This window comes from Pedobacter miscanthi (assembly GCF_003315595.1).
Classification (GTDB): domain Bacteria; phylum Bacteroidota; class Bacteroidia; order Sphingobacteriales; family Sphingobacteriaceae; genus Pedobacter; species Pedobacter miscanthi.
Map to the genome: position 1 here is coordinate 1 of NZ_QNQU01000018.1, position 115,343 is coordinate 115,343.

A 115,343-nucleotide genomic window follows, 5' to 3' on the forward strand; every position below is an offset into this window, starting at 1 on the left:
ATGGATAATGGGCGAATTGCAGGTTACATTATCCATCATACATTTTCCGTATTACATATTCTCCATATTACATCGCAAGTACCTCTTTAACCTTCTCATAACTAATCTGCTCATCGGGTTCGATCAGAATTCCCTTTACTCCTGCCCCGTTTGCGGCTTCAACATCACGTGGTTTATCGCCGATCATTACCGATTGCGCCGGGTCGATTTCGTACATGTCGATGGCATCGAGGATCATGCCAGAGGCTGGTTTTCTGCATTTGCATTCGCCGCCAACAGTTGGGTGGTGCGGACAGTAGTAGAAACCGGCAATATCTGCTCCTTTGGTAACAAAAGCATTCCGTAACATCTGGTGCATGATCGCGAGTTCCTGTTCGGTATAACGTTTTAACGCAATGCCACCCTGATTGGTAATCACAATTAATAGATAGCCTTCGTCAAAGAACTTTTTTAATACGGGAATCTGGTAATCTAATATTTTAAAATCTTCTACACGGCAGATGTAATCGTAAATTTCGTGGTTAAGCACACCGTCGCGATCGAGAAAAATAGCTTTGTTCATGGTTGGGTTTTAGTATCGAGATTTGAGGATTGAGTATCAAGAGTTGAGATGTTAGTATCAAGAGTTGAGATATAAGTATCAAGACTTGGGTATTGCAATCGAACCTCTTTTTATAATTTGGGCAAAATAACTGAAAATTAAAGACAAAAGAAAACCCGATCTGATTATAGACCGGGATTAATCATAAAAAATCTATCTGGTTTAGGTTATTTTAAATTCAATCCGGCTTTATGTCCTTTAATTGCAAAAAACAGGATGTATAAATAACATGGCATAATGGTAGAAAAATAAGCCAGCTGGAAGTTTAAATGTAAACTGTCTTTCAAAAATGCATATACAAATGGCATTAAAGCACCTCCGGCAATACCCATTACCATAATGGCCGATCCGATTTTAGTGAATTTGCCGAGGTGACTAATCCCCAACGGGAAAATGGCAGGCCACATTAATGAGTTTGCAAGGCCCAATAACGCTACAAAAATCACTGCAAACCAATTGGAAATGGCTAAGGCCAGAATGGTAAAAATGATACCCAAAATGGCACAGATCCTTAATGCTTTCTGTTGCGAAATGTATTTCGGGATGGCAATAATACCAATGATGTAACCGATGAGCATACTAAACAAGGTAAGTGAAGTTAATTTACCACTGATTTCGGTACTGATACCGAGTTCGCGCGCATAAACCCCAATAATATCGCCAGCCATTACCTCTGCCCCAACATATACGAAAATACATAATGCCCCTAAAAACAGATGCGGAAACTGGAAAATGCTTTTATGTTTTACCACCACGCCTTTTGTTTCGTCAACCACATCTTCTTCCACTTCAATTTCGGGCAGATTGGTGAATTTGATAAAAAGTGCGAATAACGTAAATACAATGGCCAGTACAATATATGGCATATTTACCCTACCCAAAACATCGTTCAGTAACTGCTCGTGTACAGCACCTGTAGCGGCTTTGATTTTTGTTTCTACTTCAGAAGCGTTAGCCAGAAAAAGTGCACCCATAATTTGAGGAACAATCATCCCGGCAAATTTATTACAAATACCGGCGATACTGATCCTTTTGGCAGCACTCTCAATCGGGCCAATAATGGTTAAGTATGGGTTTGAAGCCGTCTGAAGCAAAGCCAATGCTGCTCCCTGGACAAAAATACCGGTCAAAAAGAGTCCGAATGTACGTGTAGAGGCTGCAGGTATAAAGATTAGGGATCCCAATCCTAAAATCACAAGTCCGAGAACAATTCCGTTTTTAAACCCTACTTTTTTAAGAATCCACGATGATGGAAGTGCCAGAAAAAAGTAAGCCATATAAGAGGCAAAGGTTACAAAAAAGGCCTGAAAATCTGTTAAGCCAAATGATAGTTTAAAGAAAGGGATGAGTGTTCCGTTTGCCCAGGTTACAAAGCCAAAAATAAAGAATAAGGCACAGATAATAATGAGTGGCTTAGGCCCCTGCTGCTGGCCCAATTTGGTTGTTTGTTGCATAAAGTTTGGTTCGGTTTAATTGTCGCGACCAAACTAAACAATAAAATCTGATAAACTATTGGGCAAACGTTTGCGTGATTTTTAATTAATTTCAATTGGAACTTACGCACCTGAAACCAGTATGCTCCAGTCCGGTATCTACAGAAGTTTTCATTCGCGAAGTTACACGGTAACCCTTACAGTAAGATGCATTACACATAAAAGAGCCTCCCCTAACCACTTTTTTGGGGATGGTAGGCTCCATGGGGTCATAACTGTCTGACGGGCCTGCTGGGTTATTGCTTACGCCTGAAAGTGTGGCATAATAATCCGGCCGGTACCAATCGCTGCACCATTCCCAAACATTACCCGCCATATCGTACAGGCCATAACCATTCGGTTTAAACTGTTTTACAGCAGCTAAACCATTATAGCCATCCCAATCGGTGTTTTTAATCGGAAAGCTGCCCTGCCAGGTATTGGCTTTGACCTTCCCTTTTTCGATATCTTCGTTTCCCCATGGGTATTTCTGATCTTTCAATGCACCCCTTGCGGCATACTCCCATTCCGCTTCGGTGGGTAAACGTTTGCCAGTCCATTTACAATAAGCCATGGCATCATCCCACGAGATATGAACAACTGGATAGTTCTCTTTTCCTTTGATACTGCTTTTAGGGCCATGCGGATGTTTCCAGTCGGCCCCTTTAACCCAGCGCCACCATTGCGAGGCATCGTTTAAGCTGGTTATACTTTTTGGCTGATAAAAAACCAAAGAGGCGGCTACGAAAACACTGTCTGGTGGTTTTGGTGTGCCTGCAGGAAGTTGTTTTTTCATTTCTTCCCAATCGGGTTTGCGTTCGGCAGTGGTTTGGTAACCCGTAGCATCAACAAATTTTTTAAACTGCGCATTGGTTACTTCGGTAACATCGATCCAAAAGGAAGCCAGTTTAACCTGATGCTGAGGATACTCATCTTCCCTGCCCTCTTTATCTGATGCGCCCATGGCAAATTCGCCTGCCGGAACTAAAACCATTCCATCATGACTCACTTTATTGGTAGCAAAACTCGAAGAATCTTTTACGGCACCAAATCTACTGGGCATGTTTTTTTCGCAGGAAGCAAGGGAATCCATGCGGTGTTTTGCTTTTTCTTCTTCGGTGGCACGCTTCGATTTGCATGAAAGGATCAATAATAAGGGCAAAAAGAGCGTAACGAAAAGAAATCTGTACATGGCAGGGGTTAAATGTGTGCGATAAAAATATCAATTCTATTTAAAAAACAGAAGGTAAATAATTAATTTGCCTATAAATCAATACAGTAAGGGATTTGATGATTTTTTATTTGCAGGAAATACATCATAACCCTATATTTGCACCACTTTAAAGGAAACACACAACGTTTTTAACAAAGTAGATTCCGTAGCTCAGCTGGTAGAGCATTACACTTTTAATGTAGTGGTCCTGGGTTCGAATCCCAGCGGGATCACAAAAAGCCACTTCTGAGTGGCTTTTTTTATTTAACACCGTTCCCGGCCCAACGATTTATAAAAAGTTAATAAGATCGCTCATTTTCTGTCTTTTCCCCACTTTTGGTAAATACGAACATCGATAGCTATATTTACAGCAATGCGCAAGAAAACTAACCACATTCCTGTTAACAAACTGCCTGAAGGAATTTGTAGAGGTATTATGCTGATGCGTGAATGCTTTGACGGTTCGCCCAATTCGGAACATGTTGAACGTGCCCACCGTGATGCGGGCTATACCTTTATCATCCAGGAGAGCGGCGTAACCCATATCGAAATCGATTTCCAGAAGTACGCCATAACAGCCCCTGCCATTATCTTCATACATCCGCACCAGGTACACAGGGTTATCGCTTTTGAGCACGCCATGGTTAGTACATGGATCATCACCGAAGAAAACCTCAGGCCCGAATATTTAAGCCTGCTGGAGGAGCTTGCACCGGTACATCCACTATGTGTTAAACCCGAAACGCTCACGGTACTCCAGGAAATGGTTTCCCTCAGTATGAAGCTATCCGGAGAGATAACAGAGCTGCTTCATCATGCAATTTTAAAAGAGAGTGTTACCACCCTGGTTGCATTGATCGTATCGCAATACCTGGCTTCAGCCAAACCTGCAGAAAATCAGACCCGGTACGATATCATTACCAAAGAATTTAAAAACCTGCTGGAAAAGCACTTTAAAACAGTTAAAACCCCGGCTGATTATAGTGTTCAGCTTCATATTTCTACCTCCTATCTTAATGAATGTGTAAAAGCCACAACCGGGAAATCTGTATCATCCCATATTCAGCAACGGGTAATGCTCGAAGCCAAACGCCTGCTTTACCATTCTGCAAAGTCTGTAAAAGAAATTGCAGGCGGATTGGGCTATGATGATTATTCCTATTTCACCCGGCTGTTTACAAAGGTGGTGGGCATAAGCCCTATTGCTTTCCGGGATATGAACCGCGAATAGTCCTATACTTACAACTTCCTGTCATTGTTCCGCCTCAATTTATACTGTTTCTTTGTGTTACTAAAAGAAAGAAAAATGTTACAACATAAAAATATAGCAATTGTGGGTGGTGGCCCGGGCGGACTAACGCTGGCGAGACTTTTACAATTAAAAGGTGCGCAGGTTAAGGTTTATGAACGCGACCACAGTCAAGCAGCACGTGTACAAGGGGCAATCGTTGATCTGCATTTCGATTCGGGACTTAAAGTGATGGAAGCTGCCGGATTAATGGATGCCTTTAAGGCTAGTTACATGCCCGGAGCTGATAAATTCCGCCTGCTTGATCCGAAAGGAAATGTATTGATGGATGATGGAAACCAGGCCGGTAAGGCCACATTTGGTGATCCACATTTCAGGCCGGAGATCGACCGGGGAGCCTTACGTGACCTGCTAATCGATGGACTGCTGCCCGATACAGTAGTTTGGGACAGCCAGCTCCTCAGCCTAAACCAAACAGACAATCAATGGGAATTACAGTTTAAGAATGGAAAAAGCGCCATTGCAGACCTGGTTATCGGAGCAGATGGCTACCGATCGCCGGTACGTAAGTACGTTACCGATGTAAATGCACTTTATTCGGGTGCAACAATTATTCAGGGGGAGATCGATCATCCGGAAATTGCTTGTCCTGAATTTTTTGCTTTGGTTAATCAGGCTAACTTAATGGCCATGGGTGCCGGAGCAACTATTGCCGCACAACCCCGCGGAGATGGCGGCCTTACCTTTTATGCCGCGTTTTTACATCCTGAAAACTGGGTAAAAACCAGTGGCATTGATTTTAATCAACCAGAAGAAGTCAGGACTTTCCTGAATGAACATTACCAGCAATGGGACGGTATATTTCACAGTTTATTTGCGGCATGTACACAATTTGTTCCGCGGCCACTTAATTATTTCCCTTTAGAGAACCGTTGGGTTACTAAAAACAATATTACTCTTATTGGCGATGCTGCTCATTTGATGCCACCTAATGGCGAAGGTGTTAACCTGGCCATGCAGGATGCCCTCGATCTGTCTGAATGTCTTAGCAATGGCAGTTTTACTAATCTACATGACGCAATAGCTGCTTACGAGACGATGATGTTCGAACGGGCGGTACCGCTATGTAAAGAATCAGTTGAAGGGATCAGTGATTTTGCTGCACCGGATGATGAATCTGTAAAAGAACTGATTAAAATGCTGAGTTAACCGATCAAGCAGAATCATAAAAAGCCTCACATCCACGTGAGGCTTTTTATTCGTGTATATCGTGATTAACGAGGTTAACAGCCAATTATATCTTTTTATTAAAATCTGCGGCCTTTTCTGCGCAATCGCCGTTATCTGCGGGAAACAAGATATGTATTATCCAGGTGATTAAATTTAAACCGCACAGTTTCTTTTTATAACCACCTAAGCCACCTCAGTCACCTGAGTTTTACAGTCTGCATTATTACAAGATAATCGTTATTCTTTCAAATCTGCGCGATCAGCGTTATCTGCGGGAACCCGAACATATTATCATTCCCCTCCAAACTTGGCCACCGCTTCTTTGCTAACGGGTGTAAATAAGTTTACCAGGTTCCCATCAGGATCCCTTAACAATAAAGATTTATTTCCCCAGGGCATTACTGTAGGCTCCTGCACGGTACATTCTTTTAACAGCGGAGCCAACACTTCAAATCGCTGCTGCACATCATCAACCATAAATTCGATAATCACACTGCGGTTTTGCGCAGGCTGCGCCACCGTATCGCCACCAAAAAACTGTAAAGTATTGGTGCTTCCTATGGCCAGTGTTGCCGTTTTAGTTTTGATCTCTGCAAAATCTGGTGTAAACCTAACCGCTATTGCACCTGTTACCTGTTCGTAAAAATGGATGAGCTCCTCTATTTTAGAGGTAATGATCCGGATGGATATTAAATTCATTGCTTTTAATTTTAATTGTGCAACGAAGGTATAGCGGGCTTATGACAACTGTTTGTCAGTGGTTATAAAGTTTTTTTCTTTTTCCTGTAAATATTCCTGAAGATTGAGCTGATGAGGTGTAAACTTCATATCAGTTAGTTCAACGACTCCCATCCTATCCAGGCGGAACATCCTGAAATCATTCCGTAACCTGCAAAAAGCAATAAGTGTCCAGTGTTGTTGTGCACTGTAATAAAAGGCAAATGGCTCTATCAACCTTTCCGAACTTTCTGTTTTACCTTCTGCCGTATAGCTGATGCGCAACACGGCAAAGCTGGTTAATGCATTTTGAATGGCAGTTAAAGAGTTACTTGTGGCTTGCTTTATACTTGCAGGGCTTACCGCCACGCGTTCGGTTAGCAGTTCGGCCTTATCTTTTGCCGCATAGTTAAGTACGGCTTTCACTTTATCTACCGCTTCGGTATAGGCGCTGATCAATGAGCTGTCTTTATTAAGGTGAAGCAACTGCCCTGCGGTAACTAAGGCATTCGCTTCCTGTTCCGTAAACATTACCGGGGGTATTTTATAACCTTCTGCCAGCGAATAACCTTTACCATCTAAACTGGCGACAGGCACACCAATCTGTTCCAACACCCTGATATCGCGGTAAATGGTGCGCACGCTTACGCCGAACTTTTCTGCAAGATTATTTGCACTCAGCATTCGTTTGGTTTGGAGTTGCAGTAAAATGGCGCTAAGGCGGCTAAGCCTCCTCATGTCGGTGTTGGTGCTCATTGGGTCCGTGTAGGGATCAAATATACGAAAGTGCTGAGTTTAGCTTAAAAAACTATTGATTAGTGCTTTTAACACCAATGGAAAATAAAGAACTGCTAATTTTTTTTTATATAAACCTCTGGTAATAAAAGAATTATTCCGTATTATTACTTAAGCTTTATCCGAGGCGAAATAACCATCCCGAGTTAATTTATTGTTTACCTAATTAGAAAAGCTTATGTCAAGCTCGGAAGGCGGCTACGCAAAAATTGCGGCCAATTTAAAGGATTTAATTATCCGTTTAGAAACGTTGGGAACCGATTACAAACCACCCCAACCTGCTTATGAAATTAAAGCATTAACACAATTATCTAAAGATGCAGAAGAGGCATCGCGTGTGGTAAGTAAGGTTTTACCCATTTATGCCAAAGCAGTGGATGAACAGGAACTTATTTTTAAGCCCCTTAACAACCTGATTACCAAAAGTATTAATTACTTAAAAGCAGCTACTACCAATGCTGCAACCCTGCAAACAGCTAAAACTATTGCTGATAAGTTAAGGGGATTTGCCCGTGGCACAAAGACAAATGAAGATGGGACCATAAAATCTAATCATTCATCCAGATCTTATGATAACAGAGTGGAGAATTTTAAACAATATATTGATGTACTGATTACCATCGACTGTTATAATCCTGCAGAAAAAGAAATCAGCGTAGAAACTTTCCAGAAATTACTGGTTAGTATGGAAGATAACATTACTGCTGTGGCAATTGCCAAAACACCTCTTGATGATGCAAGGAAAAAACGTTTCGAGGTTTTTTATGGTCAGCCAAATGGTTTAATCAATGTGGTAACGGGTGTTAAAAATTATATTAAAGCGGCCTTAAATAAAAGCCATCCACAGTATAAACACATTATTGGCCTGCGTTTTTCAAATACAAATGCCAAAATATAAGTATCTGCATTCTTTATTATTTTTAAAGTTGAGCCTGTATCGTTAATGATCAGGCTCTTTTTGTTACAAATGCATTTATACAATCACAAACTGTATGTGTATTCTTCGCAATCATATATATTATTTTCGCACAGGCATATAAAACTTTCACAATCGCATATATAATTTTCACAAAGGCGTATAAAATTTTCGCAATTGTATATATTATTTTCACACATATATATAAAATTTTCGCAATCGCGTATTAAATTTTCAAAAGCGCTTGTGTATTTTTTGCAATGATGTGTTTTATAACACCATTCGCTTATTATACAGTTTTAACTCTTATCCTATATTCATTTTTTAAATGTTTTGGAAATGTACGTCAGCATTTCTTGGGCTACTGCAGTCCCGCTATCGCTGCTAGTCCTCCCCCGATGAAAAATCGTGGTCCGGGCTATCCGCTTTATCGGGTTTATTTTACAACGGTAGCTGTTTCATAGCAAAAACCCCTGTGTTTAGCCCCGATTGAATGGATGCCCCCGATTCTTCATCGGAGCAGGAAGGAAAGCGGGACTGCCGGTACCGACCAGCACAAGCACTGCGCTTCAAAATAATATTAATAAGCATAGCATATTCGCCTTTTATATGCATTTATTCCAGTATTATCTTTAATTTTTAATGTTTTGGAAATCTACGTCAGCATTTCTTGGGCTACTGCAGTCCCGCTATCGCTGCTAGTCCTCCCCCGATGAAAAATCGTGGTCCGGGCTATCCGCTTTATCGGGTTTATTTTACAACGGTAGCTATTTCATAGCACCCTCCCCTGTGCTTAGCCCCGATTGGATGGATGCCCCCGATTTTTCATCGGGGCAGGAAGGAAAGCGGGACTAACCCAAACCTACAAGCACTGCAATTGCGTTCCAAAATAATAGTAATAAACTTAGCATACTCGCCTTTTATGTGCGTTTATGCACTCTTATTTCAAATTTTTTAATGTTTTGAAAATGTACGTCAGCATTTATTGGGCTACTGCAGTCCCGCTATCGCTGCTAGTCCTCCCCCGATGAAAAATCGTGGTCCGGGCTATCCGCTTTATCGGGTTTATTTTACAACGGTAGCTGTTTCATAGCAAAAACCCCAGTGTTTAGCCCCGATTGGATGGATGCACCCGATTTTTCATCGGGGCAGGAAGGAAAGCGGGACTGCCGGTACCGACCAGCACAAGCACTGCGCTCCAAAATGATATTAATAAGTTTAGCATACTCGCCTTTTATATGCATTTATTCCAGTTTTATCTTTAATTTTTAATGTTTTGGAAATCTACGTCAGCATTTCTTGGGCTACTGCAATCCCGCTATCTCTGCTAGTCCTACCCCGATGAAAAATCGGGGTCCGGGCTATTCGATTTATCGGGTTTATTTTACAAGAGTTCGTTTTTAGTAAAAAAAGAACCTATCCGAACCGATTAGCGCAACACCTGCGCTCCTAGATAAGCAAACAAATTAAATTTTATAAAATCACCGGCAAATTTAACTTAAGTGAAAAACGGTTAAGCGTTTTAACATGAACTTTGATTTAAACATTAAAAGAATATAATCATGACATCAACAAATCAATCGGCTTTAAGCCTTTCCGGCGACGCTGTACAAACAGCCCGGTCGTTACAGAAACTATATTTTACACGTGCTGGTTTTTCTATTATCTGGGTAATACTGGTAACTGCCCTGGCTAAAGATAATACGGCCATTGCAACTGTTTTATTTATCGTTTACCCCGCATGGGATGCACTTGCCACCTATTTCGATATTCAGGCCAACCCTCCTGCTGCTAATAAAATGCCGCAATATGTTAATATCGTTATCAGCATTGCCACCACACTGGGGGTAACATTGGCTTTGCAGAAAGGAATACCACAAGCCCTGATCGTATTTGGTGCATGGGCAATCCTAACAGGCTTAATTCAGCTTATTTTAGGTTTACGTCGCCGTAAACAATTGGGCGGACAATGGCCAATGATCATCAGCGGGGCACAATCGATGCTTGCCGGCGGAGCTTTTATTGCCATGGCACATCAACCAAATCAGGGTATTACCACTTTAGCAGGTTATGCAGCTTTCGGTGCGTTTTACTTTTTAATTACAGCTTTCAGGTTATCGAAAACGATTAAAGTGGCAACAGCTAACGTTTAAGTTTTAACAGCTATAATCTCAATTAAGCATAATAAATTTTACGATGAAAAATTGGGATGATGTTTCGTTCATTACATTTTATATTGCATGCCTGGCAAAGTCCAGGTAAACTTAGATTACTCAGGTGGTAATAAAATAAAGATTTTAATTATTTGACTTACATCCTAAGCCACCTGAAAACATCTAAGTTCTTAATAAACACTCTTTAATTGTGCATTCTATTTGCAATGCCATCTTAAATGTATGATGTGAAAAAATTACTGTTAGAAAACAGTTGGCACATTAAAAAGGCCGTCATTAAAATGACGGCCTTTTTCGGCTTTTTTATCGCGCTCAATTACAAAACCAAATCATTTTACTACTGATAACTAACCGTCAGTTCGATCTCGATACCCGCCAGTGCTTTAGAAATAACACAGTTTTCTTTGGCTAAAAAAGCCTGCTTTTCAAACTCTTCTGCCGATATACCTGCTATTGCTGATGCCTGAAGCTCAAGATCAATCCGTGTAATGCCTCCCTTTGCCATATCTAAAGTTACTGCTGCATTAGTGCTTAGCTCACCTGCTGTATAACCCTGTTGCGATAAAGCATAGGTAATGGCCATGGTAAAACAACCGGCGTGTGCTGCTGCCAGCAGTTCTTCAGGATTGGATCCGATGCCATCAGCAAAACGGGTATTAAAAGAATATTGTGTTTCGTTAAGTACACCACTTTGGGTACTGAGGTGGCCAGAGCCCGACTTAAGGTCGCCCTGCCAAAAAGCTTTCGCTGTTCTTTTCATCATGTTGAATTTTATAATCCAAAATTCTGCTTAAAGAACCGGTGTTTTTTTCACCTAAGTTAAAACCAGGGAAATAAAAGTAAATTTTTTATCTTTTAATCCGCTTTCGGATACGGCTTAATGATGGATTGGTGATACCCAGGAATGAAGAGATATGATAAGCCGGAATACGTTCAATAATATTAGGATGCTCTTCCAGTAACCTGAGAAATCTTTGCTCATGCGAGAAGAAAATAAACTCTTCGGTACGCGATTGTGCATAGGCAAAAAAGGTTTCGGCCAGTAACCTGCCAAACTTACCCCAGTTCAGGTTTCTTTCGTACAAAGCATTAAGATCACGGTACGAAATAAAGATAATTTCTGAATCTTCCATGGCTTCGATAAAATACCAGCAGGGGTTTCGTGATATGAAACTCCTGAACGAAACTACAAACTGGTTCTCTGAAAAAAAGAACAGGTTTTTTTCCTCCCCGCCTTCCGGATCGCGGTAAAAAATCCGGAATATTCCTTTCACCACCAAACCCAGGTCGTTACAAACCATGCTTTGCATATTAAAATAATCGCCTTTTGCTATTTTCCGGGGTTTCCATAAAGGCAGGCTTTCTGTAATATCCTGATCGGTTAAGGACGCGAAGTTTTTCAGGTGGCTGGTTAATATTTCGTTTTTGTTGTCCATAATGGGATACCGGTAATCATCAAAATTTATATTGCATCGTTCAGAAACGATAAAACAGGTTAAAATTCGGGATTGCTTAATCTTTAAATTTTCACTTAAGTTAAAATTACGTTACAAGTTAGCATAAAAACAAAAAAGATGACCGGATTAAATTATCAGATCATCTTTTAAGAATATGCAAAGGAGCAAATTATTGACTTAGAGTTCGTGTGTTAATGTTACCTCGCGGTTCTTTAACAGCGGAACAATTTGAGCAACAACAATATCCTGGTAATGCGAACTATTGCGGTGTGCATTTAACGCCTCTTGATCTGCATAAGCTTCATTAAGCATTATTATGTTTGGGTCGGTATTATCCTGATAAGCTTTATAATATAAATTGCCTGCTTCGGCCCTGCTTTTTTCAGCAAGTTCGGGTAAACAGTCTAATACTGTATCAATTTCGCCTGCTGTTACCTGCCATTTGGCGAATACATGTATGTTTTGCTTGTTCATATTTTTTTTTAATGAATGAATGATTGACTGAATTATTGAATTAAGGAATGATATATTTCAATAATTAAGCTTTTACATTTTCTAACAAGGCTACAATTTTTTCGCCTACACCTTTGGCCGATGCGGGGTTTTGTCCGGTAACGATATTACCATCAACAATACTATTAGCCGACCATGGGGAAGCAGCATGGAAGATAGCTCCCTGTGCAGTTAACGCAGTTTGCAAGTCGAAAGGAACATCTGCCCTGGCATAATTATCTTCCTCTTCCGTAGTAAAGGAAACAATGTTTTTACCATTTACCAGATAAGAACCATCACTTAATTTTACATTGAGCAATGAAACCGGACCATGACAAACGGCACCAACGATGGCATTGCGTTCGTAAGTTTCGGCAATTACCTGTTTTAATAAAGGAGCCTCGGGCATATCAACCATTGGAGCCAATCCACCCGGTATAAATATGGCATCGTACGTGTTTACATTAATGGTTTCCAGTTTAACAGCCTTTTGCATATCTGCCCAGCCTTTACCTGTTAAAAATTTAAGATTATCGGGATCATCGGCCAGGTTCAGCGCATCCAGGTATGGGGTATCGCCTGATAAACTGGCAAAATCAATCTGATAACCTGCTTTTTCAAATTCGGCATAAGGATGCGCTACTTCGGGTAAAAAGGTACCTGTTCTTCTGTTGTGTGTACCAATAACATTTGCATTGGAAACGATAATTAAAACTTGCTTTTTCATAACCTTATTTTTTGTGATGTTTAAAATCTGTTGATTGTTGTTATTTACATCACAAAATTGCATCATAAGGCTATATCAAAAGGAGGAGCCAACGCACAAAAAAAGTGTGACCGGAATCACACTTTTAATCCGTTTAACCTGAATAAAGGCGGCTTAACGTTTCTCTGCTTACACCGAGATACTCTGCTATATATTTCTTAGGGATTTTTTGCATCAGGTGGGGATACAACTGACCAAACTCTTCGTAGCGCTGCTGTGGCGTACCAGATAACAGTGAAATAATTCTGCGTTGCTGTGCAACATAACCATTGGTGAGTTTAACGCGGAAAAAATGTTCCATTTTATGCAATTCGGCCGATAAAGTTTCCCTGCCTTCCAATGTAGTGCATAACACTTCGGCATCTGCCATGCAAAGGATGTGCAGAGTGGTGTTTTTTTGATTAAAGTAGGCCTGGTAATCGGTCATCCACCAGTTTGGTCCGGCAAATTGTATAATGTACTCCTTCCCTTCTTCGTTGAGGAAAAACATCCTGAAAATACCCGATAGTACCAGAAACTCATACTTCGCATGGTCTCCTTCCTGCAACAGGTACTGGTTTTTCTTTACCCTGCGCAGGGTGAAAAAACTTTTAATGCGTTCGTATTCTGTATCGGTAAGTTCAATAATTTCTTCAAGGTGTTTCCGTAGTCTGTCCATCGCCAATAAACTTACTAAAAATCTGTTTGATGGAGATCAATCGCCGATTATTTTAAGCTAATGCTGCTGTTGGATTGTAGCCGAACTGCTTTTTAAAAGCAAAAGAAAAATGCGAAAGGTTTTCGAAACCCACATCAAAATAAACGTCTGATGGTTTTTGCTTCTTCTCCGATATCAGGTAATGTGCCAGTTGCAGGCGTTTATGGGTAAGCCACTTTTCGGGTGTGCTGTTAAAGGCTTTTTTAAAGTCGCGTTTAAACGTGGTGAGGCTTCTGCCGGTAAGATAGCCGAACCTTGCTGCGGGCAGGTTAAACATAAAGTTCTTTTCCATAAAATCCATCAGGTCTATTTTTCCGGGTTCTTCAAGCTGGCCTAATAACTGGTCGGCATTTTTATCAATGGCGCGCAACACCCTTATTGCTTCTTCTATTTTAAAGGTAGCCAGATCGGCTGGTAAAGCATCGGCCAGTTTAAAATACGGCGTTAGGGAATTAAAAAGGCTTTCGAGCAGCGGATGGTCTTCAAATTCCATTAAACCAATTGCCGGGTACACGGGCTGTTCAACTGGGTTCGCGGTATAAAACTGTCGCAATATCTCCTTTCTGAATACTATGGAAACCGCAATGCAGGGTTCGCCGTCAAGGGGTAACTTACTCATTCTGCCCAGCTGGTTACGCGGGAAAAGAATGGTATCGCCTGCATAAAAACTATAATTTTGATCAGCAGCAGCAATCCTTACCTCGCCCGAAATTACCCTTACCAGGGCAGGGTTTGGGAGAATCAGTTCGCGACTGTAATGTGCTTCTTTTTTACAGGATATAAATATTTCCGGTACGCTGGTAACGGTTAATGCTTCCATATTGTTAAAATTAATGAAATTTCTCCTGATAATGGCGGATGTCGGTATTGTTCAGCAATTGTTTTTCGGTGCCGTTTTTAGCCACACCAATCAGGCAGCTGGCCAGAGTAGCTACGTCTATACTGAATTTATCTGAAAACAGATCGAGCACATTGGTGATGTACCTCGCAATGGTTGGTATAAGTGCTCGTTTATGATGAGGGTCAGATGGTTTAATAAATGCCGGCCTGAACAGATAAACCGTATTGCCCAACAAAGCCAGCGCCTTTTCGGTACGTCCCTTAATCCTGCCCTGCAAAGAAATCCCCTTTTCTTCCTGACTGGCCGACACACCGCTCACAAAACAGAAACGCAGTTGCAGATTAAGGGCTAATAGTTCCTTTGCGGCGTAGGTGGCATAATCATAAGTAATTTTAATATATTCTGCCTTACTTACTGCCGATTGTGGCACACCCAGGCACCAGATACAGGCATCGGCTTTAAGGTGCCGGGCAATATCACGATAGTTTAAAAAATCTTTAATCACCAGTTCTTTTAACTTCGAATGATTAAAACCTGAACTTCTGCGCACCAGTGATACCACTTCTGTAACTGTTATATCGGCCAATAGCTGTTTTAAAACCTCCTGACCTAAAAAACCGGTTGTGCCTGTAAGGATAACTTTCATAATGGGTTGCTTAAATATTTGCCCTTTAAAATGCCAGAATTATGGTTAACTGATCTGAATTTAACAAAATTACTTCACAATTTTTAAACGGATCAGACTCTCGGCAGTAGCCACTATGGCCTCTTCAGCAGAACGTGGCTTCCACCCTAATAAACGTACTGCTTTTTCATTGGTGGTGTTCATCATGTAGCCCAGAAATGGAATAATGGCTTTTGCTGTCGGATTAGTTAAAGCAGCAACCCTTACCAATGTATTTGGCAACTCTTTGGTGCTGATCTTCTCTCCCAGCGCCCCCACATGCTTTTTAAGTATTTTAGCCACTTCTACCATCCAGATACTTTCGCCTGCAGTGGCTATAAAACGTTGTCCGTTTGCTGCCGGATTGGTCATCGCCCTTAAATGAAGGTCGGCAACATCGCGTACATCAACATAAGAAGAGTTTACTTTCGGACTTCCGGCCATTTTACCTTCCAGTATATTCTGAAGAAAATGAATGGAGTGCGAATAATCGGCACTTAACACCGGACCCAAAACACCAACCGGATTAATAACTGAAAGTTCGAGACCTGCGCCTTCTTTTTCGATAAAATCCCAGGCTGCACGTTCTGCCAGTGTTTTCGATTTTTGATAAGCAGGCACTTTACCGCTGGTATCAGTCCAGTCGTTTTCGGTAAAGGGCTCGGTTTGTGGTTTATGTCCGTAAACAATTGCACCAACTGCTGAGGTGAGCACCACACGTTTAACCCCTGCCTCGCGAGCTGCACGTAATACACGGAGAACCCCTTCTCGGGCAGGGATAATCATTTCATCCTCATGTTTATAAACATTTATCGGGGTTGGCGAAGCCACATGTAAAACATAAGTACAACCACTTACGGCTTCGCTCCAATTGGTATCAGAGCCCAGTTCTGCTGTGATGAACGATAAGCGGTCGCCGGCTTCCACACCACCTTCGCGCAACATGGCCCTTACTTCGGCTTCACGGCTGAGCGACCTGAGCGTAGTTCTTACCCTATAGCCTGCATTTAATAATTGTAATATACAATGTACTGCGATAAACCCAGAGCCTCCGGTTACCAGTACAAATTTTTCGTTATTCGAATTTGTTGTCATCTGATTAATGATTTGATACAACAAATATCTACTGAATATTTTTCCGCAACTTTGTTTAAAAGTCCGATTTTCCTTTGTTTAAAGGTCGCGGTTTATGAAGTTTTTAAGGTTTACATTTAACCTTCTATCAGTAACATCTTATCCTGAAGGTCAAAAGTGATCCTTTTCCCAAGCCAGTTAATCCAAATAATGCCGTCGTAAATTAAGCCCTCTACAAACCAGATGGGATTATTTTGGGGTGGATGATATACTATAAAGCTACAATAATATGGGCTTTTCTGGTTTAAAACTGATTCTACTTTGATATTCATCCGACTGGTTTAAGTAGCATATAAGTTTTTTAAAGATCATCATAACTTGCCACAACGCACATTTTAACCTCTAAATAGACGATTTTACCCCCTGTTCGTATGCGGATACAAGCTTAATTTTGGTATTAAGAATTTCCTAAAATTGTGTGACTTATGCGTTTCCTTGTTTTTAGCCTGCTTATGGGGTTAATGTTTTTAAACGTTAAATCCGTTTATGCATCTGATGATTATCCAACAGGATGTATCATTAAATATAATGGCCAGGCCCGTGTATATACTGATTTTAAGTTTACGGATTCGAGCTCTTGCAGGCACTACTCCTTAGCGGTTGATTATGTTATCGGAGAGCTGCCACAGGAAGTATCTATATCCTATACGTCGCCTTACAGGGGCACCTGTACCGTTGATGGCGCTACCAAAGGTACCAATGTAATTATCAGTTCGATTGAGAAACCGGAAGCGAAGGATAACGTTGCCACTACCAGCCTTATTGCTATCATCGTTTTAAGTATGGTACTGGGATCTTTTACATTAAGGTTTTACTTTCTTGGGTAAACATTTTAACAGTATACTCACCAATACCAAACAGGCAATATCGGCGGTTAAACCATAATGAAAAGCAAGTTGTGTACTCTTTGTATGGTCAATCACATAATAAAATAAGCCACCGATAATACAGATGCCCAAAGCCGATGCGGTTTGTTGTATAGTGGAGTAAATACCTGCTGCAGCGCCTGCAAATTCAGAAGGCATTCTCCTCAGGGTAACATTAAGTAATGACGGCAAAACCAAACCATTCCCCAATCCGTAAAGTGCCTGAAGTATAAACAAGGTAATTGCGCCAACACCTGTTTTAAAGTAGAAAATCTGCAGGCCAAAGGTTAATACAATAATAACTATCCCAACCTGCATTACCGGTGTACCATATTTTGGCAATAATCTGGCCGCCACAATTGAAGTGAACGTAAACAATAATCCCGGTGCCACAAAATATAAACCAGAAACTAATGGGCTTAAACCAAGTCCGTTCTGCAGAAAAACAGCACTCATCAGCAGGTAACAGGTATGCATCATAAAATGAAAAAGTACTGCTAACAAACCGATATTAAAATCGCGGAAACCAAACAATGCTTCATCAATCAATGGACTTTTACCTGCAGCTTTCTTTTTACGCTGGTTAATGAAAAAGAAAACAAATATCAACCCTGATAATACCAGCAAAGCAAAACTCCACCATGGCCAGCCTGATTCGCGCCCCTGGATAAGTGGATAAATCAGGCTGAACAATGCCAGTGTTAATATACCCACACCAGAAATATCCATTTTAGTTTTTTGATGCCTGACCGTTTCAGGAAGATACCGGTGCGCTGCCCATAATGAAGCCAGGCCAATGGGTAAATTAACCAGAAAGATCAACCTCCAGCCCGCTACAAAAAAATGTCCACCCGAAAAGTAACCGCCTAAAACCTGTCCGATGATGGAAGCCAGCCCCAATGATATGCCAAACCAGCCAATCGCTTTCGACCTTTCCGAAGGATCGGTAAATAAAACCTGTATAAAAGCAATTGCTTGCGGAACCATAAAAGCAGCGCTAACGCCCTGTAAAAAACGCACCATATTTAACTGGGTAGCGGTTTGCGAAATACCACATAAACAGGAAAATATGGTAAATCCCACCATTCCCCAAAAGAAAATACGTTTTCTTCCGTAGTGGTCTCCCATCCTGCCGCCGGTAATTAAAAAGGAAGCATAACCCAACAGGTAACCTGCAATTACCAGTTGTATCTGCGCATCACTGGCATGTACGCCAGTTTTTATCGAAGGAATGGCAACGTTGATAATAAATACATCGATAACCGATAATAATGGTGCGGTTAACACAATGAAGAGCGCCAGCCACGGAGAAACTGTTTTGTTCATATTAATTGACTGATAAGGGTACCTGCTTTTTCCAGATCGCTGGTATTGTGAAAGATTGCCGTACCAACCAATGCTCCATCGCTTAATAATACCACCATATCGGTTAAAGCTTCGTTAGTAAGGATCTGCCTGTGACCCGATGCTGCCACAACTTTGGCAATATAATCGTGCATTTTCTGTTTGAGTACCCTGATGTGTTTGCGCAGCTCATCATCGCCTGCTTCAAGTCCTGCATTTGCTTTTAACAATGCGCAACCACTTAACCCGTTCTTTTTTTGATTGGCGATCCGGTAATCGATCAATCCGGTAATGCGTGCTTTGGGATCGCTGATTTTAGCCAGATAAACATCCGCACCAACAAACCACTCGTTTACAAAACGATCAAGGTAAGCGGCCAGCAGCTCAGCTTTAGAACTGAAATGATAGTAAAATGAGCCTCGCGCTATGGCTGCTTCCTCAATAATCTGGTTGATGCCAGTTTGTTTGTAACCCTGTTCGTAAAATAAGCGTCCAGCCGTATCCAATAGCCGTTGCCTGAGGTTGTTTTCTTTCACGTAACGAAAGTATATATTTAGACAGACTAGTCTAAATATATTTTAAAATATTAGAATACTTCAACAAAACCATGTATTACATTGAGTCTCCCGCTGAAAAATCGGGACAAGTTGTCGAAAGACCTTACACAGTATTATGGAAGATCCTCCGACAACTTAGGATGGATAATTTTATGTCTGCAATGCAATCCTTTCATAGAAAGCGATTATAATCGGCTTTATTTCGGCAGCGTTGCCAAAAATTTTAAGATTTCCTCTCCTATTTCCTTTACATGGGTTTCTAATGCAAAGTGGCCGGTATTATAAAATTTAACCGTTGCATCCGGAATGTCTCTTTTATAAGCTTCGGCACCTGGTGGCAGAAAGAAAGGATCTTTATTTCCCCACACGGCTAAAAATTTTGGTTTACGGTTTCTGAAATACTCCTGAAATTTAGGGTATAATGCTACGTTGGTTTTATAATCTTTTAAAAGATCTAATTGTATCTCGGTAGATTCCGGACGATCGAGAAAATGTTGATCCAGTGTATAGGATTCGGGCGCAATTAATGTTGTATCGCTAACACCAGTAAAATATTGAAATTTTGTTCCTTCAGGCGTAAGAAATGACTTCAATGCCTCCCTGTTTTCCTGTGTATCATGCTCCCAGTATTTCTGGATGGGGTTCCAGCCCGAACTTAAACCTGCTACATAAGCATTACCATTTTGTGAGATGATACCGGTAATTTTCTCCGGATTGGCAAGCGCTAAACGGAAACCGGTTGGAGCGCCATAATCGAATACGTAAATGGCAAATCTTTTAAGACCCAGGCCATCTACAAAGGACTGCATGGTTTTGGCCAGGTTATCAAAGGTATAGGCAAATTTGGTTCTGTCGGGAGCATCCGAATAGCCAAAGCCTGGCAGATCAGGGGCAATAACGTGGTATTTTTCCATCAAAATCGGGATTAGTTCGCGGAACATGTGCGATGAGGTTGGATAACCATGCAAAAGTAATATAGTTGGTGCTCCCGCCGGACCAGCTTCACGGTAAAAAATGCTTTGACCGTTGGCATTTATCCTTCGGTAATGAATAGACCGTGCATTATCTGCCTGGTTGTTAGTGTTAATACTTGACTGTGCCATGATGTTTGAATTTGTTAATAAACCGCTCACTAGCAGTAAAGCGGCAAATGTTAATTTTTTCATTTTCCTTTTTTTTATCAAAAGTAGACGCTACATTTGATCATTCAAAATGATTTATATAGATTATATATATCATTAAATATGATTTATGAACACCAACGATCTTAATTTATTTGAGGCTGTGGCCCATCACGGTAGTTTTACCAGGGCTGCCGAAGCCATGTTTACTGTACAATCTAATGTTACGGCGAGGATTAAAAACCTGGAAGAAGAATTTGGTGTACCATTATTTACCCGGAGCAACCGTAAAGTAGAACTTACTGCTGCCGGCGAAACCCTGATTCGTTACAGCAAGCAGTTAAATCACCTGATAGATGAGGCGAAACGTGCTATCGGCAAAAGCGAAGTGATAAAAGGGCAGATTAAAATAGGTGCGTTGGAAACGATGATGACGATTAAAGGCCCTGAACTGATTAATGAACTGGCGCACAAATTCCCTTATGTAGACCTGGAATTTAAATCGGCGATGCGTTCGGCATTGATCAGTGATGTTATGAATTACAGACTTGATGCCGCTTTTGTACCTGCTCCTCTGGATATTCCAGAATTAGTGCAGTTAAGGGTAAAGGATGAGGAAATTGTGGCCGTAGCACCTGCAGATTGTAAAAACCTGGATGATTTGCTGAAACGAAATCCATTAAAGGCAATTGTTTTTGATCAGGGCTGTGTTTTTAGGGCCAGGCTCGAATCGTGGCTGGTGAGTAAAGGTGTTTCGCAATACCATAAAACAGTAATGAATTCGATTGAAGGGGTTGTAAATTTTATCGAATCGGGCATTGGATTTAGTTTTTTGCCACACGAAATCATAACCTCATTTTATGGTAGCCGAAAAATTAAAACTTTTGCTATCCCAAAGGAACTGGCTATGATGAGAACGCTTTTGGTTTACAGAAAAGATGTACCGCCATCCCCTGCTTTAAAAGCGTTTATCAGTCTTTATGAAGATACCGGGAACCCGTTATCTCGGTCGTAGCGGAGAGATTTATGAGGGGAAAGTATCAGCTTTTTATCCTGCAGATTACGCGGATATTGCAGATTGAGTTGTATAATGTTAAATTAGCCACGGAGGCACAGATTTACACGGAATTATATAGCACCCGTCTTCTCGGTAATAGTGGAAAACTCTGTGAGGGAAATGTTTCAGCTATTTTTCTCCCGCAGATTATGCGGATATTGCAGATTGAATTGTATGATGTTAATTTAGCCACGGAAGCACGGATTTACACGGAATTATATAGCACCCGACTTCTCGGTAATAGTGGAAAACCCTGTGAGGGAAAAGTATTAGCTATTTTCTCCCGCAGATTACGCGGATGTAGCAGATTGAGTTGTATGATGTTAAATTAGCCACGGAAGCACGGATTTACATGGAACTTTATATAGCAGCAGTCATCTCTATAGTAACAGAGAGAGTTGTGAGGTAAAAGTATCAGTTATTTTTCTCCCGCAGATTACACGGATATTGCAGATTTGAATTACATTAATTTTTTGCCTTCATCGTAAATTTTGTGATTAATCTTTCTTTAGTGAAGAGTTTAATTCATACTCCTGAATTCTACCGGCGTTTTTCCGGTTTTCTGTTTAAAGAGTTTGTTAAAATACTGGGGATATTCAAAACCCAATCGGTATGCGATTTCTGCAACAGAACCATCGCTGTTTAACAGCATGTTTTTGGCTTCTTCGATTAAATAAAGATGGATATGGTCTTGCGTATTTCTACCTGTTTCCTTTTTAAGCAGATCGCTCAGATAGCCTGGCGATAAATGCACCTGTTCGGCCAGGAATTTTACCGAAGGTAGCCCTTGTTCTTTGAGCTGGTTATTTTTAAAATAGCCACTTAATATTTTTTCTATCTGTGCCACTACCGAGTTATTGGAGTTTTTCCTGGTAATGAATTGCCTGCCATAAAAACGTGAGCAATAATTTAAAAGCAACTCGATGGTGGAAACAATAATTGCCTGACTGTGCGCATCAATGTTCTCCTGAAGTTCGATGTCAATTTTTGTTACGGTTTCGTACAGGATCTGCTTTTCCTTTTCTGATAGGTGGAGCGATTCAGACATTTGGTAAGAAAAGAAGCTGTAATCCTTCATTTTATCATTTAAAGAAGTTGCCCTGATCAGATCAGGATGGAAAAATAACCCCCAACCCATCATTTCAGGCGATTCTTCCACATCATTATCTAGCTCAAGGATTTGTCCGGGAGCCATGCAGATTAAACTGCCATCCTGAAAATCGATAAGTTTACGGCCATACTTAATGTTGTTCCTATTGTAGTTTTTGAAAATCAGCGTATAGAAATCTGCCGAAATCCTTGTTTCACCGTTTATCTGTTCATTTACCCTGCTAAAATCAACAACGGCAATGAGTGGATGATGGATTTTTTGATCCAGTTGAAAAAACTTAAACACATCCGAAACAGTTTGCAAATGGATAAATACGCTCATTATGATTAATTGTTAGGGTAAATATGATAATTTTAGGGGAAATAACGGAGAATAACATGATTTGGATGCCATTCTCCGTTATAGAAATTAAAGTCCAAACTGTGCTTTCATAGTGCCAATAAACGATTGATCGTCGGCCTGCTGACGGTTTGAGATGATTACTCTGGCATCCTCTCCTGCTGTATACCTTAATTGGTCGCTACCATCAGTAGCCGCTTCGTAAATTACATCAGCAACCACACCCGCAGGCGATGCATTTTCGAATAATGCTGGTAAGGCCGTCATTACCTTGCCTACCATAGCTTGGTACTCCGTATGGCTTTCGTCATTACTGAAATCGAACGAACGGCCCGCAAAATCAGTAGCAATGGCTCCTGGCTCTATGATTTTTACCTTTCCACCAAACTGTGCTACTTCGTAACTAAGCGATTCTGAAATACCTTCTACAGCGAATTTGGTTCCGTGATACAAACTGCCCAATGGGAAAGTCATTTTACCTCCGATAGATGAAATATTAATAATGATGCCGTTTTTATTTGAGCGGAAATGAGGTAAGAGTGCTTTTGTTACATCTAAAAGCCCGATTACATTGGTACTAAACTGGCGGATAATGTTTTCTCTTGGATAAGATTCTAAAGTCCCATAAGCACCATAGCCGGCATTGTTCAGCAATACATCTATTTTGCCAAATTTCTGGATGCCTTCATTTACTGCATTTTCTATCGAAGCCAGATCCAGTACATCGAGTTTGGTTACCCATACATTGTTTAGTGAAGCCAGCTCTGTTGCACTCTCAGGGTTTCTCATGGTAGCGATAACATTCCAGCCTTTTGATTGAAATAATTTAGCAGTTGCAGCACCAATACCTGAGCTTGCTCCTGTAATTAAAATTGTTTTGTCCATCTTTTTAAATTTTAAATGATGGTGTAAAGGTCTGTAGCAAAGGCTATCCGTAAATAATACTAATTCAGGTAACTTGTATGCTTTTTACGGATTTGCATAAACAACAATATCAATCTTATGCCCATGACGTTGAGAAATTTATTGATTTTGATTAGAGAATTGTTAATTTTCGCCAAAACATCCATTTTAATGAAACAACGAAAATTTACAGATAAAAGAGTCTTTTTAGTTACACTTCTTGCTTTTTGCCAGGTATTTGCCTTTGCACAAAAAGAAACGGTGAAAGAAAAGTCCTTTGTACTTGGTGTGATAAATGAAATACAATCAAAAGAATTGGGTGAAAAAAGAACATTGAATATATACTTGCCCGAAGGTTATAATCAGAATGACACTACAAAATACCCGGTAATTTACCTGCTCGACGGATCTGCTGATGAGGATTTTATTCATGTAGTGGGCCTTGTGCAGTTTAACAGTTTTGAATGGGTAAATCAGGTGCCGAAATCGATTGTAGTTGGCATTGCAACTGTTGATCGCAGAAGAGATTTTACTTTCGCAACGACTATTGAAGCGGATAAAAAGAAATTTCCTACTACAGGTCATTCCGATCGGTTTATGGCTTTTATAGGTAATGAGTTGCAGCCCTATATCGAAAAGAAATATAAGACCAACTATAATAAAACCATCATCGGACAATCGTTAGGCGGCTTATTAATTACCGAAATGTTATTTAAAAAACCATCACTATTTAATAATTATGTTATTGTTAGTCCCAGTTTATGGTGGAACAATGGGTCTTTATTAAATGAAAAAACAAAAATTGCAGAAAGCAATTTTAATCAGCCCACGCAGGTTTATATTGCCGTGGGTAAAGAAGGACTTACGCCAACAGCAATACCCAGGGTGATGGAAGTTGATGCCAATCTTTTGGCAGAGAAGATTAAAGAAACGAAGAATAAAAATATAAAAGTTTATTTCGATTATTTGCCACAGGAGAATCATGCTACTATTCTGCACCAGGCAGTTTCCAACTCGTTTAGGTTTTTGTATCCTGTAAACACAAAAGAACAATGATCAATCCACTTTCAGTTCCAAATGGATATCTTCAGGTTCTATAACAAATAATTCCTGATCCAAATCCATTACCGGCACTGCTCCCCTTTTTAAATAAAAATTGATGGTATTTTTGGTAGGTGTAGCCGAAATATACAATTTATCTGCCCCAAATTTTTTTGCTGCCTGTTTAGATGCCTCTACCATTTGGCTGGCAATCCCTTTACCCTGGTAAAGTTTGCTCACATAAAGAATATCCATTTTACAATAGTTTTGCAGCAAACCTCTTTTTTTATTTTCTACTGAAGCAACTCCGATCAATTTTTGATTATCAAAAGCTCCGAATACCTTTCCTCCGGTTTCTAAGAGCTTACGCTGACGACTAATAATTGCTTTGAGTTCGCCTTCCTCAAAGCCCGAAACGCTTTCACGGTGTGGTATAAGTCTTAACCGATTCTCCTGAAACTGGTAGACCTCAAAAATCTCTTCCGAACGATCGATTTCATTAATGCAGGATAGCTCCGCTATTTCCAGTGTTCTAATGGCTATCATATTTGGTTAATATATTTGCTTAGCATTTTTGGGAAGCTGTTTAACATGCTGCAAATATTCGGTAATGTATTGATGTTCTGTTAATGGATAAGGTATGCCAAGCTGTTCAGCAACATGATGCGCCACTTTTTGAAAAAGCTTAATGGTTAAGAATAAAGCATTCCATAATTCAGGAAGTTCGGCACTGCGGTAGGTTTGGATAAGCTCGTGGTATAGATCTGGTTCAAGGTATTTTTTATAAAACTTTCCATATTTGCCCGGATTTACCGAAAAATGATAACGGAATCCGATGTGCCAATCAATCATCTGAATCAGGGCATCATGGATAACATGATGAAAGAGTTGCTTTGTATAGGTGATCTGACCGCGCCAGATGCTTTTCGCTAATCCTGCACTGGTATACCAAAATTCGTTGCAGCAATCATGAAATGCCCTTACTGAAGGTTTATTTACCAGGTAACTATTTTCACTAGCCGGTGCCAACGCTCTTAAACTGATCATATCATCTTTATCCAGCAATAATTTACACAAACTGTCGTCAACAAAACGACTCAAATTTTCCAATGGAACAAGGATCAGGTCAATCCGGTTTCCATCCATAAATTGCATCAGATAAGAAAATGCTCCTTCCAGTTCAGGCGATGGAGGATAAAGCTCCATATCTTCCGGCATTTGAAGGATCATCCGGTCGCCGAAAACATCAATCCAGCTGTGATTATTTAAAAAATTGCTTAAGTTGTTTACCACATAAATGATATCGTAATCCTGAAAAATATCTTGTTCTACATTTGGATTTGCCCTCGAACCATTGAGTAAAACCGCCCTTATTGCCGGATTTTGATTGGCCACGTCCATAATTAACTGCATCATTTGCTGTTCACTTCTGGTTTTAATCATATCGTTTTCTTTGTGTTCTAATTTACTTTTTTTTGATGAATTTAGATTTTAAAGTGTTTTTGAGAAGTTGCATGTGCTTAGTTCATAGTGCTTTGTGTGTCTGTATGAAATCCTATTCCAGCTAAAAAATCACTAAAATTTTTTATTTCAAATAAATAAACGTTAATTAGACGATTATTTATTGTTATGAGCACAGCAAACTATGTAATCGGTGTAGATTACGGGACGGATTCTGTCCGCTCCGTTCTGGTTGATACCGCTAACGGAAAAGAAATTTCTTCTTCTGTTTTCTTTTATCCGCGATGGCAGAAAGGCCTGTATTGCAAACCTGCAATTAACCAGTTCAGGCAGCATCCATTAGATTATATTGAAGGTTTAACCCATACCATAAAAGATTGCCTGGCAAAAGCTGGCGGAGCTGAAATTGCCCATCAGGTGAAAGGGATTTCAGTTGATACCACAGGTTCTAGTCCGGTAGCTGTTGATGCAAGTGGAACACCATTAGCTTTAACGCCTGGTTTCGAAGAGAATCCAAACGCCATGTTTGTGCTTTGGAAAGATCATACCGCCGTTAAAGAAGCGGCAGAAATTAATGAACATGCCAAAAAGTTTCCGGTTAATTACCTTAAATATGTAGGCGGAATTTATTCATCAGAATGGTTCTGGTCTAAATTATTGCGCATTTTAAGGATCGATGCTGTTGTTAAAAACAGCACAGCATCGTGGGTAGAGCATTGCGACTGGATCCCATTTTTACTTTGCGGTGGAAACGATATTAAAGACATGAAACGGAGTCGTTGCGCCGCCGGGCATAAAGCCCTTTGGGCAGAAGAGTTTAACGGCTTACCTCCTGAAAATTTCTTTAGCAGCCTAGATCCTTTATTAGCCGGCTTTAGGGATAAACTTTTTGTTGACACCTATACTTCAGATATTTCAGCAGGAACATTAAGCGAAGAATGGGCAACGAAATTAGGTTTAAATACCAGTGTAGTTGTTGGCGTTGGCGCATTTGATGCACACATGGGGGCTGTTGGCGGACAGATTGAGCCTTATTACCTCAGTAAAGTAATGGGTACCAGTACCTGCGATATTTTAATTGCTCCTAACGCAGATCTGCACGGAAAATTAATTAACGGCATCTGCGGACAGGTAAACGGATCAGTAATTCCGGGTATGGCAGGTTTAGAAGCAGGACAATCTGCTTTTGGCGATGTGTATGCCTGGTTTAAAAATCTAATCAGCTGGCCCTTAAACCATTTACTAACTGAATCTAACTTAATTGATGAGGCTACAGCAATAGCTTTGAAAGAAGAATTAGAAGGTAAAATTATTGCAAACCTGAGTAAACAGGCCGAAGCTTTGGAAGATACTGATTATGCAGAACTGGCCATCGATTGGTTAAACGGCAGAAGAACACCAGATGCCAACCAGGAATTAAAAGGTGCCATTACCGGTTTAGGTTTGGGTACCGATGCCCCAAGATTTTTCCGCGCTTTAGCGGCAGCAACCTGTTTTGGTGCAAAGGCCATTGTAGATCGTTTTAAAGAACAGGGCGTACCTGTAAAAGGGATTATTGGTATAGGTGGCGTAGCAAAAAAATCATCATACATTATGCAGATGATGGCTGATGTATTGGAAATGCCGATCAGGATCCATCGTTTTGAGCATACCTGTGCTTTAGGTGCAGCCATGTTTGCTGCGGTTGCGGCAGGCATCTATCCTACCATCGAAGCGGCTATGGCTGCCATGGGAACGGGTTTCGAAAAGGAATACAAGCCTGATATCAAAAAGAAAAAGCTGTACCGCCAGCATTATCAGCAGTACCTCGGATTAGGCCGTTACCTCGAAAAATACAATAAAAAAGATGTTAAACCTTATCTATCATGAGCAATTATCAGGATATAAAAGAACAGGCATATCGGGCCAATATGCAATTGCCCAAGTTGGGTTTGGTATTATTTACTTTTGGTAATGTAAGTGCTGCAGACCGCGCTAAAGGTGTTTTTGCAATTAAGCCGAGTGGTGTTCCTTACGAAGATTTATCTCCAAATGATATGGTGATCGTAGATTTTGATTGCAACACCGTTGAAGGCAACTTACGTCCATCGTCTGATACTAAAACCCATGCGGTTTTATACAAACATTGGGAAGATATCGCAGGCATCGTGCATACTCACTCTACTTACGGCACAGCTTGGGCGCAGTCACAAAGGGCTATTCCGATTTTCGGCACGACACATGCCGACCATTTAACGGTCGATATTCCATGTGCACCACCTATGGCCGATGAGATGATTAAAGGAAATTATGAATATGAAACCGGTTTTCAGATTATGAATCATTTTAAAAGCCTGGGTTTAAGTCATAAAGAAGTCGAAATGATTTTAGTAGGAAACCACGCTCCTTTTACCTGGGGCAAAACAGCTGATAAAGCGGTATATAACAGTGCCGTTTTAGAAACCGTAGCACAGATGGCTTTATTAACCGAACAGATTAATCCGCAGGCACCGAAATTGAAAGATTCGTTAATAGATAAACATTATCAAAGAAAGCACGGTGACGGCGCTTATTACGGGCAGAAATGAGTTAGGAATTATTAGTTAGAAGTTTTGACGCTCAATGACATAAAAAATTTAGAGAATTAGAAAAGCAGTTGCAATGGTTCTTTATGAAAGATAGTCCCGCCATTCGCTGTAGTCCCGATGAAGGATCGGGAGCTGCCGCTGCTGTCGGGTTTAACATTGTAAGGTTAACCTAAGTAAAATAAACCTGATTGGAGTGAGCATCCCGATGTAAAATTGGGATAAAATGGAAAGCAGGACTACCCTAACCGATGAAACACGGACCTGGCTTTTCAATAAAAAGCATATGTATAGCGATCTGTGAAGACACAGACCACGGAAGTTTGAACGGAGAAAGAAATAAATTAAAAACAACATCATAATGATTGATTTAAAAAAATTAGAGGTTTGGTTCATCACCGGTACACAACATTTGTACGGAGAAGAAACCTTAAAACAAGTGGCAGAACATGCACAACAAGTGGCAGATTCGCTAAACCAGAATGGACATATTTCCGTTTCGGTAGTATATAAACCCATTGTGAAAACCACTGAAGAGATTTTCGAAACTTTACAACAGGCCAATATCGATAAAAATTGCATCGGGGTAATTACCTGGATGCATACCTTTTCTCCGGCCAAAATGTGGATCAGGGGTTTAAATGTATTACAGAAACCCTTATTGCACCTGCACACGCAGTTTAATCGCGATATTCCATGGAATAGCATAGATATGGACTTTATGAACCTGAACCAAAGTGCCCATGGCGACCGTGAATTTGGTTTTATGGTTACCCGTATGCGTAAAGACCGTAAAGTAGTGGTTGGCCACTGGCAGGATGAAGAAGTGGCAAAACAGATTGATACCTGGTGCAGGGCTGCTGCCGGATGGAACGATTGGCAAGGTGCAAAATTTGTTCGTTTTGGCGATAATATGCGTTTTGTAGCCGTAACTGATGGTGATAAAGTGGAAGCTGAAATGAAGTTTGGCTTTTCGGTAAATACTTATGGTATAGGTGATTTAGTAGCAGTAATTAATGGAATTAATGAGAATGCCATTCAAGCTTTATTAAAAGAATACGAAGAAACTTATGAAATGGCTGCTGACTTAAAAGTTGGTGGTGCCAGTCATTCATCAGTGTATGAGGCGGCTAAAATTGAGCTAGGTTTAAGAAAATTTTTAGAAGATGGCGGTTTTAAAGGTTTCTCTGATACCTTTGAAGACCTCCATGGCATGATTCAATTGCCAGGTATTGCAGCACAGCGCTTAATGGCCGATGGTTATGGTTTTGCCGGTGAAGGTGACTGGAAAACAGCTGCTTTGGTGCGTGCCTGCAAGGTAATGGGTGCTGGTTTACCTGGTGGAAATGCTTTTATGGAAGATTATACTTATCATTTCGATCCTGCCAATTCAATGGTGCTGGGATCGCATATGCTTGAAGTTGATGCTTCTTTAGCTAATGGTAAAGCCAATCTGGAAGTTCATCCTTTGGGTATAGGCGGCAAAGCGGATCCCGCACGTTTGGTTTTTAATGTGTCCGGTGGCAATGCTCTAAATGCATCTTTAATTGATATGGGTAATCGTTTCCGCCTGTTAGTGAACGAAGTAAAAGCTGTAGAAGCGGAATATGATTTACCAAATTTACCTGTAGCACGCGTACTTTGGAAACCATTGCCGGATATGAAAACAGGTTGTGCAGCCTGGATTTATGCCGGCGGTGCACACCATACCGCTTACAGTCAGAATTTAACAACAGCGCATTTACTGGATTTTGCAAATATTGCTGGTCTGGAATATGTAAATATCGGCGCAGATACGAAAATTAACCAGTTCAGAAATGAACTGCACTGGAATGAGGTGTTTTATAAATAGTTTTAGTGATTTAATGCCACATCCCGAAGCCGATAGTTTTTAAATTATCGGCTTTTTTATGCGATCGTCATCTCGACCGAAGCAGCGCGAAGTGGAGAGATCTGATAGGTGAAGTAATTCAAAAATAGATTTCTCGGCTTCGCTTCACTCCGCTCGAAATGACGATCTTTCGTAGCTTATCGTTACACTGAAATAACTACATCCTCACCATAGCCTTAATCACCCCATTTTTAGGGTCCAGCCAACTTTCAAATTCATCTTTTACTTCTTCAAAATTAACCTGATGAGTGATGTAATTTGTTGGATTTACCAAACCGGCTTTCATCGATTTAATAACATGTTCAAAATCTTCGGTTGTGGCATTTCTGCTGCTCATCAGGGTAGATTCCCTTTTATGGAATTCAGGATGATTAAAGATTAAATCGCCTTTTTGCAGACCAATTAACACAAACCTTGCGCCGTGGGCCATATAATTAATGGCATTGTTAATGGCTTTTTGATTACCTGTAGCGTCGATTACAACCGTTGGCATATCGCCATTGGTAATCTCGCTCAGTTGTTGAGTTACATCATTAGAAAGCGCATTAACCGCGTGTGCAACATTTAATTTCTCTTTACAGAATGCTAAACGGTCTTCATTAATATCCAGTGCAATCACGTTTGCGCCAGCTATCCTTGCAAATTCCATGGTGCCTAAACCAATCGGTCCAGCTCCTATAACAAGCACAAATTCGCCTGGCTGAACATCTGCCCTGCGCACGCCATGCGCACCGATGGCTAAGGGTTCAACTAATGCCAGTTCATCAAAACTTAGTCCTTCTCCATGTAACAGCGTTTTTGATGGCACCTGCAAATATTCACGCATGCCACCATCAACATGAACACCGCAAACCTGCATTTTTACACAACAATTGGGTTTATTCATGCGGCACGCAATACATTCGCCACAGTTAAAATATGGAATGAAGGTAACAGCCTCTCCTATTTTAAAATCATCAGCTCCATCGGCCTCTACTAGTTCACCTGATAATTCGTGACCTAAAATGCGTGGATAGTTAAAAAATGGCTGTGTACCTTCGAAAGCATGTAAATCTGTTCCGCAGATACCTATCCTCTTGATTTTTATGATGGAGTGATCCTTTCTTAATTCAGGTTTTTCAGTTTTCGAGTATTCAAAAGTGCCCGGAGTTGTACAGGTAAGGGTTTTCATTTTTATTAATTTTTTAATTTTGAATGATAGACTGAGTGAATGTTAATTAGACATAAATTAAATAGCAAAATTTAAATTATTAATTTAGGTTTGCATTCAATCATTCAAAACGCTGTCATTCAGTCATTTTTCATTTTATGCGTTTGCTAAAGCCCTATCCAGATGTACATAACCGCCATCAACATGGATAATTTGTCCGGTGGTATGGCTCGATTTGTTCGACATTAAAAAAGCAGTCATATTTGCAATTTCTTCTGCAGTGGTCATCCGGTTTTCCAATGGGATTTTAGAGGTAATTTCTTTTAATTTTTCTTCTGCATGATCAAGGGTTTCTATCCAGGTTTCGTAGGCTGGTGTCCAGCATTCGGCAACAACTACTGCGTTTACGCGAATGCCATATTTTAGAAGCTCAACGGCCCACTCGCGGGTTAAGGCATTTCTACCACCATTTGCTGCCGCATAGGCCGAGGTATTTCCCTGTCCGGTTTCTGCCGTTTTCGAAGTGATGTTTACAATGGCGCCTTTACTTTTAATCAGTTCGGGCAAGGCATGATGCGCCATTAAATAATAATGAACCACGTTTTTATGTAACGAAGCCATAAAATCCTTATAGTTTCCACTTTCTAAACCAACACCATCATTCACGCCTGCATTGTTCACCAAACCATCTATCCGGCCAAATTTTGCAATAATATCTTTAACAACTTTTTCGCAATCATCCGGATTGGAAAGCTCAGCTACAAATTGTTCTGCTTTTTTGCCTTGTGCGGTAGTTTCATCAACTACTATTTGGTTATCTTCTGCTTTTCTGCCAACAATTACTGCAATTGCATCTTCTTTGGCAAATACCTCTGCAATGCTACGGCCAATGCCTTTTGCTGCACCTGTGATGATGATCACTTTTTCTTTTAATTGTAAATCCATATTTTTTTTAATTAGTGAATGAGTGATGGATCAAATGATTGAATGTACATTTTCACTTCATCATTCAAAACCGACTCGTTCTATCATTTTTTTTAATTAGTGAATGATTGAGTTTTGAATGAATGAATGTTTAAGCGCTAAGCAAGTTCTCTCATTAAGCCATTCAATCATCCAATCATTTTATTGATCACGTCCTTTTTCCTCGATTCGGGGATAACTTTTAAATCTATTAATTTTCCATTCTTCAATTGTCCTTCTACAGTGGTTTGATAAGGTGCGTAAAGTTTGAAATGCACATCCCAATCTTTAGGCCAGGCCGGGAACAGATTGATTTTTTTGCCATCTGCCTGCATCAGCATTTCCTGTAAACCAATCATGCCTGAACCTCCCCAGTTATGGTCTGGTGTCCAATCGAAACCTGGTCCCCAGAAAGCTGGAAATCTTCTTCCTGAATCTTTTAGTTTTGCAGTGGTTAATTTGGCTGCTTCATCGGTTAAACCTAACCTTGCTGCGAAAATATTATCCTGTTTCCAGCCTATATAACTGCGGAATTTAAGCACATCGGTATCGTATTTATAAGTATTGATGGCGGTGTCTAAACCAGGTTTTCCGATGCCGTAAATTCCCCATGGATAAACAGGATATAACTGCGGACTTTCTGTATTATTGATCCTTTCCCAAAGTTTTGCCGGAGCAATGGTGGTATGTCCATTGAACGACCTGAAATTAATGGGTGGAATGGTTGTTAACATCGCGCTCCATTCTGTTTTTTGTTTTTCAGATAAATTGGGAAGCTCCAGAAGCCTTTCCAAAACGGTTTTTAAAGCAGCAATAGTGGATGTTGAATTATATGCCATTTTATAGGTTTCTGCGCCGGAACCTGGAAATAAAACCAAATGACCGTTAGCATCTAAAGCTTTTGCGCCCCTTTGTTTGGCTAAATAAGTGTAATGCTCTTTAAAAAAAGTTAAGGAACTTTCAATCAGTGGCAGATATTTTTCAATGTTTGCACCATTATACCTTTCGGTGTCCAAAATCATCATGCAGAATTCTAAAACGGTATCCCATTCATATTCTAACCAGGCATTATATTCCATACCTTTATTGAAATCTGCAGGACGTTTCCAGCCATATTCAGCGGGATTGGGTAATCCAAAATTTTCTAATTGTTCGGTAAAACTTGCACCATTGTGCCCCCAAGCAGATTGTGTTCTGATTTCCGCATTCTTTAATAAATTGAGGTAGAAATCGAATTGAGGCTTCATCATTTCAAAATCGCCGCTTTTTAGCATTGGCCAATAAACCAAACGCTGGTTTTGTGCCGTATGTGTACCTCCGCCCCAATTCCTGAAATCAGGGGTATATTTTAATGTGGTATCTGTTAGTTGCGGATCGAAAGTGAATAAACCACCATTAAACTTTGTAGGATATTTTCCAAAAGCATTGCAGCCCAGCATGTACCTGAACAACTGATAATTTTTTGACGATTGATTGGCCAGTTCATCCTTCGAATTAATGAAAATGAAACTTCTTTTCCAGTAATCATTCCACCAATTTATGCTTGTTTTTTGGCTGTTTTTGTTGTTTATGGCTTTTAAATTAGTTTCCCAGTCCTGTATTGATCCGGTTGTTGCCGTATTCAAAGTAATGGTGAGTTTTGTAGAGCTGGAAGGTTTTTTACTTTTTAAAGTCCAGGCTTTAAAGGGCGTACTTAAATAGATTCCATTATAATTTCCTGCCGGAATCATGTTGTTGCCCTGTATTGAACCGCCAAAAACCAGGTTTTTTAAAGGATTGAATAATTTATATTTTTCAGCCTCTAAACCCTGCTGTTTTACGGTTACATCGAATACGGTTTCAGATTTATTCTGATGGTAAAATTGAACGCTGTTGTTTTTAAAAGCAATTTCATCTTTTAAAGTTTTTACAATCCCTTGTGGCGCCCATTTATAAGAATTTTGGTTATTTTCTTTGCCTTTGGTGATCCGGTCTTCAAAACGCCAGCTTTCGTAGGCGGCTTCTGTGGTGATTTTTTGGTTTGAATTTACCTCCAAATGTATAACAGGGTTAAAAACATCTACCCAGACCTTAATTCTAGTATTTAACTTACCATCCGAGCTTGAAATTTGAGCATAACCGTCTTTTAAGATCAGCTCTTGTTTAAAAGTTTTTCCTTCGAAAGGGTTTGGGTATAATTTGAGTTTTAAACGGCCTAGTTTTAGCAAGGTATTGTTCTCATCGAAGGTGCCGCTTTTGGATAGGTAAAGATAGATATTGCCGTTTTCTGCCCAGAGGTTTAGGCCAATATCGCCACCGCCTACAGGCATTGATTCTGAAGAGTTAAGACTTTGGCTGTTCCAAACTACGTTATTTAGAGCTTTTTCTTGCGAAAAAGCATTTTGTGTGATGAAGCACAAAGACACAAAGAACACAAAGAAAAGGTTTAATGCTTTTAAGTATTTGTTTTTTGACCATATAAGACATATAAGAACATTTAAGCTCGTGGTGCCCATAATTAGTATCCTTTGTGCCTTAATGGCTAATTCAGTTTGCGTAATGTTTAACCACCTAAGATACCTGAACACACCTGAGGCATAGCTCAAAATAATTGACCATATAAGACATATAAGAACATTTAAGCTCGTGGTGCCCATAATTAGTTTCCTTTGTGCCTTAATGGTTAATTCAGTTTGCGTAACATCTAACCGCCTAAGATACCTGAGCACACCTGAGGCATGGCTCAAAAAAATTGACCATATAAGACATATAAGAACATTTAAGCTCGTGGTGCCCATAATTAGTATCCTTTGTGTCTTAATGGTTAATTTTTCATTTTGCGTAATGTTTAACCACCTGAGAAACCTGAGCACACCTGAGGGATGGCTCACAAAAATTGACCATATCAGGCATATAAGAACATTTAAGTTCCTGAATAAAATACTTCGTGTGCTTAGTGCCTTTTTGGTTAAAATCATATTATTAATTCTCCCAATCATCAGTACGAAAAGAAGAAACCGGTAGTCCATCATTTCCAAATAAATCGCCGGTTACAAAATCCTTAAATGCATAACGCACAGCCACAGGAACTTTTACCTGATCTGCTGAAACGGTAATACTGCTTCCGGTTATGGTTGCTTTTGCCGGATAAAATTTATGATCTGCCCCCGCTACCTCGAATAAACTCAGTTCTTTCCCGAATGAAGTTAAGCCATTTGCCACATTTTGAAATTTTATAACTGCTTTATTTTTATCTACCGTGAAGGAATCATAAGTTGGACTTAAGGCACCAAAACCTTTTATACCATACGTTTGAGCCAAAGCAAGATAAGCTAAACGGGTTCCGCCCTGTTTTTTATTTGCCGGATGGATCGATTTTTCTTCGCCGATATCCATTAAAACCGCCATACCCGAATTTGGGATTTTACTTAAAGATTTACGTTGCGCATCCCTTAAAAATGCCGAATTATATTTTCCGCCAATGTGATAAGGTGGCAATTGTGCATAATTATAAGGTGCGATTTGTGCGTAATAGAATGGGAAATCGCCATTACCCCAGTTTTTTCTCCATGAGGCCACCATTGCCGGAAATAAATCTTCGTAACGGTCCGGACGTTCGTAATTAGATTCGCCCTGGTACCAGATGGCTCCTTTAATGCCATAACCGATCACGGGATAAAGCATGCCATTGTATAAAGTAGTTGGCGTTCTGCTTACTTCTTTTATGGTGTCGGTTTTTGAAGGGATTTTAATTTCAGGAAATGTTTTTAAATCCTCCGGCGACATCCAGGCTTCTATTGTAGATCCGCCATAACTGTCGTTGATGATCCCGATGGGTACGTTTAACATTTCGCTCAATAATGAACCAAAATAATAGGCAGTAGCACTAAAACCGGAAACAGTTTCAGGCGCTGCTAATTTCCATGGAGAAGGTTTGCTGTTTTCTTGTCGCTCAGTAATCGAAGAACGCGGAACGGTATAAAGCCTGATGTTTTGATTGGTTGATTTCAGAATTACCTCATTGGAACCAATTACAGGCTGACTTTTAAAACCTTTCATGGGCATTTCCATGTTCGATTGTCCGCCACAAAACCACACTTCTCCGATTAATATATCAGTTAAAACGAGTTTTTCTCCATCATTTAGTTCAATTTCATACGGTCCGCCGGCGGTTGGCGTAGAAACTTTTACTTTCCATTTTCCGTTTTGGTCGGAAGTAACGGTATAATTCTGCTTATTCCAGGAGGTATTGATTTTTACTTTAGTGGATGGTTTGGCCCAACCCCAGATGGCCACATTGCTTTGTTGTTGTAAAACCATGTGATCGGTAAAAATGGAGGCAGGTTTCACGGTTGCTGAAGCGATGAGGCAACAGGTTAGGTTCAGGAATATGATGAGTTTTAGTTTCATTTTTTTTGTTCTTATAGTAATCGTCATCTCGACTGAAACGTAGTGAAATGGAGAGATCTAACTCGAGACAGATTTCTCGACTGCGCTGCACTTCGCTCGAAATGACGGGTATTTAAGTTACCTACTCACAGGCAACCAAACCGACATTTCTGAATGGCCACGGTTTCCCCAAGCAAAATATGGGACCAGTTTTATTTCCGTTTCTGTGTTTTTGTTGTCAATTGGCCTGTAGAGTACATTTTTCCAGTTATTCGGCTCCACTATTTTTGCATTTCCAACTAAACTCATCATTTCGGCTCCATCAATATTAATCGGTTTGGCTTCAAATTTGGTTGAAGTGGGTATAAAGGCATTAAAAATACTTTTATTAGGTAAATCGGTCGATTCTAAACAATACACAATGGGGCCGCGTTTTACCGCAATCTGATTTCTGTTTTCTTCTACTAAAGGGTTAGCTTCAATCAATGTAGCCTCCATGGGAAGGTTTAATTCTATCACATCACCCTTCTTCCAAATGCGGTTAATTTCTGCATAAGTGCCGGAAATGGTATTAACATTTTCAATTTTTCCATTGATGCTGATCTGTGCATCTTGTGTCCATGAAGGGATTCTTAAGAATAAGGAATAAGCTTTATTTCCCGTATCCTTAATGCTGATTTTAATTTTTCCATCCCAGGGATAATTCGTTTCCTGTGTTAATGAAATTTTCCCTTCATCAGTTAATGTAGTACTTAAGTTATTTCCACCATATAAATTAAAATACAGACCTTTATCAGAAAAACTATAAGCATAATCACTTACTTCGGCGATGGTTCTTACCACATTTGGCGGACAGCAATTTGATAATGCAATGTAAGGAACACGATCTTTCGACCAGCGCTGTTTAAAAGGTAAATCATCTGATTGCGCCAGTGGATTGGTGTATAAAAAGTTCTTTCCATCCAGGCTGATTCCAGATAGAACGCTATTGTGTAAAGCCAGTTCCATTACATCGGCATATTTGGCATCGCCCGTAATCTGTAACATCCGCCAGTTCCAGAGAACGTTACCGATATTGGCGCAGGTTTCGTTATGGGCTGTGAAATTTGGCAACTGAAAATCGCGACCAAAAGCCTGGTGGATTTTTTGTACATCAGCTGGATTATAAGAGGTTCCATCCGGCGAAGTGCCGTCATAAAGTGAACCACAGCCTCCGGTAATGTACATTTTATGCTGATTAACGTCATCCCACATTATATTCAGGGTTTTTAAGAGTGAATCTTTGCCCGTTTCGGCGTAAAGATCGGCTACCCCGGCATACAGGTAATTTGCACGCACGGCATGCCCCATTGCCTTGGTTTGTTGTAAAAAAGGAATCCGATCCTGATTATCATCGGTACCATCATCAATTTTTCCCTTGATGGCGATTAAATGTTGCGCCAGTTCTAAATAACGTGGATCTTTTGTAGTACGGTACATTTCTACCACCCCCATATAATGCGAAGGACAAATGGCGTTTCTTGCCAATGTTGGCGAAGCCGATTTATAGAAATTATACAGGTAATCGGTTGCTTTTTTGGCGATGTTGAGCAGTGTTGTTTTTCCGGTTGCACGGTAATGGATACAGCCAGCCGTCATTAAATGGCCAATATTGTATGATTCGAAGCTCAACCGGTCCTGAAATTGATTTTTAGAACCTGTTTTACGTTGTTCAATCATCGCTTTAGTATAAATATAGCCGTCTTCGCGCTGCGATTTACCAATTACGGTAATGGCTTTATCCATCATTTCGTTCAGCTTCGGGTTTTTGGTTGAGGCATATAAAACCGCCACGGCTTCCAAAGTTTTATAATAATCGCCGTCATGAAACGAAGGCCCTGCGTGAGAACCTGTATCCAAACCTGCCGCAATTCTAAAATTCTCAAACGCATGACTGATTTTTGGATCGTTATAAATGGCCCACATATTCGGCACCATGGTTTCGGTTGCTACTTTAAAACGATCGGCCCAAAAGCCCTTTGTCCAGGTTACATCCGTCATGTTGATGCTGTACAGTTTAGCGTAGGGTGAATTTGAATTATTAACCAAAGCTTTATCCTGCGCTTTTGAGTTTAGGCTTATAAAAAGTATAATGCCGATAATCATCCGGATTCTTAAACTCTGAAACGCAAAAAAATCGGTCATCTGAAGTAGTTTTATCATTATTTGTTCGTTTTACCTGAAATGTTACCAATATAATTGATCACCAAAAGTGCTTAAATTCTGAAGCGTGGGTAAGGGTCTTATCATTATTTTCTTTGTTTTTTTCCTGGCAACTTTTACAGGATCCAGTGATTCTAATGTTTCTGTTCTCGTGCCTGCCACAAGATCAAATACGGTTTCGGTTGTTGCGTTTTGCCCATCATACACTACGCTGGAGATTTTAACCAATTGGAAAATTCCATTTTTATAAACGAATTTGTGTTCGTACCGAATATCATTTTTTTCAGCGCTCATTAATAAAAATCCTTTCTCAATAAAAAAATAAGGGATGCTATTTTTAGTATGTACACCGTTTACATATTGCGGTTCAATTACATCCGTTGAAGAGAAAACCAGTTTGTATTTCTTATTGGGCTGTAAAAAGAATATTTGGAGCCTTAGGGGGACGGATGCTGAAATCGTATCCATCGTAATTACCGTTTTATCAATTAAACCATCTTTATTCAAATCGCCCTTTTCTAGTCGGATCTGGACATTAAAATTATCCTTTACTTTCTTTTGTTGAGCGTAAGCAACAGTTTGAACCATACACAGAAATAGTACAATTATTTTTTTCATTTAGTAAATATTAAATGCTCAATATTCTTCGGTTTGTATTACCACAGGACCTAATAATCCAGCAGGATTTAAAGCTTTACCTTCCAATCGGAAAGGTGCTGTGGTTTTCGTTAACCTTTTATCTTCAGGTAATTTGCTATCACCAATTAGTCGGTTTGCCCAGGTATTGGTGATTTCGATTTCGATTTGGTTATTACCTTGTTTTAATGCTTTTGTGATTTCCAAACGGTGCGGAGCAGTCCATAAAGTACCGCAGTTGAGACCATTGATTTTTACTTCAGCAATGCTGGAGAATTCGCCTAAATCAATCCACATTTTATCTTTTTTGTTTCCTGTGAATTTGAAATTTTTAGTGTAAACAGCAGTTCCGGAATAATATTTAACCAAACTATCAGGATTTTTTGTCCAATCGGTTAAATCATTAAAAATGATTGGTTTTGAAGGCCCTGCATAAGTGGTATCGAATTTTGCCTGCCAGGTTTTTGAAATATCCTGAACGGTTTTGAAGTTTGGCCAGTTGTTGCTGTTTTTAAATTGTGATTTAGATATCCGTTTTTCAAAAATGACAAATAATGATTCATTAGGAGCAATTTGTAAATTAATCATGGTATTGGTTTTATACATGGACCAATTTTTTAATTCAATAGTTTGGCCGGTTACAGCGTTATAAATAACAGGTTGCTTTCCGGAAACCCGAAACCAAATCCTTAAGTCTCTGGTGCTCCCTAGCTGATTTGATATAAAATAAATATCCTTTTCGGCAGATTTTCTATGAGTATATGTGAGTTTAGTCGCGTATTTTGCCTTTTGCTCAATGGCATAAAAATCACGTTGCACACTCATTTTTTCAAAACTATCACCATAATACGGTGCTTTAAAGATCACCCCTTTCCCTAAATCTTTGGTTTCAATAGGATTTATGTCATTATAAATCTCACTAAAACTCCCGCCCCAAATTTCTTCTACAACTTTTTTAAATTCAGTCTCACTAACCTGCTTAATACCATTTTGATACAGTGGCTTATCTCCAATAATAACTTTAGCACCTGCGTTAACCAATTCTGAAAGTTTTTTAACGGTTTCATAGCTCATGTACTGGTAATTCGGGTTCATTTTCATGTTGCCAGGGAAAACCAATATTTTATATGTCGCGCCGCTTTCGAACACCACATTTCCGTTTTTAACTGTTGCTGTGTTTAATACATCGGGATTAAAGCTATCATAAGCATAACCACGCAAAGGATTTACCCAGTTTTCGGGATCGGCCATGTTTGCCGAATGGGTAACACCGGCAGGAATTTGACGCAATGGCTCGCCCACATTTGCCAAACGTTTCTTTTCCGCTTCTACTACCCCCTCACCAAAAATACCTGGCAGGGTTTCGACCAGGCGATCGGGCAAAACGGAACGCCTTGGTAGTTCCTCTCCGGTAAAAACGGCTATATCTACAACGGGTTTTCCCTGTTGAAGTAGATTTTGAGTACGTTCTGCATATTCTATCCATGCTTTTCCGGCTTTCCACCATGTTTGGTCGCGCTGGAAATATAAACCCACACCGTCCAAAGTCATTCCGGGTTTTCTATCTGTCCATGGATTGTGTGTAAATACATGATAAACCAATTTATTGATGCCCAGCGCATAATTACGGTCTTGCAGGGTTTTCATATTGGCCGGGCTTTCGTTCCAATCCATCCTTACGGTGGTAAAAGCCTCAGCCTGGATGATATTTTTGCCATAAATATGTGCTCCCGAAATCGCATCAAGCATGTCGTTCGGTTTATCATGTGTAGGGCTGTTTAACCAGAACTCGCCCATGGACACATCAACGGTTTTGTAATGCAGTAAACCATCGCTCATCATGGTTGGCGCTATACTTTCGGCGGTAAAAGTAACCCCTTGCTCCTTTGCCAGTTTTGCCAGGGTTTTATAAAACTGATCGACAACCAGTTCTGAAATGGTTTTTCTAACATCGTAGAGGAAATTTTCAGAAACCAAGGGGCTTTCTACAGGCAAACCCGTCATTATCGGCAAATAAGGTGTTAAGTCATAACCACGGCGCTCTAAAAACTCAGCTTTAAATACCGGCGACCAATTCTGACTGCCGCATTCCCAGCTATCTACATGAAAAATACTTAAAACCTTCTTAGCGATTTGCGGTCCGCCATGTTTTAAAGCTTCTCCATACCAATTGTTGAACTGTAATTTGACGGCTTCAGGATTAAATTTATCGCATTCTAAGCCCATTCCACCGCCACCAGTTGCATTGGTATGTCCGGTTGAGGTGTGCCCAACTCTTAAAATTGTCCAGTTGCCTTTTGGTGCTTTCCAGTTTAAGGTGCCATCAGGATTTAATTTATCCGTTAAGTTGAGGATATTATTCAATGGTACGCAAAGGTTTTTAGCAATTTCAGCTTCTGTACTTCTTTTGCTTATCCGCCATACCGAACCATTTTTTCCTTCGAACTGGTTAATTTGTGCTTCGGAAGATAGTTCGAGATTGACCAGTTTTAAAGAAGGTTTCCATTTTGCGGCGTCTAAATCCTCTGATCCCGGTTCTGAACCTTTTTTATCGAAAATAAACCTGAAAAATTTTGCGGTGGTAGGCACAATGGAATGGGTAACATCTTCATCAGTATCCTGCCAGCCATGTCGCGGGGCTTCCAGTCTGCCAATCGAACGGAAAACCTTGCCATCATCGCTTACCTCAATAGCTAAACGCTGCGCCTGATAGTTATTTCCAGTTACTTTGATGGTTATAGTTCTGCAGGTAAAAGGTTTTTCAAATTCGTATTGGATGTAACAGGGCTCATTTGAACCAAAGTTTTTCTTATTTCCCGGTTGCACCAAGCCAGTGGCATCAGCACCATTACTGGCTGTAATTTTTGGAATTACGGTTCGTGTTGAAACGCCTTCACCAACAGGTGAGGGATAAGCGTAAACTGCAATATCTTTATAATAATTCTGTTTAGATTCTGGTTGAGGTAAAGAGATCTTATTGATTGTATTACTGATATTTATTTTAGACCATACGACTTTTTGCATCGATAGTTCAGGTGTAATCCACGGACCACCGGCCAGGGCAAAACCATCACTTACATGCATGCCCAGTTTCAGGTTTAAGCGTTTGGCCTCGCTCATGGCAAACTCAACCATCTGCCACCATTCTGGTGTAAGCTGAACGGCAGGAGGTGAATAAACTGGTGTTTTATCAGGTCCCTGAATGGTCATTAGATAAGCTCCTGCAATTCCGTTGGCCTTCATGGCTTCCAGATCGGCAGTTATACCGGCTTTAGAAACTGCTCCTTTTACCCAATACCAAAATACCCAGGGTTTTGCATTTTCGTTTTCCTGCGCAGAAAGGCTTACTGAACAGTGAAGACTCAACAATAAAACAATCAATATTTTATTCAACCTATATTTCATTTTTTACTTTTTCTCTATTGGATTGCTTTATTGTGCCTCCCCGCAATGACGTTAAATTTTATTTGTGTTCGATTTTATAACCCCGTAAACCGAAATAAAGGATAACCAGGAAACATACCAGCGGAATGCTATAGCCAATCTGTATATTATCTCCATACATATCGATCAAACTGCCCATTGCAAACGGTAAAATTGCACCACCTACGATGGACATAATTAACCATGATGAGCCTGGTTTCGTATCGTCACCAATACCATCAATTCCCAGCGCAAAAATGGTTGGAAACATGATTGACATAAAAAATCCGATAGCGCCCAAGGCATAAACCACATAAGAACCTTTACCTAAAATGGCTACCAGGCATAAAATGATTGATATCATAGCATACACCGCAAGGAGTTTATTTGATGATATAAACTGTAACAGCGCTGTGCCTGCGAAACGTCCTGCAGTGAATAAAAATCCATAAACAACCAGATAAGAGGCTGCCGTTTTCTCATCAAAACCTCCGCCCTGTTGCGCCATTCTGATAAAAAAACTCGTTACACAAACTTGTGCGCCTACGTAAAAAAACTGGGCCACCACTGCCCATTTCAAATGTTTGTGGCGTAATGCTCCAAAGAAACTTCCTTTTGCTTCACCATCAATGCTTTGGGTTTTAATTTCAGGAAGATGGATAAAGAAAAAGATTACTGCAATAACCAATAAAACTACGCCTAAAGTGATGTATGGCAGCTTAACTGATGCTGCTTCTTCCAAAAAATATGTATTTCTTGCGGTATCGGTCATAGCGGCCAGTGCTTCTTTACTGTGCGATTTTCCTGAAAGGATAAATAGTCCGCCGATCATGGGAGCTACCATGGCAGCCAGGCCATTAAAAGACGCGGCCAAATTTAGTCTGCTGGTTGCTTTTGCCGGATCGCCCAGCACTGCTGCATACGGGTTTGCCGATGTTTCGAGCATGGTTAAACCGCAACCTATAATGAAAAGTGCAATCAAAAATGTAATATATGATAACGTATTGGCGGCAGGAACAAATAAAAACGCACCAAATGCAAAGGCTAACAAACCCGAAATCATAGTCGCTTTATAACCCCACTTTTTCAAAATCATTCCGGCAGGTATAGCCATTAAAAAATAGGCAAAGAAAACAGAGGTATCGATTAGCGTTGATTGCCGGTTATTCAGGTTGCAGGCCTTCTTCAAATGTGGAATCAGGATGGAATCGAGGTTATGTGCCATTCCCCACAGAAAAAATAAGCTTATTACGAGTATAAACGGTAATAAATATCGTTTTCCTGATGAGGGATCGTCCTCAGTGATAATTTCTGGTTGTGTGTTGTGGTTCATTATATTTGGTTTTTTTCTTTGTCTTAAATGGCAAAAAAGATTGCCGCGTCGTTCCTCCTCGCAATGACGGATTTGTTTTATTTTTTCTTTACAACCAGCAGGTGGTCGCAGACCAATACCACTTCTCCATGTTGATTGATGATTTCTACGTGTTCGGTTATGGTGCCATATTCAGGTCTTTTGCTCTCCCCTTTTTCAGAAATGGTGATTTCGGAGTGGATGGTATCACCGATAAAAACCGGTTTTACAAAACGTAATTTATCGTAACCTTTACTCATGGCCTCGGGATTGATTTCAGAGGCGGTTAAGCCGATACCAATGCTAAAAATCATGGTGCCATGGGCAATACGTTGTTTAAATGGCTGTGTAGCACACCATTCGGCATCCATGTGGTGCGGGAAAAAATCGCCGGTGTGACCTGCGTGCACTACAAAATCAGTTTCTGTTATGGTTCGGCCCAGGGTTATGCGTTTATCCTGTAACTGGTAATCTTCAAAAAATGTTGATTTGAAATACATAGTTTTAATATTTTTTACGAAACCTCGCAGGTTTTGAAAACCTGCGAGGTTTAAAATCTTTTAGTTTTTTAAATTTCCTTAACCTTCACTCCTCCAATATCGCTCGATTGGTAAGCACTCTCTACCACAGCCATGGTTTGGATTACATCTTCTACACTGGTGTGCAGCACATCGGTAGAACCTTCATTATAGCGCATTAAATTGGCCATGGTACCAATAAATGCCTCGGGGAACCATGATCCGTCGAGTTGAACGCGTTGCCACTCTGGTGTTTTTCCATCTTCTACGATGCAATATTCAAACACATCGGGCACACCATGGGGATAATCCATCAGTAAACCGATTTTTGCTACAATTGCGCCTTTGGTTCCTTCCCATTTAATATAACTTTCCTGATGGTTGGGACCAAAATCGTGATCGTGGTTGGTGTTGATTACCGCATGCATTGTATCCCCATAATCGAATAAAATGGTAGATCGGGAGGATGACAGGCTTTTGGCCGGATGTTTTAAGGTTTTAGCCAGAATACTTTCAGGATTTCCCAAAAAAGATCGGATCAGGTCGACATAATGAATGCTATGGTACTGAATTTCCAGGCGGGGATGGATAATTACGTGCGGAAAAATTTCCCAGGGTGTTTTTATGGTAACCCGAACTTCCATATCATATAATTCGCCTATTAAACCTTGATCGATCAGGTATTTTGCTGCGCTTACAAATGGCGCAAAACGCAGCTGAAAGTTAATTGCTGCTTTAAAGTTCTTCGCCCTGCATAATTCGAGGATTTCTTGTGCCTGGTTAAAATCATCACCCATTGGTTTCTGGATCAATACGGCACTTCCATCAGGTAATTGCTGTAGGGTTTCGATATATTGTTCGGGCATAATCGTTAAATCGTAAACTGCATTCAGCGGAGCCAGTTTCACTGCTTCGGCCACAGAATTGTACACATTTGGGATTCCAAAAGTATCAGCCAGTTTCTGCGCCCTTTCTTTAGTCCGGTTTACAATGCCATGTACTTCAAAACCAGCAATTTTATAAGCCGGAAGATGTGCATCGGCTACTATTCCGCCTGCACCGATAATGATAATGGGCTGTTTGGTTTGTGGTAGCTCGGGTTTATATTTGATATCAATACTCATTTGTCAATTTCATTAATCTGGTTCTGTGCCAGGTGGATAAGTTCTTCGGTTGAAGCATCGGTGTTGATGGCCTGCAAAACCATCTGGTCGATTATGGCCGCAATTGCAGCCCAGTTTTGTTTCTGTGGCAACATATTTGCCACTTCATGCAATTGTTCCAGTTTATGGTAATAAGGGATAATTGAGTTGATTTCTTCATCTTTCCAGGTCGAAATGCGGCAACCAATTCCACCTTCCAAAGTAAGCTGTTTGTCCTGCTCAGGCGCAAGTGCAAAACGGAGAAAATCGTAAGCAATGGCTTTATTTTTACTTCCATTGGCAATGGTGTACAGCCAATAAACATTTAATGATGCTGAATTTGAATCGGGAGCTGCTGGCAAGAGTTCAACATCGATTTTACCCTTTACTTTCGAATTTGGATCAACTTCGCACATGGCAGCAAAACCAAACCAGTTGATCATCATGGCTGCTTCACCCTGCGAAAAGGCAATTCCGGCACCAACTGATTCGAATTCCGCAGATTTTGGGTGAACAGCAGTTTTATCATTCACCATTTTGCGGTAGAAATTTAAACCATCAACTGCAGCCTGGGTATCGATCCGGATAAAACCGTTTTTATCGACTAAGGTTTCTCCTCTTGTCCATAACTGCAGACAAAAATCGAAAACGGTATTATGGCCGTCGGGATAGCAGGCGAAAATACTGCCATACAAATTTTCTTCCGGGCGGTTAAAAAAACGGGCAACCTGATGAAAATCTTCCCAGGTTCTGGGTACTGTTAAGGTTTTACCAAATTGGGCTAAATAATTTGCTTTTTCAGTTTCGTTTTCAAATAAATCTTTTCTGTAAATGAAACATTCGGGGCCATCGTGAAAGGGTAAACCAACCACTTCCCAGCCAAAACGCTGCAAACCCAGCAGTGATTTACTCCAGCCTTTGGGGAAATTGCCGGGTTTATTTTTATTGATATAAGGATTTAAAATTTCGAAATCATTATTGGCGTAACCTTCTAAAATCCAGTCGGTACTGATGTGCCCAATATCAAAGTCGCCATTTGCCAAACCTTTTTTTGTAATGGTACTATCGTAAAGTTCGTGCAAATCCATTACCACCATTTCCAGCTTTAACGAACAGCCCGAAATGGCACAATATTGCTCCCAGAATTTCTGCATGGCAGCTTCAAACGGGGCAAATTTGCGAACGGCTATTTTAAAAGTGTTTATTTGGTTATGCATTTGCAGTGGTGTGCTGTGTTATAAATTCTTTGATAATTTTTTCATTATCCTGTCCTAATTTTGGCGAACCTTTGGATGAGGTAAGGATTTCGCCATCAATACGGATCGGGCACCTGGTGGTCTCATATTTGTATCCGTCAACCATTTCAACTTCCTGAACCATATTTAATACCTTGAAACCATCGTGTGCCATCAGGGCATTCCAGTTTAGCACATCGGCGCACCAGATATCGGCCGGTTCTAATACAGAAAGCCATTTTTCGGTTGTTGCCGATAAAAGATGATCAGCCAAAACGGCTTTAATTTCATCACGCTTATCAAATGCCTCACTTTGTTCAATATAATCTTCTAACTTCTCGCAGCTAAGCAAATTGCCAAGTTGTGGAATGGAAGCCATTGCCAGGGCTAAATATCCGTTTTCTGTTTGATAAATACCATACGGAGCGCCTAAATATGCGTTTGCATTGTTCTTTTTCGAACGCTCGGGCAAGCTACCGCCGTCATTCATAAAAGTAGTAATGGTTTCAAACTGGAAATCATAAGCTGATTCCATCATGCTGATCTGTACAAAACCACCTTCGTTTTTAATGGCTTTACGGTATAAACAAGCCAAGATTCCCTGCGCGAGGTGTGCACCTGCCAGCATATCAACAATGGATAAACCCATTGCCACAGGGCCACTATCGGCATTTCCGGTTAAGGAAGTTAAGCCGGTTACGGATTGTAAAAGCAAATCCTGACCTGGTTTATTCTTCCATTCTCCCTCAGTTCCGTAACCCGAAATTTCGCCATATACAATGGAGGGATTTAAAGCGATAACCGATTGATAATCGAAACCTAAACGTTCCATTACGCCGGGGCGGAAGTTATGGATCATGATATCTGCTTTTTTGAGCAGCTCACGCACCATTTCGCAATCTTCTTCACTTTTTAAATCGACTTCAAAACTCTCTTTATTTCGGTTAATGGCATGAAAAACGGACGATTCGCCATTCATAATCAGGTTTGAGGTATAAAGCGTGCGACAAATGTCGCCTACGCCCAAACGCTCTATTTTGATTACGCGTGCGCCCATGTCGGCGAGGCGTAAACCCGCCGATGGCCCCGAAAGGAACTGGCTGAAATCGATAACTAAATAATCTTCAAGCGGTAGCATCATTTTATTCTTTTAAATCGTCACTTTAATAAACGCGATCGTCATCTCGACCGTAGTGGAGAGATCTGTTAATTTTTTCTCTATAGATTTCTCCATTTCACTGCGTTTCAGTCGAAATGACGGTCTGCGTTAACTTAAACTCTTTATTAATATCTGCCGTATCAAAACCCAATTTAGGGGCTGCTTTAGCTGCAAATAATTTTTCATTATCCAAACGGATCGGGCTTACGGTAGTTTTTATTTTTTTGCCATCCCCTAAGTCTAACTCCTGTTCGATCTCGAGTTTTTTATATGTGCTTAGCGCAGTTGCAGTTTGATAATTTAATACTTCTGCACACCAGATTCCATGATTTTCCAGACGGTCGACCCAGTATTTGGTATTCTGCTTTTTAAAGGTCTCGGCTAAACGAACAATTAATTTATCGCGGTTTTCGAAAGCAGAGCCGGCCTCCACATATAAATCGGTAATGTCGCAATTTATAATCGCACAAATATTTGGTAGGTTTCCCATGGCCATGGCAATGTGGCCATCTTTTGTTTCGTACATGCCATAAGGCGCACTTAAATAAGCGTGAGCACTGCCTTTTGCCCCACTTCTATCCGGTAATTTTCCGCCATCGTTAAGGTAAGTAGTCAATACTTCGAACTGTACATCTAAAATGGATTCGAGCAAACTCACTTCAACCAGAACACTTTTACCGGTTTTTGCCCTTTTGATCAGCGCTGCCATAATTCCCTGTGCCAGATGGTTGCCACACATGATATCAGAAACAGAAAGTCCGAAGGGTACCGGCCCGTCTACATCCACCCCTGATAAAAATGTTAATCCGGAAACGGATTGCACCAGTAAATCCTGTCCTGGTTTGTTTTTCCATGGTCCATCATTTCCATAGCCGGTAACCACACCGTAAACAATTTTAGGATTGATTTTTTGAACATTCCCATAATCCAAGCCGATTTTTTCCATCACACCCGGACGGAAATTATGCGTCATTACATCGGCCCTGCTGATTAGCTTTTTAAGCCTTTCTAAATCTTCCGGATTTTTTAAATCGGCCGTGTAACTTTCTTTATTGCGGTTGATGGTATGAAAAAGCAAACTGTCTTCATCCACAAAAAGATTTTTTATGGATAAAGCCCTGCAGGCGTCACCTGTTTTCGGCCGCTCGATCTTGATCACACGGGCACCTAAATCAGCCAGTTTTAAACCTGCTGATGGTCCGGCCAGAAACTGGCAAAACTCTAAAACCAAAAGTCCTTCTAGCGGTCTGTTCATGATAACACAAAACTTTTAGATTTCTGATACAATCTGTTCATGGCTGATAAAACCTGGATTTCATCACCTCCGTTTATTAAATAATCGCGGACAACATCGCCGGCATGATCCTGAAAATACATGGAACCATGGTAACGCGGACGGAGAAATGCCCTTTGTAAAGCCGGCAAGGTATTTTGAAAGTAATTCTGGCTCTGGCGGTTTACTTCTTCATTTTTCCACGCAGCCAAATGTCCCGGCTGACCACCACTTTCAAAGAATAAAGTAGACTGACAAGCGGGTGAACCTACAAATTTTACATATTCAGCAGCGGTTTCAATTGCTTCACATTTAGAGGAGATGGCCAAGCCGGTTCCGCCCAAAGTGCTTCTTAAATTCGTATTTCCATCTAAGGAAATCATATCGTGAAAATGCAAAGTTTTGCGTGCATAGCCATTTCTCGAATAATTGGCATAACCATAGGCAAAAGGACAATAGGCAATTTCATCGCTTAAAGTCATGGCTTCATAAACCTGAATCGGATTTCTATTGAAATTTGCTTTATCTATTTTCGAGGCCAGTTCGCGGTACATTTTCAAAACTTTAATACCGGTTTTAACCGAAACCACTTCCTCATCATTTTGGCAGGGATCTTCGCGCAAAGAGCAGCAAAGGGTATAAAAATTCATTAACACATCAATCGGGATGCCCGCAAAAGCCACTAAGCCTTTATCTGCGAGTGCCAGTAAATCATCAAATGATTGAGGCAATTTCAATCCTTTTTCTGCCAGTAAATCCGGCCTCGATGCTGCTACCGGTGTTGCTGCGTCAATGGGTAAAGCCCATAAATGCTGGTCATAAAAATAACTTTCGTAAGATTGGCCTACAGAGTTTTCTTCCTGGTCTTTCAGGTATTCCTGGGGTAAATACAAATCCAGAGGAACGATCGATTTTGTTTTTGCGGCGAAACCTGCCCAGGGGTGATCAATAACCAGCAAATCAAACCTTTCGGCCAGTTCCTGAATGGAAAAATCGGCAAATTGCTGCAAACTTCTTTTCTCCCAGGTGATGTGCACATTTGGATGCAGTTCGGAAAACCGTTGTGCTGTTGCCACCATCGGCAAAAGTCCGCGGCTGTGGTTCCAGGTTATTCCTTTTAAATTAATCGTCTTTTCCACTTAATCTTATTTTAATATTTTTTAGTGAACTTTCACTAAAATTTAATTCGTTTTACTTTACTGTGAAGCGCTTCTTTATTACCCTCAAAAGGCATTATATAAAAGCTGTAATTATAATTTTTTGCTGGTACCTGGTATTGCGGCAATGGCGCAGCAACATCACTCCAACTGTCGTTTCCACCAACACCCATTTGTATTAAATCAATATTTATGGTTAAATAGCCGGCATCTTTTAACTTGTTGGTGTGTTTTGCAGCCTGAACATTCTCATCGGTGTAAGGACTGGCGCTCATGCTTAATAAACTGTCGGCTACGATTAGCAGGCCCTGTTTTTTGGATTGATCCGAAAAGTACATCCAGCGCACATCGGTACGGTTTCCATTTTCCTGCGGAACGGCGTAATGCTCCATAAAATCGTTTACCGGTTCGGCATAAACGGCAGCATCTGAAGCATAATTTTTATCAATATAATTTTCCATCGGGCCTTTGCCATACCATGAAATGTTATCGTAATTACGGGCAATTCCTGTTTGCATACCCACTTTTGGAATATTCGGTAAACCGGGTTTAACTTTCAGCACGTATTTTACCTCTATAGTGCCTGAAGAAGTAATTAAATAGCTGATTTGAACGGTTGCGCTATCATTTATCAGGCTATAATTCGAAGTATGTACGAGGCCTGAACCCGCCATGTTATTAAACTTACCCGCATTTGATCCTGTGTATTTGAGATCATTGGCATACCATTGCTTTAATTTTTTATTCGATTTCCAGCCGCGTTTATCATTGTCGGTTAAAGGACGCGTAAAATGTGGCAGTAAGGGTGCAAAAATCTGTTCCTTACCTTTCCATTTATAAGAAATCAAAGCGCCATTCTTTTTGCTGATATAGATCTCGAAATTTTGACCTGAATAGATATCCATATCAGCATTTCCGGTGTATTTTGGCGGCGTAATTTTATCGGTCAGCCTGGATTCGGCTAAACCTGTTAACGCAAACTGATTTGAAGCTACTTCGAAACCTTTTTTGGCCCATGCTTCGTCCTGGCGTAAAGTAAAATGGATATCAGCTAAATATTCTGATCCTGCATCCATTTTTGGCAGATATTTCGAAATGTTAAGCAAAGTATCTTTTCCGGCAGCAAGATTAACGGCAGGCAGAATTTTCTGGCTCAGGACCACTCCGTGTTTGCGTACAAATAACGTGGCAGTATAAGCGTTCAGATTTTTAACCGCATGGCGATTGCTGATTTTTAAAATCCTTTTCGCCTGGTCGGCCCATTCGGTTTGTGCGCCCTGATAAACACGTTTACATTCGTACATCGCCCCTTTGGGTTTCCCGTCAGAATTAACCACGCCTTTAATAGTGAAATTATCGAAATACTTTTCGCCGAAATCGCCGCCATAGGCATAGAATTTGTTATCCGCACTGTCGGTTTGCAGAATGCCCTGATCTTTAAATTCCCAGATGGCGCCTCCGATTATACGTGGCGTAGTACGGAAAACATCCCAAAAATCTTTCATGTTTCCTACAGAATTTCCCATCGCGTGGGCATATTCTACAAAGAAAATCGGACGGTTATCGCCATTTTTTTGTTCTGCCAGCATTTTTGGGGTATAAATGCCAGGGTACATCCGGCTTACCATATCCACATAAGGCTGATCTTGAGGGTTTTGCAGGCGATGCGAATGATCGTTCGGTTTTAAATAAGCCGGATTGCCTGGGTCGATGTAACCATCCAACCGCGGATTTCCCATGGCAGGTTCGTAGTGAACAGGCCTGGTGATGTCAAAATCATGGATCCACGCTGCCATAGCTGCATGGTTAGGGCCATTACCCGATTCATTGCCCAAACTCCAGATAATGATGCTCGGATGGTTTTTATCGCGCATTACCATACGGCTGCTACGCTCTAAATAAGCCGAAGTCCAGGTTGGGTCGTTACTTAATTTACCACCGAGGCCGTGGGTTTCCAGATTAGCTTCATCAATGACCAGGATGCCGTATTCGTCGCATAGATCGTATAAATACGGATCCATTGGATAATGGCTGGTGCGGATACAGTTAAAGTTGAACCGTTTTATCGTCTGCACATCCTGCAGAATATCTTCGCGACTTAAGGCTTTGCCTTTTGTTGGGTGATGATCGGGACGGTTGATTCCATAGAGATAAGTTTCTTTGCCATTAATCAACAGTTTACCATTCGTTTTAGAAAATTCGATACTCCTGAAACCAACTTTACAACTTTTAACCTCGAGCACTTTACCTAAGCTATCTTCTAAAGAAAGGGTTAGTGTGTATAGATTAGGTACTTCATCACTCCATTTTGCCGGATTCTTTATCTTACTTTCCAGCAGCCCAAATTTCACGTTATCCAGGCGGGGCCATATTTCATTGATGATGCTTTCTGCACTTCTTTCTAACGGCTGGTCCAAAACGGCTTTACCATTTTGATCAAAAAGCAATGCTATTACCTTATAGCCTTTTACTTCTTTACCTGTAAGGTTTTCAATCCGCGGACGAATGCTTAAAGTAGCATCTTTATAATCTTTATCGAGTTTGGTTTGAACAAAGAAATCGGCAATCCGCAATTTAGGTTCGGCCAGGAGCATTACTTCGCGATGGATGCCGCTTAAACGCCAGTGATCCTGATCTTCGAGGAAACTGCCATCTGTCCAACGCATTACCTGAACCGATAAAATGTTTTCTCCAGCCTGAAGATAAGGTGTAATATTAAATTCAGATGAAAGAAAACTATCTTCGGCATAACCCAGGAATTTCCCGTTTACCCAAACTTTATAACCTGAACTTACCCCTCCAAAATGCAGGGTGATATTCATATCTTTCCAGTTTGCAGGAATAGTAAAAGTGCGCTGGTAACTGCCAACGCCATTATAATCCATTGGTGGATTCGGCGGATTTACAGGACGGAAAGGATAAACAGCACTTTTATAAATGGGTTTATCGTAACCTTTCATTTCCCAGTTGGAAGGAACTTCGATTTTTTTCCAGCCGCTTACGCGCGATTTATAGAAGTTTTGCGGTGCATCAGCAGGTTTAAGGGCGAAAGAGAAATCCCAATCACCATTTAAAGAAATCATTCGGCTTGATTGTTCACGAATGCCTTTTTTTGCAGCTTCAATATTTTCGAAAGAGTAAGCTGTTGCACGTGATGCATCACGGTTTATACCACTTACAGATTGATCTTCCCATGGCTCCCTGCTGTAAATTTGCGGAGCTTTTTGGACAGCTGTAGGTGTTTTGTCGACAAGCTGGGCATTGGCAATTAAAATTTGACCACAAAGGCTCAAAAAACACAAAGCAATTGCTTTAGTCCAAAAGCTTGATCTTGGTATCTGAGTGGTTAAAAATTGATATATCTTCATCATTTTGTAGTATGAATTAAAATTGAAGATGAAGACAAACCTGCTGAGGCTGCCGTTAATTTAATGGTTCCGGTTTTTTCGGTGGATTGGAGAATGGCCAGGCACAAACCATGAAATGTTTTACGGTAATTTGCTTTAAAAGGCTCTAAACTGGCCTGAAATCCATTATCAACACCTGCAATAAAACCATTGCCTTCCACTTTAAAATTAACCAGGTTATCAGCATTGGGAACAACATTTCCTGCGGCATCTAAAATACGGACGGTGATAAAAGACAAATCCTTTCCATCAGCTTTAATATTTTTCCTATCGGCAACCAACTCAATTTTAGCAGGTGCGCCGGCTGTTTTTACCTCGCGGACCAATACCTCTTTGCCATTTTTACGCGATACCGCTTTTAAAGTTCCAGCCTCGAAATTTACATGCCAAAGCACATGCAGATCATCACCTTGTTTAGACTTTTTACCCAGCGATTTTCCATTCAGGTACAATTCTACTTCATCGGCACTATTGTAATAAGCCCAAATTTCAACTGATTTGCCTTTTTCCCAGTTCCAGTGTGGTAAAATATGCAATACAGGTTTGTTGGTCCACTCACTTTGGTACATGTAATAGGAATCTTTAGGAAAACCCGCTAAATCGACAATACCGAAATAAGAACTCCGGGCCGGCCATGGATAAGGTAAAGGTTCGCCGAGGTAATCAAAACCTGTCCATACGTACAAACCTGATACATGATCGTATTTTTTTGCCTCCTTCCAGGTTTCCTCATGGGTAGAGCCCCAATAGGCAGAAACATTATCATAAGCAGATGCCGACCACGCTTTATTGCCTTCGGTAAATTTGGTTTTACCATCTTTAGGCCAGCGGCGAATGGTATCTGCAGTATCATAAAATCCCCTGGTTTCGAGTGCAGAAGTAGTTTCAGTAGCCAAAAACTTAACCCCGGGATAATTCGCAGGAAAATCTTTATAAAGTTTGTGGTTATAGTTTAAGCCGTAAATATCAAGCGCATTGGCCTGGTAAATGAAGTTTTTTTCAGCTTTTGTTTCGGTTAGTGCCGAAATCACCGGACGGGTATTATCCAGATTTTTAACGATTGCTACCAACTCTTTGGTAAGCGCAATGCCCGTGCTGTCAAACTGTTCGCGGATTTCGTTACCGATGCTCCAGAGGATAATGGATGGGTGGTTACGATCGCGTGTAATCATATCTTCCAGGTCTCTTTTATGCCAGTCTGGAAAATTCAGGTGATAATCATTTTTGGTTTTCTTTTTCGCCCACATGTCAAAAGCCTCATCCATTACCAGAAAACCCATTTTATCGCATAAATCCAAAAACTCAGGTGCCGGCGGATTATGCGCGGTACGGATGGCATTTACACCCATTTTCTTCATGATTTCGAGCTGGCGCTCCATGGCCCGTACATTTACAGCAGCACCCAATGCACCTAAGTCATGGTGCAGACACACACCGAGAATTTTCATCGGTTTTCCGTTTAAAGAAAAACCTTTCAGCGCATCAAAATTGAATCTCCGGATGCCAAAAGTGGTACTTTGTGCATCTATAATTTTATTTTCGGAATCAGTAATTTTAACCAGCAATGTGTATAAATAAGGCCTGTCTACCGACCATATTTCGGGTTTGTTGATCAGCAGATTTGATACATTTTTTCCGATATTATCTTCGATTAAATCTACTGGGATAACATAATTTGCTACCTGTGTACCACCTTGATTTAGAACTGAAAACTCGATTTTGTATTTTTTAGTTTTATCTATGGATTTATTTACAAAATTAACCTGGGGTGCTACAAAACCTACTGTTTGACCTGGCTGTAAATTTCCGCCATCTGTCGATTCGCCGAAATCGCCACTTACAAAACCCGCTTTAACAAAAATGCCATGTTCTTGTATAGCAACTTTTGCTGTTGAGGTTAACCATACATTTCTATAAATACCCGAGCCGGAATACCAGCGCGAATCGGGTTGAGCAGAATTATCAACTTTAACGGCAATAACGTTTTTCTCAGGTTTTAAAAATTTACTGATTTCGTAAGAAAATGAGCTATAGCCATAAGGTCTTTTGCCTAAATATTGTCCGTTTACCCAAACCTCGCTATTTTTATATACGCCATCGAATTCGATGGTGATTAACCGATCTTTAAAATTGGCGGGGGCGGTAAATTCTTTTCTGTACCAGCCAATTCCGGTAGGTAAACCACCGCCTTCAGGTTTTGCAGGGTTTTTCTCGTCAAAATTTCCCTCGATGCTCCAATCATGCGGTAACGTAAGTTTTCTCCATTTCGAATCATTGTATGATGGAAATTTAGCTGCAGAATTATCGCCAAGGAGGAATTTCCAGTCTTTATTGAAACTTACTCGGGTGCGAGGTTCCGGAGTGGCCGTCATTGCGAGGCAAGAAGCAATCTTACTACCATGGGTCAGCCGTTCTTTTGCATTAGGATTGATTTCCCGAAGTTTCGAGAAAAGTTTCGCCTCGCAACAACGAGGTGCCCACAAGCCCAAAATCAAAAAAAGTACAACTTTAAAATTCCTAAGCCTCTTCATGTTATTTCTCAGTTTCCCTTACAAAATCTACTTTACTTTTACCTAAATCTTTCGAAGTTGCAACTGCAATTCCGCGTTGATCCTGTTTATTTACGGCGCAATAGAAATGGTAAACCACGCCTTTATACTTTAATACGAAAGATTTATGCGCGTATAGCTCATCGTATTTTTCTGAGGATTCAACAAGGTTATCGCCCGTCCAGTCGGTCCAGTTCAAGAGATCTTTTGATACCGCAAAACGGTTAAAAGATCCTTTTCTATCCTGCCAAAAAGCCCCAAAGTAAAACATTACATAATTTTCGCCAATCTGCTGTATTACAGCATCTCCTGTAATACCAACCGGATGATGAACCACCGGATTTTTATTAAAGCGCTGCCAATGAACCATATCATCCGAAACTGCCATCCCGATCCGTTCATACCAGCGTGTTTTTTTATTGTTCGCCAGCGAATCGCCCACAGCGTTATAGTACATTACAAAGCGATGTCCTGTTAATTTTTTCTGGTCTTCGATCACCGTGCTTTTAAAAAGTTTATTGCGGTTTTCCCACCAGCGTACATTTTTATCTGATGAGCTTAAAACAGGTTTTTCTAAGCGGCTCCATTCCTGCACAATGGATGGATCTTTTGTTGTGTAAGCCATTCCGATAGATAAAGGCTCCACTTCGTAACCTTTCTCTTTTCCACCAAAATACGACATCCAATATTTGCCATCAAACTGATTTACCCCATAACTTCCACCCCATTTGATGTCGGTTAAGGCATTATAACCTGCTTTTTGATTGTCATCCCAGTTACCGGCATCAGCAAACGACATCAGTTTGCCCTGGTTTTCCCAATGCAGCAAATCTTTACTTTTTGCCAGCCAGGTTTCGTAACCACGACCGCTAAAAATGAGATAAGTCATGTACCAATCCTTTCCTTTTCTGAAAACTGTGGGACAATCCATTTTATGGTCTTTATCTCCAGGAACCATTACCAGACCGTATTTGTAAGGTGTTTTTACTTCCTGATAGATTTTTTCCATCTCTGCAGCAGAAACGGCTTGATTACTTTGAGCGTTTGATTTAACAGCCCAAATAAAAAGAAGGATCAAAATGCTTATCTTTCTCATTTGAACTTTAAATTAAATTTATAATAGCCTGAACCGATGGCCACCCTGGTTTTACCGTTTTCGATCCCTGTATCGGTAAATGATGCGTTATTTTCTTCTAAAAGCTCGCTTTTGGGATACGCCGGGAAATAAACCACAGCTTTAGTATTCACGGGGACATTAACCTCTAAAATGAAATTTTTATCGTTTTTCTCCCATTTAGTAGAGATTTTTCCATAAGGAGAATTATAACTAACCTGAGCGGCAGTTAAATCGCCAACTACTTCTGGTTCAATTTTAATTTGGTTGAAAGCAACCGAATTTTCTGCCTGGCGGATGCCACCAATGCCACTGTACAGCCATTCCATTAAATGACCGAGCATAAAATGATTGTTGGAAACGGTTGGTAAAGCCGCCCACGATTCGGTTAATGCGGTAGCACCTTTGGCAATCTGCATACCATAACCCGGTACATCGGCGCGACTGTTCATATCGAAAATCACATCCGATTTTCCGGCATCTTCTAAAACACGTAATACATAACGATACCCGATATCACCAGCGGTTAAACTGTTTTTTCTGTCGCGGATATCTTTAACCAGATTGTCGATCACTGCTTTTTTATCTTGTTCTTCAACCAGGCCCATGTAAATCGCCATGGCATTTGCTGCCTGCGAACCCGTTGCGTATTGTTTGGTTTTAACATCGAAAAACTTGTTATTAAATGCTTTTCTCACTTCAACGGCAAGTTTTGAATATGCCATGGCATCAGCTTTTTTACCTAAAAGTGTGGCCATTTTCTCCATTACCTTCAAATCGTAATAGTAGATGGCCGTTCCGGTAACGCCCATTGGCGTGAGTTGAGAGACACCAGGTGGTTTTGGTCCTAAATCATACCAGTCGCCCAAACCCTGAGGTAAAATATGGTTGTTTGCTTTTGTGCCCAAATAATTGATATAACGCTGCATCATCGGGTAATAATCAACCATGGCCTGTTGATCTCCATACCATTGATAGAGGTACCATGGTAGCAAAATTCCACTACTGCCCCATTCAGGCGAATCGCGGAACATATCGCCACCCCATTCAAATTTTACGTATTCAGGGGCAATTTCCGGGATCAGTCCGTTGCTCAGCTGTGAGTTTTTCATATCCTCCAGTGCTTTTTTAAAAAGCGGCGCAGCATTGTAATTGTAACCTACAGAATTGCCCATCAGATGCAACTGCTCCAGCCAGCCCAGTTTTTCACGGTGCGGACAATCGGTAAAAACACTCATCATGTTACTTTTTACCGACCAATCGATAAGATTGAAAGTTTTATTAAATAAACTGTTAGAAGACGAGAATTCGCCAACTTTTTCAGCAGCATTTCTAATATGTAATGCTTTTAAATCCTCAATAACCGTTTTGGCTAAAGTATTTTCTTTTCCAGCCGGCACAGCGCCTTTAACCTGCAGATAGCGGAATCCTGTATAAAAGAATTTTGGCCGCCAGGTTTCTAAACCATCTCCTTTTAATATATAAGTAAAATAAGATGGACCACCCATATTTTTCTGGGTTACTGTGCCATCGGCTTTTAATAATTCTGCCGGTGTAATGCGGATAGTATCACCTTTTTTGCCACGTGCTTTTAATTCGATGATGGCTGAAGCATTCTGCCCCATATCATAAACCCATTCATGATTACCAACTGCAGTGATGTTTTTTGCTGTAAAATGATCGAAAATTTTTATAGGTTCCTCTTTTTGTGCATTGAGTTTTGGTCCGTTAACCAATACAGCAGATTTCCAGTTTTGATCATTAAAGCCTGATAAATCCCAGCCTTTTTGTTCCAGGTTGGCATTATAATCCTCTCCACCATAAATACCCGAGAAAGTGACTGGCGACAGAGCCGTTTTCCAGCTTTGATCGCTAATTACATTTGTTGAAGTTCCATCGGTATATTCTACCAAAACGCGACAGATCATTTTAGGATAGCCAAAAGCTACTTTCAACTTTCTATACCTCTCTTTAACTGGTGGCATGTAATAAAAACCATTACCAAGCATTACACCAATGGCATTTTCGCCCTTTTTAAGCTGTTTGGTAACGTTGTAGGTTACGTATAATGCCTCTTTATCGTATTTTGTCCAGCCGGGTGCTAAAAAATCATCCCCAACTTTTTCGCCATTTAAGCTCATTTCGTATTGGCCGAGGCCCGAGATAAAAGCCGTTGCCTTTGTTATGCTTTTGGTTATCACAAAATTTTTGCGGAACATAGGCAAAACATTGTTGGCGTTATATTTATCTTTTTTGCCATCAGTTGGCATCACATTTACATTCGAATCGGGCATTTTTTCATAAGCAATCCACTTTGCTTCTTTCCAATCGGCTGGGTTTAATAAACCCATTTGCCAGGTTGCGGCATTACTCCACTCTGATCCATTTCCATAATTATCCCAAATACGCAGCTTCCAGTAATAGGTTTTGGTAGGTAAAAGTTTAGCGCCTTTATAGGTTATCTGAATAGATTGGCCAGAATTTACCTTTTTGGTATCCCAAATTTCGCCAATGTTCTTTTTTAAGTTTGCAGTACTGCCAGAAACCAGGATTTGATATGCGGTTTGCATCACATTGTGTTGAGGTGACAGCAATTTCCAGCTCAGGTTAGGATTTACCATATCAATACCAATAGGATTATTTCTGTAAGCACAAGTCAGATCAATAACCTTTATATCCTGCGCAAAAAGCGGAATGCTCAACAGATAAAGCCAAGAAAAAATCAGAAATCTGCTCATTATCCTTTGGTTAGCATTGCGAAATTTTTACGCAAAAGCAGTGGTTAAATTTTGGTTTATAAATGGTTAATTGATACCTTAATCTTATTAAAAATCGATTCTAAGAGCGATTTGATTAATAAAGTAGTGTCAATTCAAATATAAATGTTTTTTTTAAATATGAAAACATATATTCGTATTTAAATTACAAAATCTTCCCATCGTTAAATAGGAAAGCATTTTGTATGTTTGAAATTGTAAAAATTACGCTACAGCCAAATTTAAACCTGTATGAACGAAAAGGAATCAAAGTACCAGGCCCCTGCTTTAGATAAGGGACTTGATATACTGGAATATTTATCTGCACAATCTATCCCGCTTTCGCAAACTGAAATTGCAGTCGGCATTGAGAAAACACCGAACGAAATTTACCGGATGTTAATGAGTTTGGAGAGCCGCGGTTATATCCTCCGCGATGAGGTTTCGGGGAAATACAGGCTTTCGTTAAAACTATTTTACCTTTCGCACAGGCATTCGCCAATTGATGAACTGCGTAAAGCGGCACAGTTTCCACTGGAAGAACTGGCCAATACCATTCGCCAGTCGTGCCACTTGAGTATTTTGTATATGAACCAGGTGATGGTTATTATTCATGCGAAAAGTCCGGGGCCAATTGCACTTTCTATCGAAGAAGGAAACTTATTTCCATTACCGCTAACTGCGTCAGGGAAGGTTTTACTGGCTTATATGCCAGAAGTGGAACGTAATACTACTTTGAAAAACAACGCGATTTATAAGAAATACCACAAAACGCAGCAGGAAGATTTTTTAAGTTCATTGGAAGATATCCAGCAAACGGGTTCATATTTTAAAAACAGCGACTCGGTTTCGGGTGTAACCGATCTTTCTGTACCTATCGGTATTTCAGGAAATAACGGAATTATTGCCTGTTTAACCATTTCGATGTTAAATGCGATTAATGTAGATCAGGCAATCGAAAATGATGTGATACTGGCCGAGGCGCAGAAATGCGTGAAGAAGATTGAGCAAAGGATTGGGGTTTAGGCCGAACCCTCTGGAAGGGGATTTAACTTTCTAATTGATAAAACAGTAAAATGAATTGCAAGCTGATTTGGGCGTTACCCAAGCTGCGCAAGGGTCGGGCTTTTCAGGGCTGCGCTTCGCTCCGGTACCGATAAAATATCGGTACTAAACCCTTACAATCCCTAACGCGGATTTAACTTATTAAAGCGTCTTTATTTAAATCTCGCAGGTTTTAAAAACCTGCGAGGTTTAAATTAGAAAAAGTTTGCGCTCGTTTTCCAACGAGTGCGTCAATAACTAAACGATTTTATCGTTTGTAAACGATGAATTATTTAACGATCTATCTCGAGACAGATTTCTCGACTTCGCTGCGCTTCGCTCGAAATGACGATATTAGTTGGTGTACCTTACCTCATAATCCCTGCCCTTTTCAATTGTTAGCTCAAAAAGCCCTTTCGAAATTTCTTTCACCTCGGCATTTTTAATAACAGGCTTCGATTTACTTTTAAACCTTAATTTTCCAGTTCCTGTGGCAGAAGAAACTCTGATCTCTTTTTTGCTGCAATACACCGAAATATCACCGTTTGCGGTTGGTACTTTTCCTTCCATCCAGGCTAAACCACCTAAATTAGGTTCAATGGTGTAAGTTTGGTAACCTGCTGTTACTGGCTGCACGCCCAGGTAATATTTCCCCAGTAAATATATCGGGCTGGCACCCCAGGCGTGGCAAAGGCTTTTACCAAATGGTCGGCCATACATTTCCAAGTGTTCTGTTCCTTTTTTATCCGGATTATATTCTTCCCAGAAAGATGTAGCACCCAGTTTTAACATACCACCCCAATAATTTTTCATTTCCTTTAACACATAAGGTTGTTCGCCCATGGCACATAGGGCCTCCAGTTCGTAAAAGCGCATGTAAGGCGTGGTGATTTTGGCTACTTTATCATTCAGCAGAACATTTTCTTTCACTGCTAACTTTTGCTCGGGACTGAAATAATCAAAGAAAATTCCGAACATATTGGCATATCGGGTTACGTTATCGGTTTGTTTGTCATCAATTCGGCTATGTACCAATGCCCTTTTTTGCTGATTCCAGTAAAGCTCAAATATTTTTGCTTTTAGTGCTTTTGCCTGCTGATCATATTGAGCTGCTCCGTTTGTATCGTTGGCTAATTTAGCACATAAAGCCATGGTTTCTAAACTTCTGGCGTATAATAACTGCTCGAAACTTACTTCACCATCCTTACTCAGTTTATCTGCCCAATCAATAAAAATCCAGTCACCCGGCATCCATTCTAATAGCCCGTTTTTGTTCTTTCTGCCATCGATATAAGTCATTAACGATTGCATACGGGGATAAATATCCTGCACAAATTTCTGGTCGCCGGTAAATTTGTAATAATCGTAAATACCTAAAAACCAATAAAAAGAATAATCCATAATGGTATTGATGTGAGCCGTTACCGGATCTTTTCCGCGTTGAGCCAATAAGGTTCTTTTCACCGTTGGTGCATCAAAAAACGAATAATAATTCATCAGGTAACTTTGATAGGCATCACCACTCCAAACCCATCTGTCACGCTTGATGCCATCGATAAAAAATTCGCGGGTATTTAAATGGAAAGTATATTTAGCTACATCATAAATTTTGTTCAATTCTGCATCAGATGATTTAAAACTGCCGCGTTCGGTTACCGGGGCATACTCATATAACATGGAAACAGAATCAGCAGAAACACCGTTTCCGGGTTGAAAATTCACATATCTGAAAGCTTTTGAAAGCGGCATAATGGAATCTTTCTTCTGTTGCAGGTCAATGTCCAGATTGTCTAAGGTTTCGCATTTATCTATCGATAGTGCTTCTTCTTTCGATTCTCCATAGTAGATACTCAACCTCCCTTTTCCTTTTAAACCATGTACTTTAATAAAACCAAAGGTTTCTTTTCCGAAATCGGAAAGTAAGCCATTGTTTATTTTTTCTGTTTTAACTGCGGATTGTGCGATAACCGGTAATTTAAATTGTGATGGTAACTGGTTTGGATCGTTCAGGTTCCATGATCCGGCTGAAACAAATGTAGTTCCTGATTTATCGGATGTCTTTCCACTGGCATCAATCCATTCTTTATCTTCAAATGTGCTCAGCCAGGTTTCGTCTGAAACTATGGTTTTACCCTGTACAAAAATCGAGGGAACATGGGCCTGGTTATACACTTTTAAGCTTAATTTATGCTTCCCGGCAGGAATTTGGATGCTTTTCGGAAAACCGGAAATGGCCTGACCATCAATTTTTACATTATAGGTACCTTCTACAAAAAGTTTAACTTCTTCAGGTTGCGAAAGGTTAAATTCTTTATGAAAATCGACCAGCACATAATGACTGTCCATTTTCCAGAATACCGGAAAAAAGGAACCTCTTTCGGTTCTGCGGTTTTGCATTACATTGCTCATGTAGATGTCGAAATCGCCGGGATACCAGATCCATGAGGCTTTTTGGGCAGAGAGCTGGACTACTGAGCCACTGAAGATGAGGAGGAGGATTATCTTTTTTAAGGTTTTCATATATAGTTGATTTTTAGCCACAAATGGGCATAAATTTTATATTGTTTTTTTGTTCTTAACCACTGATGGACACAGATAAACACAGATTTTTATATCTGTGTGCATCCTTTTCATCTGTGGTTCATTATTTTTAATGTCCATTAAAGAAGAGGTATAGTGCAATCATCACGATGGTCAATGCGGCCCATGAAATCCATACCGCTTTGGCTGGTTTTTCAATATTGGCCTGGTGTTCTTCATTCACGGTATAGATGCTTGGCGATCGATCTAGCAGGGAAATTAAAATGGCAATCAGCAAAAGTCCTGCAAAAATGAAAAAGGAAAGCATTAAATAATGCGGCCAGAAATGATATTGATCTGAAGGTAAAATCCAGAGATAAGTTACACCAACACCCAAACTTAAAATAGAACCAACGGAAAGTGTAAAATTGACTGCTTTTCGGGTGGTTCGCTTCCAGAAAACGGTTAATAAAAATACTACCGATAATGGCGGCGCAATAAAGCCCAAAACGGATTGAAAAACATCAAATAAATTGAGCCCTTTAATATTATCAATCGCTAATACCACAATAACGGCAAAAATGCAGCCGGCTACCACGGCCCACCTGCCAATACGGATAATCTGCTTATTACTGGCCTGTGGATTGATTTTCTTTACATAAATATCCATCGTGAAAACGGTACTCAGGGAGTTTAAAGATGATCCGATGGTACCTACCAGAACGGCAATCAATACCACGATTACCAAACCATTCATTCCCGGAGGAAAAAGGTTGGTTACCATCGTCATATATGCTTCGTTTGGATCTTTTAAACCAGGGAATAATACGTAACAAAGGATTCCTGTTCCGATAAATAAAGGCAGGGAGAGGATTTTTAACCAGCCGATAAAACTCACACCCAGTTGCCCCTGTTTTAAGTTTTTGGCACCCAAAACAGATTGCACCATCGATTGATCGGTACAGAAAAAGGCAACAGCAGCAACCGGATAACCTAATAAAATGGCATACCATGGATATTTGGGATCGCTGGCCGGCTGGATTAAATTCCAGAAATGATGAGGTGTTTTTAAATAAAGTGCTGAAATGCCTCCAACTTTGTTCAAACCCAAAAGCATTAAGGAAAGCGAAACAGCAATCAATAAAATCATCTGGAAAACATTCACTTTTGCAATGGCTTTTAAACCACCGAAAAAGGTAAATAAACCTGCAAATGCAACCAAAACGGTTACAGATTGCCACATGGGGATGCCCAAAATCTGTCGGACTAAAAAGCCTCCGGCAAATAAGCCAAGTGATAACCAGGAGATTAAAATTTTAACCAGCGCATACCAGGCTAAAATGTTCTGTGTTGAATCGCCATACCGATTGCCCATAAATTCGGGCATGGTACTCACTTTTGCAGCGAGGTATTTTGGCGCGAAAACAATGGCCAGCAGGAATAAAAATATAAAGGCATACCAATCAAAATTGACGGCCACAATACCAGTGCTGTAACCGATACTTGCAAAAGCCAGTAACATGGATGGGCCAACATTTGTACCCCACATATTAAAGCCGATGCTGCTCCAGTTCAATGATTTATTGGCCAGAAACAAGGTTTCATTCTCGTTCTTCTTTTTCGAAAAACTTGCCCGATACCCGATTATCATCAGAATAGTGAGGTATGCGATGACAATGATGTAATCTAAATTGGTTAAACGTTCTACAATGTTTCCCATTGGTTTATTTGGTTAGTTTTAGTCACAGGTTGTTTATTTTTTAGCCACAGATGAACACGGATAAACACAGATTTTTTAAGTTCAATAGCCATGGTTCGTGTCCGCCAAGAACTATAAGAACATTCGTCATTGCGAGGTACGAAGCAATCTTACTACTATGGGTGGGTATATATATTGTACACCCAGCGAGCGTTGTAAGATTACTTCGTCGTTCCTCCTCGCAATGACGACTTTTTTTGCTGCCTAATTTCTTTTACAGTCCTATCGATTCCCTTGTAATGTTATTTGCTTTTAAAATGTCATCAATTTTTACAGGTAAACCTGTTTCTAAAGATTTATCCATAGCCTGCAGCAAGGCTACCGTCCCGATTCCTTCTTTTAAATCAGGGTAAGCAGTAAAATTGTTATTAATGCTATCAGCAAAGTATTCAAGATAGTTTTGATATTCTCCGGCGTGGTGACTTTGCCCTTCGAAACGGAAATAATGTTTTAAGGTAGCATCGCCCCAGGTAATGATCTTTTCTTCCCCTGTTTTAGTGGTAACGGAATAACGCAGTTCATGGTAATCGGCCTGGCTTGCGCCTTCTGTACCACGGAGGATACAGCTCATGCCACTGTCGCGGCTTGCGGGTTGTGTTGGCCCGGTATAAGCACCGCTTACCCTTGCAATCCGGCCATCTTTTGCCTTGAAAATGAAATGCATGGTATCCTGATTTTTTAAACCGGCATTTAAGCCATTGCTGCTTAACATCCCGTAACCCATTACCTCTTCAATATCGGGCAAATACCAGCGGATAAAATCTGCGGGGTGACTTAAACCACCATATAACCATTTAAAAGATTGTTTTAGCGACCATCCTTTTTCTAAAAACCAGCGGTGATCGGCATGGTAATGACTTTCTATAGTAATCAGTTCGCCGATTAAACCAGCATCAAAATCTATTTTCTGGCGCATGGCAGGCTCGAAAAAACGTGAACTTTGTCCGACAAAAATTTTCTTTCTTGATTTTTTAGCAAGTTCTAAAAGTTCGTTTGCATGGGCCAGGTCGTCAATGAAAGGTTTGGTACATACCACATGTTTGCCATGTTCTAAAGCCAGTTTGATGTGTTCGAAATGTAAATGATCCGGCGTGTAAATCGCAATCATATCGATCTTATCACTGGTTAACATATCCTCGTAATTGGTTGTCCAGTTCTGAAAATCGAACTCTAAAGCCCGTTCTTCGCAAAGCTTTTTATTGGCGTCGCAAATCTGGATAAGTTTAAACTTTTTGCTGGCCAATGATGCAGAAATCGTACTTCTGCCCTCTCCTAAACCTAAAATCCCTAATCTTAACATGTTATTATTTTTATAAGCGTTTATTTACTTTTCTTTCCCGTCACCCTGAACTTGTTTCAGCATCTTCCATGCTATACCTCTCCTATAAGACCCTGAAACAAGTTCAGGGTGACGACTCGGTAAGAGCAATAGCGACTTTACTTTTTTACTCAACCGGTTTAAAAAACACCCAGACCTCATCAGGTTTTGTACCCTCAATTCCCTCCTGGTATTTTTTCATTATCGCGTTCCATTCGTCCACTTTTGGATTGTTTAAAGTGGTTTTCGGATTTAAATCGTCTAATTTTTTTCCTTTCGGAATGCTGATGATCAGCATTAGCTGCCTGTCTTTTTTAAAAATGGCCAGTCGCTGAAATTCTGCATTGCAAAAGCCCTTTGATATTTCAGGCCATTTCTCAAATTGTGTTTTATGGTAATTGAGGTATTCGTTTTGCATCTTTTCATCCTTCACCAGATTAGCCGATAAAATGATGTTCTCCCATTCAGCTACAGCTTTGTCTCCACAGTTCTTTTCCCGGTTGAAATCGTAAAACGGGTTATCGTAAAGCTTGATTTCGGAAGGATTTAAGCGCTTTAAAGTCTGCTGCAAACTTTCTACCTTTAAACTGGACGTATAAATTACCAGTCGGTTATTCCATTTGTAAATGGCATCCGGCAAAAGATTATTTTCTTTCGCAAAAGTTTTTAAAGTATGCTCCGAAGGAAGATGGTCCGTTTTGAAAATCAGTTCAAAAACAACAGATTGATCTTCTGCCTGATTAATTCCTCTATCCGAATGGGGTTCTTTTTCGTTTAATAAATATTGAAAGGGTTTTTCCAGCCCTGCATTTTGTTTAATGCCTTCCTCAACCTTTGGACCGTTATTTTCCCATAAATTATCTGGTCCGTTGGCATTTTGAAGGTATTTTTCAGCAGGTGTCCAGTTGTTTTTAATGGTGAAATAAGACGAACCTTCATCAGTATATAAATAAAACCAATGGTCTGGAAGATGGGCAAAAGGCGCTTTGTAAATGCTGTCGACAACATTTTCGGTGATCAATGATCCTGGTTGGGCTGACAAAGTGTAAATCCCGGCTACATCGTACATGTGTTTGCCATAATGGTGGATTTTATTGCCTTTAATGGTATTATTTTTCATCGCATTTTGCGTTTTCGTCCAGCCCCAGCCCATGCTGATGCCGGAATAGGAAACATCGCTGATTTCGTTATGCAAAATCCTAATCCCGCGAACATAACCCGCTCCAATACCTACAGCACCCCAATCTTCGTTAGTTACGTCGGTGATTAGGTTATTTTCAATTTGATCATTGGTCGATATTTCACGTTGATCTGACGGGTTATATGGCAGATGAACTTCGGTTGCTTCATCTGAAAATGTTCCGACTAAAATCGCCGAACCACCGATATCTTTGAATAAATTCCCCTTGATTTCATTGTCTGCAGTTCCTTTTTTTAAATCCAGCCCCGTTGATGCCAGGTGTTCGAAACGGCAGGATTCGAAAATGGTATGGTTAGCATAAGTTACTTCAACTGCTGAAGCTGGTCTGCCTACCCAGGCCTGGTTTTCTAAAGTTGGCTTATCAGGAGTTCCAGCCTGTTTTAATTTATAAGCATCGAGCATGTACATACCGGCCTGATGTGGTACATAACCTTGTTTAGAAGGCCTTAACCAACTGCTGTGCTCAAAGGAAATTCCCTTAAAACCCACAAATGATACCGGATGATCTATCGTTCCTTCAATTTTGACAAGATTTTCCAATGCCGGAGCAATAATTTCTGCATTGGCCATGTTTTCTGAAGCTTTTGGCCAATAATAAAGTTTGTGGTTTTGCAGATCTTCAAACCACTCCCCGGGTTCGTTTAAAAACTGAATGGCATTGCTGAGATAAAAAGCAGAATTTCCTGTTTTATCTGAAATCCATGGAGCTGGCCAGGGATGTTCTGACTGAATCCTGCTTTCGGGCTGCATAAACGAAAGTTCAGCAGTATTTTTCTCGATTTTAACTGATTTTACACGCAGATTAGCAATGGCCCACCATTGATGGATCAGCATTTCCATGCCCCTAATATTGGCTAAATTGATGTTTTTCTGGAGCGGGATTTTACAGGTTTGTTTTTTGCTGTCCCATGATAAAATCCTGCCCATCGCATCTCCATTATAGTTTTTTGCCCGAATGGCTTTTTTACCATTTACCCAAAGCTGGCGAAATTGAAGGTCGCTCCCATCGAAATTTGGAAGGTCGCTTATCCAAACCTTTCCAATGGCTTCTTTCGGCAAGCCCGCAACAGTTCCGGTAAGTTTTTTCCATCCTTTTATTTTGATCCCGCCACTTAAAATCACTTTTTCATTCGCTTCGGCAATAATTAAGGTGGGGCTATCTTTGGTTCCAGAATCTTCAGGACGGAGCATGACAGGCTCGTATAGTTGATAGAAACCTTTATTTATGATGATATTGATTCCACCTTTAATGGATGCATCATTTAAGCGGCGTAATTCCCTGGCTTTTCTAATCGCTGAATGAAGCGTAGCCAAAGGTTTTTCCTTGGTTCCAGCATAAGTATCATTACCTTTTAATGAAACATAAATATCTGCTGCATCTGCTTTGAGGTACAATAAAGAAAAAAGAATTACCAGAATTAAAAATAGTTTAAATTGTTTGGCTCGTGGAAGTACGAACCAAGGAAACCAGTATTTTATTGTATCTGTGCTTTGCATCTTTTTGGTTATCTCGATTTCCATAACACCACTAATAAGATTGCTTCGTACCTCGCAATGACGGATCATTTTGAAAAACCGATTTCAGGTAACTGGTATTGGCGCTGAAGTTATATTTTACACTGGTGGGCTGTTTTGCATCCCTGCTTCTTTCTACAACCAGCCAGCCACTCCAGCCTATGTCATCGAGCGTTGTTTTTACTCTATTTAAGTCGATTTTTGGATCATTTTGTAACCAAACGCCATCTTCATTAGTGGCATGGATCTGAACGATGTTTTTCCTGCCCAAAATTTGCAACTCCTTGCATAAATCCCTTCCGTTTTTAATGGCATTGGAGAAGTTGAAATAACTTTTTACGTTTTTAGAAGCGATATCTTTAAGTAATTGCAATTCACCCGTTGCATCCAAAGCAGTTTCAATTCCAATAGTAACGCCTGCTTTTGCAGCCATTTTACCCGCGATTTTCAGCCTTTCTACAATCGGTTCGCGCAGTTCAGGATTTTTGACCAGATCGCCCTGAATGCCCAATGGCAGAAAAACGACTTTAAGGTTCATAGCTTTGGCCGTGTCGAGGCAATCCTGTATCATTTTTTGATAGGTTGGGCGTTGGGCGAACGATTGCGCATAAAACCCGGTCATGGCCAGTGAGCAAAATTCCAGATTCAGTTCTTTGGCTTTATCCAGATATTCCTGTCTGATTTTTGGATCAGCCAGTTTATTGTCGAAGGTTTCCCTGTCGCCCAAGCCACCCATTTCGATTTCCAAACCATCTGCGCCAATTTCTTTAGCAAGTGGTAAAGCGCTAATTTTCTGACGTTTGAGGATCATCAGATCAATTACTGCAACTTTATACCTGTTTTTCTTTTCTGCAGCAAAAAGCAACTGATCGGGAAGTAATAACACGCCAGTGAGCATGCCTATTTTACCTATAAAAGTTCTCCTGTTCTGAATTTGCATACCCAATTATTTTGTTGCGTTTAACGGAAATAACTTTACCAGGTTTTCAAAGCCCATAACCGCATTTTTAGGCAGTTTTTCACCTTTATCTCCAAAAACATACATCGCATTTTCCTTTTCGATGGTTACTTTGCTCTCATCGTATTTGCCCGTCTTATCTTTAACAGCAGCGCCATTGAGCTTGAAATTTTTGATCAGGAAATCGTAAAGCGCAATCCGTTTATTAATGCCAAAATCATGTTTTTCCTCTGGTAAATGAACATTCTCCACTTTATTTTGAACACCATAATAGCCATACATTTTTTGCAGATAAGGGAAATCATGTTGAGGCGTGTGAGCCGTCCAGTCGCTACCGTCCGAAACCAGTAACTGAGGTCGTGGGGCAGCCATTGCGGCTAATTCTACATTATCCGTTCCACCGCCACATTGATGAATGGGCATACCGCTTTCGCATGGACAACCGCCATAAAAATAAGATGACATCGCAACCACCGGTGCGCTCAGCTTAATTCTGTCGTCCATAGCGGTCATTAAAATCGAATGACTTCCGGCACCGGAACCGCCACTGATGCCGATTCTTGATGTATCTGTTTCTTTAAGGGACGAAAAATAATCCAAAATCCGGATGCCACCCAGGGTTTGCACGGTTTGTGCCAAACTGCGGCGATGATCTTCATATTTAAACTGGAGCATAGATTCGCCCCAGGCAAATAAATCGTAACTGAATGCCATTGCTCCCATTCTGGCTATTGTTGCACAACGGATCTGGCAATCTGGTCTGTAGCGTTGCTTTTCCCAGTGTCCATCGGGGCTTAACACGACAGGGATTTTACCCTTGACATTTAAGGGCTTATAAAGTGAGCCATTGATCCACACACCAGGCAAAATCTCCAAAGCGATATTTTCTACCGAATAACCATCGAAAATTCTTTTGGCGGTGATAATCGGTTTTGAATTTGGTTTCGCCGGCAATGGCGATAACATTAAGGCCTGATAAAGTTCGGGTTTGATTCCCGCCTTGCGTTTTTCCCAACTGGCTTTATCATGGTATTTTGCTGCCAAACTATCGAGATAAGCCCATCCATCCTGAACTTCCCAACGGTAATATTCGTACTCTTTAAGTTTATAAACACCTGATTTTTCCTTGTTTACTTTCATGTCCAGAGGCGTTAGCACATTGCTTAGGGTTTCATCCACATTGCTACGGAAACGCCATTCGGCATAGTTTACCCATTTATCTTTTACCTGTGGCTCTGAATATTTAATCTGCACTTTAAAACGGGTCTGGATCTCTTTTAAGACCTCAACTAGTGGTTTTTTATAAGGGTTATCGGTGTTTTGAGTTTGGGCGGAGCCGTTACCTGGAAAAGATAGGTAAGTAATAAATAATATAGCTAAGTACCTGAACACTCTACCCGTCATTGCGAGTGCTGATTTTTCATCAGCCGAAGCAATCTTACCCGGCGAAATAGATTGCTTCGTCGTGCCTCCTCGCAATGACGATCGCCAAAACCATGAAATAACGTATTTAGTTGCATTTATCATCTTAACCCTCCTCGTTTTTAGTTTCCGTAATCACCGGTGCAGTATAACCTTTCAGTTTTGGCCAAACGCCATTTTCAATTTTCTTTAGCTTTAACTTTGATGGATCGACCACCACATGCTTGATTTTTTCTCTTCTCCAGGTGTAAATAAAGTGCAACATGCCATCGCTGGTTTGGATTACCGCAGGGTAAGAATACTGGCTGATTGGTGAATCTTCCAATATCAAAGCAGCGTACCATTCTTTGCCATCTTTAGAAATGGAAACGTTTAATGGCGTGCGAGGTCCTTTTGCTAAATCTCCGGGAGGCAACACATGATTATAAACCAAAACCTGGCGACCATCTTTCATGGTTACGGCATCCGTTCCCGAATTGTTATTTGGTAAAGAAGTTTTGATTAATGCCGACCAGGTTTCGCCGTTATCGTTAGACCAGGATTCTACAATTGCACGGTTAGCAGTTCTGGCTAAAATCTGCAATTTTCCATTTCCATATTGTAAAATGCTAGGTTGAATGGCTTTGATGCTATTTTCCGGCAGCGGACCAATCGTTCTCCAGGTTTTGCCGTTATCCTTGGTAACTTCGAAATGGATTTTCCAGCCATCACCTTCTTTGCTCGATGGTGCAAAAAGATTTCCATTGCTTAATAAAACAGGTTTGTTTTTTACTGGCCCGATATAGCCATCAGGTAATTTTGTAGCTTCCGACCAGGTTTTACCACCATCTTTTGAGGTTCTCATCATACCCCACCACTCGGAAGGTTTGGGACCGATTTTATAGAACAATAACAAATCGCCACCCGGCACCTGATATAAAACAGGATTCCACGTTGGTAATCTTTTTCCTTCAGTTTGAATGCCGGTAGCTACTGAAACCGGCGCTAACCATTTGCCATCTACAAAACGGCTGATGTAAATTTCAACATCGGGATTACGTTCTTTTGTACCCCCAAAAAACGAAGCCACCAAACCTGTTGGCGTTTCGGCTATGGTTGCAGAATGGCACGATGGAAATGGTGCCTTATCGTAAAGGAATTCTTGCTTCACAATGCCGGTTTGCCACTTTTCTACCTGTGCATTCGCAGTTGCAACAGATAAAATAAGGGTTAATGTAAGATATATTATTTTTAATTTCATAATTCTATTTTTCGCTTCGCGGGTGATTACACTGATTAGTTGATTCCACAGATTTTTATGCATCCAGAACTGAAAACTTCAAACTGCAAATTGTTTACTGTTTCTGTTTCGCTGCTTTTTCTTCCTTTATTTTTTTAGTATAAGCACTATAAAGCGCTCTCCAGCTACGTCCGTTGTTATTGAGTAATTGTTCTGATTTGGTTTTATAGATTTCGAAAATGGCCGAAATTTCTTTCATATTTTTATAATCTACGGCCTGTTCGCGTGCCTGTTTTAAGAATGACAGGATTTTAGCTTCTTCATCTGCAGTTAAATCCGGAACGATGGCCTTGTAACCTTTCATCGTAAATTCAACTTTGCCAATGGTATACTTATCTAAAATGGTTTCTACATCAATAGGTGATAAATTTTTGTTCAATCCATCCATTAAAGCCTGATGAACGGTTGATGGCATGGCAGAATCGGCAATAATCTGTTTATCGAGGTCGTTTAATTTGTTTCCGGTTACAGGATTTATGCCATCAGGAACGGTTGATGAAGGATGATCGTTATGCCAATCTCTAACCATGGTTAAATGAACTGCAATTACATTTTCTACAGTGGCTTTCTTAGCGGCATCGGTTAGGTTTAATGTTGCCACCCATTCTTTTGCTTTGGTTAAAATATCCTCGGGTACGACTACATCTTTGATTTGACTAAATGCGCTTACTGAACTGATCAGTAAGGTTATTGTTAGTAATGATTTTAATAGCTTTCTCATAATTGTGTTTACTTATCGGTTATTACATTTAGTTATACCACCCCGCCTTTAAGGCACCCTTTGAGAGGGGAATTCCCCTCAAAGTGTTATAATCCTGCATAATACGTTTGTAATTCCCCTCTTTCAGAGGGGTGTCCGCAGGACGGGGTGTTTTATTTATTCTCCACCACAAAAGCATAATCCCCTGAGCCAATCTCATAAACGGCCCTGTTATGCTCCATTTTTATAAATTTTAAATCTTTTATTGATTTTATCTTTTCTGAAATTTCATTTTTATTATTTGCCGGAACATAAACCAAAGCAGATGTATTTGCCGGAATGCTGATGTTCCATTTAAACTGATTTCCGGTTTTTGTGTAATTGCTTTTGATCATGCCATAAACAGAATTGTAGTTAGCATTAACCGAATTTAACCCAGTAATCATTTCTGGTTTCATTACAATCTTTTTGAAAGCAGCACTTTCTGATTTAATTCCGGCGAGGTTTTCGTAATACCAGATCAGTAAATCGCCCAGCATCATTACGTGGTTCTGCGAATTCATTTTCGGATCAGCGGTGTTGCCGTTCCATAATTCCCAGATTGTTGTAGCACCATTTTCGACCATGTAACCCCAGCCCGGATAGGTTTTTTGTGTAGCCACGGTATAAGCCAGATCTGGCCGGCCGTAATCATTTAAACAGCGCATTAACCATTGGATGCCGACCAAACCATTACTTAAATGACCTTTGTTAGTAATCTCAACTGTATTAGTAATATTTTTAAAAACAGTTTCTATTTTATTTTGGGGTACCATGCCGAAGTACAGCGGAATAATATTATCGGTTAGTACATTCTCCGCATAATAACCCTTGTCGTTATAATATTTCTGGTTAAAAGCGTCCTTAATTTTATCTCCTAAAATCTCATAGGTTTTTACATCTTCTTCATTATCGATTGCCTTACCAAACTGGATCATCAATTGGGTAAAATGGTAATAATAGGCAGTTGCAATTAACGCTGAAGGATATTTTTTATCTGCGCTCTTGCCTCTTCCGGATTCGATGGTAACCGGCGGCATACACCAATCGCCATAACTATCTTTGGTCAGGATATAATCAACCATGTAGCGATCCTGCATGTAGGCCAGCCACTTTTTCATTGCCGGGTAATTATCACGCACCGCAGTAATATCGCCGGTTTGTTTGTAAAGCATTTCAGTAACCAAAAGCATTGCCCCGGGCCAGGTCATGTTATCACTGTAGTACCGCCAGAATGCAGGTGCAACATCGGGGATGGTACCATCCTCTTTTTGCGAGTTGCGGATATCCTGCAACCATTTTGCATAAAACCTGCCATTGTCAAAAACAAAATTTTCTCCGTAAGCTACTGCGCCCCTGTCGCCTAACCATGGCATGCGCTCATTCCTTTGCGGACAATCAACCGGAATGCCTTTGTAACTGCCTGCAATTCCCCACCAGGCATTTTTAAAAATCTGGTTGGTTAAAGCATCCGAAGTTTCGAATGTGCCTACCGTTTTCATGTTGTCGTAAATCATTTTGCCTACGAAATCATTTACAGTTGGCTCGTAACCATACCCTGAGAGCTCTACATACCTGAATCCCTGATAAGTAAATGTTGGCTCCCAGGTTTCCGTTTCTCCGCCTTTTAGGGTGTAGAGATCGGTACATTTGGCATTGCGGAGGTTTGCGGTAAAAAGCTCTCCGTTTTCCTGTAATGATTCTGCAAAACGCAATTTAACCTGTTTTCCTTTTGCACCTTTTACCTTGATCTGCAACCAGCCCACCATATTTTGTCCCATATCGAGGATAAACCTTCCGCCAGCTAATTTTGAAATGGAAACGGGTTTTAGTGTATTCATCACCCGCATATTTTCGTTCATTTGTGCTTCGATGGTTCCGGTAGGTTCCTGTACAAATTCAGCTTTTGTCCATTTACTATCGTCGAAACCAATTTTGTTCCAGCCAGTAGCTTCTTTTGTGGCATCATATTCTTCGCCATCGTATTCGTTATTGGCCCTGATTGGTCCATCTGCCGTACCTTTCCAGCTATCATCGGTATCAATGTTGGCGGTTGTTCCATCGGTGTATACAATATTGATGTTCATCAGCATTTTCGGAAAACCGAATGTTTTAATTTTATAAGGCTTTTCATTCTGGCGCATCGCGAAAAAACGACCATTACCTAAAATTGTACCTACTGCATTTTTACCGTTTTGGATATAACTGGTAACATCGTAGGTATTATACTTTACATTTTTGGTGTAATCGGTTGGGGATGGAGATAACAAATCTTCCCCTACTTTTTTTCCATTGATAAATAGTTGGTATAAGCCCAAACCTATAATTGAGGCTGTTGCTGATTTAATCTCTTTGGTACTCTGAAATTCCTTCCTGAAATACCTTGCCGATAAACGCGAATCAGTTTTAATGTTGTCCCAGGGGAAAGCCCTGTCGAAACCAATCCAACCCTTTGGCCAGTCTTTATAATAAAGCAAACCCATTGTAAAATAGTTATTTGCCGACCACTCGCTTTGTCCGGCAGTTGTCCAGGTTTTTACTTTCCAATACGCTTTTAGCCTGCTATTGAGTGGTTTTCCATTATAAGTTACATGAATCGATTCTGATGAATTAACTTTTCCTGAATCCCATAAATCGCCATCATTTGCCTTTAACTTTTCTTCTGATGAAGCAACTAAGATCTGATAAGCGGTTTGCATCACATTACGCTCTTTGGAAATGATATGCCAGGCAAACCTTGGTTTTTGAACATCGATTCCCAATGGATTTTCGAGCATCTCGCAGGTGGTATGCTGCAAAACGATTTGCGCCACCACTTTTGAAAATGGCAGTAAGCAAATGCAGATGATCGATATATAGGTTTTAATGTTCATTTACGCTTGATTACACAGATTTATTAATTGCACTGATTCAGTTATTATTTATTTGCTCCCGCTGATTTCAAAGATTAACGCAGACCAATAATTCTGTCCGCGTAAATCCGCGTTATCTGCGGGCTATCTTTCTTCTTTAAAGATTAATTCGTCATTGCGAAGCTGGACTTGCTCGAGCTGAAGCAATCTTTTATGCTAAGTTTCTTGTTTTTACATCATTCTTTTATTGAGATTGCTTCGTAGTTCCTCCTCGCAATGACGACGCGTCGATAGAAAAATCAAAATACAAGGTCATATTTAATGCCCTCGTCGGATCTTTATCAAAATCATAAAATACATGTTTCATTCCCATTGGTCCGGTGGTTTCTGGTTTTTGTGTTTTGGTGCCGATTGCCGAAATGCCATTCATAAAAGAAATATCACCGTTCGGAAAGGTCGGACTCATGTTATCGTATTCGGTATCTTTTGATTTTTTTGGCGTGAATAACCTCAAAAACACATCTTCACGATCGGTTATCACTTTAAAAGATTGCTGTTTGCCAATAAATTCGCACCAATACATGTTCGAATAATAGCCTTTAAATTCAGGATATTGCCAGGGTGCTTCGCCGGTTGCGGAGTTATTATAATCCTTTTTCCAAATACCAAATTGCGTGCCTTTCATCCGGTTTTTCCAAACACGGTACGGACCGTTGCCTTTATATTCTACAGCTTTAATTTCAGTTTCAGGATAAGAAAAATTCAAACCCACAAAAGTGGTAAAGTAAGCGGATGGGAAATAATTTACCTCCATTTTTAACCAGCCAGATGGGTAAATGGTCCATTTTAAGGTATTGAAACTTTCTTTTTTCTCAAATTTGGATGAAATCACCAGATTTTCATCTTCCATTTTAGTAGTGAAATTTTTAAAATTATTCTCTCCTTCCTGTAAAACCGGACCATTTGAAAACGGAATGATACCTTTTGCATTTTTGGCCTGTTGTAATAATCCGGTGGTTTTATCAAATGTTAAATCAATACCGTTTGACGAAACCTGGTACGTTTTGGCATCTTCTTTTAAAGCTATTTTTGAAGAACCCGTTTTAACCACCAATTGCCTTGCATCATCTTTTGGCAAAGCAATAGGGAAACTCCAGGTAAATAATTCTTTGCCATCAGCTCCGTTTGCAGTAAGATAAAGCGCATCAAAATTTCTCCAATCAGCAGGAAGATTGATTTTTAATTTTCCTTTTTCAAAAGGCTTGATATCTGGCGCATCCGCTTTCCCGGTTTTAAATTCAGCATCCTCACCTGCTTTTAGTTTTTTGAGTCTCCAGCTGAATGTACACTGGTTAAGATTGGTGAAAGCATAACGGTTTTCGAGCAGGAATGAACCGTCAAAGCCAGCAGTCATTTCTCGTTTTTCAACAAAAACAGGACTCCAAACCTCTTTAATGGTATAAAAACTCCCTTCTTTTTCATGGTATGGGCCAACAATTCCGTCGGGACCATGATTACCATCAGTATCCAGTTCGCCGTTTTTATCAGTACGCACTACCCCCTGATCGGCGAAATCCCAAAGAAAACCACCTGCAGAAAGCGGGTTGTTCCACATGGCATTCCAGTAATCTTCTATTCCTGCACCATGACCACCATCCCACATGCCATGTAAAAATTCGGTTGGCATCAAAATGTTGTGTCCATGATCGTAATTACCAATTCCGTAGTTAAATTCGCGGTAATGAGTCGTTTCGAAACCATTAAAAACCTCCCATGGGTGGATTAACTGACGCTTTTGTATATCTTCTTCAGCGAAAAGATGATCGAGTTCGCGGTTATGTCCGCCTTCATTTCCATTGGCCCAAAAGATAATCGACGGATGATTTTCATCGTTCAACATCATTTCTTTCATTAATTTGGTACCTGTTGGCGTATCATAAGTGCCATGCCAGCCAGCCAGTTCGTCCATTACAAATAGTCCGAGTGAATCACAAACATCCAAAAAGTGACCATCAGGAGGATAATGCGACATCCGAACGGCATTCATGTTCATTTCCTTCATCAATAATACATCGGCAATACTGATTTTTTTACTTGTAGTACGACCTGATGATGGATAAAAAGAATGACGGTTTACGCCCTTAAATTTCATTTTTACACCGTTGATGTAAACCCCATCACGTTCTTTTACTTCTACCGTTCTGAAACCTATTTTTTTAGAAAGCTGATGAATTTTCTTTCCATTTCTGATCAAAGTAAATTGAGCCGTATAAAGATTTGGAAATTCCGTTGACCATAATTCAAGATTAGAAAATTGGTGGCCAAGTGTAATATTTTGAGTTCCTTTTTTTAGTGCTGTGTTAAACCGATCGCCAAAACGTTTTCCATCTTTTGTAAAAAGTTCTACTTCAACTTTATCGGCATCGCCGGTGTAAGCGATTTTTGCATTTAAATTTCCATTGGCTTTGGCATCTATCTGAATACGATCGATATGTGTTAAAGGTAACGATTCGAGGTAAACCGGTCTGAAAATACCTCCGAAAATCCAGAAATCGGCTTTACGTTCGGCTTCATTAACAGATTGATTAGCAGAAAGTTTTGAAACGGTAACTTCCAGTAGATTATCAGCGCCTAGCTTAATTAATTTCGAAATATCGTACCTGAAAACATAAAAAGAGCCCTGATGCGTTTCTCCTGCTGATTTTCCATTTATTTTTACCTCAGTATCGGTCATCGAACCTTCAAAAACAATGTTGATTTTCCTGTTTTTCCACCCGGCAGGAACTTTAAATGTGTATTTATAAAGCCCTTGCTCCTTACCTTTATTTTCTTCTTTATTGAAACCGTAATTGTATTGACCAAAACCCTGTAACTCCCAGTTTGAAGGCACCGGAATAGTGGTCCACTTGCCCGAATTCGCTCCTGCTGTACAGAAGAAATCCCAGTTTACGGTATTGTCATTCCCGGTTCCGGACAGGTATAATTTCTCTGTTTGCTGTGCCTTTACGCTACAGATCATTATTATTAAACACCAGAAAAGTATAAATCTGCGCTTCATTAATTGGTTTTAAATTGTTTGGTTAAAGGATTATCGGTTCTGAAAGGTAATGCGGGCAAACCGTTACTGTAAAAATTTCCGGTTGGATTTTCGGTCCAGTTGTAACGCACAGCCACCGGATTTTCGATCCCTTTTGCTGAAACAATAACTTTTCCATCTTTCACAGTAGCCTCTGCATTAATGAATTTTCCATCATTTGAGGCAATTGTAAATCCAGTGATGGACGATAAATGATCAGTTTTTAAATAATTAAAATCCAGGATCGCCTTGCCCCCAACAAAAGAAACACTTTTGTAAACCGGGCCAGAAAAATCTATTTTTTGGTTGTAGGTTTTACCTAAAGCCAATAACGCTAATCTTCTGCCTACTTCCCATTTATAGGTTGGGTGCAAATCCCCTCCGTTATCATTTAAATCTGAAGTGGAAATCATGCCGGTATTTGGCAAGCGTAAAACCTGTTGCTGAGCCTCCCAAAAGTTAGGTTCGGTATCGCCAGTTAATACCACCTTATCGCTTTTTTGCTTACTGTAATCGTAAGGTGCAATTTGTACGTAATAAAAAGGCATTTGCTCGCCCCAGGCTTTGCGCCAAAGGTTTACCAATGTTTTTAATTTATAGGAATAACTGATGGTTTCATTCAAAAAGCAGTTGGTTTCGCCCTGATACCATAAAAAACCGCGGATTTTGAATTTCGCAAGCGGCTCAATCATGGTGGTATAAAATTTTCCGGGATCGTTGCTTACTTTCTGGTTTGTAAAATAGGTTTCCTGCGCAAAAGCTTCTGGAGCTACCCAGGGCTCAATGGCGCTACCTGAAACGGAAGAAGAAATCATGCCCACAGGTACACCCAGTTTCTCCTGAATTTCCTTAGCGTAGAAATAGCCTACAGCCGAAAAAGCACGTAATGCTGAATCTTCTGCCACTGCCCAACTTTTATGAATCGAATCTGGTTTATTTAGTTGCTTGCGGTTTACGAGGAAAATCCTGATCTGTGAATTTTGAGCTTTTTCTACCGCATCAGAAGGGAAACCCAGTTTTTCATTTTTAGGCTTAGGGATTTTAGCCAGCTTACGCATTTGATATTCCATGTTCGACTGACCGGAACATAACCAGACTTCGCCCACCAAAATATTGGTTAATTCAATTTTATTTGTACCTGAAATGGTCATGGTTTGTGCTTTCGAAGACGTTTTTAGTGGTGCCAGTAAAACTGACCAGTTTCCATTTTTATCGGTTATGGTTTCTTTTTTCTGACTTGCAAAAACCACCTTTATTTTCTCCCCCGGAGCAGCATAACCCCAGATATTAAGAGGTTTGTTACGTTGTAAAACCATATTGCTGGAGAGGATTTGCGGCAGGAGGATTTTGGCATTGGCGGAGAGGCAAAATAAAGTGGTCAAACCCGTCATTATCGTCATTGAGAGGAGGCACGACGAAGCAATCTTTTTTGCCTTACACATAGATTGCTTCGCTTCGATGAAAAATCGAAGACTCGCAATGACGGACGCCTTAAAAACTGCAAACCCTGAACTGAAAACTGAAAACTGCCTCAAAATCCCTCCGTTTTTAAATATTTAACTGAATAAACTGCTTCTTTTGTAGATTCACCAGCATTTTTTAAATCATAAGTCTGATCGGCGGGTGTATCTACATCAGGAAAACGGCGAACATCACCGGTACGGAAAACAATACGCGAAACATCAGCCACTGGCTGGAAAGCCAAACTGGTCAATGCTTCTTTTCCATTCACTGTAATGGTGTAGAAACGCGTAAAGGCATCCAGTTTTAATTTGATGTCGTAATTTTTGCCAGCTTCGTATTTCATGAAGTTTTTATAACGCGCTCCGGCCTTTGCACTAAGCGTTCCTGCGGTATCGAAGGTTAAACGTACTGTAGCGGTTCCTTTTGCATCCTGTAATTCAATTTCAAGCAAACCGAAGTTATTTTGCTTTGGTGTAACGGAAAAAGAAGTAACGATTTTCTTCGATGCAGGGAACAATCTTTCGGCTTTTGCATAATCAAAGGGATCTTTATCTTTTAAGATTAAAACTCCATCCTCAACTTTTACAGGTGCCCAAAGCGGACTGTATATGTTCCACATTTCTAGCGCTTTATCTTTTGATAATTTGCCGAAATCATCATTTGCATGCTGCGTTGCCCTATCATTAACCGGTACAGGAACCGAAGAAATCCAGATATCTTCTTTGTTCATACTATAGGTTACCCATAATTTGCCGTCTTTCGGCTTTCCGTTTCCTTCTTCAATGCCACGTACATATTGAGGACCGTATGATTTGTAATTACCGCCATAACGCATCGGCGTGATTTCGCCGTTTATCAATAATAAATTGGTATAATCCAGGCCGTTTTTACTGGTTGATATGGCTAGAGGCCATCTATATTCTGAAGGATTATAAACGGTTGCATAATTTCCGTCAGCAGTTTTTTGCCCCCAGATTTTAGCATTGCTGTTTACAAAACCAGGCGCCCGGAAGGCACTTTCAGGCCAGCTTTTGCCATTATCGGTACTGATTGCCGTTAGGGCATTTTTCCATAAGCCCACCACTCTGCCATCGGGTAAATGGTAGTAGCTGAATGCTTTATATTGTTTCTGTAAAGTAATTAAAGGATCTTTTCTATCTGCTTCTTCATTCCATTGTTGCGTCATTAACTTATTTGATAACAACTCATTACAGGCTTCAATAAAAGCTTTACTTTTACTCTTGGTATAAAGCGGATATTTGGTATTTTTCTCCGTATAGCCTGGATTGTAATGGATAAAATAAATCGGACCGTATTTTCCATCGGGTAGAATTTCTCTTACTGCCCGGCCAATTCCATGACCATCGTTGGGATCGTCTTTGGCATCGAAACTAATGGCATAAAAACCTAAAACAAGAAATATGTTTTTGGTAGAAACATAAAAGCCCATGCGCTGGTGCATCACGGCATCCAGGTCTTTTGCTACATCAGTTCTGCCCTCTTTTGTAGTGCCATCAGGAATGCGGTAAATCGGAAAAACCACTTCAGGTGTGGTCCAGTTATAACCATCTGTTGAAGATTGCACCAAAGTTTGTCCGGGCGGAATGCTCTCGCCCACTTTATCACTTAAATATTCGATATAAAATTTGTTGTTCCAATAAGCTAACATTGGCGCATGGTTATAAGTCCAGCCGAAATTTTCGGCCAGTTCAGGATGCTCGCGGTTTGCCCTGAAAGTCTGGATGCTGTGTACGCCCATCACCGGCGAAAGCTGTCCATGATGATAATCGGCATTAACCAGGGTCTTCCCTGTGTATCGCACGGTATCCTGCGCCTGCGCGGTTGAAAGCGCAAGTGCAAATGGCAGGGTTAAACAAAGTATTTTAAATGTATTCATTTCTATATTATTTTACCACTAAGGCACCAAAACACGAAGTTTCTATTCGCTTAGTCGTTATTGCGTTTCCGATCCTTCATCAGAACGAAGCAATCTTTCTTGCTAAATAGATTGCTTCACGCTTTCGTTCATTCTAAACCTCGTAGGTTTTAAAAACCTACGAGGTTTTAATATTATTTTACCACTAAGGCACCAAAGCACGAAGTTTTTATTTGCTTAGTCGTTATTGCGTTTCCGATCCTTCATCAGAACGAAGCAATCTTAATGCGCGTAAAAGCTACATTCTTTTTACTTTGTGCCTTGGTGTCTTTGTGGTTAATTCTTTAGCAAATGCTCAATCACGTTCTTTTTCACTTTTATAATCGTTCCGTGTTTATGTCCTTCTGGTACTGAAACTTCTGCTGTTACATCTTTAAAAATTTTAAAATCAGCGGTTTTATAAGCCGAATAAATCTTTTGTCCGTAAGCATCAAAATAAATCAGCCAATCGTTTTTTACTTTTACAACCGTTGGTCCTTCCGTTAATTTTGGGCTAAAAGTTTCCGAAATGTTTTCATAAGGACCTAAGGCATCTTTTGCGAAAGCCACTTTTAAGTTCCTGTTCGGACGGGTATTGTCTTTCAAAACCAATACGTAATCTTTAGTTTTTCTTTTTACAATTACCGCATCAATTACGCTGAAACCGGGATCTAGAAAGAGTTTGGGTTCAGAAAAAGTCACAAAATCTTTAGTGGTGATGCTGTACATGCGGTGGTTGTTTTCTTCCTCTTCAATTCCTTTAGCAAAACGGAATGGAATAGTTGATGCCCAAATGATTACATATTCCATTTTCTCATCATCGTAAAAGATTTCCGGTGCCCAAACATTCACGGTTTTTGGCTCTTTTTCCATTACCGGAAGAAATTTTTGTTCGCTCCAGTGGATTAAATCTTTTGAACTGGCATAACCGAAACCTTTATCTCCTTTCCAGCTACAGGTCCAAACGAGGTGAAAAGTACCATCAGGCCCTTGCACGATGGATGGATCGCGTAACACTTTTTGTGTGCCTACTTCAGGTTTTAAAAAGGTTTTGTTTAAATCTGTCCAATGGTAAGCATCATAACTGTATAAAAGCCTTAAACCTTCATTTGCCGGTTCGTGAAACGAAGTAAACAAATAGGCTTGTTTAGTGCAGGAGCTTAATTCGCACAAAAGCAGGCCAATAATGGCTAAGCGAAATGCTGTTATGGATTTTGGTTTAAACACTATTTTTATTTTTTTAGTTTAATTGTCATTATGAGCGGAGTTGAAGACCTGGCGTGGTTTCTCGCTAAAAGATCCTGAAATAAATTCAGGATGACGATCCTTAATAGGACAAACGCCCTTCGCTACACGCTGCTTCTATATTTCCTCCAGCACCAACACCCAATCGTTGCCATTTGCAGGTTCGCCGGGCGGGTTAAATTCTTTAATTCCTTTATTTTCAAATTCACCGATTTTTGTGGTTTTGCCTGTTCTTGGATCAAACCAGGACGCTTTTACTTCGTCGCCGTCAATTTTGCCCAGCTGAACGCTAAAATTGCGACCGGTATAAGTATAGAGCATCGCGTATTCTTCTCCTCTTGTAGCGAGGATTCGATCATACTTTTCTCCGTTTTTACCTGCAACCAAAGTTTGGTCGGGTACGCGATCGAAATATGGATGTGCCAGCATTAAATCTTTTAAATACTGCATCTGTTTTGCTCCCGGCGCATTAATTGCCGTAATCCATTGGTCTTTGGGACCATAAGCAGGTTTTAAATCTGTCTTTTTGTACATCTGCATCACCGAATTATGGCCGTAAGTGTAACCAAAAGCACCTGCAAAAACCGACCAGTAACCATATCTTCTTACATCGGCATCTGTCCAGCGGGGCTGTGTAGTATCATGCAAACCTTGTGGAATATCCTCGTAAGATGGTTCACCGTCGATTGTTGGTTTAGTAGGTTTTAATTCATAATCGGCTTCAATGTATTTCCAGTTGTCTTCTCCGTAATGCAGTTTTTCGTTTTTAGAAGTATCCTGATCGTAGCGGCGATGACCGGATTGTATCATATCGAAATCGCACCATTTGGCATTATGGAACCATTGTGATGAAGCCGTCCTTCCCCTGGGATGAAAAGTAATGAGGTGATTTGGATCATTTGCCCTCAAAGTTTCGCCAATGGTATTCCAAACATCAGCACCATCGCTCCCTTTAATATCGCCACCATTTAACCAGATGATGTTCCATTTATCTTTATAACGTTTTGCCAGAAACTCCGAATACTCCTTTGCCTGCGATTTATTTACTTTTTTGTTTTTCACATTGGTGCCCCAAACCGGAACCAAAGCCATATAAAGACCTTTTTCTGCAGCCTGATCGATAATGTAATCTACATGGTCCCAGTAATCGTAAGCCAAAGAATCTTTGGGGTTGTTGCCGGGGGTAAGCATGGGTTTTGAAACATCAGCATGAACAATTGATGAATCTAAATACACATTCCTTGAGGGAACATCGTGCAATAACATTACCTGGATCACATTAAAACCTTTCTGTTTGCGGTCTTCGAGATAGACATTAGATTCCTCACGCGTTAACCTGCTGAATAATAACCAACCGGTATCGCCCAACCAGAAGAAAGGTTTTCCGTCGCCTGTGGTCAGGTATCTGCCATTTTCGGAAACCAGAAGGCTTTTATCGCCAAAATGTGGTTTTTCTTTACAGCCAAACGCGAGGCAGGAAACGGCAACGAATAAAAATATTTTGGTTTTAAGGTTCATGTTAAATTTTATTGATGATGATGACTTCGTCGCCCGATGCTACCTTATTTAATTTCACGATGGCTCCGCCGTTTATTTTTTCTTCTTTAAGCGATTTTCCGGTTTTGCTGTTCAACACTTTTGCATTGAATTTTCCAGGTGATTTACTTAAATCAAGGTTAAAAGCTTCTGCCGATGAATTGTACAAAATGTAAGCTTTGCCTGCATTTTCCAGTCCATACTGTTTTGCTGATTTGCCCGCCGGAAGAAATGGTTTCATTGAAGATGCAAGGCTTAAAACTGAAGCATCGATACCTTCCACATTGGAAAGTGAACCTCCTGCCATTAAAATTGCCCATCCGAAACTGTCGAAACTATCTCCTGAATAAATCACTGCCTTTTCAGGGAATTTATTTTTGTATTCCGATACCGCATGATAAACTTCTTCGAAAGATGTTTTTTTAGGCTTTAATAAACGTGCATGTTGACGGGGGGCCAAACTTAACCCGCCCTGTGGCGCATAAGCCGTTCCATCTGCCTGGTAATGCCAGTAACGGATATCGATCAGGTCTACTACTGAAGCACGCTTTGGATCGGCCAAAATTGCGTCCTGAACATCTTTGGTTACACTTAAGCCGATAACCGGATGTTTACCGGTTTCTTTTTGCCATTCGTTAATGGTATCGATCCAGAACTGAACGAAATGCAAAGGACCAGTAAATTCGGCACCAATTAACTGGATTACTCCAGTATTACCGTTGAAATTTTCCAAACATTTGCGGATATAAGCCTTATGAATAGCCTTGCGGTGCTCATTTGTAATATCATAAAACTGTTCGGCCATGAAAATGCGTTTATCGCCGGCATAAGGCACAGGCTCAGGGAAACCAGTATTGTTAATGTTGTTTGCGGTACGCCATGGAAAATCGGCATAATGTGCACCAGCTTCGATAATATTGTGCTGAAAATAATTTTCGTGAATTAATACCAATCCTTTCTGATCGGCAAGGTTTGCAAATTGTTTTAACCTGTCCCAATACCAGAGGTTGTATTTGGTGATGTCGTATTTACTCAACCCATCCCAGGCTTTATCCTGTCCGCTACGGGCATAAGGCAATTCGTAAAAAGGTGCCCAAACCTCGCCATCCATACGGCGGATGCGTTCGTGATCATCCCTTCTCCTATCGTACCAAAGACCATAGTTGTGATCTAATACTTTAACAGAACCATTTTTCATGGAATCGGTAATTTCATCCAGATCATCGGTTAAACCGTTTCCTGAGCGACCAGGAACAAAACGGGTAATGTGAAATTTAGTGTTTTTTAATCCATACGGACGGGCACTCCCGTTCCACCAGGGGACATCTTGACGATCGCCCACCACAATTTCATTGCCACGAACCAGCCAGCCATTTTTGATTGTCATTGCGTTAGCAAGCGTTGGCTGAAGCACCTTGTCCAAACCAATCTTATCGATATTTTTTGCCTGACCGGTTTCCGTCGGGATTTTATTCCGATCAGATGCCCCATCAATATATTCTGAAACGGTTAAAGCAGGTTTGTAAGCCAGTTTTGTGAGTTTTTGTGCCACATCAACCGGCGGACTGCTTGATGCTTCGGTTTCTACCGGAAGGACAAAATTCCGGGCTTCGGCATCATTACCAATCCGGTCTTTTAGCTGCGCGTAATATAAGCTACGCGGTTGAATCTGCTCGTTCGACATGTCCCAATACCCATTCCCGGCAAATTGCGACCAGGTACCAAATGCCCAGTTTTGAGCGGTTGGCGGTTGAAAATTATCAACTCTTGCCGCGCTACACTGCCAAAAAACACTGTTTGCAGCACTCCAGCCAGCACCTTGTCCATCCTGTCCGCGGTTTAAGTAACTTAAGGCCTGTCCATCAATATTAACGATATCAAATAATACACCAGATGCCCAGCTATCAATTGCCCCGCTAAAACTAAATGGCAGATAAGACTGACATTGAACGAAAACGTTTGGTCCGGGAGCACAGAAACCTACAGCAAAATCGTGGTAACCATATTCTGAATATAACCTCTGGAAAAGCGTTTGCTGACCAGTAGTTAAAAAAGTAAAACGACGTTCGCCACCTATTTCGGAAATAGGTGCCAATGATTTACAATCTTCAATGGTAATTCTTTTAGCAGTTTCGAGTACATTCACAGCAGAGCCTGCAAAATGTTCGAAAACCACCTGACGTACCCAGGCGTCTTCTACATTTTCCAAGCAGATGGCTGTCCAGCGGTGGTATTCATCTTTAATATTTTCTTTGTGATAATCTGATTCGATTTTCAGGTTTTCTATGCCTGATTGAGCGATTCTGCCCTCCCATTCGTATTTTGAAATGGTTCCTCCGCCAAGTTTTGCATCTAATGCAGTAGTGATGGGTGCGTCAAAAGTAATGATTGAGCCGTTTATAGCAGTAATTTTACGGTCCCAGTGGAGGTCTCTGGTTCCTGGTTTCCAGCCTAAAGCACTTTCGCCGCCACCAAATTCTACGGTTTTTAGGGTTTCAATCCATTCTTTAGTAGAAGGGCGATTGATGATGATTTTATCGCCAACTTTAAATCCGGAAGTATTTGCCAGTGTAATTTTATTTGCATTTACGGGTACATAAGCATCTGTGATGGCAATGGGTTTTTCTTCAATTCTGTTCTTTTTACCCAAAATCCTGATCACACCAATGCGATCTAAGCCAGTAGCGAAAATTTTGGTTCCGTTTTCACCAAATCCACTCCCACGGAGTACCACACCAGAAGCAGACAATTTTAAAGTTCCGGCAACCTCATAGGTTCCTTTTTCCAATAAAACCGCACCGCGCAGACCATCTTTCCCGACAGGTAATTTCGAAACATAATTAATGGCCGATTGAATCCTTAAAGTGGCATCGCCTTGTGCAACCGGAACAACAACTTTTATGGTTGCAGCTGGAATGGCTTTTTCGCCTGCCATGTAACCGGCATAAGAAAAATCGGGAATGCGGTTTCCCTGTTCATCCGGCGTGTAAGCCATTTTACCATCCTTGCCCTTAAAAATTGGCTTAGGTGGCTCAACAGGTTTTGTTTTTTGCCCAAAAGATAAGTTTGCAACTAAAAGACCAATTAGCATAAGCGCTAAGGTTTTTAGTTGTGCTGCTTTTGATATATGGTTAGTTTTTGGCATTGATTATATTTTTCAACGTAATTAAACACGCGTCACCCTGAATTCATTTCAGGGTCTTTATAGCATGAAAGATGCTGAAATAAATTCAGCATGACGATTGCCTAGCCTTTTCGCTTTCAGCTTTAGTCTTTCTCCTTTAACCTTTCGCAGGCCTCACTTTGTTTACATCCACCAGGCTATTTAAATAAACTTCAATATTTGAATAACCTGATTTTGATATTTTAGCAGCGTCTTTTGCATCTTTAGGGTTCAGTCCGTTTTTTGTTTCCCATGCATCAGGAATGCCATCGTTATCAGAATCAAGATAGGGTTTTCCTTTATATTCAGGGTAACCACCCACCTGTGCGATATCTGAAATAATGCCCCTTTTGTAAGAATCAGCAGGCAAACGGCGCTTTACATAACTTTGTTTGGCTGGTAATTTACCGTCCTCAACATGTTCAATTTTACCCGTGCTTACCTGTTTAATAATCCGCTGATCTACTGCATCTCGTACAGGTAACGAAGCTCCCGCATTTGCCAGCACATAATCGTAAGCCTTTTTGGTATCAATAATGGAGATTTTCGCCATAGGCAAAGGTTTATCCACTTTCATGGAGTCCAGCAGTTTCTGTTTATCTCTTTTACTTTCTGGCTGAACACCACCGTCCCAGTTATTTTTGGTTACTTTTTCGTTCCCTTCGATAATATTTCCGGTGACATAAGCTTTACCGAATTCGTTGGCGAATTTTTTATCCCTACCCGATTCAGGCTTTAAAATACGATAAGAAATGGGTTCTCCGGCAGGTGTAATCGGTCCGGGTTTGTAATAATTATTGATAAAGCTATAAAATGAGGCATTATCGCCGCCATCAGCACTTCTGTTCCACCAGTTGAAAATTACATTATTAGCGAAACCAAAATCGCCGTACATGCCCACAGAGGGGTTCCGGCTAATGTTTGATGCCCAAAGATTGCGCATAAAAGTGGAATTTAATCCACCAATAGTACTTCCAAAGGCATGGTTATAGGTATCTAATGCTTCAGAAAAAATTGAATTTTGAATGGTAACGTTTACAGTAGGCAATTTAACAGGTTTAGAACCATCTTTCGGATCGTAAACGTGGCGGTAAATCGACATATTTTCATCTAAACCCCAGCTAGCAGAAACGTGATCGATAATGATATTTCCAACCGGATTGCCGCCAATGGCATCATCGCGACGAGTAACATCGGTTTGCCCGCGACGGAAACGCATGTAACGGATTACCACATCATGTGTATTGATCCATACCGATTCGCCAGCGATGCAAACGCCATCACCCGGTGCACTCTGGCCGGCAATGGTAACATAAGGTGCACGAATAATCAAAGGTGTTTTTAACCTGATGATACCGGAAACATTAAACACGATAATTCTTGCGCCACCCTGTTCGCAGGCCTCACGAAGTGTACCTTTTCCGGCATCCTCAAGACTTGTTACTACATAAACTTTGCCTCCGCGACCACCAAAAGAATAAGCTCCACCGCCTTCGGCACCAGGAAAGGCCACCATTTTAGATTGAGGCAAATCACCGGGTTTGGCTGCCCATGGAATGTACGGTTTGCCATGTCTGGCTTCTTCATCCACAATGGGTTTTACTTTTAAAAACTGCTGTTCCGATTTATCTTCAATGCTTTTCAATAGCGAATCGGCTTTCTTTTCCATTGCTTCAGGGATAACGGGATACTGTGCAAAAGCCATGTTTCCGATGCCACAAAGTGCGATAATGCTTAAAATAGAATTCCAGGTGCGCATGTTAGTTCGGTTTTACAATAGTAACTGGAACAACACTATTTAAATATACTTCGATGTTTGAATAACCACTTTTGGTGATTTTTGAAGCATCGGAAGCATCTTTCGGATTTAAACCGTTTTTCAGTTCATAGGCATCAGGCATACCATCATCGTCTGAATCCTTGTATGGTGTTCCTTTATATTCTGGATAACCGCCAACCTGCGAAACTTCGGTAATAATACCCTGTTTATAAGAATCGCCCGGTAACCTGCGGTGTTCGAACTGGAAAGCAGATGGTTTTGCATTTGGATGTACTTCGATTTTACCTGTTGTTACCTGTTTAACTACACGGGTATCAACCGGATCTCTCTTTGGTAAAGTAGCTCCGGCATTTGCCAGTACATAATCTTTTGCCTGTAAAGTAGGAATGATGCTGATTTTTGGCATCGGGAACGGATCTTTTGCTTTCATTGCAGGGAAATATTTGCTGGCCTGTTCGAAAGACATTAAGTTACCTTTTTTATCTTCCATCTGAACCCCTCCTGCCCAGTTATCCTTAGTTATTTTTTCATTCCCGTCAATGATATTTCCGGCTACATAAGCACGACCGAAAACCACATAAGGCAATTTACTACGGCCAGATTCAGGCTTTAAAATGCGGTAACTGATCGGATCTTTCAGTTCAGTTACCGGTCCTGGCTTATAAAAGTTATTAATAATATTGTATTGAGCAGTATAATCGCCACCATCTGTAGAGCGGTTGTTCCAGTTGAAAACCACATTGTTCGCGAAATTAAAAATACCATTCCAGCCAATTGACGGGTTACGCGCCCCGTTATCGGCCCAAAGGTTGCGTACAAAAGCGCAGTTTTCGCCGCCTAAAGTTGAACCAAAGGCATGGTTCCAATAATCCAATGCTTCAGAAAAAATTGAATTTTGGATGGTGATATTTACCGTTCCCAGTTTTTCTTCGGTTTTTCCGGTACTATCGTTATACATGTGGCGATACATCGACATGTTTTCATCCAGTCCCCAGCTTGCCGAAACGTGGTCAATCATGATATTTCCTACCGGATTTCCGCCAATGGCATCATCCCTGCGACCCACAAAAGTTTCGCCCCTTCTAAAACGCATAAAACGTACAATCACATCATGCGTATTTAACCAAACCGATTCGCCGGCTACACATACACCGTCGCCCGGAGCGGTTTGTCCGGCAATGGTGATATATGGTGCGCGTATAATTAAAGGGGTTTTTAACCTGATGATACCTGCAACGTTGAAAACCACAATCCTTGCCCCGCCCTGTTCGCATGCATCTCGTAACGAGCCCGGACCACTATCATTTAAGTTTTTTACCACGATTACCCTGCCACCGTGCCCGCCGAAGCTATAAGCACCGCCACCTTCTGCACCCGGAAAGGCCAGTAATTTAGATTGAGGCAAATCGTTTGGCCTGCCTGCCCAGGGGATATACGGCTTACCTTCTGCAGCTTCTTTTGCCATAATAGGTTTGGCCTTTTCCCAGGCGATATCCGATTGATGATAGGCTTCTTTGAGCATCGAATCGGATGCTTTTTTAACGTCGGCGGGGATATTGGGATATTGTGCGAAAGAATAATTAGCGGAGAGCATTAATGCTGTTGTAAAAAACAGATTTAAAAAGTTCTTTTTCATTTGTGTTTTGCCCGTTAAAGAAGCAAAAGAAATTTAGCGGATATTTTTGACCGATGGAATTACCGGACAAAATTGATACAAATCGGCTCATTTCTATTTGAATCTCTGGTTGTAAATTTTGGTTAGAAAGTATATTTATTTCAAATATGGTCGTATAAAACGACCGTTTATGGTATAATTTTTTTAAAATTTTTATATCATCTTTTCATTTGGTTAAAATGCTTACGAAACATAAAATCTGTTCCTGAAACTGTGTTACAAGATAATAATTAATTTTCATATATAAATGTAACATTCTTAAGTGAAAAAAAAACAAACAAAGGGAAACAAATTAATGTTCCCCTTTCCCAAAACCAAAATATTAAAAAACAAGGTCGGCGAGCAAACCGCCCCAAGATCGTGTTTACTTCAGCGGATCGAATGTTCCGGCACCATTCATGCTATCCCATCCTACTGTTTGCTCCAGATAAGGGGTTGCAGTTAAAACACTGTTGTTGATTCCGAAGAAATAATATTGAGGATACCATATAAATTTAAAAGCAGGTGCGGATGTCCTGTCTAAATCATCTTTAACAGTTACCTTGAAATAATTGTCGTACAGATAATCTAAGTATTGATCGTATGTTGTGATTCCTGCAGGGTATGTAGTGGCATCGCGATCGGCCACAGGAGCATTGCCACTAGCAGGTTTAACCATCGGATCGACAGTTGATGTGGCTGATGGTGCAACATAATCTGCACCGGCAGCGCCGGTTTTTACTGAAACAAAAAAGCCGGTTCTGCGTGTTCCATTTAATGGCGTAATACCCAAACGTGCTGCTGTTGGCGAGCCTACCTCGAAAAGCATCCATCTCCTTAAGTCCCAGAAACGTTTACCTTCATAAGCCAGTTCGATTTTTCTTTCGTTAAGCACTGCCGCAAAAGAAGGGTCACGTCCGCTTACTGCACCCAAACCATAGGCTCCATCTAAATTCTCAACACCTGCACGTTCCCTTATTAATTTGATGTAACCTAAACCTTCTATGTCTTTATCTGCTCCGATGGCAGATTCAGCCAGATTTAACAGTACTTCAGCAAACCTGATTTCCATAAAATCTGTTGGGCTCAATTGAAAACTTCCGGTAATATTGGATGCGTTTGGATTTGCAGCCTTGCATAGATAAATACCACTAGAGTTGGCTCCAGCTGTTTCCGTAGTTGCATTATAGGTGGTAGCTGCTGCTGTTTTTTTCCAAACGTATGTCCATTGTTTGTAATTTGTATTGTCTTTGTATGGCCATGGAGCACCATTGTAAATAAAGGTTTTATAGAAACGCGGATCCCTGTTTTTATAAAATTTGCCGATAGCATAGGCATAGGTAGAACTTCCGGGTTGTTTGCCGTCTTTCATTGGGAAAGCATCAACCATTTCTTTTGTAGGCGAAACTGAACCGCTGCCAGAAATGGTTTTAGAGCGTACGGCTTGCTCCCATCCGTTATTTTTTTGAGGATTACCTGTTGTAACGTTGTTGAACCCAAAAGAAAATACAGCCTCCGGGCTATTGTCGGTAAACCACATATTGCCCCATGCTGTGCCGTTGGCTAAAGTTCCTACTTTATATAAACCAAATCCATTAGCTTCCAGCAAAGTTTTAGCTGCTAAATTTGCCTGATAAGCTCTTTCCCATCTTGCCCTGTCATCTGTTCTGTTAAACAAAGGACTTGCCCATGTTAACAAAACCCTACCTTTTAAAGCTGCAGCAGCACCCGAGGTAATCCTCCCGTTATCCGATCCTGTCCATTTTCCCGGCAATAATTGCATGGCAAGATCTAAATCTTTCACAATCTGCTCAATACAGGCTGATGAAGTACTTCTTGGAACCTGGGTATTATCACCTGCTGATACTATAGGATTTTGTGGAACCAATACCAATGAAACCCCTCCATATAGCCTTACAAGGTCGAAATATTGCCATGCCCTCCAAAAATACATCTGTCCTTTTAATTTATTTCTTGTTTCTTCAGGAATGCCATATTTATCGATCTCCTGTAGGAAAATATTGATCTGTTTCATCCTGGTCCAGGTATTATTGGCGATACTACTGCTCAATCTTGCACCGAAATATGGCAAATCGTTTGCATTATTGTATGATATGGTTGCCCATTCTTTGTTCCAGTTGGTTTCGCCCGGTAGTTCCTCGGTTGTTTTGGTAAAATCGTCGTTAGCTGTAGCCAGGTTCCATGTCATAGATTGTGCATTGGCAGGAGCCTCGAAAAGGCCGTAAACATAATCTACATAACCCTGTGCCAATGCTGGGTCTTGAAAAACCTGTTCGTTAAACCCGGTATAATCTTGTTTTTCTTCTAAAAAAGAATCTTTACAACTTGTTGCCACTAAAGCAAGTGATGCAAATAGATATATTAATTTATTTCTTTTCATTTCTTTAATTTTTATTGATCCGCCAACACTATAAAGTTAAATTCAATCCGAATGAATATGTTTTCAGGTTAGGGAAAACATCAAATGCAGCATCGCTATCACGATAAGTATAAGGATTATAAAAGTTTACAGGATTTACCGCTGTAAAGAAAACCCTTGCGTTGCTGATTTTTAAACTCTCCAATACTTTTGCAGGAATTCTGTAATTAATCTGAAAGTTGGTCATTCTCATGCGGAATGCACTTACTTTCCAGAAATTTGATGTAGGTGTTAAACTAATTGATTCCCAGTTAGGATTTGGCATCGTTCCTTCCGGGTTTAAAACCGGATCGTAAATGCTTCCCCAGTATGATGGAACACTGGCAAAAGTACGTGAAATAGAATTGTTCATTTTTTTTCTTCCGTCAATTTCCGACCAGCCACCAAATGAACCCGCAATTACGCATTCTGCACTAATTCCTTTATAACCAGCCCTGAAAGTCATTCCATATCCGTAGTGATTACTGGCTTTTTTAGCGAGCAGAATCTGGTCGTTAGAATCGATGATACCATCAGGTGCGGCAAAAGTACCATCGGCCTGAAGCGGGCCCCTTACATCACGATAATATAACATACCAGGTTTTAACTGTGTTGGATTGGATGTGGTTACGGCTGTACCAAAAACAGATTTAATATTGTATTGCTGCACGTATGCATTAATTTCTTCCTGATTATGAAACATGCCAAGGTAATCATAACCCCATTTGCCTACGTCACTTGATTTACCGGGACCTGCGTTCCATGGATACTGGATATCTGTTGCATTAAAGCTAGACCGTATAACTTTATTATCCGACCATGAGAACCTTAAGTCAGCTCCATAGGTAAAATCTTTTCCGATCTTATCGTTCCATCCTACTTGGAATTCGAAGCCGAACAGGTTGTTGATTGCATAATTTTCTGCTGCCACAGAACCACCTACAGTAACCGGAACATTTTCTACACGCTCTACCAAAATATTATATGCATGGTTAAAATAACCTTCAACTGTAGTAGATAATCTGCTGTTTAAAAATCTAGCATCAATACCTAAGTTGTTTTTGAACTCGTCACCCCACGTTGCATCGCGGTTAGGTGAGGCTTCCATTTTATAACCTGTTGTGGTTCCTGCATCACCAAAAACTGCTCCTTTACCATCCTGGAAAGTATAACGCTGTCTCCATAACCATGCTTTGGTTTGGTCGTTTCCTAATAAACCTACTGAATACCTCAGTTTCAGGAAGTTTATGGCTTTCGAGTTTTTAAGAAAATTTTCTTCAGTCAATACCCATCCCAATGATCCGGAATAAAACTTACCCCAATAGTTCTCAGGTGCAAATTTGGTAGAAGCATCACTTCTGAAGAGGAACTCTGCCAGGTATTTTTCGTTGTAACTGTAATTAACACGGCCAACATAAGATAATGTACCTCCCTCACTTTTGGTTGTTGCGCCATCAACTGCACCTGTAGCTGTAGAAAACTGACCATTGGTTGATTGGATAGGGTCTGCTTTTAGAACATAATTCATATCATAAGCCTGCTCCGATTTTTCAACCGTAAACAAACCACTTACATTATGCTTTCCAAATTGCCTGTTGTAATTTAAAACCAGATTTGATTGGGTTGAACTTTGGTTAATGTTGGAATAATATAATCTGTTACCATTAGAAGCCACCACAATTGGTGAAGGAGATGTTCTTAAAGGGGCATTGTCGTAAATATGCTGGTTTGCACCTGACCTGGTAAACTCATAAAGGTTGTATTTGGTGCCTACCTGAGAGCCAGCTGTACTCCCCATGTTTCTCCCATAAATTGCTCTTGCTGATAAACCTTTAACAAAAGGTATATCATAATTAACGTTAATGTTAACGGTATAGGTCTTAGTATTGGTAGAATTTAAATTGTTTAATTTTTCAACTTCATAAAAGTGATAGGTAGAAAAATCATTTGTGGTTCCTGGTAATTTAACCGGATAACCATTTACATACATTGGGATATATCTCGGAGCTAACAGTAAGTTCCTGTAGTCATTATCATCCAATTCGCTACCGATTTTATTAAAGGTTTTTACCAGATCACTGTTATTTCCTGATACCTGCAAACCCACTTTTAAATTGGTTGCCACTTTAACTTCTGAACCTGCCCTGAAATTCCAGCGCTGAAAATCAAGACTAGCAAGATTTCCATCCTGTTTATAGTAAGATACATCGCCAAAGTAAGTAGCTTTATCTGTTCCGCCACTAACACTTAAGGTATGGCGTGTGTTGTATGCCGATTTCCATGCGCCTTCAAGCCAGTCATAATCATGATTCTTAAAATAATCTAATTCATCCTGCGAGAAAAAATTATCGCTATTGGCAGGGGATCCAGCACCGTTTGGCCCATTCATAATATTATAGTATTGCCCAAATTCATACGCACTCAATACTTTAGGGCGATAAGCCTCATCGTTTACTGAATAAGATCCACTGTAACTAATGCGTGGTGCACCTATTTTGCCACGCTTGGTACGCACTACCACCACACCATTACCACCACGGGTACCATACACTGCCGCCGCACCATCTTTCAAGAAGGATAAACTTTCGATTTCTGAGGGATCGAGGCTATTGAATAATGTATTATCTGGCGCTCCAGTCTGACTTAACTGCACAATATCATCGATTACATATAAAGGTTGTTGTGAACCACCATCTTTGCCATATATCGCATTTGGATTTCTGATGGTCAGAGTTGCCGCATTACCGGGACGAGATGTACCTCCGCTAACCCCAACACCCAACAAGCGGCCTGCCAACGCAGCACCAAGATTGCTCACAGCTAAATCTTCGATTTCAGAAGCCTTAATATCAACAACTGAACCCGTTAAATGACTTCTTTTTTGTGTTCCGTAACCCAAAACCACTACATCTTCCAGACTTTTATTTTCAGGAACCAGGCGAACAGCAATAGTGGTTTGTTTACCAACCGCAATCTGTTGTCTAACGTATCCAATAAAAGAAAACACTAATATATCTGCATCAGACTTTACCTGAATAGTGAAATTTCCATCCGAATTAGTGCTTACATTGCTGGGAATGCCTTTTAAACTTACGTTCACACCCGGTATTCCCCTACCGTCTGTTTGATCTACAACTTTACCGGTAACCTTTCGGTCCTGGGCAAAGAGCATTGTACTTGCCAGCAGCATAAGCAGCAAGGGCAAAGAAATTTTGCGTAAAAATTTTAATTTCATCTTATTATTTGGTTAGTTTTTATTCTGTTTACAGCAGTTGTTTGATGCCTGCTATTGAGGTTTTTTTATTTGGTATACTTTAATTTCTAAAAGCCCTTTTTAGGTGTTTTGCCCTCTTATATTTTGCTTTTAGATGAACTACTTGTAACTGTTCAAATAAAATAAAACGTTAAATTAACGTTTATTAAATTGAAAATAGAAAAAAATGTGGTGTGATTTGGCTCATTTTTATATTTTGATTTAGATAATTATTTTGGTTAGAAAGTATATTATAATTCAAAATCGCAACTAAATATTAACTCTGGCTTCTTAAACCGCTTCTGAATTGTATGATATTGCCTTTCAGAAAAAAAATCCGTCTAACTTTTGCTAACTATTTAATTGACGATACAAGATAAAATAAATTCATATATAAATGAAATATTCTTAAATAAAAATTTAAAGTATTTTTTTATGCTATCTTTTTCAACAAAAAACACATATCCTGTCAGCTTACAAATACCATTGCATAAAGCTACTGAAGCTATAATACATCCGGTAGCAGAAGTTTAAATATTTATGTTTTTGAAACCCCTTCTAGTTGTTCTCTGATTTGGCCTTACGTCGTTTCTCCCACTCTATTCCTTCTTTTTTAAGGTCGTAACCCGCTGCAGAAAGGTAATTGTTGATACGCCCTTTATACTTACCAAACCAGGCATGTTTTTTATCTGATGATTCTGCATCCATGGCATGTTCCCTGGCTTCGGTTAACCAGATCAGGATCTGCTTTTTCTGATCGTCGGTTAATGTTAAAATTTCTTCCTGATAAGCTTTATAAGTGATTGGCAATACATTATAAGTCATTCCGTTTTTTACCAGCTCTACCTGATCATCGGGTAATTGTTCCGAAAGTTTATTAATGTATTTTTTGTGGAGTTTATTTAAAGCGACATCGACTGTTCGCGCATCTTTTGCAAGGGCCGAATCGCGTTCAACCTTATTGTCTTTGTTTTTTTCTTTGATTTCAGCCACCCTGATATCACGGGCAGCATAAATATCATTGAGGTTACTGTACTGATCGCGAACAATTACCGTCACTTTTTCGGTTTTCTTCGGATCGTTGATCCCGAGGTTAGCCACAATTTTGGCCGCACGTTCGGTTATCATTTTAGTATAGGCTTCTTTATCTGTACCAGCTTTAGACTGGGCAAAAACTGTAGTTAAGCCTGAGAACGTTAACAATAAGGCCAAAATGGATGATTTCATATTGATAATATTTAAAATTGGGTGATTTGGAATTGCTTAGTAGAAAATGCTATTGTTGCAGATTTTTTAAAGGATATATTAATATACTAAAAACTTTAAATTTTACCGGACATCTGGCAGCTTTTTTTTTGTTTTAGTAAATCTCATAATTTTCATTAATAAATAAAATATTTATATAAAAATAATTTATCAGTTTATATTTGGGTTAGGCCTGAGCGGCTATTTACAAAACTCAACAATGAAAAACACTATTTTCTAACTGTTTTTAGCAAATTAATATAGGATATTATCATTTAACTCCCTAACTTAGGCCTGCTACGCCGTAATCTGTTGATCCCTGAAAACGGCAGCACTAACCAAATATTTTAAGCTCAACAATGAAACCCCATTTTCATAAAGTACCCATTACTTTACAAAGTTCTTTCAGTATCCGCCATGATATTAAACCCGATTTTGGCAACATCTGGCATTACCATCCCGAACTTGAACTTCATTATGTGATCAAAGGAGAAGGTGTCCGATTTATCGGTGATAACATCAGTAATTTTGTACCGGATGAAATGGTGCTTTTGGGCGAAAACCTCCCCCATACCTGGCGCTGTAAAGATGAATATTTTCAGAATAATCCCGAGTTAACCACCGAAGCAATGGTAATCCATTTCCTGCCCGATTGTTTGGGTAAATACATGCTTACCCTGCCCGAAGCATACCTGCTCCCTAAATTATTCGAAAAAGCCAAAAACGGAATGGTGATTAAGGGTAAGGCCAAGGATAAACTGGTTGATTTAATGCGTGCTGCTGTAGATGCAACCAACCTCGACAGGATTATTATCCTGCTTTCTATTTTAAAAACACTGGCCGAAACAGACGAATATTCGACAATAGTAACCAGCAAGAATACTTTTTACCAAAGTAATGAGTCTGAGACGCTGCGTATCAATAAAATCTGCAATTATACCCTCAGCAATTATAAAAATGATATTACGCTTGAGGAAGTGGCCTCGTTGAGTAATTTAAGCGTAACTTCTTTCTGCAGGTATTTTAAACTGATGACTAAAAAAACCTATTACGATTTTCTGATTGAAATCAGGGTGAGCCATGCCTGCCGTTTCCTGGTCGAAAATAAATTGCCAACCGAAATGATCTGTTTTGATTGCGGCTTTAATAACGTATCGAACTTTTACCGGCATTTTAAAAAGGTAACGGGAATGACGCCGTTGGACTACAAAAGGAAGTATTTAAATTAAAGCTTTCAAACCTCGCAGGTTTTTAAAACCTGCGAGGTTTAGGAATATCCTCGCTAACGCTCGTTTCTAATGAGCGTTTAATAGTTTATCGTTTACAAACGATAGAATCGTTTAACTATTTTTGCGCTCGTTTGGAAACAGGCGCAGACGTCTTTAGTGTTTAAGCCCGTAAGATCAAAAAAATATTACATAAAAGCTTAATATCCAGTTTATTAAGTCACGAAGTATTGTCGTTAAGAGATCTATCTCAATAGATTTCTCCAATTGGTCGAAATGACGACTATGTCCCCTGCTCCATAGTTTGTGTCTTCTGGAACCATTTCTGAATCAGGGCACTGGCTTTGTTCTATAAACCCGATAGGAGCATACATCCCGATTTTTCTATCGGGATAAAGCGGATAGCGGGGCTAACGCCCCGATGAAAGACCGAACCAGTCATTTCCAAAAAAAATATTGACCACCTAAGCCACTTTAGCACATTATAAACCTGCGAGGTTTAGAAAATATTCTATATAAAAACCTTAATATTCAGGTTGTTGCGTAACGAAGTGTAATCATCAAATAAAGTTTCCATACCTTTTACCTCACTTGTTGTAAACGCACCAACGTTTCTGCGTGTAAAAGTCGAAATGTTTAAACCTCGTTTTTGAAGGAAATATTTTGAAACCACCGGATAAACATGGTGCATCACCTCCATATTATCAATCAAAAACTGTTGTACAGCCTGCACCTCATCATTTAACGATTCGTCGCTGTAGTGGTCGCATAACCAAACAATTAACTCCGGAAAATAATTGCCCTGAATACAGGATAAACCTGAAGCACCGGCCTTTAAGGATTTTACTGCATGCCCCATATAAGCATCATACAAACCAAATGCATTCCCATCAGTAAGTTTAAGCTTTTCTTTAATCTGCAAAAGATCCAGGCAGGTATCTTTATGGTAAATTACCTTCCCTGTTGCTACAAAATCAGCTAATTGTTGCGGTTTTAATACCCTTTTATAAGGTACCGGACATTCGTAAAAACCCATTGGAATATCTCCTGTCTGGCTTAGCAGCTCAAAAACACGCTCGTTAAATATTTCGTCGCTTTCATTTTCATTGGCCAATAAACTGGTAATGGCAATTACCGCTTCAACACCAGCGTCGCTTACTTCCTTTACAAAATCAGCCTGTTTGGCAATTTCACCTCCAAAAGTTCCGGTGGCAACAACAGGTACTGCGCCATTGGCCACTTTTATGACGTGTTTTATGGCCTGTATCCTTTCCTTATCAGTTAATTCGAACATTTCGCTTGAGAGGCAATTGGCAAATAAACCCGATGCCCCGGCCTGTAAATAAATCTCCGTAAGTTGAGTTAAAGCAGGGAAATCGATGTTACCGTTGCTCAAAAATGGCGTGAGCATAACCGGGATGAACCCTTTTTGTGAGTTTTCCATTATAGTATGATATGGTAAATGTTCTATGTAGTTTTGCCCGGATAAGGTCGGAATGAGCTTAATGGGCTGTTTTTGTCTTTTTATTTTTAATTTTTGTCAGGAAAAGTCCTGTTAAAAAAATGGTTAATGTACCAATTACGATAATCATGTTTTTATGTAAAGGATTTCTAAAAACTTCGTATTCCGGAGGAAGAAGCGAAGAAAATGTCATCCATATAATCACAGCGATGCCAATAATGGTTGCGGTAATGGCTTCGTGGTTTTTGCTTTGCCGGCTAATGATGCCGAGCAGAAATAAGCCCAGCATTCCGGCCGCAAAAATGCCTGATAATTCCCACCAAACATCTAAAATGCTTTTTACACCGATCATGGCAATGCCGGCAATCATGCCCAGCAGTCCAAATCCTACTGTCGCTAAATGCAACAGGGATAAATTCTGTTTTTCGGTTATACCAGGCTTGAAATATCTTTTGTAAATATCTACCGAAAACACGGTCGCCGAAGCATTCATTCCGGAGCTGATGGTACTCATTGCAGCAGATAAAATTGCCGAAACAATTAGTCCGACTAAACCTACCGGAATCTTAGTGACCATAAAATGCGGCATGATTTTATCGCCATAATCTGCCGGCACCAAAGCATTCTGTACTTTCAATATTTCTGCTGGCGAAGCGTGTAAAGGCAAGCGCTCAACGGCTACCTGATGTTTGATCGATTGCACCAGTTCGGGATTAACCTCATAATAAGCAAACAAGCAAGATCCTATAATAAAAAACAGCAATGAAGCCGGAATGTATAACCAAACGCATAACCAAATCGATTTCGACGCGGCTTTAGCTGATGATGCGGTATGGTAACGCTGAATATAATTCTGGTCCATACCAAAATTGTTGAGGTTGATGAAAAAACCATAAAGTAAAACCACCCAAAATGAGGATCCTACGAAATCGAATTTAAAATTGCCCAGACTAAATTTATCAGCCGATTTTCCAATTTCAACAATCTTCGATACGCCTCCCGGCATATTTGTGATGATCAGGTATAAAATGAGCAGTGCACCTAAGGTTTTAACAATCGCTTGCACTACTTCCGTCCATATTACCGCTTCAATTCCTCCTAAAACGGTATAAAAGATGATACAGATTCCCATTACAATCATAATCACCTGCATAGAATAACCTGTAAGTGCCTGTAAACTCAATGCAATTCCGAAAAATATCGATCCCATCCTAGCCAGCTGCGTCAATAAGAAACAAACTACGGCATAAACCCTCGCCCAGGCACCGAAACGTTTTTCTAAATGGGTATAAGCCGAAATCTCTCCCGTATTGCGGTAAAAAGGCACAAAATATTTAGATGCTACCCATGCTGCCAGAGGCATCGAAATGCTAAATACAAATGCATTCCAGTTTCCGCCAAACGATTTACCTGGTACACCCAAAAAGGTATTACTGCTTAAAAATGTTGCATAAATTGATAAACCTATCGCCCATCCGGGGATCAGGCCCGAAGCTTTTGTAAATTGCTCGGAATTTTTATTTTTTCGCGAAAAATAAACCCCAACTAATATCATCCCAACAAGGTAAATGAAGATGATCGCAAGATCGGTTATAGGAAGACCTTTCATCACTTGTTGGCTCGTTTATTAATTTGGTTAAAACAAATATGCATGGCTAATTATCATCATTAATATAAGATTTTGGCCACATGTTATAACATCTTATCTTATTGAACATCTAATGCATCCAATGCTAATCCTTTTGTTTCGGTCGCAATTAAGCGTACTTTATAACTTCCGGCGTTAATCATGCTGCCGGTATTGGTGCTCAGGTAATTCCATTTCCCCTCTTTCGTAGGGGCAAATTCCGCTATTTCTGATTTCATTAAGGTTCCGTCTGCCGATAAAAATTCGAGTTTAGCTTTTAATGGCTTACTGGAGGGGTTATGATATTTAATGGTTAAAGAATAGGTATCGGCAACGCCAACTGAGATATTCCAGGTTAAACTACCCTGACCGGCAGCATTAAAAATTACACGCTGTTTATCCATCAACACTGCTTTTGTAACCTCCTTGCCCTCTAAAATGCCGTCGGTAGCTTTGTAGCTTGTGGTGGTTTTTAAATCATAAGCAGGTTGTAAATGGGTAACAGGCAAAACAAACACCGTAGCAGTTCTGCTGTCGAATATCATTCGTTCGTTGGGGTTAAGTCTTTTCCGGTAAAGTGCAAAGGTTTCTTCGTTACTATTGCTCAAAGTGGTTTTCGTATTTTCGAAACCCTGTGGGATACTACTGTTTTTAGTTAGCGCAATAAAGGCATCAACGCTGTCAGTAGCCGTAAATTCGATATTTTCTTGTCCGCGGGAAGCTTTTAACCATTCCGCTCCATATAAATTAGATGGCAGTTCGGTAAATGCTGATTTTTCTCCTTTAAACTGCTCGTCCCCGATATCCAGCCAACTATTTAATTCAGCATTTTTAATTTTACTTAGAAGCGAATTGCTTACCGGCGCAGCTTGAATATTTTGCTTTAAACTGGCGATGGCAATAGCCGAAATCACCGCCTGACCAACTTTTACTTCCGGGAAGTTAATATCCAGAAAGCCACCTTTAACCGTCGTTTTGATTGTTTTCTTCAACAGAGAGTTGCTTCCGGCTTCCTTCGAGATGTCTAAATCTTTAATTACAGTTTTACCATTAAAAGCTACATCAAATAAGCGCATGGCTTTGGCATCAAAACCTCCGCCTATACCCAGCCAGGGTTCTATAAAATAAAGTTCGACCAGGTATTCTCCGTCAGGCAGCGGGAAATGATATTTCAACTGATCTCTTCCATATCTGAAAGTTTGGAAAAGCTTCCAGTCTTTGGTGCCATTAACGGGTTGAAAAGTGCGCCTTTGACTGGCAAAAAAATCAGGAACACCTTTAAAATTAGCGGTCCATGAAGTAGAGCCAAAACGATCAGCAGAACTTAGGTTTCTGTCTGCAGACCATTGGTTGCCGTTAGTATCTATATAATCCCCTCCGCCACAATTTACACGATAAACGTAGTTGTAGCCCTGTGCCGGAGCAATTAATTGTTTATCCGAAATTAAACCATTAAAATTGGGACTTTGAGGTAAATTCTGCAGCACAATCTGATCTTTGGCAACCGCTTTCCCGTTAACATAACCAATTGCATAAAGTATATTATATTTAATTTCGGGCTTATTCCATTGGAAATGTGTTCCAATTCCGCTACGTTTCTTTTTTCCTAAAGACTGTCCGTTTATATCATTAAATAATTCTACTTCGTCACAGTTGGAATATACTACGATGCTATCTTTTATTCCTGGTTTTATCCAGCGATTTGGCCAGGTATGCGAAACGATGTAAACCATCGGATTGGTCTGTTTCGAAGCATAATTGGCCCTGAACATGTAAAAAACATCTGTTGGTTCTTCCCAGGGTGTAAACATGCCCTTGTAATTTACAGGACCAACCCGATCTAGATCCCTTAAACCCTCGCCTCCCTGTACCCTGCCAGGGTTATCGTGCGAGCTATATAACCAGAAAAAATGACCAGCAGTTTCAGCTTTCACTGATTCGGCCAAACGAACCTTGGTTTCCATTAAATCGGTCATTTTGTTTTCGGTATAACCTTTGCCATTAGCATCGGTATCATGAAGATCAATGGTTCTCCAGGCACCATATTCTCCTACTAAAACCTGCCTTTTGAGGTCTTCGCCATAAGTTAAAGGGTTGCCGCCATAAGTGCCGGTCCAGTTTTGGGGCACATCCCAATCAGTTCCCTTACCACCATTACAGGTGGTTACTTTCCGTTGTGAGGAAGCGGTTGGATCCAGTTTCCTGATCAGTTCGGTACATTCTCTAGCGAAATCTTCGGGCAGCGTACTTTCGTTTTCCAATCCCCATAAAACAACTGCCGGGCTATTCCTTCGTTCTTTTACCCAATCTGTTAAGAGCGTTTTAAAGTTCTTCCTGAATTCAGGTGTATTGTACCAGATATGCGCAGCCATTTGTGTCCAGCATAAAATCCCTTCTTTGTCCCAGTAATCGGAATAAAGTAAGTTGTGCGGTTGGTGCGCATCACGAAAAGCATTGAAGCCGGCAGCTTTGATCTGCATTACCCTTGATCTGATCTGTTCGTTGCTAAAAGCGTGACTTTGACCAATTAAATGTTCGTATTCTGCAATTCCATTAATAAAAACAGGTTTTCCATTTAATAAAAACTGTTTTTGACTGGCCTGATCGCCTATAGGCCAGCTGATCCACCGGATACCATAAGGTGTTTTAAGCTCATCAACAACTTTTCCATTTTCAATAATAGAGGTGTGCAAGGTATACAGATATGGGTTTTCTAATGACCAAAGTTTAGGATTGATGATCTTGCCTGTGATCTGATCGACCTGGATTTCCTTACCAGCTGGAACTGAAACTATTTTTTTGAGTACTTTAACCCGCTTTCTATTTGAATCAAGCAAACGGTTAATAAGCGTTATATTTTTACTTTTTAGACTATAGTTTTTTAAGGTACTACTTAAGTTCAAAACAGCTGATTTTTCAGAGATCTTGTTATCGTTCCAGATATGGATACCAAATGGCTGGATGCGAATATCATTGGTCACAATTAAATGCACCGGACGGAAAATCCCCATAGGCTGCGAACCTTCTGAAAAACCCCGCTCTGTTGAGCAACCTCCATCAACCCAGGGTAAATCCTGAATATTTGCAGGATGATCGGCACGGACTGCCAAAATATTTTCCTGGTTATTGAGTTTAATGGCTGATGTTACATCAAGGGTAAAAGTTGTCCTACCGCCTGCATGATAACCCACATTTTTGCCATTTAACCAAACTGTAGCATAGGATCCTACTCCTTCGAAATATAAAAAGAAACGTTTACCGTTTTTGATGTCGTTAGTTTTGAATGTTTTGCGGTACCAGGCATAGCCATGTTTATTGCCATGAAGTTTGCGCTGATAACCTTCGTACTGGTCCCAGTTATGGGGAACATTTACATTTTTCCAGTTCTGGATTTTATAGCTTACCTCTTGAAAACCATCATAAGCATACTGGTTTTTCTCATCAGCAATGGTTTCCCAGTTGGTGTTTAGGGAGATATCTTTTCTTGTTTGATTTTGTGCATGAACGGAATTGATTCCTAGTAAGAAAATAGCGCAAAAAAATAATAAAAGTTTCCTCATTAAATTTGAGTCGGTGCCTGGTTCGTGGAGACATGAACCAAGGCGGCGTAAGAGGTTTCTTCCTAAGTTTGATGCGGCTGTGTGCTGGCAAACTTCGGAAGTTTCACTTATATTAAATACTGACGAAATCTTTCTTCGCTCAGTCCCTTTAGATTTCGTAAATAAGTTCATCGCACTTTCAAACCTCCATCCCTAGCCGAGGTAGGTGTCACCACGGACCTCATTACGTTCAAAATACTTTTTAAAATGCCTTTAAAGTCTCTTGTCATTTCAAATCTCCATTCAATTTATACGTTTCACCGGCTTTAGTTTCGATGCTGACGCTATTATTTTTGTAGTGGATTTTACAATTTCCTCCTGTTTTTGATTTCACGGCAAGTGAGGTCAGCAGTCCATTTGCCCAGGTTAAATCCAGTTCGAATCCACCACGTGCCTGTAAACCTTTAATTTCTCCATTAGGAATTTCAGATGGTAATGCCGGTAAAATATCAAGATAGCCCTGATGGCTCTGAACGATCATTTCAGCAATACCTGCTGCACCACCAAAGTTTCCATCAATCTGGAATGGCGGATGGGCATCAAAAAGATTTACATAAGATCCGGCGCCGTTATTGGCAGGTTTCATTAACATTTTCACCAGTTTCATGGCATGGTCGCCATCTTTAAACCTTGCCCAAAAGTTAATTTTCCAGGCTAAACTCCAGCCTGTAGCCTCATCTCCGCGGTAAAGTAAAGATTGTTTTGCAGCCTGCATCATTTTTTTGTTGCTATCCCAGGTTATATCATTTCCGGGGTAAACGCCCCACAAATGTGAAACATGGCGGTGTTTACTTGCCGTATCATCAATATCGGTTAACCATTCCTGTAGTTGTCCGTATCTGCCAATCTGGTTGGGTGCAATTTGTTTAACTTTTTCGGTTAACGATTTTCTAAAATCTTCATCAATATTCAATTCCTCAGCAGCTGCAATACAGTTTTTAAAGAGCGAACGGATAATCTGGTGATCCATTGTAGGCCCTGCAACCAAACCTCCGTTTTCGGGCGAATTAGATGGTGTGCTAATTAGCCAGCCTGTTTTCGGGTCTTTCACTAAAAAATCTTCAAAAAATAAAGCGGCCTGTTTCATTAAAGGATAAGCTTCATTTGCTAGGAATTTACGGTCTTTACTGAATTGATAATGCTCCCATAAATGCTGACTTAGCCAGGCACCACCACTTACCCAAATACCATGGTTAGAGGCATTAATAGGTGCTGTACCATTCCATAAATCGGTATTGTGGTGCAAAATCCAACCTCGGGCATTGTAATATGCTTTTGCCGTTTCTGCGCCCGTTTTTGATAAACCTTTAATTTTATTAAACAGTGGTTCGTTTAAAGCTGATAAATTAAGGATTTCTGTTGGCCAGTAATTCATTTCGAGGTTAATATTGGTAGTGTACTTGCTACCCCATGGCGGAGTGAGCAGGTCGTTCCAGATTCCCTGAAGATTAGCGGGTTGTGTACCCGGCCTAGAGCTCGAAATCAATAAATAACGACCATACTGCATGTACAAAGCAGCAAAAGCAGGATCGTTTGCACTGGCGAATTTTGCCAGTCTTTCATCTGTAGGCAGTTTCTCGTTCTCTGAACGGCCAAAATCGACACTAAAGGTTTTGTAATAACTTTGATATTCTTTGATATGATTCTGCTTAATTGCAGCATAAGTTTTTCCTTTTAAGCTGTTTAATGCTTTAACGTTGGCCGTTGCAGGGTCTCCTGAAACATCCTGAGCGTTGATAAAATTGGTTCCGGCAGTTAAATACAACGTTGCTTCGTCGGCCTGGTTGATAATGATTTTGCCATTTACAGTTCTTACAGTTCCGTTTTTTATTACAGCTGTTAACCGGCTTTCGCCCTTAATGGCGCCATCTTTTACCTGTATGGACAAGGCAATTAAATTATTCCCTAAAGTTTTTACAGACGATTTTCGGTGGGCACTGGAAAGTTCTGCATCAAAAGTTATAGATGCTTTTTTATCAGCTGTTAAATGAATTACTATGGCCTGATCTGGCTGACTGACAAAATATTCACGTATGTAATTTATACCATTTAAATTATAAGTGGTTTTAGCAACAGCATTACTGATATCTAAAGATCTTTTATAATTGGAAACAAGCGATTTAGTTTGCTTAAAATACAAATTCAGGTCGCCAAAGGGCTGATAGCTGGCCTGGTATTGCGGAACGGCAGGCGAATCTTCGTCCTGAATTTTGTACTTCCATTCTTTTACCAATGAAATTCCTTGTTCTACATTACTTCCAACAGGATAAACGCCGATTTTTTTTGAAGTGTCTTTATAACCCGCAAGTCCGCCTTTATCAAAATAATTGAGCACTTGTATGGCAATTACATTTATGCCTTTTTTGATTAGCTTAGCCGGAATGGTATATTTTCGAGGCTCTGTATTATCGGTATTGCCAACCAGATGACCATTAATATAGGTGAAATCCTGGTCGCGTATTCGGTTAAGATCAAGTATAAGGCCTTTTCCGAGCCAATTCTCCGGCACATCAAAAGTTGTTCTAAACCATACTGCCCCATCTAAATTGGCTAAACCTACGGCTTCCCATCCTTCATAAGATGGTACTTTAATGCTTTTCCAAGGTTTGTCGTCAAAATTAGCTAATGCCGGATTGCCCTGGATACCTTTGCCCGCTTTCATTTCGCTAACCCAAACTTTACGGTCGCCGGAGCTACTTTGAAGTCCCATAAACTGTTCCTGCGCCAAATCTTCAGCCTCTTTCTGTTTGCCTTCGAAAAGTAATTTCCTGATTTCGGGTAAGTATTGGTAAGCACCTTTGCGGTTATAATCACGCGGTTTGCCAGTCCAAACAGTTTCTTCGTTAAACTGGATGTGATCAACTGCAGTTCCGGCAAAAATCATGGCGCCTAATCGTCCGTTACCGATCGGTAAAGCATCTGTCCACTTTTCGGCAGGTTTAGTATACCATAAAGTATGGTTGTTTTCCTGTGCGAAACCGCTAAAATGGCTAGCGAATAATAAAATTAACCATAAAAATTTAACCTTCATACTATTGTCCTTTATCGCCCGAAATAATTTCGATCTCAGCCTTAACGTCTTTTTCCTTTTTAACAGCTTCTTTCATTCTCCTAAAGTTATTGTTTCCGAGGAAGATATTTTTAGTTTCGGCGCCATTTAATTTAAGATAGGTAGCCGTTTCTTTTACCGGAAAAGCATTGTATAAAAACAGATCGGATATGTTTGTAAGGTCGATTACTGGCGCGTTCGGCAGTGGTTGATTATTCTTTAGACCATCTATAATCAGGGTATTAACTTTTAAAGCTTTTAATGACGGGCCCAATTCTGTATTTACCGTTACGTTATGAAACTCTATGTTATTAGCGTTACTGATGGCAAAACCTGTTTTGGCTTCAAAATTAATGTCGTTGAAACTGATATTATCGATGGGCATTTCTTCTAAACCATTCAGATAACCTGCCTGGTTAACCTGCCCGGTAATGTTGCTGAAATGGATATTCCTGAAAACCGGCGTACGCTCCGAAACAGCTTCGACATTGGTTTTTGCGTATTGCATATCAAGCACAATAGCCTGATCTTTTATATTTTTCATGATGATATTGTTCACCCTGATTTCTTCAACTACACCACCCCTTCCACGGGCAGTTTTAATGCGGATACCCCTGTCTGTCCCGTCAAAAACACAATTGGAAATGGCTATTTTACGCACATCGCCCGACATTTCACTGCCGATTACTACCCCACCATGGCCGGATAACATTGTACAATTGGTAATGACATAATTTTCGGCGGGAATGGCCATTTTCCGTCCGGGAGCATCTTTGCCCGATTTAATAGTAATGCAGTCGTCGCCAACGCTGATATGGCAATCAGAAATGTGTACATTTTTACAGGATTCGGGATTGATCCCGTCCGTATTCGGTGAATGAGGATTATTGATGGTAACGGCATGTACCTTAACATTTTCGCAAAACTCCGGATTGATGGTCCAAAAAGGCGAATTACGAATGGTAATTCCATCAATCAGCACATTTTTGCAAAACATAGGCTGTATAAACGGCGGACGGAGAAAACCTCTTTTCATCTGTTTCGGATCGTCAGGCAAAATAATATCTTTATTTAATCCATCAAATGTGGTTTGCCATTTCGATCGTGGCTGTCCTTCTTTGTACCCCTCTACAAAATCCCACCATTTTTTACCATGTCCGTCGATAATTCCGCGACCAATAATCGAAATATTTTCTGCTTTATAAGCATAAAATAACGGCGAGAAACTGGTTACATCTACGCCTTCGTAACGGCTTTTTACCATGGGCAGGTAATCGTCAAAATTATCGCTGAAATGCAGTTCTGCTCCGGCATCAATCAATATGGTGATGTTACTTTTTAGGTGAATTGCACCTGTTAAATATTTTCCGGCAGGGAAATAAACGGTACCGCCTCCGGATTTTGATGCTGCATCAATCGCATTTTTGATGGCGGTGGTAGCCAGTTTACTGCTGTCGTTTTTTGCGCCGTATTTAATGACGTTGTAATACGATTGGGCGTTGGCGTTTAAGCAAGTGATTACTGCAAGTACAAGAGTTAAGGTTTTGAATATGTATTTCACTCGTTTCATTATTTCTTTATTAGTCTCGTCATGCTGAACTTGTTTCAGCATCTTTCTTGCTGTTTAGACCCTGAAATAAATTCAGGGTGACGACTGTGTATATTTATGCTCGTTTTCTTACATCGTCCTCGTTTGTAACGAGGATGAATGAGATTAGCGATTTTATCGCCTTTTCATTCATGCATTTCAGTCTGCACTGACACAGGCCTAGGTAGTTTTTATACATAAAAGATTGCTTCACGCTCTCTCTTTGCCCAGCGCTTCAGTTCGCAATGACGACCTATTTTTTAATTTTATCGTCCTCGTTTGTAACGAGGATGAATGAGATTAGCGATTTTATCGCCTTTTCATTTATGGCTTCAGTCTGCACTGACACACGCCTAGGTAGTTTTTTATACATGNTATGGCTTCAGTCTGCACTGACACACGCCTAGGTAGTTTTTTATACATGAAAGATTGCTTAACGTTTCCCCTTTTATCCCAGCGCTTCAGTTCGCAATGACGTATCATTTTAATCCATCTTTACCTTAACCGGCTTCAAATCTTTGCCTTTATAAATCTCTTTTCCGTCTGCAAAAATCAGTAAACCTTTACCTTTGTTATATTTTGTACCGGTTTTATCCCATAGAATCGTCACTATTTTACCATGATAAGAAACATTATCGAGTATAAACCAATCCCATTGATTTTTCGGAATTAATGGAAATAGTTCCAGCACATTATCCTGACGGGGCTTTACACCTACCAAATCATTGATAATTAAATCATTAAAAGTAGAATGATTGTAAAAACTGCTTCGCGGATTATCGCCCTTTAACCATTCACCGGTTTTTTCATCCTGATATTCTCCAATGTATGGTTTTCCGTTTTTGATATGTGATGCAGCATACTGATGAAGTTCCTGATAAAAAACCTCAGGTTTCATATTGCCATGTTTTTTGTAATTGCTTAACAGGTTTGCCAATCCTTTTAAAGTTTGCGAGCTGGCAAATGGCCACAATGCACCGTCCCATTCGCAGCTATGGCCTGTTCCCCTTGTTCTGAATGTTGGGTTTCTCCTTTCCGCCGTAGTTAAGCCCCAGGGTGCTTTAAAACCTGCAGTATCCAACAATTGGTCCCAGGCTTTTGCATAGATGGCTTTATCATCCGGTAAATTGAAATCCCAGGGTGTAAAACCAATGGCTTCACGAACATTTGCAGCGCCACCTTTAGCTTTTCTGGTTTCGAAAAAAGACGATGAAGTATTCCACAAGCTATCCTGAACCAGTTTTTTTATTGTTGTCGCTTTGTTTTGATACTTATCTGCCGTTGCTGTTTCATTTAAAAGTGTGGCGATTTTATCTAATGCCATCGCATTACCATACATATAACTGTTAATGGTTGGGCGTTGATTCTGGTCTTTACGCGAACCGCTGATCGATTCTTCCATGCCATCTTTCACATCGTTTTGCCAGAAAAGGCCGTTTTTAAGCTGCCGTTCGGTTTCCCATTTGGTATAATCTTTATCAAGCGCCGGCAGGATTTCTTTTAAAAATGCCTGATCCGGTTTTACCAGGTAATTCTGATAAACAGCATCATCCACCCAGCTGCTAAACTGATGGAACCGTTGTTTCGTTTCGCCAACATCGGCTTTGTAAAGCCAGAATTTGATATAGTCTTTGAGGTAACTGTTATCTTTTAACCAGCGTCCTTCATAAATATGGTGTCCTAAGGCGCAACTGATTGAGTTATATTTACCTGCATGTTTAACCGGCTCAATAAACTCGGTAAAAATAAAACCATCCGGCGTTTTAACCAGGTGTTTGCGGTAGGTCCACCAGCGGTAATAGTAATTTTGTTCCAGTATCTCATCAGGGCACTCGAATATAGGTGCCTGATCGGCAAGCCATTTAAAAGCCTCACTATTTGGAATATAATTCTTAACAGCTTCAGTGTCTGTTGAATTAAAATAATCCACATATTTCTTCAGCTTTTCCGTACCGAGGATAGTTTTTTGTTGCGCATAGCCCGTAATTGTCAATACAGACAATGCTGCCGTGGCTATAAAATTTCTTGTATTTTTCATTATTCGAATAACCAATCTATATCTTTTCCCCTGCCATCTAAACCCGCGTTAAAAATGCGCAGTTCCTGCTTATCATCAATAAAACCCAATACCAAACAAGCACCTTTACCTAAGTTTAAAGTATGCGTTCCTGCCGGAAAAGCATAGGCGTGTACGTTTACCGGCGGAAAGCCATCAGGCACCAATGCATTTGAAATTTTAATTTCCGACTGACCATAATTGTTGGCGCTGGCATCGGTTTCCAATTGTGGCGGAGCGAGGTATTGAGGATCTTTCTGGTTAAAAAAACCAACCAATAAATTTACAGGAGAATTAGCACTG

General features: G+C 40.3%; 77 protein-coding genes and 1 tRNA gene (1 of these 78 running past the window's edge). 13 read left to right on the top strand and 65 right to left on the bottom strand.

Annotated features, from left to right (window positions below; translation table 11 throughout):
- Positions 1-67 precede the first annotated feature (67 nt).
- The 3 genes from DRW42_RS19275 to DRW42_RS19285 form a co-directional block, all read right to left on the bottom strand.
- Positions 68-562, bottom strand: a complete 495-nt coding sequence (locus tag DRW42_RS19275; RefSeq protein WP_113950467.1) for a D-glycero-alpha-D-manno-heptose-1,7-bisphosphate 7-phosphatase — start codon at positions 560-562, stop codon at positions 68-70.
- A gap of 206 nt (positions 563-768) precedes the next feature.
- Positions 769-2,055, bottom strand: coding sequence for a sugar MFS transporter (locus tag DRW42_RS19280; RefSeq protein WP_113950468.1), 1,287 nt, complete (start codon positions 2,053-2,055; stop codon positions 769-771).
- 91 nt (positions 2,056-2,146) lie between these two features.
- Entirely contained in the window at positions 2,147-3,265 is a 1,119-nt protein-coding gene (locus DRW42_RS19285) for a formylglycine-generating enzyme family protein (RefSeq protein WP_113950469.1), read from the bottom strand.
- 181 nt (positions 3,266-3,446) lie between these two features.
- On the opposite strand from DRW42_RS19285, the gene DRW42_RS19290 reads away from it, so the two are divergent.
- The 3 genes from DRW42_RS19290 (at position 3,447) to DRW42_RS19300 (ending at position 5,744) form a co-directional block, all read left to right on the top strand.
- Positions 3,447-3,519 (top strand) — tRNA-Lys (locus DRW42_RS19290).
- A gap of 140 nt (positions 3,520-3,659) precedes the next feature.
- Positions 3,660-4,517 (top strand): helix-turn-helix domain-containing protein, encoded by an 858-nt coding sequence (locus DRW42_RS19295; RefSeq protein WP_113950470.1) that lies wholly within the window; start codon positions 3,660-3,662, stop codon positions 4,515-4,517.
- A 75-nt stretch (positions 4,518-4,592) separates the two neighbouring features.
- On the top strand, positions 4,593-5,744 hold the full coding sequence (locus DRW42_RS19300; protein WP_113950471.1) for an FAD-dependent oxidoreductase: 1,152 nt from the start codon (positions 4,593-4,595) through the stop codon (positions 5,742-5,744).
- Positions 5,745-6,056: 312 nt separating this feature from the next.
- Here the strand turns inward: DRW42_RS19300 and DRW42_RS19305 are convergent, their stop codons facing one another.
- Both DRW42_RS19305 and DRW42_RS19310 read right to left on the bottom strand, forming a co-directional pair.
- Positions 6,057-6,464, bottom strand: coding sequence for a VOC family protein (locus DRW42_RS19305; protein WP_113950472.1), 408 nt, complete (start codon positions 6,462-6,464; stop codon positions 6,057-6,059).
- A 39-nt stretch (positions 6,465-6,503) separates the two neighbouring features.
- Positions 6,504-7,238, bottom strand: coding sequence for a helix-turn-helix transcriptional regulator (locus tag DRW42_RS19310; protein ID WP_113950473.1), 735 nt, complete (start codon positions 7,236-7,238; stop codon positions 6,504-6,506).
- Positions 7,239-7,455: 217 nt separating this feature from the next.
- On the opposite strand from DRW42_RS19310, the gene DRW42_RS19315 reads away from it, so the two are divergent.
- On the top strand, positions 7,456-8,175 hold the full coding sequence (locus DRW42_RS19315; protein WP_113950474.1) for a hypothetical protein: 720 nt from the start codon (positions 7,456-7,458) through the stop codon (positions 8,173-8,175).
- A 1,580-nt stretch (positions 8,176-9,755) separates the two neighbouring features.
- Positions 9,756-10,346, top strand: coding sequence for a DUF308 domain-containing protein (locus DRW42_RS19320; protein ID WP_113950475.1), 591 nt, complete (start codon positions 9,756-9,758; stop codon positions 10,344-10,346).
- A gap of 358 nt (positions 10,347-10,704) precedes the next feature.
- On the opposite strand, the gene DRW42_RS19325 is transcribed toward DRW42_RS19320, so the two are convergent.
- The 8 genes from DRW42_RS19325 to DRW42_RS19360 all read right to left on the bottom strand — a co-directional run bounded on the left by DRW42_RS19325 (position 10,705) and on the right by DRW42_RS19360 (position 16,379).
- Entirely contained in the window at positions 10,705-11,130 is a 426-nt protein-coding gene (locus DRW42_RS19325) for an OsmC family protein (RefSeq protein WP_341866237.1), read from the bottom strand.
- 85 nt (positions 11,131-11,215) lie between these two features.
- Positions 11,216-11,803: a Crp/Fnr family transcriptional regulator gene (locus DRW42_RS19330; protein WP_113950477.1), complete on the bottom strand. Its 588-nt coding sequence runs from the start codon at positions 11,801-11,803 to the stop codon at positions 11,216-11,218.
- A gap of 198 nt (positions 11,804-12,001) precedes the next feature.
- Positions 12,002-12,298, bottom strand: a complete 297-nt coding sequence (locus DRW42_RS19335) for a putative quinol monooxygenase (RefSeq protein ID WP_113950478.1) — start codon at positions 12,296-12,298, stop codon at positions 12,002-12,004.
- 64 nt (positions 12,299-12,362) lie between these two features.
- Entirely contained in the window at positions 12,363-13,043 is a 681-nt protein-coding gene (locus tag DRW42_RS19340) for a type 1 glutamine amidotransferase domain-containing protein (RefSeq protein WP_113950554.1), read from the bottom strand.
- A 133-nt stretch (positions 13,044-13,176) separates the two neighbouring features.
- A complete protein-coding gene (locus tag DRW42_RS19345) occupies positions 13,177-13,740 on the bottom strand; it encodes a Crp/Fnr family transcriptional regulator (protein WP_113950479.1) in 564 nt (187 codons plus the stop codon).
- A gap of 52 nt (positions 13,741-13,792) precedes the next feature.
- Positions 13,793-14,599 (bottom strand): helix-turn-helix domain-containing protein, encoded by an 807-nt coding sequence (locus DRW42_RS19350; RefSeq protein ID WP_113950480.1) that lies wholly within the window; start codon positions 14,597-14,599, stop codon positions 13,793-13,795.
- A gap of 10 nt (positions 14,600-14,609) precedes the next feature.
- A complete protein-coding gene (locus tag DRW42_RS19355) occupies positions 14,610-15,266 on the bottom strand; it encodes an NAD-dependent epimerase/dehydratase family protein (protein WP_113950481.1) in 657 nt (218 codons plus the stop codon).
- A gap of 69 nt (positions 15,267-15,335) precedes the next feature.
- Positions 15,336-16,379, bottom strand: coding sequence for an SDR family oxidoreductase (locus tag DRW42_RS19360; protein ID WP_113950482.1), 1,044 nt, complete (start codon positions 16,377-16,379; stop codon positions 15,336-15,338).
- Positions 16,380-16,843: 464 nt separating this feature from the next.
- Here DRW42_RS19360 and DRW42_RS19370 point away from each other — a divergent pair, with 464 nt between their 5' ends.
- Positions 16,844-17,245, top strand: coding sequence for a hypothetical protein (locus tag DRW42_RS19370; RefSeq protein ID WP_113950484.1), 402 nt, complete (start codon positions 16,844-16,846; stop codon positions 17,243-17,245).
- On the opposite strand, the gene DRW42_RS19375 is transcribed toward DRW42_RS19370, so the two are convergent.
- From DRW42_RS19375 to DRW42_RS19385, 3 genes are all read right to left on the bottom strand, one after another.
- On the bottom strand, positions 17,222-18,610 hold the full coding sequence (locus tag DRW42_RS19375; protein ID WP_113950485.1) for an MFS transporter: 1,389 nt from the start codon (positions 18,608-18,610) through the stop codon (positions 17,222-17,224). The genes DRW42_RS19370 and DRW42_RS19375 overlap by 24 nt on opposite strands.
- Positions 18,607-19,164 carry a TetR/AcrR family transcriptional regulator gene (locus DRW42_RS19380; RefSeq protein WP_158544370.1) on the bottom strand — a complete coding sequence of 186 codons (558 nt, stop codon included), beginning with the start codon at positions 19,162-19,164 and terminating at the stop codon, positions 18,607-18,609. Before DRW42_RS19380 ends, DRW42_RS19375 begins: the two co-directional genes overlap by 4 nt.
- A 218-nt stretch (positions 19,165-19,382) precedes the next feature.
- Complete coding sequence (locus DRW42_RS19385; protein WP_113950487.1) at positions 19,383-20,351, bottom strand: alpha/beta fold hydrolase; 969 nt, start codon at positions 20,349-20,351, stop codon at positions 19,383-19,385.
- Between the two features lie 85 nt (positions 20,352-20,436).
- Here DRW42_RS19385 and DRW42_RS19390 point away from each other — a divergent pair, with 85 nt between their 5' ends.
- A complete protein-coding gene (locus tag DRW42_RS19390; RefSeq protein ID WP_113950488.1) occupies positions 20,437-21,321 on the top strand; it encodes a LysR family transcriptional regulator in 885 nt (294 codons plus the stop codon).
- Positions 21,322-21,883: 562 nt separating this feature from the next.
- On the opposite strand, the gene DRW42_RS19400 is transcribed toward DRW42_RS19390, so the two are convergent.
- Positions 21,884-22,795 carry a helix-turn-helix domain-containing protein gene (locus DRW42_RS19400; protein WP_113950490.1) on the bottom strand — a complete coding sequence of 304 codons (912 nt, stop codon included), beginning with the start codon at positions 22,793-22,795 and terminating at the stop codon, positions 21,884-21,886.
- An 87-nt stretch (positions 22,796-22,882) separates the two neighbouring features.
- Entirely contained in the window at positions 22,883-23,698 is an 816-nt protein-coding gene (locus DRW42_RS19405) for an SDR family oxidoreductase (RefSeq protein WP_113950491.1), read from the bottom strand.
- A gap of 189 nt (positions 23,699-23,887) precedes the next feature.
- On the opposite strand from DRW42_RS19405, the gene DRW42_RS19410 reads away from it, so the two are divergent.
- Complete coding sequence (locus DRW42_RS19410; protein ID WP_113950555.1) at positions 23,888-24,772, top strand: alpha/beta hydrolase; 885 nt, start codon at positions 23,888-23,890, stop codon at positions 24,770-24,772.
- On the opposite strand, the gene DRW42_RS19415 is transcribed toward DRW42_RS19410, so the two are convergent.
- Both DRW42_RS19415 and DRW42_RS19420 read right to left on the bottom strand, forming a co-directional pair.
- Positions 24,773-25,303, bottom strand: coding sequence for a GNAT family N-acetyltransferase (locus DRW42_RS19415; protein WP_113950492.1), 531 nt, complete (start codon positions 25,301-25,303; stop codon positions 24,773-24,775).
- A gap of 6 nt (positions 25,304-25,309) precedes the next feature.
- A complete protein-coding gene (locus tag DRW42_RS19420; RefSeq protein WP_244215322.1) occupies positions 25,310-26,200 on the bottom strand; it encodes an aminoglycoside 6-adenylyltransferase in 891 nt (296 codons plus the stop codon).
- 186 nt (positions 26,201-26,386) lie between these two features.
- Between DRW42_RS19420 and DRW42_RS19425 the strand changes: the two genes are divergently transcribed.
- From DRW42_RS19425 to araA, 3 genes are all read left to right on the top strand, one after another.
- On the top strand, positions 26,387-28,087 hold the full coding sequence (locus DRW42_RS19425; protein WP_113950493.1) for a ribulokinase: 1,701 nt from the start codon (positions 26,387-26,389) through the stop codon (positions 28,085-28,087).
- Positions 28,084-28,785, top strand: coding sequence for an L-ribulose-5-phosphate 4-epimerase (locus tag DRW42_RS19430; protein ID WP_113950494.1), 702 nt, complete (start codon positions 28,084-28,086; stop codon positions 28,783-28,785). The genes DRW42_RS19425 and DRW42_RS19430 overlap by 4 nt, the downstream gene beginning before the upstream one ends.
- Positions 28,786-29,143: 358 nt before the next feature.
- Positions 29,144-30,634: an L-arabinose isomerase gene (araA, locus tag DRW42_RS19435; protein ID WP_113950495.1), complete on the top strand. Its 1,491-nt coding sequence runs from the start codon at positions 29,144-29,146 to the stop codon at positions 30,632-30,634.
- Positions 30,635-30,830: 196 nt separating this feature from the next.
- Here araA and DRW42_RS19440 read toward each other — a convergent pair whose 3' ends face one another.
- From DRW42_RS19440 to DRW42_RS19525, 18 genes are all read right to left on the bottom strand, one after another.
- The gene (locus tag DRW42_RS19440) at positions 30,831-31,844 is read right to left on the bottom strand and encodes a zinc-binding alcohol dehydrogenase family protein (protein ID WP_113950496.1); all 1,014 of its coding nucleotides are present in this window, start codon (positions 31,842-31,844) and stop codon (positions 30,831-30,833) included.
- A gap of 135 nt (positions 31,845-31,979) precedes the next feature.
- Complete coding sequence (locus DRW42_RS19445; protein WP_113950497.1) at positions 31,980-32,768, bottom strand: L-fucose dehydrogenase; 789 nt, start codon at positions 32,766-32,768, stop codon at positions 31,980-31,982.
- Positions 32,769-32,935: 167 nt separating this feature from the next.
- Positions 32,936-35,281: a DUF5703 domain-containing protein gene (locus DRW42_RS19450; protein WP_113950498.1), complete on the bottom strand. Its 2,346-nt coding sequence runs from the start codon at positions 35,279-35,281 to the stop codon at positions 32,936-32,938.
- A 466-nt stretch (positions 35,282-35,747) separates the two neighbouring features.
- Positions 35,748-37,175 (bottom strand): sialate O-acetylesterase, encoded by a 1,428-nt coding sequence (locus DRW42_RS19455; RefSeq protein ID WP_113950557.1) that lies wholly within the window; start codon positions 37,173-37,175, stop codon positions 35,748-35,750.
- A 117-nt stretch (positions 37,176-37,292) separates the two neighbouring features.
- Entirely contained in the window at positions 37,293-39,356 is a 2,064-nt protein-coding gene (locus DRW42_RS19460) for an aceric acid hydrolase (RefSeq protein WP_244215324.1), read from the bottom strand.
- Positions 39,357-39,380: 24 nt separating this feature from the next.
- Complete coding sequence (locus DRW42_RS19465) at positions 39,381-39,974, bottom strand: hypothetical protein (protein WP_147243782.1); 594 nt, start codon at positions 39,972-39,974, stop codon at positions 39,381-39,383.
- 18 nt (positions 39,975-39,992) lie between these two features.
- Positions 39,993-43,397, bottom strand: coding sequence for a glycosyl hydrolase (locus tag DRW42_RS19470; RefSeq protein WP_113950501.1), 3,405 nt, complete (start codon positions 43,395-43,397; stop codon positions 39,993-39,995).
- A gap of 58 nt (positions 43,398-43,455) precedes the next feature.
- The gene (fucP, locus tag DRW42_RS19475; protein ID WP_113950502.1) at positions 43,456-44,748 is read right to left on the bottom strand and encodes an L-fucose:H+ symporter permease; all 1,293 of its coding nucleotides are present in this window, start codon (positions 44,746-44,748) and stop codon (positions 43,456-43,458) included.
- Positions 44,749-44,825: 77 nt separating this feature from the next.
- A complete protein-coding gene (locus tag DRW42_RS19480; protein WP_113950503.1) occupies positions 44,826-45,266 on the bottom strand; it encodes a MaoC/PaaZ C-terminal domain-containing protein in 441 nt (146 codons plus the stop codon).
- Between the two features lie 68 nt (positions 45,267-45,334).
- Complete coding sequence (locus DRW42_RS19485; protein WP_113950504.1) at positions 45,335-46,408, bottom strand: Gfo/Idh/MocA family protein; 1,074 nt, start codon at positions 46,406-46,408, stop codon at positions 45,335-45,337.
- Entirely contained in the window at positions 46,405-47,643 is a 1,239-nt protein-coding gene (locus DRW42_RS19490) for an extracellular solute-binding protein (protein ID WP_113950505.1), read from the bottom strand. The genes DRW42_RS19485 and DRW42_RS19490 overlap by 4 nt, the downstream gene beginning before the upstream one ends.
- On the bottom strand, positions 47,636-48,799 hold the full coding sequence (locus DRW42_RS19495; RefSeq protein WP_113950558.1) for a CaiB/BaiF CoA transferase family protein: 1,164 nt from the start codon (positions 48,797-48,799) through the stop codon (positions 47,636-47,638). The genes DRW42_RS19490 and DRW42_RS19495 overlap by 8 nt, the downstream gene beginning before the upstream one ends.
- A 97-nt stretch (positions 48,800-48,896) precedes the next feature.
- The gene (locus DRW42_RS19500; RefSeq protein ID WP_113950506.1) at positions 48,897-50,075 is read right to left on the bottom strand and encodes a CaiB/BaiF CoA transferase family protein; all 1,179 of its coding nucleotides are present in this window, start codon (positions 50,073-50,075) and stop codon (positions 48,897-48,899) included.
- Positions 50,072-51,232, bottom strand: coding sequence for an ABC transporter substrate-binding protein (locus tag DRW42_RS19505; RefSeq protein ID WP_113950507.1), 1,161 nt, complete (start codon positions 51,230-51,232; stop codon positions 50,072-50,074). The genes DRW42_RS19500 and DRW42_RS19505 overlap by 4 nt, the downstream gene beginning before the upstream one ends.
- Before the next feature lie 35 nt (positions 51,233-51,267).
- On the bottom strand, positions 51,268-54,621 hold the full coding sequence (locus DRW42_RS19510; protein ID WP_244215325.1) for a glycoside hydrolase family 2 TIM barrel-domain containing protein: 3,354 nt from the start codon (positions 54,619-54,621) through the stop codon (positions 51,268-51,270).
- Positions 54,618-57,188 (bottom strand): glycoside hydrolase family 2 TIM barrel-domain containing protein, encoded by a 2,571-nt coding sequence (locus tag DRW42_RS19515; protein ID WP_244215326.1) that lies wholly within the window; start codon positions 57,186-57,188, stop codon positions 54,618-54,620. Before DRW42_RS19515 ends, DRW42_RS19510 begins: the two co-directional genes overlap by 4 nt.
- Position 57,189: 1 nt before the next feature.
- Complete coding sequence (locus tag DRW42_RS19520; protein ID WP_113950509.1) at positions 57,190-58,302, bottom strand: glycoside hydrolase family protein; 1,113 nt, start codon at positions 58,300-58,302, stop codon at positions 57,190-57,192.
- Positions 58,299-61,058 (bottom strand): family 78 glycoside hydrolase catalytic domain, encoded by a 2,760-nt coding sequence (locus DRW42_RS19525; RefSeq protein WP_113950510.1) that lies wholly within the window; start codon positions 61,056-61,058, stop codon positions 58,299-58,301. The genes DRW42_RS19520 and DRW42_RS19525 overlap by 4 nt, the downstream gene beginning before the upstream one ends.
- Positions 61,059-61,328: 270 nt before the next feature.
- Here DRW42_RS19525 and DRW42_RS19530 point away from each other — a divergent pair, with 270 nt between their 5' ends.
- Positions 61,329-62,102, top strand: coding sequence for an IclR family transcriptional regulator (locus DRW42_RS19530; protein ID WP_113950511.1), 774 nt, complete (start codon positions 61,329-61,331; stop codon positions 62,100-62,102).
- Between the two features lie 372 nt (positions 62,103-62,474).
- Here DRW42_RS19530 and DRW42_RS19535 read toward each other — a convergent pair whose 3' ends face one another.
- The 20 genes from DRW42_RS19535 to DRW42_RS19630 form a co-directional block, all read right to left on the bottom strand.
- On the bottom strand, positions 62,475-64,640 hold the full coding sequence (locus DRW42_RS19535; protein ID WP_113950512.1) for an alpha-L-rhamnosidase-related protein: 2,166 nt from the start codon (positions 64,638-64,640) through the stop codon (positions 62,475-62,477).
- A 130-nt stretch (positions 64,641-64,770) separates the two neighbouring features.
- Positions 64,771-66,360, bottom strand: a complete 1,590-nt coding sequence (locus DRW42_RS19540) for an SLC5 family protein (protein WP_113950513.1) — start codon at positions 66,358-66,360, stop codon at positions 64,771-64,773.
- A gap of 253 nt (positions 66,361-66,613) precedes the next feature.
- Positions 66,614-67,699: a Gfo/Idh/MocA family protein gene (locus tag DRW42_RS19545; protein WP_113950514.1), complete on the bottom strand. Its 1,086-nt coding sequence runs from the start codon at positions 67,697-67,699 to the stop codon at positions 66,614-66,616.
- Between the two features lie 145 nt (positions 67,700-67,844).
- Positions 67,845-70,439 carry an L-rhamnose mutarotase gene (locus DRW42_RS19550; protein ID WP_244215327.1) on the bottom strand — a complete coding sequence of 865 codons (2,595 nt, stop codon included), beginning with the start codon at positions 70,437-70,439 and terminating at the stop codon, positions 67,845-67,847.
- A gap of 7 nt (positions 70,440-70,446) precedes the next feature.
- Entirely contained in the window at positions 70,447-71,373 is a 927-nt protein-coding gene (locus tag DRW42_RS19555; RefSeq protein ID WP_113950515.1) for a sugar phosphate isomerase/epimerase family protein, read from the bottom strand.
- A gap of 6 nt (positions 71,374-71,379) precedes the next feature.
- A complete protein-coding gene (locus DRW42_RS19560; protein ID WP_244215328.1) occupies positions 71,380-72,918 on the bottom strand; it encodes an acetylxylan esterase in 1,539 nt (512 codons plus the stop codon).
- Position 72,919: 1 nt separating this feature from the next.
- On the bottom strand, positions 72,920-74,053 hold the full coding sequence (locus DRW42_RS19565; RefSeq protein WP_113950561.1) for a sialidase family protein: 1,134 nt from the start codon (positions 74,051-74,053) through the stop codon (positions 72,920-72,922).
- Positions 74,054-74,147: 94 nt separating this feature from the next.
- Positions 74,148-74,813 (bottom strand): DUF3826 domain-containing protein, encoded by a 666-nt coding sequence (locus DRW42_RS19570; protein WP_113950516.1) that lies wholly within the window; start codon positions 74,811-74,813, stop codon positions 74,148-74,150.
- Positions 74,814-74,965: 152 nt separating this feature from the next.
- Entirely contained in the window at positions 74,966-77,704 is a 2,739-nt protein-coding gene (locus tag DRW42_RS19575) for an alpha-L-rhamnosidase (RefSeq protein ID WP_167437818.1), read from the bottom strand.
- Positions 77,705-77,927: 223 nt separating this feature from the next.
- Entirely contained in the window at positions 77,928-80,741 is a 2,814-nt protein-coding gene (locus DRW42_RS19580) for a glycoside hydrolase family 2 protein (protein ID WP_113950517.1), read from the bottom strand.
- On the bottom strand, positions 80,741-82,201 hold the full coding sequence (locus DRW42_RS19585) for a sialate O-acetylesterase (protein ID WP_244215329.1): 1,461 nt from the start codon (positions 82,199-82,201) through the stop codon (positions 80,741-80,743). Before DRW42_RS19585 ends, DRW42_RS19580 begins: the two co-directional genes overlap by 1 nt.
- An 89-nt stretch (positions 82,202-82,290) precedes the next feature.
- Complete coding sequence (locus DRW42_RS19590; RefSeq protein WP_113950518.1) at positions 82,291-84,120, bottom strand: sialidase family protein; 1,830 nt, start codon at positions 84,118-84,120, stop codon at positions 82,291-82,293.
- 315 nt (positions 84,121-84,435) lie between these two features.
- Positions 84,436-85,275, bottom strand: a complete 840-nt coding sequence (locus DRW42_RS19595) for a glycoside hydrolase family 43 protein (RefSeq protein ID WP_244215330.1) — start codon at positions 85,273-85,275, stop codon at positions 84,436-84,438.
- Between the two features lie 225 nt (positions 85,276-85,500).
- Positions 85,501-86,901, bottom strand: a complete 1,401-nt coding sequence (locus DRW42_RS19600) for a glycoside hydrolase family 140 protein (RefSeq protein ID WP_113950519.1) — start codon at positions 86,899-86,901, stop codon at positions 85,501-85,503.
- A 1-nt stretch (position 86,902) separates the two neighbouring features.
- Complete coding sequence (locus tag DRW42_RS19605) at positions 86,903-90,064, bottom strand: DUF6298 domain-containing protein (protein ID WP_113950520.1); 3,162 nt, start codon at positions 90,062-90,064, stop codon at positions 86,903-86,905.
- A 136-nt stretch (positions 90,065-90,200) separates the two neighbouring features.
- On the bottom strand, positions 90,201-91,841 hold the full coding sequence (locus DRW42_RS19610; protein ID WP_113950521.1) for a polysaccharide lyase domain-containing protein: 1,641 nt from the start codon (positions 91,839-91,841) through the stop codon (positions 90,201-90,203).
- Between the two features lies 1 nt (position 91,842).
- Positions 91,843-93,498: a pectate lyase family protein gene (locus DRW42_RS19615; protein WP_113950522.1), complete on the bottom strand. Its 1,656-nt coding sequence runs from the start codon at positions 93,496-93,498 to the stop codon at positions 91,843-91,845.
- 403 nt (positions 93,499-93,901) lie between these two features.
- Complete coding sequence (locus DRW42_RS19620) at positions 93,902-95,917, bottom strand: RagB/SusD family nutrient uptake outer membrane protein (protein ID WP_113950523.1); 2,016 nt, start codon at positions 95,915-95,917, stop codon at positions 93,902-93,904.
- A 28-nt stretch (positions 95,918-95,945) separates the two neighbouring features.
- Positions 95,946-99,170 (bottom strand): SusC/RagA family TonB-linked outer membrane protein, encoded by a 3,225-nt coding sequence (locus tag DRW42_RS19625; protein ID WP_113950524.1) that lies wholly within the window; start codon positions 99,168-99,170, stop codon positions 95,946-95,948.
- 576 nt (positions 99,171-99,746) lie between these two features.
- Positions 99,747-100,415 carry a DUF3826 domain-containing protein gene (locus DRW42_RS19630; RefSeq protein ID WP_113950525.1) on the bottom strand — a complete coding sequence of 223 codons (669 nt, stop codon included), beginning with the start codon at positions 100,413-100,415 and terminating at the stop codon, positions 99,747-99,749.
- A 377-nt stretch (positions 100,416-100,792) separates the two neighbouring features.
- Between DRW42_RS19630 and DRW42_RS19635 the strand changes: the two genes are divergently transcribed.
- The gene (locus DRW42_RS19635) at positions 100,793-101,662 is read left to right on the top strand and encodes an AraC family transcriptional regulator (protein ID WP_113950526.1); all 870 of its coding nucleotides are present in this window, start codon (positions 100,793-100,795) and stop codon (positions 101,660-101,662) included.
- A 508-nt stretch (positions 101,663-102,170) separates the two neighbouring features.
- On the opposite strand, the gene DRW42_RS19640 is transcribed toward DRW42_RS19635, so the two are convergent.
- The 7 genes from DRW42_RS19640 to DRW42_RS19670 all read right to left on the bottom strand — a co-directional run.
- A complete protein-coding gene (locus tag DRW42_RS19640) occupies positions 102,171-103,103 on the bottom strand; it encodes a dihydrodipicolinate synthase family protein (RefSeq protein WP_113950527.1) in 933 nt (310 codons plus the stop codon).
- A gap of 58 nt (positions 103,104-103,161) precedes the next feature.
- Positions 103,162-104,676 carry a sodium:solute symporter family protein gene (locus tag DRW42_RS19645; protein ID WP_244215331.1) on the bottom strand — a complete coding sequence of 505 codons (1,515 nt, stop codon included), beginning with the start codon at positions 104,674-104,676 and terminating at the stop codon, positions 103,162-103,164.
- Positions 104,677-104,828: 152 nt separating this feature from the next.
- Positions 104,829-108,308, bottom strand: coding sequence for a malectin domain-containing carbohydrate-binding protein (locus tag DRW42_RS19650; RefSeq protein ID WP_113950529.1), 3,480 nt, complete (start codon positions 108,306-108,308; stop codon positions 104,829-104,831).
- 265 nt (positions 108,309-108,573) lie between these two features.
- Positions 108,574-111,378 carry a glycoside hydrolase family 95 protein gene (locus DRW42_RS19655; protein WP_113950530.1) on the bottom strand — a complete coding sequence of 935 codons (2,805 nt, stop codon included), beginning with the start codon at positions 111,376-111,378 and terminating at the stop codon, positions 108,574-108,576.
- A 1-nt stretch (position 111,379) separates the two neighbouring features.
- Positions 111,380-112,957, bottom strand: coding sequence for a glycoside hydrolase family 28 protein (locus tag DRW42_RS19660; protein ID WP_425273496.1), 1,578 nt, complete (start codon positions 112,955-112,957; stop codon positions 111,380-111,382).
- A gap of 511 nt (positions 112,958-113,468) precedes the next feature.
- A complete protein-coding gene (locus DRW42_RS19665) occupies positions 113,469-115,022 on the bottom strand; it encodes an MGH1-like glycoside hydrolase domain-containing protein (protein WP_113950531.1) in 1,554 nt (517 codons plus the stop codon).
- On the bottom strand, positions 115,022-115,343 hold the 3' portion of the coding sequence (locus tag DRW42_RS19670) for an alpha-d-galacturonidase (RefSeq protein WP_113950532.1). 2,414 nt of this gene lie beyond the right edge of the window; only the last 322 of its 2,736 coding nucleotides appear in the window; the start codon falls outside the window, past its right edge; it ends in the stop codon at positions 115,022-115,024. Before DRW42_RS19670 ends, DRW42_RS19665 begins: the two co-directional genes overlap by 1 nt.

Excerpts from the sequence above, each read along its gene's own strand:
- DRW42_RS19655 (WP_113950530.1), bottom strand. The coding sequence starts at position 111,378 with ATGAAGGTTAAATTTTTATGGTTAATTTTATTATTCGCTAGCCATTTT.
- DRW42_RS19635 (WP_113950526.1), top strand. The coding sequence starts at position 100,793 with ATGAAACCCCATTTTCATAAAGTACCCATTACTTTACAAAGTTCTTTC.
- DRW42_RS19440 (WP_113950496.1), bottom strand. The coding sequence starts at position 31,844 with ATGAAAACCCTTACCTGTACAACTCCGGGCACTTTTGAATACTCGAAA.
- DRW42_RS19495 (WP_113950558.1), bottom strand. The coding sequence starts at position 48,799 with ATGCTACCGCTTGAAGATTATTTAGTTATCGATTTCAGCCAGTTCCTT.
- DRW42_RS19385 (WP_113950487.1), bottom strand. The coding sequence starts at position 20,351 with ATGAAAAAATTAACATTTGCCGCTTTACTGCTAGTGAGCGGTTTATTA.
- DRW42_RS19295 (WP_113950470.1), top strand. The coding sequence starts at position 3,660 with ATGCGCAAGAAAACTAACCACATTCCTGTTAACAAACTGCCTGAAGGA.
- DRW42_RS19560 (WP_244215328.1), bottom strand. The coding sequence starts at position 72,918 with ATGATAAATGCAACTAAATACGTTATTTCATGGTTTTGGCGATCGTCA.
- DRW42_RS19605 (WP_113950520.1), bottom strand. The coding sequence starts at position 90,064 with ATGCCAAAAACTAACCATATATCAAAAGCAGCACAACTAAAAACCTTA.
- DRW42_RS19585 (WP_244215329.1), bottom strand. The coding sequence starts at position 82,201 with ATGTGTAAGGCAAAAAAGATTGCTTCGTCGTGCCTCCTCTCAATGACG.
- DRW42_RS19405 (WP_113950491.1), bottom strand. The coding sequence starts at position 23,698 with ATGGACAAAACAATTTTAATTACAGGAGCAAGCTCAGGTATTGGTGCT.
- DRW42_RS19480 (WP_113950503.1), bottom strand. The coding sequence starts at position 45,266 with ATGTATTTCAAATCAACATTTTTTGAAGATTACCAGTTACAGGATAAA.
- DRW42_RS19610 (WP_113950521.1), bottom strand. The coding sequence starts at position 91,841 with ATGCGCACCTGGAATTCTATTTTAAGCATTATCGCACTTTGTGGCATC.
- DRW42_RS19565 (WP_113950561.1), bottom strand. The coding sequence starts at position 74,053 with ATGAAATTAAAAATAATATATCTTACATTAACCCTTATTTTATCTGTT.
- DRW42_RS19510 (WP_244215325.1), bottom strand. The coding sequence starts at position 54,621 with ATGATGAAGATATATCAATTTTTAACCACTCAGATACCAAGATCAAGC.
- DRW42_RS19375 (WP_113950485.1), bottom strand. The coding sequence starts at position 18,610 with ATGAACAAAACAGTTTCTCCGTGGCTGGCGCTCTTCATTGTGTTAACC.
- DRW42_RS19645 (WP_244215331.1), bottom strand. The coding sequence starts at position 104,676 with ATGATATTAGTTGGGGTTTATTTTTCGCGAAAAAATAAAAATTCCGAG.
- DRW42_RS19575 (WP_167437818.1), bottom strand. The coding sequence starts at position 77,704 with ATGAACATTAAAACCTATATATCGATCATCTGCATTTGCTTACTGCCA.
- DRW42_RS19430 (WP_113950494.1), top strand. The coding sequence starts at position 28,084 with ATGAGCAATTATCAGGATATAAAAGAACAGGCATATCGGGCCAATATG.
- DRW42_RS19275 (WP_113950467.1), bottom strand. The coding sequence starts at position 562 with ATGAACAAAGCTATTTTTCTCGATCGCGACGGTGTGCTTAACCACGAA.
- DRW42_RS19355 (WP_113950481.1), bottom strand. The coding sequence starts at position 15,266 with ATGAAAGTTATCCTTACAGGCACAACCGGTTTTTTAGGTCAGGAGGTT.
- DRW42_RS19640 (WP_113950527.1), bottom strand. The coding sequence starts at position 103,103 with ATGGAAAACTCACAAAAAGGGTTCATCCCGGTTATGCTCACGCCATTT.
- DRW42_RS19600 (WP_113950519.1), bottom strand. The coding sequence starts at position 86,901 with ATGAACCTTAAAACCAAAATATTTTTATTCGTTGCCGTTTCCTGCCTC.
- fucP (WP_113950502.1), bottom strand. The coding sequence starts at position 44,748 with ATGAACCACAACACACAACCAGAAATTATCACTGAGGACGATCCCTCA.
- araA (WP_113950495.1), top strand. The coding sequence starts at position 29,144 with ATGATTGATTTAAAAAAATTAGAGGTTTGGTTCATCACCGGTACACAA.
- DRW42_RS19590 (WP_113950518.1), bottom strand. The coding sequence starts at position 84,120 with ATGAATACATTTAAAATACTTTGTTTAACCCTGCCATTTGCACTTGCG.
- DRW42_RS19490 (WP_113950505.1), bottom strand. The coding sequence starts at position 47,643 with ATGCATAACCAAATAAACACTTTTAAAATAGCCGTTCGCAAATTTGCC.
- DRW42_RS19420 (WP_244215322.1), bottom strand. The coding sequence starts at position 26,200 with ATGATTAAAACCAGAAGTGAACAGCAAATGATGCAGTTAATTATGGAC.
- DRW42_RS19485 (WP_113950504.1), bottom strand. The coding sequence starts at position 46,408 with ATGAGTATTGATATCAAATATAAACCCGAGCTACCACAAACCAAACAG.
- DRW42_RS19325 (WP_341866237.1), bottom strand. The coding sequence starts at position 11,130 with ATGATGAAAAGAACAGCGAAAGCTTTTTGGCAGGGCGACCTTAAGTCG.
- DRW42_RS19525 (WP_113950510.1), bottom strand. The coding sequence starts at position 61,058 with ATGAGCAGATTTCTGATTTTTTCTTGGCTTTATCTGTTGAGCATTCCG.
- DRW42_RS19445 (WP_113950497.1), bottom strand. The coding sequence starts at position 32,768 with ATGGATTTACAATTAAAAGAAAAAGTGATCATCATCACAGGTGCAGCA.
- DRW42_RS19580 (WP_113950517.1), bottom strand. The coding sequence starts at position 80,741 with ATGAAGCGCAGATTTATACTTTTCTGGTGTTTAATAATAATGATCTGT.
- DRW42_RS19550 (WP_244215327.1), bottom strand. The coding sequence starts at position 70,439 with ATGGAAATCGAGATAACCAAAAAGATGCAAAGCACAGATACAATAAAA.
- DRW42_RS19545 (WP_113950514.1), bottom strand. The coding sequence starts at position 67,699 with ATGTTAAGATTAGGGATTTTAGGTTTAGGAGAGGGCAGAAGTACGATT.
- DRW42_RS19340 (WP_113950554.1), bottom strand. The coding sequence starts at position 13,043 with ATGAAAAAGCAAGTTTTAATTATCGTTTCCAATGCAAATGTTATTGGT.
- DRW42_RS19410 (WP_113950555.1), top strand. The coding sequence starts at position 23,888 with ATGAAACAACGAAAATTTACAGATAAAAGAGTCTTTTTAGTTACACTT.
- DRW42_RS19425 (WP_113950493.1), top strand. The coding sequence starts at position 26,387 with ATGAGCACAGCAAACTATGTAATCGGTGTAGATTACGGGACGGATTCT.
- DRW42_RS19470 (WP_113950501.1), bottom strand. The coding sequence starts at position 43,397 with ATGAAATATAGGTTGAATAAAATATTGATTGTTTTATTGTTGAGTCTT.
- DRW42_RS19535 (WP_113950512.1), bottom strand. The coding sequence starts at position 64,640 with ATGAAAACCTTAAAAAAGATAATCCTCCTCCTCATCTTCAGTGGCTCA.
- DRW42_RS19370 (WP_113950484.1), top strand. The coding sequence starts at position 16,844 with ATGCGTTTCCTTGTTTTTAGCCTGCTTATGGGGTTAATGTTTTTAAAC.
- DRW42_RS19515 (WP_244215326.1), bottom strand. The coding sequence starts at position 57,188 with ATGAAGAGGCTTAGGAATTTTAAAGTTGTACTTTTTTTGATTTTGGGC.
- DRW42_RS19390 (WP_113950488.1), top strand. The coding sequence starts at position 20,437 with ATGAACACCAACGATCTTAATTTATTTGAGGCTGTGGCCCATCACGGT.
- DRW42_RS19400 (WP_113950490.1), bottom strand. The coding sequence starts at position 22,795 with ATGAGCGTATTTATCCATTTGCAAACTGTTTCGGATGTGTTTAAGTTT.
- DRW42_RS19460 (WP_244215324.1), bottom strand. The coding sequence starts at position 39,356 with ATGATAAAACTACTTCAGATGACCGATTTTTTTGCGTTTCAGAGTTTA.
- DRW42_RS19650 (WP_113950529.1), bottom strand. The coding sequence starts at position 108,308 with ATGAGGAAACTTTTATTATTTTTTTGCGCTATTTTCTTACTAGGAATC.
- DRW42_RS19280 (WP_113950468.1), bottom strand. The coding sequence starts at position 2,055 with ATGCAACAAACAACCAAATTGGGCCAGCAGCAGGGGCCTAAGCCACTC.
- DRW42_RS19285 (WP_113950469.1), bottom strand. The coding sequence starts at position 3,265 with ATGTACAGATTTCTTTTCGTTACGCTCTTTTTGCCCTTATTATTGATC.
- DRW42_RS19330 (WP_113950477.1), bottom strand. The coding sequence starts at position 11,803 with ATGGACAACAAAAACGAAATATTAACCAGCCACCTGAAAAACTTCGCG.
- DRW42_RS19415 (WP_113950492.1), bottom strand. The coding sequence starts at position 25,303 with ATGATAGCCATTAGAACACTGGAAATAGCGGAGCTATCCTGCATTAAT.
- DRW42_RS19305 (WP_113950472.1), bottom strand. The coding sequence starts at position 6,464 with ATGAATTTAATATCCATCCGGATCATTACCTCTAAAATAGAGGAGCTC.
- DRW42_RS19300 (WP_113950471.1), top strand. The coding sequence starts at position 4,593 with ATGTTACAACATAAAAATATAGCAATTGTGGGTGGTGGCCCGGGCGGA.
- DRW42_RS19450 (WP_113950498.1), bottom strand. The coding sequence starts at position 35,281 with ATGGGCACCACGAGCTTAAATGTTCTTATATGTCTTATATGGTCAAAA.
- DRW42_RS19345 (WP_113950479.1), bottom strand. The coding sequence starts at position 13,740 with ATGGACAGACTACGGAAACACCTTGAAGAAATTATTGAACTTACCGAT.
- DRW42_RS19315 (WP_113950474.1), top strand. The coding sequence starts at position 7,456 with ATGTCAAGCTCGGAAGGCGGCTACGCAAAAATTGCGGCCAATTTAAAG.
- DRW42_RS19555 (WP_113950515.1), bottom strand. The coding sequence starts at position 71,373 with ATGCAAATTCAGAACAGGAGAACTTTTATAGGTAAAATAGGCATGCTC.
- DRW42_RS19310 (WP_113950473.1), bottom strand. The coding sequence starts at position 7,238 with ATGAGCACCAACACCGACATGAGGAGGCTTAGCCGCCTTAGCGCCATT.
- DRW42_RS19540 (WP_113950513.1), bottom strand. The coding sequence starts at position 66,360 with ATGGGAAACATTGTAGAACGTTTAACCAATTTAGATTACATCATTGTC.
- DRW42_RS19615 (WP_113950522.1), bottom strand. The coding sequence starts at position 93,498 with ATGAAAAAGAACTTTTTAAATCTGTTTTTTACAACAGCATTAATGCTC.
- DRW42_RS19500 (WP_113950506.1), bottom strand. The coding sequence starts at position 50,075 with ATGAACAGACCGCTAGAAGGACTTTTGGTTTTAGAGTTTTGCCAGTTT.
- DRW42_RS19455 (WP_113950557.1), bottom strand. The coding sequence starts at position 37,175 with ATGAAACTAAAACTCATCATATTCCTGAACCTAACCTGTTGCCTCATC.
- DRW42_RS19630 (WP_113950525.1), bottom strand. The coding sequence starts at position 100,415 with ATGAAATCATCCATTTTGGCCTTATTGTTAACGTTCTCAGGCTTAACT.
- DRW42_RS19350 (WP_113950480.1), bottom strand. The coding sequence starts at position 14,599 with ATGGAAGCATTAACCGTTACCAGCGTACCGGAAATATTTATATCCTGT.
- DRW42_RS19335 (WP_113950478.1), bottom strand. The coding sequence starts at position 12,298 with ATGAACAAGCAAAACATACATGTATTCGCCAAATGGCAGGTAACAGCA.
- DRW42_RS19665 (WP_113950531.1), bottom strand. The coding sequence starts at position 115,022 with ATGAAAAATACAAGAAATTTTATAGCCACGGCAGCATTGTCTGTATTG.
- DRW42_RS19625 (WP_113950524.1), bottom strand. The coding sequence starts at position 99,170 with ATGAAATTAAAATTTTTACGCAAAATTTCTTTGCCCTTGCTGCTTATG.
- DRW42_RS19360 (WP_113950482.1), bottom strand. The coding sequence starts at position 16,379 with ATGACAACAAATTCGAATAACGAAAAATTTGTACTGGTAACCGGAGGC.
- DRW42_RS19320 (WP_113950475.1), top strand. The coding sequence starts at position 9,756 with ATGACATCAACAAATCAATCGGCTTTAAGCCTTTCCGGCGACGCTGTA.
- DRW42_RS19620 (WP_113950523.1), bottom strand. The coding sequence starts at position 95,917 with ATGAAAAGAAATAAATTAATATATCTATTTGCATCACTTGCTTTAGTG.
- DRW42_RS19530 (WP_113950511.1), top strand. The coding sequence starts at position 61,329 with ATGAACGAAAAGGAATCAAAGTACCAGGCCCCTGCTTTAGATAAGGGA.
- DRW42_RS19570 (WP_113950516.1), bottom strand. The coding sequence starts at position 74,813 with ATGAGAAAGCTATTAAAATCATTACTAACAATAACCTTACTGATCAGT.
- DRW42_RS19465 (WP_147243782.1), bottom strand. The coding sequence starts at position 39,974 with ATGAAAAAAATAATTGTACTATTTCTGTGTATGGTTCAAACTGTTGCT.
- DRW42_RS19520 (WP_113950509.1), bottom strand. The coding sequence starts at position 58,302 with ATGAGAAAGATAAGCATTTTGATCCTTCTTTTTATTTGGGCTGTTAAA.